At 70.5% G+C, this 110,526-nt stretch carries 103 protein-coding genes and 9 pseudogenes (1 of these 112 only partly in view); 54 read left to right on the top strand and 58 right to left on the bottom strand.

Going from position 1 to position 110,526, the window contains the following annotated elements; translation table 11 throughout:
• The 4 genes from ACIHCQ_RS18180 to ACIHCQ_RS18195 all read left to right on the top strand — a co-directional run.
• Window positions 1-1,185: ABC transporter ATP-binding protein (locus ACIHCQ_RS18180; protein ID WP_399663112.1), on the top strand; the 1,185-nt coding region annotated here is incomplete at its 5' end.
• A 13-nt stretch (window positions 1,186-1,198) separates the two neighbouring features.
• On the top strand, window positions 1,199-1,366 hold the full coding sequence (locus ACIHCQ_RS18185; RefSeq protein WP_399663114.1) for a hypothetical protein: 168 nt from the start codon (window positions 1,199-1,201) through the stop codon (window positions 1,364-1,366).
• Entirely contained in the window at window positions 1,359-2,390 is a 1,032-nt protein-coding gene (locus ACIHCQ_RS18190) for a LacI family DNA-binding transcriptional regulator (protein WP_399663116.1), read from the top strand. The genes ACIHCQ_RS18185 and ACIHCQ_RS18190 overlap by 8 nt, the downstream gene beginning before the upstream one ends.
• A gap of 491 nt (window positions 2,391-2,881) precedes the next feature.
• Window positions 2,882-4,063, top strand: a complete 1,182-nt coding sequence (locus ACIHCQ_RS18195; protein ID WP_399663555.1) for an endo-1,4-beta-xylanase — start codon at window positions 2,882-2,884, stop codon at window positions 4,061-4,063.
• Between the two features lie 75 nt (window positions 4,064-4,138).
• Here ACIHCQ_RS18195 and ACIHCQ_RS18200 read toward each other — a convergent pair whose 3' ends face one another.
• Window positions 4,139-4,795, bottom strand: a complete 657-nt coding sequence (locus tag ACIHCQ_RS18200; RefSeq protein ID WP_399663117.1) for a DUF305 domain-containing protein — start codon at window positions 4,793-4,795, stop codon at window positions 4,139-4,141.
• Window positions 4,796-4,886: 91 nt separating this feature from the next.
• Window positions 4,887-5,315, bottom strand: a complete 429-nt coding sequence (locus ACIHCQ_RS18205) for a DUF6153 family protein (protein WP_399663119.1) — start codon at window positions 5,313-5,315, stop codon at window positions 4,887-4,889.
• 102 nt (window positions 5,316-5,417) lie between these two features.
• On the opposite strand from ACIHCQ_RS18205, the gene ACIHCQ_RS18210 reads away from it, so the two are divergent.
• Entirely contained in the window at window positions 5,418-5,786 is a 369-nt protein-coding gene (locus ACIHCQ_RS18210; protein ID WP_399663122.1) for a BlaI/MecI/CopY family transcriptional regulator, read from the top strand.
• Window positions 5,783-6,691, top strand: a complete 909-nt coding sequence (locus tag ACIHCQ_RS18215) for a M56 family metallopeptidase (protein WP_399663124.1) — start codon at window positions 5,783-5,785, stop codon at window positions 6,689-6,691. Before ACIHCQ_RS18210 ends, ACIHCQ_RS18215 begins: the two co-directional genes overlap by 4 nt.
• Before the next feature lie 38 nt (window positions 6,692-6,729).
• On the opposite strand, the gene ACIHCQ_RS18220 is transcribed toward ACIHCQ_RS18215, so the two are convergent.
• The 3 genes from ACIHCQ_RS18220 to ACIHCQ_RS18230 all read right to left on the bottom strand — a co-directional run bounded on the left by ACIHCQ_RS18220 (window position 6,730) and on the right by ACIHCQ_RS18230 (window position 10,483).
• Entirely contained in the window at window positions 6,730-7,770 is a 1,041-nt protein-coding gene (locus ACIHCQ_RS18220) for an NlpC/P60 family protein (RefSeq protein ID WP_399663126.1), read from the bottom strand.
• A gap of 303 nt (window positions 7,771-8,073) precedes the next feature.
• Entirely contained in the window at window positions 8,074-8,241 is a 168-nt protein-coding gene (locus tag ACIHCQ_RS18225) for a hypothetical protein (protein ID WP_399663128.1), read from the bottom strand.
• A gap of 109 nt (window positions 8,242-8,350) precedes the next feature.
• Window positions 8,351-10,483, bottom strand: a complete 2,133-nt coding sequence (locus ACIHCQ_RS18230; protein ID WP_399663130.1) for an FG-GAP-like repeat-containing protein — start codon at window positions 10,481-10,483, stop codon at window positions 8,351-8,353.
• A gap of 1,610 nt (window positions 10,484-12,093) precedes the next feature.
• On the opposite strand from ACIHCQ_RS18230, the gene ACIHCQ_RS18235 reads away from it, so the two are divergent.
• Window positions 12,094-12,780 carry an ALF repeat-containing protein gene (locus ACIHCQ_RS18235; protein WP_399663131.1) on the top strand — a complete coding sequence of 229 codons (687 nt, stop codon included), beginning with the start codon at window positions 12,094-12,096 and terminating at the stop codon, window positions 12,778-12,780.
• Here ACIHCQ_RS18235 and ACIHCQ_RS18240 read toward each other — a convergent pair.
• The 3 genes and pseudogenes from ACIHCQ_RS18240 to ACIHCQ_RS18250 form a co-directional block, all read right to left on the bottom strand.
• A complete protein-coding gene (locus ACIHCQ_RS18240; protein WP_399663132.1) occupies window positions 12,759-12,968 on the bottom strand; it encodes a hypothetical protein in 210 nt (69 codons plus the stop codon). The two genes, ACIHCQ_RS18235 and ACIHCQ_RS18240, sit on opposite strands and share 22 nt — an antisense overlap.
• Window positions 12,969-13,597: 629 nt before the next feature.
• A pseudogene (locus tag ACIHCQ_RS18245) lies at window positions 13,598-13,771 on the bottom strand (transcriptional regulator); the annotation flags it as partial.
• A 350-nt stretch (window positions 13,772-14,121) separates the two neighbouring features.
• Entirely contained in the window at window positions 14,122-14,583 is a 462-nt protein-coding gene (locus ACIHCQ_RS18250) for a hypothetical protein (protein ID WP_399663134.1), read from the bottom strand.
• A 649-nt stretch (window positions 14,584-15,232) separates the two neighbouring features.
• Between ACIHCQ_RS18250 and ACIHCQ_RS18255 the strand changes: the two genes are divergently transcribed.
• The 4 genes from ACIHCQ_RS18255 (at window position 15,233) to ACIHCQ_RS18270 (ending at window position 21,234) form a co-directional block, all read left to right on the top strand.
• Window positions 15,233-15,910 carry a TNT domain-containing protein gene (locus tag ACIHCQ_RS18255; protein WP_399663136.1) on the top strand — a complete coding sequence of 226 codons (678 nt, stop codon included), beginning with the start codon at window positions 15,233-15,235 and terminating at the stop codon, window positions 15,908-15,910.
• Between the two features lie 10 nt (window positions 15,911-15,920).
• Entirely contained in the window at window positions 15,921-16,166 is a 246-nt protein-coding gene (locus ACIHCQ_RS18260) for a hypothetical protein (protein ID WP_399663137.1), read from the top strand.
• Window positions 16,167-16,312: 146 nt separating this feature from the next.
• Complete coding sequence (locus tag ACIHCQ_RS18265) at window positions 16,313-20,869, top strand: hypothetical protein (RefSeq protein WP_399663139.1); 4,557 nt, start codon at window positions 16,313-16,315, stop codon at window positions 20,867-20,869.
• Complete coding sequence (locus tag ACIHCQ_RS18270) at window positions 20,866-21,234, top strand: hypothetical protein (protein WP_399663141.1); 369 nt, start codon at window positions 20,866-20,868, stop codon at window positions 21,232-21,234. Before ACIHCQ_RS18265 ends, ACIHCQ_RS18270 begins: the two co-directional genes overlap by 4 nt.
• Here the strand turns inward: ACIHCQ_RS18270 and ACIHCQ_RS18275 are convergent.
• A pseudogene (locus tag ACIHCQ_RS18275) lies at window positions 21,209-21,334 on the bottom strand (pirin family protein); the annotation flags it as partial. The gene ACIHCQ_RS18270 and the pseudogene ACIHCQ_RS18275 overlap by 26 nt on opposite strands.
• Before the next feature lie 341 nt (window positions 21,335-21,675).
• Here ACIHCQ_RS18275 and ACIHCQ_RS18280 point away from each other — a divergent pair.
• A complete protein-coding gene (locus ACIHCQ_RS18280) occupies window positions 21,676-22,989 on the top strand; it encodes an MFS transporter (protein ID WP_399663143.1) in 1,314 nt (437 codons plus the stop codon).
• A 172-nt stretch (window positions 22,990-23,161) separates the two neighbouring features.
• Here the strand turns inward: ACIHCQ_RS18280 and ACIHCQ_RS18285 are convergent, their stop codons facing one another.
• A complete protein-coding gene (locus ACIHCQ_RS18285; protein ID WP_399663144.1) occupies window positions 23,162-24,127 on the bottom strand; it encodes a LysR family transcriptional regulator in 966 nt (321 codons plus the stop codon).
• A gap of 122 nt (window positions 24,128-24,249) precedes the next feature.
• On the opposite strand from ACIHCQ_RS18285, the gene ACIHCQ_RS18290 reads away from it, so the two are divergent.
• The 7 genes and pseudogenes from ACIHCQ_RS18290 to ACIHCQ_RS18320 form a co-directional block, all read left to right on the top strand.
• Window positions 24,250-25,230, top strand: a complete 981-nt coding sequence (locus ACIHCQ_RS18290) for a fumarylacetoacetate hydrolase family protein (protein WP_399663146.1) — start codon at window positions 24,250-24,252, stop codon at window positions 25,228-25,230.
• A complete protein-coding gene (locus tag ACIHCQ_RS18295; protein ID WP_399663148.1) occupies window positions 25,227-26,198 on the top strand; it encodes a cyclase family protein in 972 nt (323 codons plus the stop codon). Before ACIHCQ_RS18290 ends, ACIHCQ_RS18295 begins: the two co-directional genes overlap by 4 nt.
• A 174-nt stretch (window positions 26,199-26,372) precedes the next feature.
• A complete protein-coding gene (locus ACIHCQ_RS18300) occupies window positions 26,373-27,536 on the top strand; it encodes an FAD-dependent oxidoreductase (protein WP_399663150.1) in 1,164 nt (387 codons plus the stop codon).
• Window positions 27,537-27,538: 2 nt separating this feature from the next.
• On the top strand, window positions 27,539-28,567 hold the full coding sequence (locus ACIHCQ_RS18305) for an amidohydrolase family protein (protein WP_399663152.1): 1,029 nt from the start codon (window positions 27,539-27,541) through the stop codon (window positions 28,565-28,567).
• 12 nt (window positions 28,568-28,579) lie between these two features.
• Window positions 28,580-29,518, top strand: a complete 939-nt coding sequence (locus tag ACIHCQ_RS18310) for a VOC family protein (RefSeq protein ID WP_399663154.1) — start codon at window positions 28,580-28,582, stop codon at window positions 29,516-29,518.
• Between the two features lie 126 nt (window positions 29,519-29,644).
• Window positions 29,645-30,616, top strand: a complete 972-nt coding sequence (locus ACIHCQ_RS18315) for a fumarylacetoacetate hydrolase family protein (RefSeq protein ID WP_399663156.1) — start codon at window positions 29,645-29,647, stop codon at window positions 30,614-30,616.
• A 113-nt stretch (window positions 30,617-30,729) separates the two neighbouring features.
• Window positions 30,730-31,238 (top strand): annotated as a pseudogene (locus ACIHCQ_RS18320) (3-oxoacid CoA-transferase subunit B); the annotation flags it as partial.
• Window positions 31,239-31,466: 228 nt separating this feature from the next.
• Here ACIHCQ_RS18320 and ACIHCQ_RS18325 read toward each other — a convergent pair.
• The 5 genes and pseudogenes from ACIHCQ_RS18325 to ACIHCQ_RS18345 form a co-directional block, all read right to left on the bottom strand.
• The gene (locus tag ACIHCQ_RS18325) at window positions 31,467-32,054 is read right to left on the bottom strand and encodes an ATP-binding cassette domain-containing protein (RefSeq protein WP_399663557.1); all 588 of its coding nucleotides are present in this window, start codon (window positions 32,052-32,054) and stop codon (window positions 31,467-31,469) included.
• Window positions 32,032-33,078 carry a cytochrome d ubiquinol oxidase subunit II gene (locus ACIHCQ_RS18330; protein WP_399663157.1) on the bottom strand — a complete coding sequence of 349 codons (1,047 nt, stop codon included), beginning with the start codon at window positions 33,076-33,078 and terminating at the stop codon, window positions 32,032-32,034. Before ACIHCQ_RS18330 ends, ACIHCQ_RS18325 begins: the two co-directional genes overlap by 23 nt.
• Window positions 33,075-34,494 (bottom strand): annotated as a pseudogene (locus ACIHCQ_RS18335) (cytochrome ubiquinol oxidase subunit I). The gene ACIHCQ_RS18330 and the pseudogene ACIHCQ_RS18335 overlap by 4 nt, the downstream one beginning before the upstream one ends.
• A gap of 103 nt (window positions 34,495-34,597) precedes the next feature.
• A complete protein-coding gene (locus ACIHCQ_RS18340) occupies window positions 34,598-34,966 on the bottom strand; it encodes a hypothetical protein (protein ID WP_399663159.1) in 369 nt (122 codons plus the stop codon).
• Between the two features lie 12 nt (window positions 34,967-34,978).
• Window positions 34,979-36,076, bottom strand: a complete 1,098-nt coding sequence (locus ACIHCQ_RS18345; RefSeq protein WP_399663161.1) for an MFS transporter — start codon at window positions 36,074-36,076, stop codon at window positions 34,979-34,981.
• Between the two features lie 99 nt (window positions 36,077-36,175).
• Between ACIHCQ_RS18345 and ACIHCQ_RS18350 the strand changes: the two genes are divergently transcribed.
• Entirely contained in the window at window positions 36,176-36,685 is a 510-nt protein-coding gene (locus ACIHCQ_RS18350; protein ID WP_399663559.1) for a MarR family winged helix-turn-helix transcriptional regulator, read from the top strand.
• Window positions 36,686-36,804: 119 nt separating this feature from the next.
• On the opposite strand, the pseudogene ACIHCQ_RS18355 reads toward ACIHCQ_RS18350, so the two are convergent.
• Window positions 36,805-36,960 (bottom strand): annotated as a pseudogene (locus ACIHCQ_RS18355) (ATP-binding protein); the annotation flags it as partial.
• A gap of 69 nt (window positions 36,961-37,029) precedes the next feature.
• Here ACIHCQ_RS18355 and ACIHCQ_RS18360 point away from each other — a divergent pair.
• A pseudogene (locus ACIHCQ_RS18360) lies at window positions 37,030-38,002 on the top strand (transposase).
• Window positions 38,003-38,007: 5 nt separating this feature from the next.
• Here ACIHCQ_RS18360 and ACIHCQ_RS18365 read toward each other — a convergent pair.
• A complete protein-coding gene (locus ACIHCQ_RS18365) occupies window positions 38,008-38,529 on the bottom strand; it encodes a hypothetical protein (RefSeq protein ID WP_399663163.1) in 522 nt (173 codons plus the stop codon).
• Between the two features lie 320 nt (window positions 38,530-38,849).
• A pseudogene (locus ACIHCQ_RS18370) lies at window positions 38,850-39,098 on the bottom strand (ATP-binding protein); the annotation flags it as partial.
• Window positions 39,099-39,324: 226 nt separating this feature from the next.
• On the opposite strand from ACIHCQ_RS18370, the gene ACIHCQ_RS18375 reads away from it, so the two are divergent.
• The 5 genes and pseudogenes from ACIHCQ_RS18375 to ACIHCQ_RS18395 all read left to right on the top strand — a co-directional run bounded on the left by ACIHCQ_RS18375 (window position 39,325) and on the right by ACIHCQ_RS18395 (window position 42,232).
• Entirely contained in the window at window positions 39,325-39,678 is a 354-nt protein-coding gene (locus ACIHCQ_RS18375) for an MmcQ/YjbR family DNA-binding protein (protein ID WP_399663165.1), read from the top strand.
• Window positions 39,679-39,858: 180 nt separating this feature from the next.
• Window positions 39,859-40,287, top strand: a pseudogene (locus tag ACIHCQ_RS18380) (response regulator transcription factor); the annotation flags it as partial.
• Window positions 40,284-41,498 (top strand): sensor histidine kinase, encoded by a 1,215-nt coding sequence (locus tag ACIHCQ_RS18385; RefSeq protein WP_399663166.1) that lies wholly within the window; start codon window positions 40,284-40,286, stop codon window positions 41,496-41,498. The pseudogene ACIHCQ_RS18380 and the gene ACIHCQ_RS18385, both read left to right, overlap by 4 nt.
• Window positions 41,499-41,547: 49 nt before the next feature.
• Window positions 41,548-41,997 (top strand): hypothetical protein, encoded by a 450-nt coding sequence (locus ACIHCQ_RS18390; RefSeq protein ID WP_399663168.1) that lies wholly within the window; start codon window positions 41,548-41,550, stop codon window positions 41,995-41,997.
• A 16-nt stretch (window positions 41,998-42,013) separates the two neighbouring features.
• A complete protein-coding gene (locus ACIHCQ_RS18395) occupies window positions 42,014-42,232 on the top strand; it encodes a hypothetical protein (protein ID WP_399663170.1) in 219 nt (72 codons plus the stop codon).
• A gap of 273 nt (window positions 42,233-42,505) precedes the next feature.
• Here the strand turns inward: ACIHCQ_RS18395 and ACIHCQ_RS18400 are convergent, their stop codons facing one another.
• Entirely contained in the window at window positions 42,506-42,691 is a 186-nt protein-coding gene (locus ACIHCQ_RS18400) for a hypothetical protein (RefSeq protein WP_399663171.1), read from the bottom strand.
• A 292-nt stretch (window positions 42,692-42,983) separates the two neighbouring features.
• Between ACIHCQ_RS18400 and ACIHCQ_RS18405 the strand changes: the two genes are divergently transcribed.
• Window positions 42,984-43,265: a hypothetical protein gene (locus ACIHCQ_RS18405; RefSeq protein WP_399663173.1), complete on the top strand. Its 282-nt coding sequence runs from the start codon at window positions 42,984-42,986 to the stop codon at window positions 43,263-43,265.
• 248 nt (window positions 43,266-43,513) lie between these two features.
• On the opposite strand, the gene ACIHCQ_RS18410 is transcribed toward ACIHCQ_RS18405, so the two are convergent.
• The 4 genes from ACIHCQ_RS18410 to ACIHCQ_RS18425 all read right to left on the bottom strand — a co-directional run bounded on the left by ACIHCQ_RS18410 (window position 43,514) and on the right by ACIHCQ_RS18425 (window position 47,544).
• Entirely contained in the window at window positions 43,514-44,479 is a 966-nt protein-coding gene (locus ACIHCQ_RS18410) for a pirin family protein (RefSeq protein ID WP_399663174.1), read from the bottom strand.
• A 66-nt stretch (window positions 44,480-44,545) separates the two neighbouring features.
• Window positions 44,546-44,899, bottom strand: coding sequence for a VOC family protein (locus ACIHCQ_RS18415; RefSeq protein WP_399663176.1), 354 nt, complete (start codon window positions 44,897-44,899; stop codon window positions 44,546-44,548).
• A gap of 95 nt (window positions 44,900-44,994) precedes the next feature.
• Window positions 44,995-46,191 carry a glycoside hydrolase family 64 protein gene (locus ACIHCQ_RS18420; protein ID WP_399663178.1) on the bottom strand — a complete coding sequence of 399 codons (1,197 nt, stop codon included), beginning with the start codon at window positions 46,189-46,191 and terminating at the stop codon, window positions 44,995-44,997.
• Window positions 46,192-46,323: 132 nt separating this feature from the next.
• Window positions 46,324-47,544 carry an acetyl-CoA carboxylase biotin carboxylase subunit family protein gene (locus ACIHCQ_RS18425; RefSeq protein ID WP_399663180.1) on the bottom strand — a complete coding sequence of 407 codons (1,221 nt, stop codon included), beginning with the start codon at window positions 47,542-47,544 and terminating at the stop codon, window positions 46,324-46,326.
• A 291-nt stretch (window positions 47,545-47,835) separates the two neighbouring features.
• On the opposite strand from ACIHCQ_RS18425, the gene ACIHCQ_RS18430 reads away from it, so the two are divergent.
• Window positions 47,836-48,660, top strand: a complete 825-nt coding sequence (locus ACIHCQ_RS18430) for a (2Fe-2S)-binding protein (RefSeq protein WP_399663182.1) — start codon at window positions 47,836-47,838, stop codon at window positions 48,658-48,660.
• Window positions 48,661-48,670: 10 nt separating this feature from the next.
• Here ACIHCQ_RS18430 and ACIHCQ_RS18435 read toward each other — a convergent pair whose 3' ends face one another.
• Complete coding sequence (locus ACIHCQ_RS18435; RefSeq protein WP_399663184.1) at window positions 48,671-50,443, bottom strand: tetratricopeptide repeat protein; 1,773 nt, start codon at window positions 50,441-50,443, stop codon at window positions 48,671-48,673.
• A gap of 33 nt (window positions 50,444-50,476) precedes the next feature.
• Window positions 50,477-53,365 carry a CHAT domain-containing protein gene (locus tag ACIHCQ_RS18440; RefSeq protein WP_399663186.1) on the bottom strand — a complete coding sequence of 963 codons (2,889 nt, stop codon included), beginning with the start codon at window positions 53,363-53,365 and terminating at the stop codon, window positions 50,477-50,479.
• A gap of 90 nt (window positions 53,366-53,455) precedes the next feature.
• Between ACIHCQ_RS18440 and ACIHCQ_RS18445 the strand changes: the two genes are divergently transcribed.
• The 3 genes from ACIHCQ_RS18445 to ACIHCQ_RS18455 are packed head-to-tail and all read left to right on the top strand — an operon-like array spanning window position 53,456 to window position 55,418.
• The gene (locus ACIHCQ_RS18445) at window positions 53,456-53,845 is read left to right on the top strand and encodes a hypothetical protein (protein WP_399663188.1); all 390 of its coding nucleotides are present in this window, start codon (window positions 53,456-53,458) and stop codon (window positions 53,843-53,845) included.
• Window positions 53,842-54,819, top strand: coding sequence for a hypothetical protein (locus ACIHCQ_RS18450; RefSeq protein ID WP_399663190.1), 978 nt, complete (start codon window positions 53,842-53,844; stop codon window positions 54,817-54,819). Before ACIHCQ_RS18445 ends, ACIHCQ_RS18450 begins: the two co-directional genes overlap by 4 nt.
• Window positions 54,820-54,854: 35 nt before the next feature.
• On the top strand, window positions 54,855-55,418 hold the full coding sequence (locus tag ACIHCQ_RS18455) for a hypothetical protein (RefSeq protein ID WP_399663192.1): 564 nt from the start codon (window positions 54,855-54,857) through the stop codon (window positions 55,416-55,418).
• A gap of 29 nt (window positions 55,419-55,447) precedes the next feature.
• On the opposite strand, the gene ACIHCQ_RS18460 is transcribed toward ACIHCQ_RS18455, so the two are convergent.
• Complete coding sequence (locus ACIHCQ_RS18460) at window positions 55,448-56,878, bottom strand: dihydrolipoyl dehydrogenase family protein (RefSeq protein ID WP_399663194.1); 1,431 nt, start codon at window positions 56,876-56,878, stop codon at window positions 55,448-55,450.
• 116 nt (window positions 56,879-56,994) lie between these two features.
• Here ACIHCQ_RS18460 and trxA point away from each other — a divergent pair, with 116 nt between their 5' ends.
• Window positions 56,995-57,423: a thioredoxin gene (trxA, locus tag ACIHCQ_RS18465; protein WP_399663196.1), complete on the top strand. Its 429-nt coding sequence runs from the start codon at window positions 56,995-56,997 to the stop codon at window positions 57,421-57,423.
• On the opposite strand, the gene ACIHCQ_RS18470 is transcribed toward trxA, so the two are convergent.
• Both ACIHCQ_RS18470 and ACIHCQ_RS18475 read right to left on the bottom strand, forming a co-directional pair.
• A complete protein-coding gene (locus tag ACIHCQ_RS18470) occupies window positions 57,381-57,656 on the bottom strand; it encodes a hypothetical protein (RefSeq protein WP_399663198.1) in 276 nt (91 codons plus the stop codon). The genes trxA and ACIHCQ_RS18470 overlap by 43 nt on opposite strands.
• Window positions 57,657-57,701: 45 nt before the next feature.
• The gene (locus ACIHCQ_RS18475; protein WP_399663200.1) at window positions 57,702-58,727 is read right to left on the bottom strand and encodes a LacI family DNA-binding transcriptional regulator; all 1,026 of its coding nucleotides are present in this window, start codon (window positions 58,725-58,727) and stop codon (window positions 57,702-57,704) included.
• A gap of 192 nt (window positions 58,728-58,919) precedes the next feature.
• Between ACIHCQ_RS18475 and ACIHCQ_RS18480 the strand changes: the two genes are divergently transcribed.
• The 4 genes from ACIHCQ_RS18480 (at window position 58,920) to ACIHCQ_RS18495 (ending at window position 61,382) form a co-directional block, all read left to right on the top strand.
• Window positions 58,920-59,111: an alpha/beta fold hydrolase gene (locus tag ACIHCQ_RS18480; protein ID WP_399663202.1), complete on the top strand. Its 192-nt coding sequence runs from the start codon at window positions 58,920-58,922 to the stop codon at window positions 59,109-59,111.
• An 82-nt stretch (window positions 59,112-59,193) separates the two neighbouring features.
• Window positions 59,194-59,619 carry a hypothetical protein gene (locus ACIHCQ_RS18485; RefSeq protein ID WP_399663204.1) on the top strand — a complete coding sequence of 142 codons (426 nt, stop codon included), beginning with the start codon at window positions 59,194-59,196 and terminating at the stop codon, window positions 59,617-59,619.
• Window positions 59,620-59,669: 50 nt separating this feature from the next.
• Window positions 59,670-59,873: a hypothetical protein gene (locus ACIHCQ_RS18490; protein WP_399663561.1), complete on the top strand. Its 204-nt coding sequence runs from the start codon at window positions 59,670-59,672 to the stop codon at window positions 59,871-59,873.
• A gap of 72 nt (window positions 59,874-59,945) precedes the next feature.
• Window positions 59,946-61,382, top strand: a complete 1,437-nt coding sequence (locus ACIHCQ_RS18495) for a flotillin family protein (protein WP_399663205.1) — start codon at window positions 59,946-59,948, stop codon at window positions 61,380-61,382.
• On the opposite strand, the gene ACIHCQ_RS18500 is transcribed toward ACIHCQ_RS18495, so the two are convergent.
• Window positions 61,330-62,205, bottom strand: a complete 876-nt coding sequence (locus tag ACIHCQ_RS18500) for a TIGR02452 family protein (protein WP_399663206.1) — start codon at window positions 62,203-62,205, stop codon at window positions 61,330-61,332. The genes ACIHCQ_RS18495 and ACIHCQ_RS18500 overlap by 53 nt on opposite strands.
• A 135-nt stretch (window positions 62,206-62,340) precedes the next feature.
• Between ACIHCQ_RS18500 and egtA the strand changes: the two genes are divergently transcribed.
• The 4 genes from egtA (at window position 62,341) to egtD (ending at window position 67,307) form a co-directional block, all read left to right on the top strand.
• Window positions 62,341-63,630, top strand: coding sequence for an ergothioneine biosynthesis glutamate--cysteine ligase EgtA (egtA, locus tag ACIHCQ_RS18505; protein WP_399663208.1), 1,290 nt, complete (start codon window positions 62,341-62,343; stop codon window positions 63,628-63,630).
• Window positions 63,627-64,964, top strand: coding sequence for an ergothioneine biosynthesis protein EgtB (gene egtB, locus ACIHCQ_RS18510; RefSeq protein ID WP_399663209.1), 1,338 nt, complete (start codon window positions 63,627-63,629; stop codon window positions 64,962-64,964). Before egtA ends, egtB begins: the two co-directional genes overlap by 4 nt.
• Before the next feature lie 628 nt (window positions 64,965-65,592).
• Complete coding sequence (gene egtC, locus ACIHCQ_RS18515; RefSeq protein WP_399663211.1) at window positions 65,593-66,348, top strand: ergothioneine biosynthesis protein EgtC; 756 nt, start codon at window positions 65,593-65,595, stop codon at window positions 66,346-66,348.
• Entirely contained in the window at window positions 66,345-67,307 is a 963-nt protein-coding gene (egtD, locus tag ACIHCQ_RS18520; RefSeq protein WP_399663213.1) for an L-histidine N(alpha)-methyltransferase, read from the top strand. The genes egtC and egtD overlap by 4 nt, the downstream gene beginning before the upstream one ends.
• Here egtD and ACIHCQ_RS18525 read toward each other — a convergent pair.
• Both ACIHCQ_RS18525 and ACIHCQ_RS18530 read right to left on the bottom strand, forming a co-directional pair.
• Window positions 67,202-68,164, bottom strand: coding sequence for a lysophospholipid acyltransferase family protein (locus ACIHCQ_RS18525; protein ID WP_399663215.1), 963 nt, complete (start codon window positions 68,162-68,164; stop codon window positions 67,202-67,204). The genes egtD and ACIHCQ_RS18525 overlap by 106 nt on opposite strands.
• Window positions 68,161-69,003: a GNAT family N-acetyltransferase gene (locus tag ACIHCQ_RS18530; protein WP_399663216.1), complete on the bottom strand. Its 843-nt coding sequence runs from the start codon at window positions 69,001-69,003 to the stop codon at window positions 68,161-68,163. The genes ACIHCQ_RS18525 and ACIHCQ_RS18530 overlap by 4 nt, the downstream gene beginning before the upstream one ends.
• A gap of 201 nt (window positions 69,004-69,204) precedes the next feature.
• On the opposite strand from ACIHCQ_RS18530, the gene ACIHCQ_RS18535 reads away from it, so the two are divergent.
• Window positions 69,205-69,420, top strand: a complete 216-nt coding sequence (locus ACIHCQ_RS18535; protein ID WP_399663218.1) for a dodecin — start codon at window positions 69,205-69,207, stop codon at window positions 69,418-69,420.
• A 43-nt stretch (window positions 69,421-69,463) separates the two neighbouring features.
• On the opposite strand, the gene ACIHCQ_RS18540 is transcribed toward ACIHCQ_RS18535, so the two are convergent.
• Window positions 69,464-69,961 (bottom strand): hypothetical protein, encoded by a 498-nt coding sequence (locus ACIHCQ_RS18540; protein ID WP_399663220.1) that lies wholly within the window; start codon window positions 69,959-69,961, stop codon window positions 69,464-69,466.
• 58 nt (window positions 69,962-70,019) lie between these two features.
• Here ACIHCQ_RS18540 and ACIHCQ_RS18545 point away from each other — a divergent pair.
• Window positions 70,020-71,024: pseudogene (locus tag ACIHCQ_RS18545) on the top strand (LLM class flavin-dependent oxidoreductase).
• On the opposite strand, the gene ACIHCQ_RS18550 reads toward ACIHCQ_RS18545, so the two are convergent.
• Genes ACIHCQ_RS18550 through ACIHCQ_RS18560 form a run of 3 tightly spaced genes read right to left on the bottom strand, consistent with a single transcriptional unit; the run spans window position 71,014 to window position 74,433 of the window.
• Window positions 71,014-71,760 carry a succinate dehydrogenase/fumarate reductase iron-sulfur subunit gene (locus ACIHCQ_RS18550; RefSeq protein ID WP_399663222.1) on the bottom strand — a complete coding sequence of 249 codons (747 nt, stop codon included), beginning with the start codon at window positions 71,758-71,760 and terminating at the stop codon, window positions 71,014-71,016. The pseudogene ACIHCQ_RS18545 and the gene ACIHCQ_RS18550 overlap by 11 nt on opposite strands.
• Window positions 71,757-73,715, bottom strand: a complete 1,959-nt coding sequence (locus ACIHCQ_RS18555; RefSeq protein ID WP_399663224.1) for a fumarate reductase/succinate dehydrogenase flavoprotein subunit — start codon at window positions 73,713-73,715, stop codon at window positions 71,757-71,759. The genes ACIHCQ_RS18550 and ACIHCQ_RS18555 overlap by 4 nt, the downstream gene beginning before the upstream one ends.
• 1 nt (window position 73,716) lies before the next feature.
• Window positions 73,717-74,433: a succinate dehydrogenase gene (locus ACIHCQ_RS18560; protein WP_399663226.1), complete on the bottom strand. Its 717-nt coding sequence runs from the start codon at window positions 74,431-74,433 to the stop codon at window positions 73,717-73,719.
• Between the two features lie 85 nt (window positions 74,434-74,518).
• Between ACIHCQ_RS18560 and ACIHCQ_RS18565 the strand changes: the two genes are divergently transcribed.
• Window positions 74,519-75,424 (top strand): LysR family transcriptional regulator, encoded by a 906-nt coding sequence (locus ACIHCQ_RS18565; protein ID WP_399663228.1) that lies wholly within the window; start codon window positions 74,519-74,521, stop codon window positions 75,422-75,424.
• Window positions 75,425-75,754: 330 nt separating this feature from the next.
• On the opposite strand, the gene ACIHCQ_RS18570 is transcribed toward ACIHCQ_RS18565, so the two are convergent.
• The 3 genes from ACIHCQ_RS18570 to ACIHCQ_RS18580 form a co-directional block, all read right to left on the bottom strand.
• The gene (locus ACIHCQ_RS18570) at window positions 75,755-77,935 is read right to left on the bottom strand and encodes a putative bifunctional diguanylate cyclase/phosphodiesterase (protein ID WP_399663229.1); all 2,181 of its coding nucleotides are present in this window, start codon (window positions 77,933-77,935) and stop codon (window positions 75,755-75,757) included.
• Window positions 77,932-78,744: an SAM-dependent methyltransferase gene (locus ACIHCQ_RS18575; RefSeq protein ID WP_399663563.1), complete on the bottom strand. Its 813-nt coding sequence runs from the start codon at window positions 78,742-78,744 to the stop codon at window positions 77,932-77,934. Before ACIHCQ_RS18575 ends, ACIHCQ_RS18570 begins: the two co-directional genes overlap by 4 nt.
• Before the next feature lie 206 nt (window positions 78,745-78,950).
• Window positions 78,951-79,946 (bottom strand): SCO0930 family lipoprotein, encoded by a 996-nt coding sequence (locus ACIHCQ_RS18580; protein WP_399663231.1) that lies wholly within the window; start codon window positions 79,944-79,946, stop codon window positions 78,951-78,953.
• A 456-nt stretch (window positions 79,947-80,402) separates the two neighbouring features.
• Here ACIHCQ_RS18580 and ACIHCQ_RS18585 point away from each other — a divergent pair, with 456 nt between their 5' ends.
• Window positions 80,403-80,936: a hypothetical protein gene (locus tag ACIHCQ_RS18585; protein WP_399663232.1), complete on the top strand. Its 534-nt coding sequence runs from the start codon at window positions 80,403-80,405 to the stop codon at window positions 80,934-80,936.
• Window positions 80,937-81,010: 74 nt separating this feature from the next.
• On the opposite strand, the gene ACIHCQ_RS18590 is transcribed toward ACIHCQ_RS18585, so the two are convergent.
• A complete protein-coding gene (locus ACIHCQ_RS18590) occupies window positions 81,011-81,166 on the bottom strand; it encodes a hypothetical protein (RefSeq protein ID WP_399663234.1) in 156 nt (51 codons plus the stop codon).
• A gap of 183 nt (window positions 81,167-81,349) precedes the next feature.
• On the opposite strand from ACIHCQ_RS18590, the gene ACIHCQ_RS18595 reads away from it, so the two are divergent.
• Entirely contained in the window at window positions 81,350-82,057 is a 708-nt protein-coding gene (locus tag ACIHCQ_RS18595; RefSeq protein ID WP_399663236.1) for a hypothetical protein, read from the top strand.
• A gap of 330 nt (window positions 82,058-82,387) precedes the next feature.
• Window positions 82,388-83,041, top strand: coding sequence for a class F sortase (locus ACIHCQ_RS18600; protein ID WP_399663238.1), 654 nt, complete (start codon window positions 82,388-82,390; stop codon window positions 83,039-83,041).
• A gap of 19 nt (window positions 83,042-83,060) precedes the next feature.
• On the opposite strand, the gene ACIHCQ_RS18605 is transcribed toward ACIHCQ_RS18600, so the two are convergent.
• Together ACIHCQ_RS18605 and ACIHCQ_RS18610 are read right to left on the bottom strand one after the other, a co-directional pair.
• Window positions 83,061-83,957, bottom strand: coding sequence for a polysaccharide deacetylase family protein (locus ACIHCQ_RS18605; protein WP_399663239.1), 897 nt, complete (start codon window positions 83,955-83,957; stop codon window positions 83,061-83,063).
• Between the two features lie 286 nt (window positions 83,958-84,243).
• The gene (locus tag ACIHCQ_RS18610) at window positions 84,244-85,452 is read right to left on the bottom strand and encodes a CapA family protein (RefSeq protein ID WP_399663241.1); all 1,209 of its coding nucleotides are present in this window, start codon (window positions 85,450-85,452) and stop codon (window positions 84,244-84,246) included.
• Between the two features lie 330 nt (window positions 85,453-85,782).
• Between ACIHCQ_RS18610 and ACIHCQ_RS18615 the strand changes: the two genes are divergently transcribed.
• Together ACIHCQ_RS18615 and ACIHCQ_RS18620 are read left to right on the top strand one after the other, a co-directional pair.
• Window positions 85,783-86,325, top strand: a complete 543-nt coding sequence (locus tag ACIHCQ_RS18615; RefSeq protein ID WP_399663243.1) for a sigma-70 family RNA polymerase sigma factor — start codon at window positions 85,783-85,785, stop codon at window positions 86,323-86,325.
• Between the two features lie 254 nt (window positions 86,326-86,579).
• Window positions 86,580-87,107, top strand: coding sequence for a hypothetical protein (locus ACIHCQ_RS18620; protein ID WP_399663245.1), 528 nt, complete (start codon window positions 86,580-86,582; stop codon window positions 87,105-87,107).
• 24 nt (window positions 87,108-87,131) lie between these two features.
• On the opposite strand, the gene ACIHCQ_RS18625 is transcribed toward ACIHCQ_RS18620, so the two are convergent.
• The 5 genes from ACIHCQ_RS18625 to ACIHCQ_RS18645 form a co-directional block, all read right to left on the bottom strand.
• Window positions 87,132-88,367, bottom strand: coding sequence for a sensor histidine kinase (locus tag ACIHCQ_RS18625; protein ID WP_399663247.1), 1,236 nt, complete (start codon window positions 88,365-88,367; stop codon window positions 87,132-87,134).
• Between the two features lie 25 nt (window positions 88,368-88,392).
• Complete coding sequence (locus ACIHCQ_RS18630) at window positions 88,393-90,132, bottom strand: cation acetate symporter (protein ID WP_399663249.1); 1,740 nt, start codon at window positions 90,130-90,132, stop codon at window positions 88,393-88,395.
• A gap of 31 nt (window positions 90,133-90,163) precedes the next feature.
• Entirely contained in the window at window positions 90,164-90,544 is a 381-nt protein-coding gene (locus tag ACIHCQ_RS18635; RefSeq protein WP_399663251.1) for a hypothetical protein, read from the bottom strand.
• Between the two features lie 61 nt (window positions 90,545-90,605).
• Window positions 90,606-90,863 (bottom strand): hypothetical protein, encoded by a 258-nt coding sequence (locus ACIHCQ_RS18640; protein WP_399663253.1) that lies wholly within the window; start codon window positions 90,861-90,863, stop codon window positions 90,606-90,608.
• A 172-nt stretch (window positions 90,864-91,035) separates the two neighbouring features.
• The gene (locus ACIHCQ_RS18645) at window positions 91,036-91,830 is read right to left on the bottom strand and encodes a LytR/AlgR family response regulator transcription factor (protein WP_399663255.1); all 795 of its coding nucleotides are present in this window, start codon (window positions 91,828-91,830) and stop codon (window positions 91,036-91,038) included.
• A gap of 111 nt (window positions 91,831-91,941) precedes the next feature.
• On the opposite strand from ACIHCQ_RS18645, the gene ACIHCQ_RS18650 reads away from it, so the two are divergent.
• Window positions 91,942-92,697, top strand: a complete 756-nt coding sequence (locus ACIHCQ_RS18650) for an anti-sigma factor family protein (protein ID WP_399663257.1) — start codon at window positions 91,942-91,944, stop codon at window positions 92,695-92,697.
• Between the two features lie 9 nt (window positions 92,698-92,706).
• Here the strand turns inward: ACIHCQ_RS18650 and ACIHCQ_RS18655 are convergent, their stop codons facing one another.
• The 7 genes from ACIHCQ_RS18655 to ACIHCQ_RS18685 form a co-directional block, all read right to left on the bottom strand.
• A complete protein-coding gene (locus tag ACIHCQ_RS18655) occupies window positions 92,707-93,567 on the bottom strand; it encodes an Fpg/Nei family DNA glycosylase (RefSeq protein WP_399663259.1) in 861 nt (286 codons plus the stop codon).
• 37 nt (window positions 93,568-93,604) lie between these two features.
• A complete protein-coding gene (locus ACIHCQ_RS18660; protein WP_399663261.1) occupies window positions 93,605-94,468 on the bottom strand; it encodes an amidohydrolase family protein in 864 nt (287 codons plus the stop codon).
• 3 nt (window positions 94,469-94,471) lie between these two features.
• Complete coding sequence (locus tag ACIHCQ_RS18665; RefSeq protein ID WP_399663263.1) at window positions 94,472-94,783, bottom strand: L-rhamnose mutarotase; 312 nt, start codon at window positions 94,781-94,783, stop codon at window positions 94,472-94,474.
• A complete protein-coding gene (locus tag ACIHCQ_RS18670) occupies window positions 94,780-95,778 on the bottom strand; it encodes an aldo/keto reductase (RefSeq protein WP_399663265.1) in 999 nt (332 codons plus the stop codon). The genes ACIHCQ_RS18665 and ACIHCQ_RS18670 overlap by 4 nt, the downstream gene beginning before the upstream one ends.
• Window positions 95,779-95,913: 135 nt before the next feature.
• Entirely contained in the window at window positions 95,914-97,278 is a 1,365-nt protein-coding gene (locus ACIHCQ_RS18675; protein ID WP_399663267.1) for a wax ester/triacylglycerol synthase family O-acyltransferase, read from the bottom strand.
• A gap of 102 nt (window positions 97,279-97,380) precedes the next feature.
• Window positions 97,381-99,453 carry a SpoIIE family protein phosphatase gene (locus tag ACIHCQ_RS18680; RefSeq protein WP_399663270.1) on the bottom strand — a complete coding sequence of 691 codons (2,073 nt, stop codon included), beginning with the start codon at window positions 99,451-99,453 and terminating at the stop codon, window positions 97,381-97,383.
• A gap of 53 nt (window positions 99,454-99,506) precedes the next feature.
• Window positions 99,507-100,784 carry a DUF6777 domain-containing protein gene (locus ACIHCQ_RS18685; RefSeq protein WP_399663272.1) on the bottom strand — a complete coding sequence of 426 codons (1,278 nt, stop codon included), beginning with the start codon at window positions 100,782-100,784 and terminating at the stop codon, window positions 99,507-99,509.
• A gap of 166 nt (window positions 100,785-100,950) precedes the next feature.
• Between ACIHCQ_RS18685 and ACIHCQ_RS18690 the strand changes: the two genes are divergently transcribed.
• Genes ACIHCQ_RS18690 through ACIHCQ_RS18700 form a run of 3 tightly spaced genes read left to right on the top strand, consistent with a single transcriptional unit; the run spans window position 100,951 to window position 103,749 of the window.
• Window positions 100,951-101,808, top strand: coding sequence for a YndJ family protein (locus tag ACIHCQ_RS18690; RefSeq protein ID WP_399663274.1), 858 nt, complete (start codon window positions 100,951-100,953; stop codon window positions 101,806-101,808).
• Between the two features lie 5 nt (window positions 101,809-101,813).
• On the top strand, window positions 101,814-102,320 hold the full coding sequence (locus tag ACIHCQ_RS18695; protein WP_399663564.1) for a DUF1990 family protein: 507 nt from the start codon (window positions 101,814-101,816) through the stop codon (window positions 102,318-102,320).
• A 22-nt stretch (window positions 102,321-102,342) separates the two neighbouring features.
• Window positions 102,343-103,749, top strand: a complete 1,407-nt coding sequence (locus ACIHCQ_RS18700) for a lipase maturation factor family protein (protein ID WP_399663276.1) — start codon at window positions 102,343-102,345, stop codon at window positions 103,747-103,749.
• Window positions 103,750-103,847: 98 nt separating this feature from the next.
• Here ACIHCQ_RS18700 and ACIHCQ_RS18705 read toward each other — a convergent pair whose 3' ends face one another.
• On the bottom strand, window positions 103,848-104,021 hold the full coding sequence (locus ACIHCQ_RS18705; protein ID WP_399663278.1) for a hypothetical protein: 174 nt from the start codon (window positions 104,019-104,021) through the stop codon (window positions 103,848-103,850).
• Between the two features lie 256 nt (window positions 104,022-104,277).
• Here ACIHCQ_RS18705 and ACIHCQ_RS18710 point away from each other — a divergent pair, with 256 nt between their 5' ends.
• Complete coding sequence (locus ACIHCQ_RS18710) at window positions 104,278-105,129, top strand: SDR family oxidoreductase (RefSeq protein WP_399663280.1); 852 nt, start codon at window positions 104,278-104,280, stop codon at window positions 105,127-105,129.
• Here the strand turns inward: ACIHCQ_RS18710 and ACIHCQ_RS18715 are convergent.
• The 4 genes from ACIHCQ_RS18715 to glgA form a co-directional block, all read right to left on the bottom strand.
• Window positions 105,101-106,555 carry an SDR family NAD(P)-dependent oxidoreductase gene (locus tag ACIHCQ_RS18715; protein WP_399663281.1) on the bottom strand — a complete coding sequence of 485 codons (1,455 nt, stop codon included), beginning with the start codon at window positions 106,553-106,555 and terminating at the stop codon, window positions 105,101-105,103. The genes ACIHCQ_RS18710 and ACIHCQ_RS18715 overlap by 29 nt on opposite strands.
• Before the next feature lie 147 nt (window positions 106,556-106,702).
• The gene (locus ACIHCQ_RS18720; protein WP_399663283.1) at window positions 106,703-107,131 is read right to left on the bottom strand and encodes an ATP-binding protein; all 429 of its coding nucleotides are present in this window, start codon (window positions 107,129-107,131) and stop codon (window positions 106,703-106,705) included.
• 132 nt (window positions 107,132-107,263) lie between these two features.
• Window positions 107,264-108,481 (bottom strand): glucose-1-phosphate adenylyltransferase, encoded by a 1,218-nt coding sequence (gene glgC / locus ACIHCQ_RS18725; protein ID WP_399663285.1) that lies wholly within the window; start codon window positions 108,479-108,481, stop codon window positions 107,264-107,266.
• A gap of 26 nt (window positions 108,482-108,507) precedes the next feature.
• Window positions 108,508-109,671: a glycogen synthase gene (gene glgA, locus ACIHCQ_RS18730; protein ID WP_399663566.1), complete on the bottom strand. Its 1,164-nt coding sequence runs from the start codon at window positions 109,669-109,671 to the stop codon at window positions 108,508-108,510.
• A gap of 194 nt (window positions 109,672-109,865) precedes the next feature.
• Here glgA and ACIHCQ_RS18735 point away from each other — a divergent pair, with 194 nt between their 5' ends.
• Window positions 109,866-110,526, top strand: partial view of a DMT family transporter gene (locus ACIHCQ_RS18735; RefSeq protein WP_399663287.1) — the 5' portion only. Its footprint extends 434 nt past the window's final position; 661 of the gene's 1,095 nt are visible here — the first part of the coding sequence; its start codon is at window positions 109,866-109,868; the stop codon falls past the right edge of the window.

Below are 110,526 nucleotides of genomic sequence, written 5' to 3' on the forward strand. Positions count from 1 at the left end.
AACGTCGGACCGTTTCTCCTCCACCACTTCCGGGCCATGTCCCAGTCCCAGGAGGCGGAGCAGAAGAGACTGGCCCGGCTCGCCGCCCGCACCGGGCTGATCGCCGCGGGCTGGACCGGTCTTGCCGCCGGCGCGGCGTACGCCACCCTCGGCACCCTGCTGTGGACCGGGGCCATGGCGCTCTCGGTCGGCGGTACAGCGCTCCTCGCCATCCGCAGCGGCTCGTCCAGCCTCGACAGCCTGGTCCTCCAGATCAACTACCTCCACGAGGAGTCCCTGTTCGTCGGGGACCTGCACCGGCTGTGCGAAGAAGCGGCGCAGCGCGCCATCCCGGCCGGCGGGCTGCCGCTGCCCACGCGACTGAGCGCGATCCGGTTCGAGGACGTCGTCTTCACCTACCAGGGCAAGGACAACAAACGGGCCCTCGACGGAGCCAGCCTCACCATCCCCACCGGCAAGATCGTCGCACTCGTGGGCGAGAACGGCAGCGGCAAAACGACCCTGATCAAGCTCCTGTGCGGGCTCTACCGCCCCGACTCCGGCCGCATCCTGTGGGACGACGTCGACGCGGCACAGGCGGACCGGCAAGAACTCGTCTCGCGCGTCGCGGTGGTGGGCCAGGACTTCTACCGCTGGCCCTTCACCGCGGCCGTCAACATCGGCATCGGACGCCCCGAGGCACCGATGAGTCAGGACCTTCTGGAGCAGGCCGTCCGGTACGCGGGAGCCGAAGAGCTGATCGAGGAACTGCCCCGAGGCTGGCAGACCCTGCTCGCCCGCGGCTACCGGGGCGGTCACCAGCTCTCCGGAGGCCAGTGGCAGCGCCTGGGTCTTGCCCGCGCCCACTTCCGTAAGGGAGAGCTCCTCATCGTCGACGAGCCGACGTCCGCGCTCGACGCCAAGGCGGAGCAGCAACTCTTCGAACAGATCCGCGCGCTGGCCGACGCCGGACAGACCGTCATCCTCATCACCCACCGGCTCGGATCGGTGCGGGCCGCGGACCTGATTCATGTCCTCGACAAAGGCCGCGTCGTGGAGAGCGGCACCTTCACCGACCTGCTGTCCGACGAGATCCCCGGCCCGAAGGTGTTCCGTGACCTCTACCAGATCCAGGCGAACCAGTACACGATCAGCGCCCCGGGTGTGCCGTCCCAGAACGGGCACTCGCCGACCGTGAAAGCGTGAAAGGCGGCCGGACATGACCACGAGCAAGATCGTGACGGCCCAGATCGCCGCAAGTTTCGGTCAATTTTACGAAAGGTCATCAGACCTGGTCGGCAGAGAGCACTCATGGGCTCATCGCGCCTGCGGCAGCGCCAACAAACCGTTACCGACAGGACGTGCCATATCCTTCGACCATGCGTGAAGACGACGATGTGGACGGCCGGGTGACCCTGGCCGAGGTGGCCACCCAGGCCGGCGTATCCCTTTCGACAGTTTCGAAGGTCCTCAATGGCCGCTCCGATGTCTCCCGACCGACACGCACCAAGGTCGAGCGGCTGCTGGAGACGCACGGCTACCGCCGCCGCGCGCACGGCACGCCTCAGGCGCCCCTCATCGAGCTCGTCTTCCACGAGTTGGAGAGCGTCTGGGCGATGGAGCTCATCCGAGGCGTCGAGAACGTCGCCAAGGAGAACAACGCCAGCGTCGTCCTCACCGAGAGCGGCACCCGCCACGCACCCGACCCCCAGTGGGTCGAAGGGGTGCTGCGGCGCCGCCCGTTGGGCGTCGTCCTGGTCTTCTCCACGCTGCCCGACAATGTGAAGAAGCAGCTCAGGTCGCGGGCGATCCCCTTCGTCATCATCGACCCGGCCGGCGACCCCGAGCCCGACGTGCCGTCCGTCGGCTCGGCCAACTGGTCCGGCGGCATGGCGGCCACCCGCCATCTCATCGACTGCGGCCACGAACGCATCGCCATCATCACCGGGCCTGACGACATGATGTGCTCGCTGGCCCGGCTCGACGGCTACCGCTCGGCCATGGCGATGGCGGGCCTGGAGGCCAACCCCCGCTTCGTACGGTTCGGCGACTTCCATGTCCAGGGCGGCTTCTCGCACGCCATGGAGCTCCTCGAAGGCCCCGGCCGGCCCACCGCCATTTTCGCCGGCAGCGACCTCCAGGCCCTCGGCGTCCTGGAGGCGGCCCGCCTGCAGGGGCTCAGCGTCCCGCGTGACCTGTCGGTGGTGGGCTACGACGACGTACCGCTCGCCCAGTGGTCCAGCCCGGCGCTGACGACGATCCATCAGCCGCTGCGGCACATGGCCGAGGAGGCGGCGCAGATGCTGCTCCGGCCCCGGGACCCGAGCAAGGCGGCCCTGCGCATCGAGCTCGCCACCAAGCTGATGGTGCGACAGAGCACCGCCGCACCACCTCCGCCGAGCGACGCCTGAGCCGGACGGTCGGTGACAGACGGGTCACGAAAGTTTCTGATCTCTTTCGATAGCACGCCCAGGAAAGACCTCGCGCAAATGGTTGACGCCCCAAGTGGCCTCGCCGTAATCTCTCCGCAGCAATTCGGAGAATTTTTCGAAACTTTCGACGGATTGTCGAGCAGCTCGGCCACCCCACCATCGGTCGCCCTGCGCGTCCGGCCGCTCCCCCCACTCCCCACTCCCCCGCTCGACAACTCAGCGCCTCACACGCACAGCACGCACATGCGCCATTCTCCGGGCCGCGCCATGCCGCGCTCTGCGGCGGACGCCTGCCACGGCGAATGACAGAACGGTCCGCACACCGATCTGTCCGGACGACGAACTGTCCTTTCGGCCAGCTCCGTCCGGCATCCGCAGAAGAGCACGACACAGTGACGAGCACTTCCTTCGAACGCGGGCCCACTCGCGCGGCCCGGCGTTCCCGGGCCCGCGGCGCGCTGGTCCTGGCCATGGCGGGCCTGCTCGCCGGGGCGGGTCTGACCGCCATCTCCGGCACCGCCGAGGCCGCCGCCAGCACCCTCGGCACGGCGGCGGCCGGCAAGGGCCGTTACTTCGGCGCGGCCGATCGGATCTTCAACCACGCCCAGAGCCGCGGGATGCAGGTTCGCGGGCACACGCTGGTGTGGCACTCCCAGCTGCCCGGCTGGGTCGGCGGCCTCGGCACGTCCGACCTGCGGTCGGCGATGAACAACCACATCACCCAGGTCATGCAGCACTACAAGGGCAAGATCGCCGCCTGGGACGTGGTCAACGAGGCCTTCCAGGACGGCAACAGCGGCGCGCGGCGCAGCTCGCCCTTCCAGGACAAGCTCGGCAACGGTTTCATCGAGGAGGCGTTCCGCACAGCCCGCAACGTCGATCCCGCCGCCAAGCTCTGCTACAACGACTACAACACGGACGGTGTCAACGCGAAGAGCACCGCCGTCTACAACATGGTGCGGGACTTCAAGTCGCGCGGCGTGCCCATCGACTGCGTCGGCTTCCAGTCCCACTTCAACAGCGCGTCCCCGGTTCCCGGTGACTACCGCGCGAATCTGCAGCGCTTCGCCAACCTCGGCGTCGACGTGCAGATCACCGAGCTCGACATCGAGGGCTCCGGCACTTCCCAGGCCAACAGCTACACCTCGGTCGTCAATACCTGTCTGGCGATCTCCCGCTGCACCGGTATCACCGTCTGGGGCGTCACCGACAAGTACTCGTGGCGCGCCAGCGGCACTCCCCTGCTGTTCGACGGGAGCTACAACAAGAAGCCCGCGTACAACGCCGCACTGACCGCACTTGGCGGCTCCGGTGACGGGGGCGGGGGCGGAGATGGTGGCGGAGGCGCCGCCTGCACGGTGTCCTACAGCAAGACGGACGACTGGAGCGACCGCTACAACGGCAGGGTGAACGTGACCGCGGGCGGTGCGGCGATAAGCAATTGGTCCGTCAACGTCACCCTCACCTCTCCCCAGAAGGTATCCGCCACCTGGAACGGCTCCCCCAGCTGGGACAGCAGCGGAAATGTCATGACCATGAAGCCAAACGGCAACGGCAGTCTGTCGGCCGGGGCGTCGACGAGCTTCGGCTTCACCGTCATGAAGAACGGCAACGGCGCGAGCCCGTCCATCGGCTCGTGCAGCGCCTCCTGACCGACCGGCCTGTCGTCGGGTGAACCACGCCGAGCGGCCGGCGGATCGCTCCGTCGGCCGCCCCGCCTCAACGACTCAGTTCTTGCCGAGCATCTTGTTCATCTGATCGATCTCGGCCGTCTGCGCCTTGATCACATCGTCCGCCAGCTTCTTGGCGGGGTCGTACGCGCCGTCAGCCTTCTCGGTGTTGGCCATGTCGATGGCGCCCTCGTGATGCTTGATCATCATTTCGGCGAACATCGTGTCGAACTCGGCACCCTTCGCCTTCTCCAGCTTGTCCATGTCCTCCGTGCTCATCATGCCGGGCATGGGGGACGACGCCATGTCGTGGTCCATGCCGGGCATGTCGGCGGGGGCTTCCTCGCCCCATGAGGTGAGCCAGCCGGACATGGTGCTGATCTCCGGGTCCTGGGCACCCTTGATCTTCGCGGCCAGATCCTTGGTCTCGGCGGACGATGCCCGGCTGTCGGCCAGCTCGGCCATCTCCACCGCCTGACGGTGGTGCTGGATCATCTCCTTGGAGAAGGAGACGTCCGCAGCGTTGTGGTCGCCGGCCTCGGCAGAACCGCCGGCGGAAGCGTCGGCGGAAGCGCTGGCGGACGGCGAAGAGCTGGACTCCATCGCCCCCATGTCGTGTCCGCCGCCATCGCCACAGGCGGCCAGGACCAGCGCGGCCACTCCGGTGGCGGCGACGAGGGCGGTACGACGGATCAGCTTGCGGTGCGCGTTCATGCGGGAACTCCTGGGATGGGTCTGTCAAAGAGCATGGCGAATCGCGGCGCCGCGCCCGGTACGGGCAGCCGGCGGCACCGCGTGGGCCTGCCTATATCCGCAGGAGTTGCAGTTCTGAGAGAGAGGGCGGCGCCCGGCCGCCGTCCGGACCGCTGCCGGCGGCGTTGATCGATCCCCCGGCGTACTTGGCAGGACCGATCGCTGTCGGGACGAGGGCGGGAAACACAGGGGGCCCCGCCACGGCACCGGAGGCACACGTCTGATCGGTGTGGCCGGCGGGCCCATGCCGTCCGTGTTGCCCGTGGCCGTCGTGACCGCACGCGCCCGGCGCGTCCATGACTGCGGCGGCATGCCGCGCCTCAGCAGTACGCGTGTGCCCAGCCGTCTGTGCCGCGGCCGGCGCGGACCCGACGCCATGCATGCAGAACAGCCCGACGAGCAGGCCGAGCACGAGAAACCCGCTGAGCCGCAACACTGGTTGCGGGTCAGCGGGTTTCTGGTTGCGTGACATCGGGCCCATCGTAAGCAGTAAGCGGTAAGCACAGGTACGAGGGGCCAGGCTACGCTCACCCGTGCGGTCTACTATGTGTTTACGTACAACAGCGGCGAAAGGATTCAGCCCATGCGTCGGCTGGGGGAGCTCGAAGCGGAGATCATGGACCGCTTCTGGAGATGGAATCGCCCTGCCACGGTGCGGGAGATCGTCGACGACATCAACAAACACCGGCCGATCGCGTACACGACCGTGATGACCGTCACCAACATCCTGTTCCACAAGAGCTGGCTCCTGCGCGCCAAAGAGGGACGGGCCTGGCTGTACACAGCGGTGCGCAGTCGCGAGGCGTACTCGGCGGCTCTGATGGAGGACGCGCTGGGGGCCAGCGAGGACCGGTCGACCGCCCTGGTCCAGTTCGTCGAGAACATGTCCGAGGACGAGGTGGCAGCCTTGCGCACGGCGTTGCGCAAAGTGGGACGACGGACGAAGACATGAACGCCGCGCCCGCTCTGCTCGGCTATACGGCGATTATCGGCTTCGCGGCCCCCCGGCTGATACTCCGCAGCGCCTGGCCGCACCGGGCCCCCGCCCTCGCCGTGGCCGCGTGGCATGCCGTGGCCGCCTCGTTCTGTCTCTCCGCCGCACTCGCGGCGTACCAGCTCGCCACGCCGACCGGACACTTCCATGCGGGTCTCGTCGGTTTTCTGCACGCCTGCGGAGTGGAGGGCGGCGCGGCCGCTACGGATCCGACCGCCGCCGACCAGTTGGCCGTGGCCCTGCCGAGTGCGCTGGCCCTGGCCCTCGTCGTGAGCTTCGTCGTCCATGTGACGCGCGCCGGCCGTGCGCGAGCCCGCCACCGTGACGCACTGGACAAGGTGGGGATCCACTCCCCGCGCCTGCGTGCCACCGTGCTGTCCCACGACACCCCTGCCGCGTACTGCCTGCCGGGCCGCCACTCCCGGATCGTGGTCAGTGACGCGGCCGTGCGGCTGCTCTCCCACGAACAGCTCGACGCCGTCCTGGAGCACGAGCGTGCCCACGTCGCCGGCCGACACCACTTGGTGCTCGCCGTCATGGAGGCCTTCGCCACCGTCTTCCGGTGGCTGCCGCTGGCCCGCCACGCCAAGGAACAGACGGCGATCCTGTTGGAGATGGTCGCGGACGACCGGGCGCTGCGCAGCCACGAGCGCGACGTACTCGCAAGCGCCATGTACGAGATGGCGGCGGGCCGTGCCCCGAAGAGTGCGTTCGGCGCGGGCGGACACACGGTACTGATCCGTATGCAGCGCATCCTGGACGGACACCGTGGCACCCATCCAGGGCTCTGGGGTTCCGTGGCAGCCGCAGCCGCCGCGGTACCTCTGCTGCCGCTGCTGGTCGCCTGCGCTCCCGGTCACTGACGGATCACTGACATCGCGGACTGCGATCGGAAGCGGCGTCAGCTGATGCGTACACCCCACATGAACGCCATTCCGCTGCGGGCGATGGACTCGTACCGCACCTGCGCGCCGGGCTTGGGGGCGTGGAGTATCTGTCCGTTGCCTGCGTAGAAGCCGACATGGCTCAGGTCGCCGCGCATGATGATGAGGTCACCGGGCTTGAGCGCGCTCAGTGAGTTGATCCGGGTGCCCGCGCCGGCCTGCGCCTGCGAGGTGCGAGGTATGGACACGCCCGCCTGACGGAAGGACCAGGACGTCAGCCCGGAGCAGTCGAAGGAGTTCGGCCCGCTCGCTCCCCACACATACGGCATGCCGACCCGGCTCTTGGCCGCGTTGAAAGCCGCGGCGGCCCGCTGGGAAGCGCTGGCCTCATTGCCGAGGTCGACCCGGTCGTTGGACCGGTTGGCGCGGTCCTCGTCGGCGGCGATCTTCGTTCGTTCCGCGGCCGTCAGCTTGTTCAGCAGCCTTTGCGCCTCCGCCAGCTTGCCCTGGATCTCCTTCTTCCTGCTTCCCAGCTCCTTGCGCGTGTCCTCAAGATCCGCGAGCTTCTCCGTGGCCTGACTGCGCTGCTGTTTGAGCGCGCGCTGCTGCAACAGGAACTGTTCGAGCATGCCGGACTGCCTGGCACTCAACCGCTCGATGTCCGACGCCTCTTCCAGGTACGTATCGGGGTCCGCCGAGAGGAACAACTGCAACGACGGATCGAGGCCGCCGGCTCGATACTGCCCAGCGGCTATCGAGCCCAGGCGTCCGCGCATTTCATTGAGTTCACCCTGCTTGCGAGCAGCCGTCTCCTGCAGATTCGTCACCTGCTTCTGCAGTGCGGCGGCCTTCTCATCGGCCCCGTTGTACTTCTCGGTGGCCTGCGTCACTTCCTCATACAGACGGTCGACCTGCGCCTTGACACCCTTTTTGGTCGGGTCGGGCAGGGGGTCGGCGGAAGCCGACTGCGTCGACAGGGCAACCGCTGCCGCCGCGGTTGCGGTCAGCACGGTGACATAGCGCTGATTCGGTTCTTTGGGACGACGGTGGGACGCCACTGAGGCGGACTCCTTCTTCCTCAGCCGCCTGACAGGGAAGCAACCCACAACCCAATCCCCCGCTCCTGGCACACACAGCGGATTCGGCGGCACCTCCGCCGCCACCCCGGGCGGGTGGTCGACCGTACGAAGGCTCGGACACGCATACTAATCAGTTTAGTGGATTAGTGCCAACGAGCAGCCAACAGCGGCCAGGCAAGGCGAGCTCCGCGGCGCAGACTGCGGCAAACGCGGTACAGGTACGGGGTACGGGTCCAGGACGGACCTGCCGGCTCGGACTGGACCACGTGGTGCGCTCCATCCTCACCCGTCCCGGTTACGCAGGTACGACCCGAGCCAGGTGAGCACGAACGTCACCACCGGCACCACGACGAACAGGGCCAGCATTCCGCGCAGTCCCGCCACGGCATAGACACCGGTCCTCTGGCCGGGGTTGCCCCGGTACTCACGCGGTAACGAGCCGGCGCTCACATCCCCCACCCCCCACGGATGTCGGCAATGCAGGAGCGCGGACTTCAACTGAAAAGACTCGTGGAAGCGGTCCCGAAGCGCTGCTTCGGGGCCGCTACGCGCTCAGTTGTCAGCTGTCCTGATTGAGGAAGTGGGTGAGGGCGAAGTCCCAGGAGTTGGCGGTGGCTGAGATCCAGCCCGTCTTGGCCGAGTCGAAGGTCGCATCGGCCCTCTTCGTCCAGGTGAACATGCGGACGCTACCGTCGCTGTAGCCGTACATGGTGGCCAGGTCGTCGCGACCGTCGCCGTTGTAGTCGCCGCTCACCATCTTCATCGCCGTGTAGGTGACACTGCCGGCGGCGATGGCCAAGGACGACTGCGGAGCGGCGAAGGTGCCGTCCGTGTTGGCGGCCAAGGTGAAGACGGTGTCACGCCCGTCGGTGTAGTCGAACCAGAATGCGATGTCGTCACGTCCGTCGCCGTTGAAGTCACCCGCATGCGGGTGAGTGCGGCTCCAGTCACCCCATGTGTCGCTCGCCCACGCCTGCTTCGGGCCGTCGAATCCGCCCGACGGTGTGGCCAGGAAGGTCCACAGCTTCACCGAGCCGCCGGCATAGTCGTAGAGGACCGCGATGTCCTGTCGCCCGTCACCGTTGTAGTCCCCGGTCACGTACTTGGCCAAGGAGACGGTCCAGTTGTTGGGGGCGCTCCAGGTCTTCGCCGGGACGGCGAAACCTCCGCGCGAGTCGGCGAGGAAGCTGAACAGGGCGTCTTCGCCGCTGGCGTAGTCGTACCAGGCGGCGATGTCGTCGCGGCCGTCGGCGTTGAAGTCACCGGCGTGCAGCGTGACCCGGCTGGGATCGAAGCTGCCGGCCGACGACTTCCAGGACTCGAAGGGGGTGTTGAAGGTGCCGTCGCCCTTACCGAGGAATGTCCACAGCTTGGCGGTGTTGTCGGCGTAGTCGTACATCACCGCGACATCACCGAACCCGTCGCCATTGAAGTCGCCGGTGACACGCTTGGTCAGGCTGAGGGTCCACTGGTTGCCCGCGGACAGGAAACCGGTACGGGGGCTGGCGAGGGTGCCTTCGGCGCCGGCGATGTAGGTGTGCAGTCCGTCCTTGCCGTCGCCGAAGTCGTACCAGTCGGCCATGTCACTGCGGCCGTCACCGTTGTAGTCGTGGCGCGGGGCGCTGTTGCTGGACCACTGGGAGGCATTCTGGGCGTTGTGGATGACGAGGTTGCCGCGGTCCTGGAGGACGGCGTAGCCGCCGGCGGCAGAGGTTTTCGACTCCCACAGGGTCGTGGTGTCCGCGGCGTTGCGGACGAGGAGGTTGCCGTTGGTGTCGAGCCGGGCGGTCGCGCCCGTGTTGCCCGCGGTCCCCGTGGACCAGAGGATCTTGCCGGTGGTGGACGTGATGACGAGGTTGCCATCGGCCTGCATGGTCAGCTTGGCCGAGGCGGAGACGAGAGTGTCACCCGCGTTGAGGCGCCGGCCGGCGGCCAGACGTGAGCCGAGCGCTGTGTTGTCGGCGCGTGCGGCGATGGCGTCGGTGCGGGTCTCGGTTTCTCCGAAGCATCCGCCCTGCCAGGAGCGGCTGCTGATGGCGACGAGTTCGGGCGTGCCGTTCTTGTCGCGCAGGAGGGGGGCTCCGGTGTCGCCCTTGCAGATCGCGTCGTTCGCGGTGGTGCCTGCGATGTTGAGGTCAGTTCCGGTGACCGCGTTGACGGCGAACGTGGCTGTGTGGAGTTTGTCGGGGACCCATTCCGTCTTGGTGCGGCCGTATCCGGCGACTATGACGGTGTCGCCCTGGGCTGCGGGGGTGGTGGCCATGGCCACGGGGGTGATGCCGGTGGCGGGCTGAGCCAGTCGCGCCATCACCAGGTCGCGGTCCGGGCGGGGCACGAGGTCGATGACTTCACTCACGTGACCGCCGGTCGCGGTTAAATCGGCACGGCCGATGGTGGCGATCGTCTTCAGGGCCGGTTTGCCGGCCGGGATCACCGAGCCCTGTCCGGGTACGTCCGCGAAGCAACTCGCGGCGGTGAGGACCCATTGAGTATCGACCAGGGCCCCCGAGCAGGCGCGCTTCTTGTCGCCCTCGCCGATCTCGAGCTTCGTGGCGAACCCATAGGCATTATGGGTGACGGGGACGCCGGTGACAGCGTGGACGGGCGCGGCTGTCAGCGCCAGCGGAGCCGCGATCAGGGCTGCGGTGAGAGCGGCAAGCCCGGCGGAGCGAGTGTGGTGTGGACGATGCATGACCATTTCCTTGAGGGCTGGATCAAAGGACCTTGCGGCAGGGGCACGCCGCCCGTCGAATCGGCGGGCGGGCACTCATTGGAGGTGACACGGCCCGCAGGGTAGAGAGGCAACTACGCCGTCGGCGGTGGCGTCCGCGGCGGTGGCGTGAGGGGCACTGGATCAACCAGACGCAGGCCGAGCCCGAGGACGGCCGCCAAATACAGGACGGGGACCTCCCCCGAGGGGCATGTTCTCGCCATAGTTTGTGGCGCCCCCGAAGAGCGCCGTCGCCGGCACCGCGAGGGACACACCGCAGCGCTCCTTCGCCGTCATCCGTGAGCCCCAGGCCAGCACAGAAATCACCGTGGACCCCGCGGCGACGAGCCACAGGGCTAAAACAGGGATCTCCGAGAGGTTCACAACGCTCCTCGCTTCTCTGCCGCCGGGCGGCGGCGTTGCCACCGAGGGCCCGCGGTCACGGGCCTCTCGGTGGCCACGTCGTTGTTCGAATGCTACGTGTCCACGTCGGGTTTCATGGTGTAGCAGCCGTTCGGCTCGATCAGCAGTTGTTCCGCGGGCGTTGGCCAACCAAGCGCGCTGACAACGACGTTGGCATTCCGGCGTGTGCGTGGTGTGTATTGTGACGCGCCGCCATATGGCATCGGCTCGTGACAGCCGGTGCGGCGGGCGTAGTGGCAGCGTTTGGCCGTGGCTTGGTGGCGTCGTCTGTAGCGAGATCAGTTAAGCACGCGGTCAGGTTGCCGACCAGGTCCGGCACGGTGGAACTGTCGGTGCGTGGGCCGGGTAGCAGGCAATCTCGGCCAAGTCAGCCCCCTCACGGTCAAGCACCCTCCGTCCGCTACGCGCACAAAAGTCTCGGAATCGCCCCGACACGCCCAACACCTGTGCCGGGAATCTCCATCAGCCCCGTTGGCAGAGGATCACTGCCATGAGTAAGGACACCACCCCTGCCGGGCTGCGAAGCGGGGAACGCCACGGCGAACACACTGGCCGCCGAGGTGGCACGCTGTTCATCGCAACCCAACAGGGCGTGAACACCTGTACGAAAACGGGTAGTGTGCCGACTTGTACCGCAGGAAACGATTCGTCGGCCCAACAACCCGCGCAGTCGGGGGAGTTCGGGGCGTCGCTTCCGTGTCTGCACCGTCGTATTCCGTACGGGAAGGATGCACGTGTTGTCCTCGTCGTTTTGAAGCAGACGCCGGATACTCACCACCCTCGCCGGGGCAGCCGCCGCCCCCGCTCTCCCCTCCATCGTCACCCTGACCGCCACCCCGGCCCACGCCGCCGGAACCACCGCCACGGACCCCGGCCTGCCGGACACCGACCGGGGCAAGGCCGTATGGGCATACAAGATCGGCGGTCGCGCAGTCCGCGAGGCCGCCGCCGCCCTCACCGGCTCCCCGGCCGCCGCCGCCTTCCTGACCAGCGAACTGCCCGCCGCGAAGGCGGAAGACAACCGCTTCGCCGTCCTCACCGGCCTCCCTTACGCGGGCAAGGCCGTCCGTGAGACAGCCGGCGCGGCGTTATCCGCCGGGGACGACGCGATCGCCTCCTACTTACGCGACGGCTACAAGGAATTCGTCGAGCAGGACCGGCGGGTCGCGGTGTTCACCGTCATGAACAACAGCGGCGTTGCTGTGAAGCGGGAGGCGGCCAAGGCGCTGGAGCAGGACACTCAGGCAGCTCTGAGGACATTCCTGGAACAAACCCAGTACACCGCGCACCAGGAAGACGAGAAGGTGGCGGTCTTCTCCATCCTCAACACCGCCTCTCCGGAGGTGAAGAAGTACGCGCAGCGTGCCTTGGACGACGGATCCCCCGAGGCGATCCACAAGTTCCTCCTCTCCGGCCAGTACATCGCCCGCGCCCGCGACGAAGAGACCGCGACGATCAGCCAGTTGGTTGACATCGTGGAACGGGAGGGCAAGCGGGCGCAGCTGCAGACGGAGAAGGCCGTTGCCGCCTCGGACCGCGCGAAGGAGGCCGCCGAGAAGGCCAAGGCCGCTGCTTTGAAGGCGGCGGAGGAGGCGAAGGCGGCCAAGGACGACGTACGCAAGTCAGCAAATGCGGCGAACAACGCCGCGAGCGCCACACGCGGAGCCGCCGACGCCGATGAGATCGCCCGACTGAGATCCGAGCTGATTCTCTCTGAACCGCTCGACGAGAACTGGCTCGCAATGTGCCGCAATCTGCTGGCCGTGCGTCTTGGGCCCGGCGGTGACGCCAGGGCCTACGTCATTGACGCGCTTACCGGCGGACGGTCGGTCAGTCAGCTCAATTCGACAACGTAGACGTCGTAATTGGCCTGGAGCTCGGCTCGGCGGTCGCCGTCGAGGGCAGTGAGCATCTCGTTGTCGTTGTCGGCCTGTTCATCGGCCCATGTGCGCGCGGCGGGCGGGAGCTGGTCCCAGTCGACCGGCCGGCCGGGTTGCATACTCCCCAGTGGTGCGGCGATGAGCGTGACGGTGCGCTGGCCCACGGGAACTCCTTTAGGTTACCGACGGCAATCATGGCGATCTTAGCGGCGCGAACCGGGCGGGCGGGGTGGGCGGGGCGGCGAGTATCAATCGATGCAGGCGGATCGGGCGACCCGACGCGACGCTTCGTTGGCGTGCCTTCGTAAACCTCCCGGCCGAAGCGGTCGCGGAGGTGTTGTCATCTCTGATGCGTTGTCCCCGCTGGTAGCGACGGCGCGCTGACCTGGCCCGACTGGGTTGAGTTTCAACGGGAGGCTGAATCTGTCGCCGTGGAGTCAATCTGCATCGGCGCAACCGGCCAACCTTGTCGGCGAGTTCCCGGTCTCACGATGCGGGGTAAATCACCGCCCTGCGGTCCTTGGTCTCTCCTCTTGGGCTGGTGAGGAACGTGGCGCGGGTGAGCGCCCACGGGGCTTCCAGCGAGTGCCCCAGGCGGAGGGGTTCCAGGGCGGTGCCTCTCCCGACAGGGCCAGGACAGCACGACGGCGTCAGCCTGCTGGAGCAGGTCGAATGCGATCAGGCGCGCCGGCTGCTCGTGGGCGAGCCCGGCCACGGTCTGGGGCGTTCTGGGGCTGGCCACTCCGCCGACCGGACCGCCGAATGCCGAGCCGGTGCCCCGTGGTCGGCCGCTTCACCGTACGGGCGTGCCCGTCGTCCCCGTGGGAATTTCCTCGATGCCGAGTACCCGCAGCAGCTCCAGCCGCTCGCGGGCCTCGGCGTCCGCCGAGGTGAGCACCAGCAGCTGCTGCCCCTGGTCGGGAGTGACCAGGGTCTCGCGGTCCATCAGCAGGCGGCCCACCCGCGGGCGCGCAGGTCGGCCACGAGGTGGCGGGCGTAGGACTCTGTCCGCGAGTGCGTCCGCTACTTCGGCCCGGACTATACCGAGGGTGGTGCCAAGGAGTGCGACGAGTTTCCCTTCGCCAGCACCATCGAAGGTTCGGCGCAAGCTGGGTACAACATTCATGTGGAGAAGGACAACTTCTCCGTGCTGCCCGTACCCGGTGCAGAGGAGGGTGCCGGCGGCAACTCCTGAGCGGCTTCTGCAACGCCAACAGGATCATCGACGGACTGGACGACGGCTTCATCGTCAAAATCAACTGACCCGACGGGGAAGCGGCCGACGCGGCACGGAGCGAGCTGCGTCGACCCGCAGCCTCAGGAACCCTCCGGCCAAAAATCAATCATGTACTTCTCCACTCCGTAAGCGACGCCTTCGGTCCGCGTCACTTTCTCGACCTCAGCCCTTCCTGTGCAGCCGACGTGGACCCGCCACAATCCTGGTGTGCCCGGGCGGATCAACTGGTTCGAACGACCCACGGCCGTGGTCCACACGGCGATATCCCCGGTCGTCGTCTCGAAGTCGACCTCTCCCTGCTCGTCCCAGTCGACCTTCTCGGGCTCGGGTTGGGCATCCCAGACGCGTACGGTCACCGCTGCGGTATGGGTGTGACCGCCGCTGAAGAGATCGAACCGGCGCACATGCTGGTTCAAGAACACTCCCCATTCGTAGCCGTCCCCGAACCGCACGGGCACCGCGCTGTCGTCCAACTCCTGAAAACCGAATCCCCGGAAATCGACTTCGACATCCAGCAGTTGGTGCCGCAGTAAGTCGGCCACGAATTCCTCCTGGTCACAGACAGCCTCTTCTTCACCCTGGGGTGAGCCGTCATCGGGCACTATAAGCACCCACGGGGACACGCCACGGCGTACCGAGTACGACGAAGGCCAGGCCGCCGACTGGATTCGCCACCGCGTTGGCGGGCCGGGAGGCGCCAGCCGGCTGTAGCGTCATTCCGACACCTTGCACTATTCGCCGCTACGGAAGCTTCAGAGGGCGAGTAGCGGCGCAAGTAGCCCCGCAACTGCGGTTCGAGTCGGGACAGACGGGTTCCTTCGCCACAGCTGGCCGCCCCAGTGCGGCGGCGCGTTCGTCGTCTCCCGGTTCGCGGACCACTTCGCGCCACGGCGGCATGCAGGGCCCGCATCTACGCCCGCGCCCTGCGGCTGCGTTCGCCGGGCTTGAAGCAGACAGCGCGACACCGCTCATTCTGCGTCGGTCAAGCCCTCATCCTGCGCATACCTCACAGGCACAGCCTTACAGGCTGCGGGAGCCCCACCTCAGCAGAACGCACCGACATCACTCATTCAGGTTGAGTACCTCGCATTCCTCCATCAATGCGAACCAGCAAAGATTCACTACGGTATCAACTCGGCACATTCCTACTAGAGTTGTAAAAGGCTCACAACCACTGGAGTGCAGCACACCATGAAAACCCGTATGCGTGCCGTCCTTCCTGCCCTGGCGCTGGCACTCACCACTCTGGTCGCGCCGGCCCAAGCCGCCACGGCAACGGCCGACGAGCGGCCGACCATGCGTCCAGTCGCCTGCACCGGCGAGCACCTGGGCGATCCCCGCCTGGGACCCAAGCACCTGCCCCGCTCCTGGGAGGCTCCTGTCGGCCCGCTACTCAAGGGCTACCAGCGCACCGGCGGCCTGTCCCCGAAGGTGTTCCTGGCCAAGTACTGGAAGGAGGAGTCCCCCCAGGGCCCGGCCGGGTGGAAGTACCCGCCCAACGACGGCTTCGCCGAGGTCAACGATGAGGTCGACAAGCACGTGGAGGTCCTGGAGCCCGGAAAGGACCTGGACCGCTTCGGTTCCGAGTACGGCTCCTACCTCGCTCCCGCCGGCGACCCGTACGCCAAGCGTGCCCTGCCCCCGCAGAACCTCAACACCCGCGAGCCGGCCCACCCCTGTGACTACCACCGCTACACCGTCAAGCGACCGTTCGCCGTCTGGCAGGGCAGCATCGCCCCCTGGTTCGCACAGCGCGGCGGCGGACAGCAGATCAAGCTCGACCCCACCCTGCTCAACCCCGGCGAGGGCCGGCGCCTGAACGTCAAGTGGCTGCTGGATCAAGGCTATCTAACCCCGGCCGCAGGGTAAGAAGGCCAGATTGAACCGCTACGCGTTGCAAGACGCCCTGCGGACTGCGGGTGTGGCCGACGGCTACTACTACATCGAAGGAGTCCACGAACCCGCACCCCTGCCCACCGACTTCCTCTACCTACGACGCTCACCGGACAGTCCCGGCCTGTGGGAGACGGGTGCCTGTGAACGCGGCACCTGGGAGACCATCACCCAGCACACACAGGAAGAGGACGCCTGCACGCATCTGCTACGGCTACTGATCACAGACTGAACGCCTGCCTGGCTCCAACGCGGCGGCCAGGAGCCGCAGGACGGCGTACGCGCGGTCACGCTGACGGCGATCGCCGCCCAAGCCGACGTGCAGCTCCCGCTCGGGCAGCGGCGACGTTGTCAGTGGTGCGTGTAAAAATCGATCGCATGACCGCCGATCTTCTCCCGAACCCGTCGAACCCCAACTCGTCGATGCTGTACGTCGATTGGGTCCTGGCTCACGACCCCGGTGCCGAACCTGCCGCGCGGCAGTTGACCGAGGAGATGCGGGAAGGGCTGTACCGGGCCTACGAGAAGCCCGGCCGGTTCGTGGACGGCCTGGAGCGCCAGGCGCGGCAGTTGCCGCCCGCGCATCTGCCGTGGTTCTGGGACACGGTGGGGCACCGGATGATCCGGTCGCTGCCGAAGCACGCCGGGCGGGTGTACGCGCTGGCGCGGAAGGCCGAGCGGGACCACGCGCTGCCGGTGGACGTGGAGCTGCGTATCGGGAACGCGCTGCTGTTCGCGCGGGCCGGGGCGCTGCCCGCCAAGGAGTTCACGGCGCATCAGAAGTGGCTGGCCGGCGCGCTGCCGCCGGAACGCGCCCACGAGGAGTTCGTGCGGTTCCTGTCCGCCTGGACGGCCTCCCCCGGGGATCTGCCCGCCGATCTGGCGAAACTCCTCCGGGCCTCGGCCCGCGCCGCGGGGCTGGGGATTCAGGAGGAGGCCCGCCTGCTGGGCGGGGTACTGCTCGCGGCGCGTGGCAAGGCAGTGCCGGCCGCCCTGCTCGACGCGGCGGTGGCCGTTCTCGGCGGGCACCCGCAGGAGGGCGGGGCCACCGCTGACGAAGACCTGAACGCCGTACTGCTCGACCTGTTCCCGCCCGCCAAGGGCGAGGTCGCGCCCTGGCTGCGGCTGCTGCGGCGCACGGGCACCGTGGACGCCGTCGCCTCGGGACGCCTCACCCCGGAGGGCGGGGTGACGGCCTGGCTGTCCCGGTTCGCGTACGAATACTCGTACCGCCCCGCGCGGCACGGCGGCATCGAGCGCCGCCTGATGCCGCCGGAGCTCTTCGAGGTACTGGAGCGGTTCGCCCCCCGGCTGCACGCCGCAGGCATCCCGGTCACCCTGCACAAGTCCCGGCACTACTACTCCGAGCTGGACGCGGACCTGCTGGACGTCTGCCTGGCCGAGGGCATCGCGGTGGAGGACCCGGGGGAGGCCGTCCTGCTGGTGTTCTGGGGCGACCGTTCGCGCCGCGACCTGAAGGCCCTCGCCGCCCACCCGGTCTTCGGGCCCCGTCTGGAGGGCACGGTCCATGAGGGCGTGCACGGCCACGGTCGCGGCGAAGGCGGCGGAGGCGGCGGTACGGCGATCACCCTGCTGCCCGGCAACGAGGGCATCGCCGCCGAGGTTCTGGCACGGATCAGCACCCTGCTCGACGCCCTGCGCGGCGGCGGGCTCGGCGCCGCCCACGAGGCCGTCGACGAGCTCACCACCCTCCTCGACCGGCCGACCGCCACCGCCCTCGACGGCATCGAAGAGTCTCTCGCATCCCTCGACCTCACCGGCCCGCTGACCCGCGCCCTGCGCGCCGGTCTGCCGGAGGAGCTTGCCTGGCCCGCCCTGGAGGAGGCCCTCACCGAGCTCCCCCTGGCCGAGATCACGGCCGTGACCTGCACCTGGCCCGTCCTGACGCTCTACTCCCGCGACCGGGCCGTCGCCGTCGACCACGCGGGCCGCCGCGGCTCCTGCACCTTCCGCGTCCCCGACGACGCGCCCCTGCACACCGTGCACTACGCGGGCGGGAAGTTCCTGGTCCGCTGGGCGACGAACGCCTTCTGGGCGGACGCCCCGGACGACGTCTTCGAGCCGGAGCAGCTCGGAGGCATGTCCCCGTACGGAGGCTCGATCAACGGCGCCCTCGGCTTCCAGTTCGAGACCGCGGACGGCGGCGGACGGCACGACGGGGAGCGCGTGCTGCGCCCCGGCGGCCACGAGGGCATCGGCAGGCACGAACTCCAGATGTCGGACGGCGAGCGGCTGTGGAGCGCGGAGGTGTACGGGGACGACTGGGCGCGCGTCGACCCGGCCACCGGCACACGCACCGGGGACGACACCCTGCCGGACTTCCCCGGCACGGGCGTCCTGCCCCCGGGCACGGCGGTCCTCAAGGACGCCCTCTCCCTGGCGCCGATGCCGCCCGGCGCTTTCGAATCCCCGCTGGGTCAGGTGGGTTCCCTGGTCGGCTGCCGGGTGCTGTTCCGTACGGAACACCGGATCTACGCACCGGACCGCTTCGTCCTGGAGGGGATCGACGGCCGGGAGGCGACCTACCGGATCTCCCGGCAGGGCCAGACGCCGTGGGGAATCCTGCGGCTGCCCGAGGGCGGCGAGGACGGCGTGCTCGCGGAGGACATCAACGTCCGTTGCTGTGCCACTGAGGACGGGTCACTGCTGTGGGAAGTACGTGGCTTCCCGGACCCCGAGCACCCGTGGAACAAGCCTTCGCCCATCGCCGGCCCCGCGCCGCTGCCCCCGCCCGCCTACTGGCACTTCCTCGTCCCCCGGGACCCGGCCTCCTCGGCCGCGTTGCGGGCCGTGGACGACACCACGGTTCGCCGCCTCCTGTCGGACGCCCCCGAGCTCACCCATGACGTGCTCCCCGGGGTGGCGGACCCGGTGGTCCTTGAGGGGGTGCTGCGCGCGGTCCGGCTGGCGGCGGACGTACGGCGCCGCCGCGAGGAACTGTCCCGGCGCGTCGCCATCATGCGGTCGGGTTCCGTGGTCACGCTGAAGAACCCGGTGCCGGACACGGACATGGCCGTGGCCCTGCGCGGGCTGCGGCACGAGCCCATGGCGTGGAACGCTCCCCGCCCCCAGCCGCAGCCCGCCATGCTCACCGCCGTCGCCGTCGACGGCCGCCATCTGCGCGGTGAAATCGACGACGAGACCCGGCGGGCCGTGCTTCCGGCCCGTCCCCTGGACTGGACGGTGCTGCTGGGCTCGATCGAGGCGGTGGCCTGGCGGGCGATCATGTCCACGACGAGCGACTCCGAACGGGCTTCGCTGCACGCTCTGCTGGAGATCTGGCGCGCGCAGCCGTTCGCCGAGCGCGGTACGAGCTGGCGTACGGGGCGGGCACCGGCGTCCTCCCTCACGGCACACCGGGCGGCAGGCCACCTGATCGCGTCGGGCCCGGAGGACGCCGCCGGGGAGCGGTTCATCCAGCCGGCCACGGACCCGGCCCCGGCGGAGGTGACCGAGTGCGGAGTCGTCACGGTCACCCGTGACGACTCCGCCCGCCTGGCCCGCCTCGCCGAACTCCTGGCTGAGCGGGGCCCCTTGCCCCTCTCCCCCTCAGCCGTGGCGGCCTTCTCCCGCCGTACGGGAGTCCGGCGGGCCGTCGCTGCCCTGGCGCTGGGGGGCCTGCCCGACGGCGCCGGGCGGGAGTACGACAAGCTGCTGCAGTCGGCTCCGTTCAACGCGAGCAAGTCCGTGGCGTGGGCGTACGCCGAGTACCGCCTCGGGGAGTCCGGCCGCCTGGCCGTCCTCGCGGCCGGCCTGCCCGAAGACCCCGCCGAGTTGCCCGGCCTCTGGACGGAGGACGGCATGATCGCTGCCGCCGAGCGCATGGCGGACGCGTGGATCGGTGTCCTCGGCCGAATCCCGTACGTGGATGAAGAGCTGGCCGATGGCCTGGAGGCCGACCTCGGCATCACCGGCGACTGGGCCCACCGCCTCGCGGCGGGCGAGGCGATCCCCGCCAGGGAACAGGAGTTCGCGCTGGTCGAGGGCAGCGTCCCGGGGTCCTTCTCCCTGCACCGCGACGAGGCCGACGGCACGACCGGCTCGTGGATGAGCCGCGAGGACCTGCCGCATGTGGTCCCGGCCACCGCCCTGATCTGGGCGCTCACCGAGCGTCCCGTGGGCGATCCGTCCGTCGCCTGGGCCACCGGCTTGTACGAGGACCTGCGCACCCTGCTGGACTGCCCCACCTATCTGGTCCCCCTGCGCCTGGACCGGGCCCTCGCCGCCTCCGTGCCGACAGACCCGTCCTTCAAGCCGTACGGAGGCCGGTTCCACCTGCGCGGCAGGCCGTACCAGCCGGGCGGCCACAGCCTCCCGACGGTGTACGACAACGGCAGCCTCGTCGTCACCGTTCCGCACGGCGACGTCTTCCTCCGCGCCTCGACCCCGGACCCGGCCCGGCTCCACACCCCGGACGGCGGCCTGGCCCGCATGATCCGCCGCGCCACCACCACTCCGGTCCCGCCGGGCTCGTACGAAGCGAACCCGCTCCTCAGCGTCCCCGACCTGGTGAACGAGGCCGCCACCGCCCTCGCTCTCGGCGTGGACGCCGCCGCCCTCTACCTCCAGCTCCTGACCCTGGCCCACCCCACGGACCGCAACATCCGCCGCTGGAACGGCTGGTCGGCCGCCCACCACAGGGCCGCCCAGTCCGCCCTGGCCACCACCGGCCTCATCGAGGCGGACAAGCGCCCTCGGGCCGGCCGCACGGCTTTCGTCCCCGGCCCCTGGACCGACCTCAAGGCGCCTCATCTCCCCCTGGAGACCGTCAAACTGACCGCTTACCTCGCCCCCAATTCCAACGGCAAGTACCTGCACGGCCCCTTCTGCCGCCTGCTCTCTCCGGTGCCGCCGCACGAACTGTTCGCCCAGGCCTGGGCGGCGGCGGAGACGAACCGGGGAGCCCGGCCATGAACCTCCGCCCGGAGAGCCTGCGCCCCGAACTGCTGCCCCCGCCCCTTCCTCCGTACCGCCTGGCCGAGATCGGCCGCGCGATCGAGCGCATAGCCGCCGCCTGCAACAAGATGACCGGCCACTGCTACGAGCCCTACGATTCCGCCTCGTACCACGGGTCGCGCAGTCTGGCGGAGTTCACGCGGGAAGCCGCGTGCCCGGCGCATCGTCTTCTTCCTGGTGCTCGGGCCGACGCCGCCGCCCGCTCAGTCGGTTGCGAGGACCCACGCATGCTGCGCCGCCTCCGCGCCCGCACGGCCCGACTGCGTCAGGTAATCCAGCGCCCCTTGGTACGGCAGGTCAGCGCACCATTCCGCGTGGTTTGAGCGCGACGGGCGGCAGTTCAGGAGCGGGCAGCCGACCCCCGTCGTAGCCATGCACTTCCCCGAACCGAGCGCCGGCCACCCAGTCCGAACGCGCCTGTGCGAGTCGGCCCCGCACCCGCGGGGATGTTCCGTGCCCGAGGTACCCCTCGTTGCTGCGTGGGGTGTCGGCCCCGCACCCGCGGGGTTGGGACCCGCTCCGGCGTCCTGCCCACTCCGTACCCGAGTGCGCCGGGAGGATCCCATCCACGGTATGGATGAGCCGGATACGGGATTCGGATCGCGAAGAGGATGGCGGCGCGGCCACCAACAGCTCATAGTCGTCCCTACCCGCACGCCGCTGTCCGGACCAGCCGCCGACGTGCGGCCGTCCTCAGCATGCCGTGCGCCGTCGGCGCCCGTGAAAGGCATGCCCGCTCCCGTACAACGTCCAGTGGAGTCGCCATGCCCGGTTCCGTTCCCCCGCCCCCTTCCGCCGCGGTCGATGACGCCGCTCCGTCGCCCGTGGCCGTCTCGGGCCCGGGCCATCGACTGCGCGTGACCCTGCTGATGGCGGGCAGCTGTCTGCCGATCCTGGGGGCGGTGCTGATCGCCCCCGTGCTGCCGAAGATGCAGGACTACTTCGCGTCCGTCCCGGGGGCCGAGGCGCTGGTTCCGCTCGCGCTGACCGTTCCGGCTCTGTCACTGGCACTGCTGGCCCCGTTCGCCGGGGTGATCGTGGACCGGCTGGGCCGCAAGCGCCTGCTGATCGTGGCGACCCTCCTGTACGCAGTGTTCGGCACGGCCCCGCTCTGGCTGGACTCGCTCGGCGCCATCATCGCCAGCCGCGCCCTGGTCGGCGTCGCCGAGGCCGCGATCATGACCTGCTGCACCACGCTGATCGGCGACTACTACTCCGGTCACCAGCGGGTGAAGTACCTCGCCCTGCAGACCATGTGCGCCTCCGCGTCGGCCACCGTCTTCTTCGTGCTCGGCGGCGCCGCCGGCGCGGCGGGCTGGCGTGTGCCCTTCTGGGTCTACGCCGTGAGCCTGGTGCTCGTCCCGCTGATGGCCGTCGCTCTCCCCAACCCGGCGGCCCGCGCGGTCGGCGCGGTCGGCGCGGTCGGCGCGGTCGGCGCGGTCGGCGCGGTCGGCGCCGAGGCTCCGGCCGGGGCGGAGGCCCGCCGTCCGTTCCCCTGGCGGCAGTTGGCGGGCATCTGTGCCCTCACCTTCTTCGGGGCGATGGTCTTCTACACGGTCCCGGTGGAGATGGCATACCTGCTGGACGACCTCGGGGTGGAGAACCCCGGTGCGATCGGCCTGGCCACGGCGGTCGCGAGCGCCGCCACCGTGGGCGGAGCGGTCACCTTCGCCCGGCTGAAACGCTCCCCCGAACCGATGCTGCCCGCCGTCTTCGCGGTCTGCGCAGCCGGCTTCGGCGTCATGTTCCTGGCAGACAACGCCCCGCTGCTGGTCGTCGGAGCGGTGATCAACTGCCTGGGCACGGGCATGCTGCTGCCCGCGCTTCTCACCAGTGCCATGTCCCGTCTGGCGTTCAAGGACCGCGGCCGGGGCACGGGGCTGTGGATCGCGGCCTTCTTCGGCGGCGAGTTCGTCTGCCCGCTGGTGCTGCTCGCCCTGGGTTCGGCGGTCGGCAGCCTGGCGGGTGCGGTGGGCGTGCTGGGGCTGGCCGCCGCGGTCGTCGCGGCGGGACTGTGGAGGGCCCGGCGCCGCGCCGGCGCCGCGGATCCCCGGCCGCTGCCGAAGCAGTTGGCCTGAGGCCGTGGAAGCCGACGGGGCCGGGGAGTACCGACGGCGGTGCCCCGGCCCCGTCACGTGTGTCGGCCTCGCCGTCGTACCGGACGACGGCGAGGCCGACCCGTGCCGAACGCCGAATACACCCTGCCGTGGGGCGGGGTCCCGCCGGCTACCGCCTGCCGCCGGGCCGGGATCAGAGCCCCTCCTGTGCCGGCCCCTCGCCCTGTACGGCGGGTACGGCCTCGTCCGTGCCGCGGCCCCTGAGCGTCGCTCCCACCTCCGCGGCCTTCTGCCGCAGCCAGATGTGGGCCGCGTCCTGGGCGTGCACCGGGTGCCACCACATCGCCTCCTGCACCGGAACCGCCTCGAAGGGGCAGGGCAGGACGCGCACGGCGGCGGAGCGGACCGCTCTGCGGGCCAGGCGCTCCTGGATCATCGCGATCCGACGGGTGCCCTCGACCATGTGGGGCAGCAGTTGGAAGGTCTGCACGGAGACCTCCACCCGGGGGCTGATGCCGAGCATGCTGAGCTGGCGGGCCGCCGGCGCGTCGTAGGGGCGCTGGTAGACGGCCCAGGGCAGGTGGGCCAGCTGGCCGAGGTCGAGTGCGTCGCCCACCTCGGGGTGGTCGTCGGCGATCATGCACAGCCAGCGGTCCTGGAAGAGGTCGACGGCGGGAAAGCCGTCGATGACGCCGTGCGGCATCAGCAGTCCGTCGACGGTGCTCAGCACGGTCGCGGTGTTCTGCACGACGGACGGCGCCGGGTGCTGGAAGACGAGCCGGATCCCGGGCGCCTCCTCGTGCAGGGCGCGGGCGAGCGCGGCGCCGAACACGGCCGCGCCATAGTCGGAGGCGAGCAGGGTGAACTCGCGGGTCTCGGCACCCGGCTCGAAGTCGGCCTGGCTGGCGAAGACGCGCTCCAGCAGGTCGCACGCGGTGGCGCTGCGGTCGCGCAGCGCGACGCCGAGCGGGGTCAGCTCGTAGGAGTTGCCGGTCCGGGCGAGCAATTCGTCGTCGAAATGGCGGCGCAGCCGGGCCAGCGCCGCGCTCATGGCGGGCTGGCTCAGCCCGACGCGCCCGCCGGCCCGGGTGACGTTGCGCTCCTCCAGCAGCGCGCGCAGGGCGAGGACCAGATTGAGGTCGAGTCGGGACAGGTTCACCAAGGCACCACCTATGCAAACAAGAGCCATCCACGCCATGGATTTGCCGCATCCACAGGATTGATTTCCGTGATTGGCAGATCGGGGCCAGAGTAGACCGCGACCCAGCGGGAGGAAATCTGATGGCAACGCTCGCGCAACCTGCCGGCCCGTTCGCGCTCGGCACGGTCTCCGCTCCGGACGGGGAGCCTTTCCCCGCTCTCTTGGCCAAGGACCGGGTACTCGACCTGAGCAAAGCCCTGGACTGGGCACCGTCCGGCGTGCGTGCCGTGGTGGAACGGTGGGAGGAGACCCTCCCCGTCCTGCGCGCCCTGGCGGACGACGACACCCTCGACTGGCGGCCGCTGGAGGGCCTGCGGGTGCACGCCCCACTGGAGCCCCGCCAGATCTTCCAGTCCGGCGCCAACTACCGCCAGCACGTGATCGACCTCGAGGTCGCCCATCGCTCCCCCGACGACCCGCGCACCGTGGAGGAGGCACGCGCGGAGATCGCCGCGGTCATGGACCGCCGGGCGGCCGAGGACCTGCCGTACGTGTTCATCGGCCTGCCCAGCACCATCGCCGGCCCGTACGACGACGTCGTCCTGCCTTCCTGGGCCGAAAAGCCGGACTGGGAGCTGGAGTTGGCGGCTGTCATCGCCAAGCCCGCCTACCAGGTCTCCGTCGAGGAGGCCGCCGAGTACGTCGCCGGATACACCATCGCCAACGACCTCACCGACCGCGCCACCGTCTTCCGCCGCGACATGAAGGCCATCGGCACCGACTGGCTGCGCAGCAAGAACGCCCCCGGCTTCACCCCGCTCGGGCCCTGGATCGTCCCCGCCGAGTCGATCGCCGACCCGGGTGACCTGCGGGTCACTCTGAAGCTGAACGGCGAGACCATGCAGGACGAGTCCACCAAGGACATGCTCTTCGGCGTGGCGCGGCTGGTGTCGTACATCTCCCAGACCGCCCAGCTCCTGCCCGGCGACCTCGTGCTGACCGGCAGCCCGGCCGGCAACGGCATCCACTGGGGACGGCTGCTGCGCGACAGCGACGTCATGGAGGGATCCATCACCGGACTGGGCGTGCAGCGCACCCCATGTGTGGCGGAGAAGTCGTGAGCCCGGACCGCCACGACCCCGAGGGCGCGATCGCCGAGGCCGCCAAGGCGTACTCCAACTGGGGGCGCTGGGGCGAGGACGACGTGCTCGGCACGCTGAACTTCCTCGACGAGGCCAAGCGGCGCGAAGGCGCGGCGCTCGTGCGCCGCGGCGTCAGCTTCTCGCTGTCGCAGCGGTTCGACATGAACGGCCCGCAGAAGGGCTGGCGCCGGCGGACCAACCCGGTGCACACCATGCTCGACACCGGCACCGACGCGGCTCTTGGCAACCAGGGCTTCCCGCACGGCATCGGCGGCGCGGACGACGTGATCGCGATGCCGTTGCAGTGCTCCACCCAGTGGGACGGCCTCGGGCACATTTTCGACCACGGCAAGGCCTGGAACGGACGCGACGCGGAGAAGGTCGTCACCTCCGACGGCGACCTGGTCACCGGCATCGAGCACATGGCCCCGTACGTGGCCGGGCGCGGGGTGCTGCTGGACGTCGCCCGGGTCATCGGTGACGACGACGGTGAACCGGAACTGCCGGACGGTTTCGCAATCTCCGCGGAGCACCTGACCGCGACCGCGGAGGACCACGGCGTGAGCGTCGGCCGCGGCGATATCGTCCTCGTCCGCACCGGACACCTCGCCCGCACCCGGCGGGACGGCTGGGGCGACTACGCGGGCGGCCCCGCGCCCGGCCTGTCGTTCACCACCGCCGACTGGCTGCACGGCAGCGAGATCGCCGCGATCGCCACCGACACCTGGGGCTTCGAGGTACGGCCCAACGAGTTCGAGAACGCCTTCCAGCCGCTGCACCAGATCGTCATCCCCAACATGGGCCTGCTGATCGGCGAGATGTGGGACCTCGACACCCTCGCCTCGGACTGCGCGGCGGACGGCGTGTACGAGTTCTGGCTGACCGCCGCGCCCCTGCCCATCACCGGAGCCGTCGGCTCCCCGGTCAACCCCATCGCCGTCAAATAGCACGCACAGCTGCCGGATGCGCCCTTCCCCGGACAGCAGCGGCGCATCCGGCCCCCACCGCTCCACCCGCTCTGCCGGGTGACCCGTCACACCCCCTGGCCCGCACTCGCGGCGGGCGAGCCGCACCCCCGCCGCCCGAAGTCGCGCGGCCCAACCCCGGGAGGTACCCCCGACATGACTGACAGCCCCACCCTCCCCCAGCCTCCGGCCAGGGGTACCCCCATCGTCCTGGTCGTCGGCGGAGGCACCTCCGGAAACGCCCTGACCGTCCTGCTGCGCCGGGCCGGGATCGCCGTCGACCTCGTCGAGGTGAGCCCCGACTGGAAGGCCTCCGCCGGCGCCGGCATCACCCTCCAGGGCAACGCCCTGCGCGTGCTGCGCGAGGTCGGAGTCCTCGAAGGCATCGAGAAAGACGGATACGCCGCCGAAGGCGTCGCCGTCCTCGCACCCGACGGCACCGTGCTGCACGCCCACGAGGAACTCCGCACCGGCGGCGACGACCTGCCCGCCCACGTAGGCATGCAGCGGCCCAGGCTCCAGCAGCTCCTCATCGACCAGGTGCGCGCCTCGGGCGCCGACGTCCGCCTCGGCACCACGGCCACCGCCTTCCAGCAGGACGGCGAGGGCGTGGACGTGACCTTCTCGGACGGCACGAGCCGCCGCTACGACCTGGTGGTCGGCACCGACGGACTACACTCCACCACCCGCTCCATGATCGGCATCACCGACAAACCCGAACCCACCGGGATGGGCATCTGGCGCGCCCCCGCCCCCCGCCCGGCCGGTGTCCGCCGCACCGAGATGATCTACGGCGGCCGCTGTTTCATCGCCGGGTACTGCCCGACCAGCGAGGACACGGTCTACGCCTACCTCGTCGAACCGGCCCGCGACCGGGCCTCGCTGAACCCGGACGCGTACGCCGACGAGATCCGGGCGCTCAGCGAGGGCTACGGCGGCGCGTGGGAGGAGCTCCGCACCGCGTTCACCGACCCGAAGGCCGTCAACTACGTCTGGTTCGCCCGGCACTTGGTGGAGGGCCCGTGGCACCGCGGCCGGGTCGTGCTCGCCGGAGACGCCGCCCACGCCTGCCCGCCCACCTTCGCCCAGGGCGCCGCGATGTCCCTGGAGGACGTCCAGGTCCTCGCCGAACTGCTGACCCGCCGGGACGACTGGGACGACCAGCTCCTCACCGATTACCACGCCCGACGACTGCCCCGTGTACGCATGGTCGTCGACGCCTCCGTCCAGCTCGGCCAGTGGCTGCTCGACGGGGTGCGCGACGCGGACGTGCCCGGACTGATGCGCCGCACCCTGGGTGCGCTGAAGGAACTTCCGTGACCATGACCGATCCCGTGACGTCCGCGCCGACGATCGACGTCCACGCCCACCTCCTGCTTCCGGAGGCCGAGGAGGCCGTTGCCGGTCATCCCGGTCTCGCCGAGGCCCATAACCTCGACGCCCGCCGCAACGGCTCGGCGGCCCTGGCCGTGAACGGTCCCATGGTCGGTGAGCGCGTGCCGCGGCTGACGGACGCCGCCGTCCGCCTGGCGGCGATGGACACGGCCGGCGTGGACGTGCAGCTGGTGAGCCCCTCGCCGTCGCACTACCACTACTGGGCCGAGCCCCGACTGGCCGAGCGCGTCTGCCGATTGGCCAACGAGGGCACCGCCGCGCACTGCGCGAAGGCCCCCGACCGGCTGCACGGCCTCGGCCTGATCCCCCTCCAGCACCCCCGCCTCGCGCCGGAGCTGCTCGACCACGCACTGGAGCAGGGACTGAGGGGCGTAGAGATCTCCTCGCACGCGCCGGGGCCGGGCGGGACGCGGGAGGTGGAGCTCTCCGACCCTCGGCTCGCACCCTTCTGGGCGCGCGCGGAGGAGACCGGTGCCGTGGTCTTCCTGCACCCGTTCGGCTGCACGCTCGACGAGCGCCTGGACCAGTGGTACCTGTCCAACACCGTCGGCCAGCCCACCGAGAACGCGGTCGCCCTCTCCCACCTGATCTTCTCCGGCCTCCTGGACCGCCATCCGGGCCTGAAGCTGATCGCGGCGCACGGCGGCGGCTACCTGCCCACCCACATCGGCCGCTCCGACCACGCCTGGCGAGTCCGCCCCGACGCCCGGAGCTGCGCACGAAAGCCGAGCGGCTATCTGAAGCAGCTGTACTTCGACTCCCTCGTCCACGACCCCCACATACTGCGGCAGCTGCTGCGAGCCGCCGGCCCGGAACGGGTCCTGCTCGGTTCCGACTTCCCCTTCGACATGGGCACGGACGACCCGCTCGGCGCGCTGCGCGCCGCGGACCTGCCCGACCACGACTTCCACTCCGTCCGCGGCGGAAACGCCGCCGCCCTGCTCAACCTCGTCTGAGGAGGAACCCTCATGAGCAACCGCCTGCTCACCCACCTCCGACACGTCGACCTCGCCGTGCCGGACTACGACAAGCAACTCGACTTCTACGCCGGCGTCTGGGGCCTGACCAAGGTCACCGAGGACTCCGGCATCTCCTTCCTGGCCGCCGAGGGCAGCCCCGAGCAGTACGTTGTGCGGCTGCGCAAGGCCGATGAGAAGCGCCTCGACCTGGTCTCGTACGGCGCCGGGAGCACGGCCGACGTCGACACCCTCGCCGAACAACTCCTCGCCGGGGGGGTGCAGTTGATTTCGCAGCCGGGCAAGGTCGACACCCCCGGCGGCGGCTACGGCTTCCGATTCTTCGACGTCGACGGGCGCACCATCGAGGTCTCCGCCGACGTCGAGGTCAGACAGCACCGCAAGATCGAGGAGAAGGAGTCGATCCCGGTCAAGCTGTCGCACGTCGTCCTCAACTCGCCGGACCTCGACAAGACGCGCGGGTGGTACGAGCGCCACCTCGGCTTCCGGCTGTCCGACACGCTCAGCTCCCCGCACATGGGCGAGGTCATGCACTTCATGCGGATCAGCAACCAGCACCACTCCATGGCCATCGCCAAGGGCCCGCACACCGCCCTGCACCACGTCTCCTTCGAGATGCGCGGCATCGACGAGTACATGCGCGGCTCCGGCCGCGTGATGCGGGCCGGCTTCCAGAAGGTCTGGGGCCCGGGCCGGCACATGGCGGGCGACAACACCTTCACGTACTTCCTCGACCCCCACGGCAACACCGTCGAGTACACCACCGAGCTGGAACTGCTGGACGAGGACACCTGGCACCCGCACGTCTACGACTTCTCCAAGCCCGAAGTCACCGACCAGTGGGGCACCGCCAACCCCATGAACGAACTGGTCGCCAAAGAATCCTTCAACGACCCCGACCACGGCTGCTTCGTCGCCCCGCCGGTCTGACCGGCCTGCCTTCCGACCGGCAAGGCCCCCAGACACCCGGGGTCGCGGCGCTCCCCTGTCATGCCCTGACTGCCCGCCGCGCCCCCGGGCCTTCGCGCCCGTCTTCCCTCCGACAGGACCCCTCCCATGCGTTTCGCCACGTACGAGTACCGCAACCGACGCCAGGTGGCCGTCGTCGAAGAGGACGGCACGCTCTACCCCCTGCCCGGCGTCAGCTCATTGGCCGGCCTGCTCGCCGAGGGAGGGGGCCTGGCCGAACTGCTCGACGCGGGCTCCGCGATGCTCGACGTCCCGGCCGGTCCCCACGTCTCCGGCGTACGACTGCTGCCACCGCTCCAGCCGCCCACCGTGCGGGACTTCGTCACCTTCGAGGAACACGTCGAAGGCGTACGACGGTCCGTGGACGGAGCCGCCGGAGTGCCCGAGCGGTGGTACGCGGCCCCGACGTTCTACTTCGCCAACCCCTATGCGGTGTACGGCCCGCACGACGACATCCCCGTGCCCCCGGGGTCGAGCGTGCTCGACTTCGAGCTCGAAGTCGCCGCCGTGATCGGGAAGGAGGGCCGCGATCTCACCCCCGAGGAGGCCCGCGACCACATCGTCGGCTACACCGTCTTCAACGACTGGTCCGCCCGCGACTTGCAGTCCGCCGAGATGAGGGTCGGCCTCGGCCCCTGCAAGGGCAAGGACACCGCGACCACGCTGGGCCCGTACCTGGTCACCGCCGACGAGCTGGAGAAGTACCGCGACGAGGACGGTTTCCTGCGCCTGGCACTGACCGCCGAGATCAACGGCGAGGTGGTCGGCAAGGACCTGCTGTCCAACATGAGCTGGACTTTCGAGGAGATGGTCGCCTACGCCTCGCGCGGGACGTGGGTGCGTCCCGGCGATGTCCTCGGCTCCGGTACCTGCGGCAACGGCGGCTGCCTGGCGGAGCTGTGGGGCGTACGAAGCAAGCAGGACCCGGCGCCGCTGAAGCCGGGCGACACGGTCACGCTCACCGTCGAGGGCATCGGCAGCGTCTCCAACACCGTGGTGGCAGGGCCTGATCCCGTGCCGGTCCCGGTCGCCCGGCGGCGCCCCAGGGAGCGGCCGTGAGCGAACTGCGTCTTCGTCCAGCGGATCGTGGCCCTCACTCCGGCCCAGGCCGCCGACAAGCAGATAGAGCACCTTTCAATTTCCGCGTCTTCGACACGAGGGACCGTACGCGCATGAGCACCACCGTCCGTACGCAACTGGGGTGGACCCGCGACCAGGTGGCCGCCCGCGCCGCAGCCGAATTCACCGACGGCTCCTACGTCAATCTCGGCATCGGCCTGCCCACCCTCATCCCCGGCCACCTCCCGCCGGGCGTCCAGGTGGTCCTGCACTCCGAGAACGGCATCCTGGGCACCGGCCCGTACCCATCGAGGACGATGTCGACCCCGACCTGATCAACGCGGGCAAGGAGACCGTCACCGTACTGCCGGGGGCCTCCTTCTTCGACTCCGCCCTGTCTTTCGGCATGATCCGGGGCGGCCACATCGGCACCGCCGTGCTCGGCGCCATGCAGGTCTCCGCCGCCGGCGACCTGGCAAACTGGATGACCCCCGGCAAGATGGTCAAGGGCATGGGCGGTGCGGCGGACCTCGTCCACGGCGCCCGCCGGGTCATCGTCCTGATGGAACACACCGCCAAGGACGGCAGCCCGAAGATCGTCCGGGAGTGCACCCTCCCGCTCACCGGCGAACGATGCGTCCACCGGATCATCACCGACCTCGGCGTCCTCGACGTCACGCCCGATGGCCTCGCTCTCGTGGAGTGCGGGCCGGTGAGAGCGCCGAGGACATTCGAAGCGGGCCTGGAGCTCCGCCTCGGACTGCGTCGTGTCCGGCCGCCCGCAACGGGGGTCGGCGAGCACGTCGCGGAGTTGTGCTGTGGTCGTGGTGCCTCCTGGGAGGTGCGGAATTTACGGTCCCCTGTGGTCGAGCGGCAGCTGCGTTACCTGCCCGGACGGCTCGAGACACGCCGGTACGTCGTGCAGGGCGATGACGACGGTGGTGTCGGGCAGGTTCTTGAGGATGCTGAGTACGTGTCGGGCGGTTCGGTCGTCCAGGCCCGTGGTCGGTTCGTCGACGATCAGTACGTGCGGGTGACGGGCCAGCGCCCGGCCCAGGTAGACCCGGCGGAGTTCACCGCCGGAGAGCTGCCTTCCGGCGGGACCGACGGAAGTCCGGGCGGTCAGTCCGCTGTCGTTCAGCCGCAGTTGGGCAAGGCGTTCGTCGATCTCGTCTTCGGTCAGGGCGGCGTCGGCGAGGCGCCAGTTGGATCCGAGTGTGCCGGTGAAGAGGTGGTCGTCGGCGGCGACGGCCACGACGGCCGGCCGGCCCTCGCGGACTTCGGTTGCTTGCCGCAGCGACGAGGCGAGGGCTCGGAGCAGGGTGCTCTTGCCGCTGCCGGAGCGGCCGGTGACGACGAGCATCGCGCCTCGGGCGACGGTGACACCGAGGACGCGCCGCCGGAGTCTCGGGTGGTCATGAGCGTGCTCCTGTGACAAGGGGACCGTGGGCTGCCGGGGGTTCGTCGCCCGGGAGTCCGGTGGGGAACTTTCCTGCGAAGGCCCGGTGGGCGAACACGTTGTAGGCCAGCACCAGCGGCATGTTCAGGCCGATGCCCACGAGGATGAAGACCATCGTGGAGTGCGGGCCCGCCGCGCTGTCGAGAGTGAGGCCCGGCGGTAGGAGCACCGGATAGCGGGCCACGCCCAGTGCCAGGAACACGGATACCGTCGCGATCACGAGCCCGCCGAGCGGCAGGGCGTCCGCCGCCCTGGACTGCCGCTTCCAGCGGAACGTGACGAGCGAGGTGGCCGCTCCCCCGGCGGCGAACACCAGCAGGCCGGCGAACGCGAAGGCTCGCCCCGGGCTGTCGAGGTTCAGCGGTGCCGCGGTGGTGTCGAAAGTGACGAGGACGAGGACCAGCAGCACTCCCCCGACCACCGTGGCGACCGCACCCCGTCGTGCCGCCGTCTCCCGCAGCAGCCCGGACGACTTGTGCTTGGTGTACGCGTAGCCGAGAGCGGTGTACGCGGCCGTGACAGTGAGCCCCGACAGCACGCAGAACCAGCTGAAGGCCCCGAAGGCCGACCCGGTGTAGACGTCACCCCGCAGATGTACTGCCGAGGTCAGCGTCCCCAGGGCGAAGCCCTGAGCGAACGAGGCCAGCAGCGACGCCACGCCGAAGGCGGTCGTCCAGCGAGGAGCCGGCGGCGCCTGGGACGCCATCTCGACACTCACGCCGCGCACGATGAGGGAGAACAGCACGACGGTCATCGGCAGGTAGGCGTGCGGCAGGAGCGTGCCGAAGGCCAGGGGGAAGCCCGCCCAGAGCGCGACGCCGAGCAGGATGAGCCAGGTCTCGTTGCCGTCCCAGCCCACCGCGACGGACTCCAGCATGTGCCGCCGGTGCGCGGGATCGCGTTCGAAGAGGGTGGCCACGCCGACTCCGAGGTCGTAGCCGTCCAGCACGACGTACATCAGGAGACAGCCGAGTACGGTCGCCGACCAGAGGGTGGTGGTCATCGCACCGCCACCTCCCGGGAACCGAGCGGTACGGGAAGCTCCAGCGGTACGCCGTCCTCGGCGAGCCCGGTGTCCGGCAGGTCCTCCGGTGGAGGTGCATGTCGTGGATCGTCGCGTTCCGGGCCGATGCGCATGGTGCGGATGATGTAGGCGACGTAGGCCACCAGCATGATCAGGTAGAGCACGGAGAAGCCGATCACGGAGAACAGGACTTCGCCGGGCGCCAGATGGGACACCGCGGCCGAGGTGCGGAGCTGCCCGAACACGATCCACGGTTGCCGTCCCGCTTCGGCGGTGACCCAGCCCCCGAGGATGGCCAGGATCCCCACCGGCGTCGTCCAGAGGACGAACCGGTGGAAGCGGCGCGCGGTCCACAGGCGGTTGCGCATGCGCAGGATCGTGGCGGCGAACGCCGTGCCGAACATCAGCACGGCCGCCAGGAACATGACGCGGAAGCCCCAGAAGGTCGCGGCCATGTCGGGGCGGTCGGCGGCCGGGGTGAGCTTCAGGCCGGGCATGGCGGTCTTGCAGGTGAGGTCCTTGGCGATGTAGCTGCCGAGGCAGGGAATGTCGAGCTCGGCGATGTTCCGCGCGACTTGCTGGTCCGGAATGGAGAACAGGACGAAGCCGGTGTCACCGTTGTCCCAGTTGCCTTCGATCGCCTCCAACTTGGAAAGCTGGTAGGGCAGTTCATGCCCGGCCACACTGTCACCGAGGTAGAGCTGAACGGGCATCAGCAGCGCGGCGATCCCGAGCGCGATCGACATCGAGCGGCGGGCGAAGCCCTTCGCGCGCCCCTTGACGAGGTACCAGGCCGAGATCCCGGCTACGAAGAAGCTCGCCGAGATCAGCACGGCAGCCAGCATGTGCGGCCAGCGCCAGATGAAGGACGGGTTGAAGATGACGCGTATCCAGTCCGTGGGCTCGAACCGGCCCGTGCACGACCTTGAATCCGGCAGGCGTCTGCATCCACGAGTTCGCCGCGATGATCCACGTGGACGACAGGACGGTGCCCACCGACACCATCACGGTGGACACGAACATCGTGACCTTGCGAACGCGGCCGTCCCCGTAGAGCAGGACGCCGATGAAGCCGGCCTCGACGAAGAAGGCGGTTACGACCTCCATGCCGATGATCGGCCCGATAATCGGGCCCGTCTTGGCGCCGTACACGCCCCAGTTGAGACCCATCTGGAAGGTGATGACGGCGCCGGCGACCACGCCGATGGCGAAGCCGACAGCGAAGACGCGCCGCCAGAACCGGAACATCTGCAGGTAGACCGCCCTGCCGGTGCGCCAGTACAGGCCGTAGACGACCGACAGGAAGATCGAGAGTCCGACGGTGATCGCCGGAAAGGTCATGTGGAACATGACGGTGATGGCGAACTGCCATCGCGACAGGCCCAGGAGACTCATCGCTGCTCCCTTTCGCGCAGCGCCCCGGGTGCGGGTGCGGGCTCACGCATGTGCGGTGGTGGACATGACCGCCTCCCGCGTCCGCGCTCGCGGGGCGGCGGGTTCAGGCGTCGACGACCGGAGTGGCGGCCGACGCGGCCTTGGTGAAGCGCGGCAGGGCGGCGGCGCCGACCGCGAGCAGGGCGACGATGCCCATCTGCACGTACTCGACTCCGGCGAAGGCGTGGGCGACGTTGTGCGGTGCCAGGGCCAGGTAGAGGGTGCCGAGCGTGGCCACGCCGAGAGCGAGTCCGCTCTGCTGAAGGGTGATCAGCACGCCGCTGCCGATACCGGCCAGGTGGGTGGGGACGTCGGCGAGCACACTGCGGAACAGGCCGGCGAACAGCATCGACTGTCCGGCGCCGACCAGGGCCAGCGGTACGGCCATTGCCCACAGGCTGACGTGCGGCCAGTTGGCAAGCAGGACCGTCACCAGTGAGACCAGTCAGGCGAGTTGGACGACGGCGCCTGCCGACAGCGCCGCCCGGCCGAACCGTGTGATCACGCCGGGTGCGACCAGTGAACCGGCGAAGAACAGCAGGGCCATCGGCAGGATCGCCAGCCCGCTGTGCAGGGCGTCGGCGTGCAGCCCGTTCTGGATGGTCAGGGCGAAGACGAACATGAACGCGCCGAAGCCGATGCTGAAGGCGAACACCATCGCCAGGCCACGGGCCATCGACGGCAGGCGCAGCAGGGACGGCGGCAGCAGCGGGACCTCACCGCGCCGCTCGGTGCGCTTCTCCACGACGCAGGTGACGATGCCGAGGACGACCGCGACGGCGAGCAGCAGCCAGGTCCACCAGGGCCAGCCCAGGGAGTGGCCCTCGGCCAGCGGAACGAGCAGGGCGGTCAGGGTGGCGGCGAACAGCACGGTGCCGGGCAGGTCGATGCCGGCCGGGTGGTGCGAGCGGGTGTCCGGCACGATCCGGGCCGCCACCAGGAGCACGACCGCGCCGATCGGCACGTTGACCAGGAAGATCGGACGCCAGGAGGTGCCGGCGATGTCGGCGCTCACCAGCAGGCCGCCCACCAGCTGGCCGACGACCGCGGCGATGCCCGAGGTGGCGCCGTACAGGGCCACGGCACGGGACTTGCGTTCCCCTTCCAGCACGTGGTGAAAGGTCGCCAGCACCTGCGGGATGAGCAGGGCGGCGGTGGCGCCCTGGACGATGCGAGCCGCGATCAGCGCGTCCACGTTCGGGGCGACACCGCAGGCCAGCGAGGCCAGGACGAAGCCCACGAGCGCGCCGAGGAAGATGCGCCGGCGGCCGAAGCGGTCGCCGAGCCGGCCGCCGAGGACCAGCAGGGTCGCGTACGCGACGCCGTACCCGGCGATCACCAGCTCCAGCGGCGACGCCGAGGCGTGCAGCGAGCCGCCGATGCTGGGCAGGGCCACGTTGGTGATGAAGAAGTCCATGATCGGCAGGAAGGCGCCGGCCAGCAGGATGAACACCCCGGCCGGATGCAGCCCGCCCGCACGTGCCATGGCGCGGGGCGAGAGTGCTGTCGCCCCGGCATGCCGGGAGGAGGTGGTTGTCGTCATGGCAGCTCCCAGGACTGATATTATGAATACATAACTATGAACCGATAATGAGTATGCGCCCATAACTACTTCCTGGCAACCCCGTACTCTGGAGCCGTGATGGAGGAGCAAGCGCACCCGACGAGGTCGACGGCCGGACCGGACCACGAGCGGCGGTGGGCCGAGCTGGCCGATCTCGTGCTGATCATCAGCCGGGAGGTCCAGTTCCGCGGATACGCCGACGAGCGAGCCGTCCCCCTCTCGCCGTCCGAGGGCATGGTGATGCGCTACCTGCAGCGCGAGCCCGCTGCCCCACCCAGCCGCATCGCCGACGCGACCGGGCTGCAGCGCACCAACCTCTCCACCGTCTTGGGCGGGCTGGAGCGCAAGGGCCTTGTCGAGCGACGCGCCGACCCGGGCGACGCCCGGGGCGTCACCGTCCACACCACCGAACTCGGACGCACCAACTACGCCCTCGTTCGCCGGGAATGGGCCACGGCCGTCTCCGAGGCCGCCAACCACGACACCGAACACCTCGACGACGCTCTCACCCTGCTCACCGCCGTGGAGGCGGGACTGGCCAGGATGCGACCACGGAACCGCGCCACCCGTCCGGCAACGGGGACCTGACCGGGCGGTTACATGCCGAGTGAGGTCAGCACAGCCGACAGGCATCGACACCCACCCACACACTCCGGGCGACGCGCCGAGGCTGTGTCACTCGTCGTTACTGCCGCAACTCATCAGACGAGCACGCGCAGGCGAAACGATGAAGGGACGGGGGTGTCCCCCTCGATGCGCCCGCGGAGGGTGACCTGGTCAGCGTGGAGGACGAAGTGCCTTACTAGGATGGCATGTTGGGCAAGGCCCGTGCTGATCTCGCGCCAGTACTGCTCGACTAGGACGCGTATCGAGTCGTGATCAATCTGCGGATTCGTCCTCGTGGCGGGATGTGATCCGGTAGATCGTTTTGCATGACGCGAGTGCAACTGCTGGATGCGGAGTGGGAGTTCCTCGAGCCCTTCCTTCCGATCGGTGAGTACGGCCCGTACCCCGAGCGGCTGCGGCAGCAGTTCGAGGGCGTGATCTGGAGGTTCAGGACGGGCGGGCAGTGGCGGGAGATGCCGCAGAAATTCGCCGCCTGGTCCACCGTCCACAACCGCTTCCGGCAATGGCGGGCGGCAGGCGTCTTCGAGGCCCTGCTGGAGGGGCTGATCGCGCAGGCCGCGAAACGGGGCGAGGTGGACCTGTCCTTGGTCAGCATCGACTCCACCACCGTGCGCGCTCACCACGACGCCGCTGGCATGCGCCTTGACCAGGACGTCGTCATCGCCCTGGAGAAGGCCGCCGCCGAAGAGGAGAAGGCCAGGTCAAAGGGGCGGTCTCGAAGCACAAAGCGGGCAGGACGCTGAAAGTGACCCCGAGAGGCAGGAGCGACGACGCATCCGGCGTCGGCGCGAACTCCGGCTGAAGGCCGCCCTCCTCGGACGCTCGCGTGGTAGGCAGACCAGCAAGGTCCACCTCGCCGCCGACCGCAAGTGTCGCCCGCTGGCGTTCGTCCTGAACCCAGGCCAGGCCGCGGACAGCCCGCAGTTCATCCCCGTGCTCCAGAAGATCCGGGTCTGCGGGCCCGTCGGCCGCCCGCGCACCCGGCCGGACGCGGTCGCCGGGGACAAGGCCTACTCGTCCCGCGGCAACCGGGACCACCTGCGCAGACGCGGCATCAAGGCAGTGATCCCGGAGAAGAGGGACCAGGCCGCCAACCGAAGGAAGAAGGGTTCCAGGGGCGGCCGGCCCGTGGGCCACAACGCCGACCGGCGGGGCATCGCCACCCGCTAGGGCAAGGCCCCGGACAGCTACCTCACCGGACTACACCTGCGCGCCTCGATGATCTGGATTAAAGACCTCACCCGACCACCCATTGATCACGGCTCAACACGCGCCTAGCGCCGTCATCCGCGGCCGCCCTGCCAGCTGCCCTTGTCCTTGCCGCTGCGCTTGCCCGGAGCCTGAACCGGGCGGCCCTGCGAGTCGATGCTGCCGTCCTCCGACAGGCTCGCCGCATACGAGAGCGCATGCTGGACCAGCAGTGACAGCAGGCGCTTGGACTCCGCCGAGTGAAGCTCGCTCTGCCAGGGGCAGACCGTGTACCAGCCCTGGCCCGAATCCGTCAGGGGCGGGCAGGGCGCTGCGGGCTCCAGGAGCTCGGGCGGCGCTTCGGGAAGCCGCACCAGCAGCATGCCCATGCCCCAGGCGACGACCGCGGCGATGCCCTTGGCTGCCAGCACCGGCATGCCGAAAGTCGCCAGGACCGGCCAGTGGGGAGCAAGGTCCTCAAGTCTCTCGACGAGGTCCGGGTGGGTGTGCAGCTCCCACCCCTCGTAGACAAAGTCACCGTGCTCCTGCGGAACGCCCTGTTCCCGCAGCAGGTCGAGCAGCACCGTGTTCTGAGGCAGGTCCGGCAGCAGCGTCATGCCCGGACACGCTACGCGCCGTTCGGCGGTAGGGGCAGCGGTGGTACTCCTCTCCACCACGCCTGCCGGGCCCGCACCTGCTGGCAGTACTGGCCGTCCCGGTGCTGTCAAGGCCGCTCCCGCCCTCCCCGGCACCACCCGGATCGGGCTGCACAGGGTCGGCTGCGAAGGTCTCCCACCTTCGCTCGAATCAACAGCGCCTCACGGCGCAAACTCCGCATCCGACAGTTGCACTCGCGTCATGCAAAACGATCTACCGGATCACATCCCGCCACGAGGACGAATCCGCAGATTGATCACGACCCGATACGCGCCCTAGGCACAGTCATGGGCATCACCAGAGTGCCGCCGGTGTAGTCGAGTACGCGGCGGGCGGTCTCGACTACGAGCGGCCGCCACGGCGGCCAGTGCTGGAAGTTGTCCGTCCCGGGCAGCCCCGGCGTGATGTCCATGAGTGTCTCGCCGACCTTCTCGGCGTCGAACACCCGTGAATCCGGGATCAGCTGCTGCACGAGTGCACTGGTCGTCGTCTTGCCTGCGCCGTGGGTGCCGTTGAGCCATACGATCATGGGACCCGACGCCAGCGGTGTGCGGGCCGGTGCCGATCACGTCACAGAACGGGCACGGCAGAAGACCGGTACGGCTTCGGCGTCTCATCGGCGCCGGTCACCGGGTGCCCCCCAGGGTGGTGTCGACCACCGAGATCAGGTGTCACCTATCTCGAAAAGTCGCAACAGCAACGGGTCCCGCCAGACCCACTGAGGAGTGTCAGTGGGTCTGGCTAATGTGGTGGCCATGATCGATGCCGAGGATGTCCGCCGTATCGCCCTCTCCCTCCCAGAGACGGTGGAGAAGGAAGCATGGAGCATGCCCACGTTCCGTGTGGCCGGGAAGATGTACATCACGATTCCCGACGACGAGTCGTCGTTCGCCGTCCGGTGCCCGAGACATGAGCGTACGGAGCTGATCGCTGCCGAACCCGAGAAGTTCTGGGTGCCGCCGCACGAGGCGAGCTCCGCATGGGTCCGGGTGCGGCTCGCCGCACTGGAAGATCTGGACGAACTGCGCGACATCCTCGTGGACTCCTGGAGTCAGGCCGCGCCGGAGCGGCTCGCCGAGGAGTTCCCGACGCTCAGACCGGGCGCCTGAGGGAGCCTCGCCCCGGCTCCCGTCCGGAGGCGGAGAGATCCCAAGGAGCGCACCCGAACCCGTGGCCGGAACGGCCTTCCGCAGTGCCCCAGGAGACGCCCAGGATGCGGGGGCCATCCATGATGGTCGCCTTGCGCAGGCCGAAGCGGCGCAGAGTCCGTTCTTCTTGAGCCGGTGGCGCTCGGAGTCACCGCCGCTTCCGACGTTCCCTCTCGTATCGACGGCCTGGCGATCGGCGCCGACGACTACCTGACCAAGCCGTTCGCCTTCGGAGAGCTCATCGCGCGGGTACACGCCCTTGCCCGCCGTTCGCGGCCTGCCGGACCGCCCGCCTACGAACGGGCCGGAGTGCGCGTCGAGACGGCGCGTCGCGAGGTCTACCGCGACGGCCGCTACGTACCGCTGGCCCGCAAGGAGTTCGCCGTGCTGCTGGAGTTGCTGCGCGCGAATGGCGCGGTTGTCACGGCGGAGGACCTGTTGGAACGGGCGTGGGACGAGCACATCGACCCCTTCACCAATGCCGTACGTGTGACCATGATGAAGCTGCGCAAGAAGCTCGGGAGTCCGCCGGTCATCGAGACCGTGCACAGGGGATACCGCATCCGATGAAGCGCCTTCCCAAGCTGCCGAGGTTCCAACGGCCCACGATCAGGGTGCGCCTCACCCTGATGTACGGCGCGCTCTTCATGGCCGCCGGGGTGCCCCTGCTCGGCATCACCTATCTGCTGGTCGAAAACACACTGGGGGACAGACTCGTCAGGATATCGATGAAGACCACCGACCCCGCCAAGGCTGCCCAGCCGGACGGGCCGAGCGCCCCCTTCACTCCCACCACCCCCACAACGCCCCATGACAGCCTAGACATCCGGAAGCTGGAAACCGGCTTCATGGACGCCACGCTGCGGTCCCTGCTCAGCCAGGGCGCAATAGCCCTGGGCATGCTCACCATCGTGGCCACCATCTTCGGCTACCTGATGGCAGGCCGGGTTCTGCGGCCACTGCACCACATCTCCGAGACCGCCGGCCGCATCTCAAAAGGCAACCTCGGTGAACGCCTCGCCTTCTCCGGCCCGCACGACGAGATCAAGAACCTGGCGGACACCTTCGACTCGATGATGGACCAACTCCAGCACGCCTTCGACGACCAACAGCGGTTCGTATCCGATGCCTCGCACGAACTGCGTACGCCGCTGGCCATCAACCGCACACTGATCGAAGTCGCGCTGCGCAAGAAGGCCGCGAGCGACGACGCCCAGCGTCTGGGCGGGTCACTCCTGGTGGTGAACGAACGGCACGAGCGGCTGATCAACGGCCTGCCGGCGCTGGCCAAAGGCGACCGCGAGACCCGCGACCGCTCCACGGTCGACCTCGCCGACATCGCCGGACACGTCGCGGAACTGCGGCTCGGGGAGGCGAATGACGTCGGCATACAGCTGCGGCTCTCCCCCGGGCCGACCCTGACGAGCGGTGACCCGGTGATGCTGGAGCGGATCGTGCACAACCTGCTGGAGAACGCCATCCGCTACAACAATCCGGGCGGCTGGGTATCCATGACGACAGCGGCCGAACCCAACGGAACGGCAGTCCTGGCTGTCACCAACACACGCCCCACCGTGCCCGGTTACGACATGGAAGCGATTTTCCAGCCCTTCCGCCGGCTACAGGCCGACCGGGTCGACTCCGAACGAGGCTCGGGCCTCGGCCTCGCGATCGTCCGCAACATGGCCCGCGCGCACGGCGGCGATGTGACCGCTGTTCCACGCGAAGGAGGAGGCCTGGTGGTCACTGTGTGGCTGCCGCCCGAGGCAGCCACACAGTGACCACCAGAGCACCCGCCACGCGCTGATTCCGGCGACCGCATTCACGTCGTTGATCACGAAGCCACCCGGCTCGACGAGGAGCCTGGCCACCCGCACCCGACCTCCGTCCGACCGCCCCGCCGACTACGACCGACCGGCCCGGCTCCTGGAACGCCACTCCGAGCACCGCCGGGCCGAGACCCTGGCCGCCCTCGCCGCTAACCCGCACACTCCGCACGCCGGCATCGCCGATGTCCTGGGCGTGCTGCACCCCGCCGAGCTGGCCTGGATCGCCGAGAAGATCGACGGCCCCGCCTGGTTCCTGGAGACGGCGGCATCCGTCCCGGCCCCCGAGGACGAGGACGACGGTGTGCTGCGGCTGCTGAGCGACGACGAACTCGCCCAGCACCCCGACCCCGCGGCAGTCCTGCAGTCCTGGCTCGACTCTGTGCGGCGCTGCACTCGTTGTCACGTGCCTCACCGGCTGTTCGGCAGAACCCGACAAGCCGACCGAGGATGAGCAGCGGGCGGCGCATTTGGACCGCGTTCGCGAGACGTACACGCTTGGGCGCAAGGAGGGCATGGCGTGGCAGCGGCGGAAGATCGCCGAAGCCACCGCGCCCGCCTACTCTGCTCCGACCGAGCAGGAGTGCGCCGAACGATGGGACCGGCTTGGCGAGCAGGCGGAGAGCGCGGGCGACTGCGGCGGTTTCATCGCCGGGCTGACGGTGTTGCAGAAATTCTGTAGCGCATAGAGATGCATCCGGCGCGTTCGCCGACCAGCCGCTTCAGGGCGGACCTGGCTCACGTCGACCATGACGCCCCTTGCGCCGGACGGCGCGCTCACCCCGTTTCTCCAGGGCAGCCTGCTCGTCACCGAACAGCTTCCCGGCCCGCGGGCCTTCTCCCCGGCCCTGCCGCTTGCCGGACCTTCCGGTTCGGCCATGGTGCTTTCCGGGAGGCCGCCTGGTACGCGGCGAGTATCAGGCGGTGGCCGGGCCGACGCCGTCGCTAGCGCGCTACGAGACTTACGGCACCCTGAACTCGATCTGGGTGATGGCCGGTCCGTCGCCGGTGACCTGGCCTTCGCTGATCGACTCCGTCCAGGAGCCGTCCTTTTGGAGCTTCGCCAAAACCATGGGGGAAAGACTGACCGTGATCTGGATGCCGCCCCCGGAGGACGGGGCACGGTCTATGCGAATGTCATTGCTCATGCCGACGAAGCTACATCAAACGCGCCGGTCGGCAGGGGCCGTTGGCGTTTTACCCAAGGTCATGAGGTTACGGGCTGATCCGTCCTGTCAACAGGATGTCGGTCGTCCATCACCGCCAAACTCCAGCATCAGTTCGCCAGTTCACGGGATACGGCCGCGACAGCAATGTTGGTGCTCTGCTTGCGGGCCGGGAAGTTCTCTCTCCCCGCCGATGCAGCCGCCGGTTGGGCCTGAACCCCGCCCGCCACATCCAGGGCGGCGACGCCGTCCTGGACGAAGGAGAGTGAGCTGAGTGGGGGACATCGACGAGGCCCTGGAGCGCGCGCGGATCTTCCGGCAACGGGCGCTCCTCCACACGCCTCTGACATCACGGGCCGGCAAGGCCTCGCCCCAGACACTGCGCGTCCACGCGGTCGACGGCGGAAACCTGGACCTCTGGTTCGGCCCCGGCCCGGACCAGTACGGCTGGAGCAGCCACGACGTCGACATCCGCGTCACCGCGGTGACAGCCGGCGAGTCCGCCCAGCAGTCCTCTATGGGCGCCGCAACAGACTCACCCCGACACCGTCGGTGACATAGAGAACACAGCATGACGTCGGCCTCACGCCCGGGACAGTGGTCGTGAAGGCCGACGTATTGTGGCGCAACCCTGCTTCGGACAGCCCACTTTGCGGCACTTCAGCACGATGTCGGCAGGTGTCGCGGTACGGCAAGGTCGGCAGGTACGTCTTCCACGCGGCCCGGGACAGGCCACCGCCCGCCCGCGCGCAGACCGCCTCCGCCGTACGCTCCGGCGCCAGCGGGTACGAGCGGACCGCCAGGTCAGCGCACCCTTCCCCGAGGTTTCAACGCCACCGGCGGCAGTTCGGGAGCAGGCAGCGGTCCACCGTCGTAGCCCTTGACCTCGCCGAAGCGGGTGGACTCCGTCCAGTCCTGACGCGCCTGAGCGATTTCCTCATGGGAACGCCCCACGAAGTTCCACCACATCACGATCTCCTCCTCGAACGGCTCACCGCCGAGAAGCATCAGGCCCGCGTCGGACTCGGCCCGCAGGGGAAGTTCGGTACGGCCGCAGCCCAGGTAGAGCATCGAGCCGGGGAGTACGGGGACACCGTCGACATGAGCCTCGCCCGACATCGCCAGTACGGCGTACTCGAAGTCGCGGTCCAGCGGCAGGCTCGTCGTCGCGCCCCTGGCGAGCGTCAGGTCCGCGCCGACGATCGGGGTGTACGTCGTGCCGGGCGAGGTCGCGCCGTCGAGGTCCCCGAGGATGACCGTGGCGCTCAGGCCCGGCGCGGTGACGACCGGCAGGTCGGTGTGGTGCTCGAACCGCGGCTCGGTATTGCGGTCGGCGTCGGGCAGCGCCACCCACAGCTGGGCGCCGTGGAGGAACCGGGCGTGCGGTTCGGGGCTTTCCTCGGAGTGGCTGATCGCCCGTCCGGACGTCATCAGGCCGAGTTCGCGCGGGTGGATCGTCGCCAGGCTGCCGGTGCTGTCGCGGTGCAGCACCTCGCCGTCGTGGAGCCAGCTCACCGTCTGAAGGCCCATATGGGGGTGGGGCGGGACCTGCATGCCGGGCTCGTCAGCGATGTCGTCGGGACCGTAGTGATCGACGAAGGTCCAGCCCCCCACCATCCGGCGGCCGAGGTTGGGCAGCAGTCTGCGGACCTCGGTGGATTCGCCGAGCTGGACGCGACGGGGGCTGAGTAGTTCACGGACGGGCTCGGAAACGACGAACCCACGACCGCCGCAGACGGAGAGTGCGGCCTGACGATCGAGATTGCTCATGGCGCTCAACCTATTCCTGTACGAGTGGCTGCCGTCAGCCCCCACGCCGGAATAATAGTAGAGCATTCAACGATTCTGGTGACTGACGACGTTGACCACCTGGCCGTTGGGGTCCCGTACGAAGAACCGCCGTACGCCCCACCCCTCGTCCCGAAGCGAGTACACGATCTCCGCGCCCCGCTCGACCATGGCCGCGTGCACCGCGTCCACATCGTCCACCTCGATGCTCAGGTCCGGCACCACGGGCGCGGTCGCCTCGTGGGTGATGAGGATGACCTGGGCCGTGGGGTTGGACGGGGAGGCCAGCGTCATGACCCAGCCGCGGTTCATGACCTGCTCCAGACCGATGAGCTTGTAGAAGTCGCGGCTCTCCGCCTTGTCCTTCGTCAGGATGTCGGGCACGACACGACGCACAGTCACGATGATTCCTCTCCGCGCATGGATGTGGCGAACGGCCCGTTCAGGGTACGGACCGTTCGCCAGTCATTCCAGGTGTACCGCGTCCGCTACCCGTCCTAGCTGAACGGGTCCAGCGTGATGTAAGCCTGCTGCGGATTCCCGTCGTGCACCAGCGACTCGTGCGCGCCGACGTCGTCAAAGGCGAAGCCGTACGCCTTGCCGTTCGCCATTTGCGCATGGATCTTCCGCGAGTAGTGGTTGGTCACCGCGTCCTTGTAGAAGTTCGCGGACGAGGCGTCGGGCTGGTTGGCGTTGGTGAGGAGAGTGGAGCGGTTGAACCCCGCGCACAGCGTGCGGGAGATCGGGCCGCGCACCCGGTCGTTCGGCGCGTCCAGCAGCTTGTAACAGCCGAAGACGGAGTCGGAGTCGGGCTTCTGGAACGACGTGACGACCGCGCCCGAGCTGTTGGTGAAGTTCATGACGTTGCCGGAGACCCGGCCGAAGTACTTGTTGTTCGGCTCGTTGGCGAACGGCGTCACAGTCAGCGTCGAGGTGGCGTACTTGCTCCACACCCGGTTGACATAGTCGTTCATGACAGCGGCCGGCAGGGCGCCGGCCTCGATGCCGTGGCCGGGGGCGAGGGCGCGCAGCACGGTGCCGTCGGGGCGGGTCTGGATCAGATTGGCCCAGCCGCCCGGCTGCCCGCGCAGCGCGTTGTAGAAGCCGTTGTAGCCGCCCGCCTTGAGATGGCCGGTGGTCTTGATGGCGCCGGTCGGCGGCCGGACACCGACGGCGTACGGCGCCGAGAACATGTCGACCTGGGTGCTGTTGATCCACAGCCCCGAGTCATTGAGCGTGTACTCGGTCCAGTTGAACAGGATGTTCCTGTTCGGGTCGGACGGGTTCTGGACCGCGGGCTGCACGAGGCCGCCGGGTGCCAGCTTGAAGACCAGCTTCTGGCCGTAGGAGAAGTAGACCCTTCCGGAGAACTTCGGCATCCGGATGGTCTTGGACTGGCCGTTGGCCGGTCCGGCGATCGACGCGTCGGGGGCCGGGGAGGGCGGGTTGGCCCCGGCGGGCCAGGCGTGGAACGTCCCGTTCGCGTCGGCCCAGCCCTGTCGGCCCGTGGAGAGCTCTGTCCCGATCGTATAGATGTAGACCTGGCCGGCGCGCCCCGAGCTGTTCTTGAGTTCGAGCGGGATCGTCGCGGGGATCGCGGCCTCGGCGTGGGGGGTGGGTCCGGCGGCTGAGAATCCCGCGGCAAGCACGACCGCGGATGCCAGCAACGCCGGCGCTTTTCGTTTGGCAAGCACGCTCGTCCTCCAAATGGGTGGGGCTGTGGGGGTGAAGGGATGAAACGTGGAGCCCCGAATGACACCTGAGAGAGCGCTCTCAGCATCAGGCCTAGACCAATGAGCGTCAAGGCCCTACCCCATTCGTTCACTTCACCCGTGCGGCGCGATCTCCCAGTGCTGCGCGGCGAGGAAGTCGGCGACCGCCCGGTCCACAGTCGCCTGATCCGTGCCGGTTGCCCGGACGACACCGAGGAAATCGCGGTTGGTGTGGTGGAGTTCGTGCCGCTCACCGATCCCGCGCAGCGGCCGGTACGTCAGTTGCACCTCGCCGATGGTCAGATCGGCTGCGGCCGGGGCCGCCGTCAGCGTCCCCGCCCGCCCCGCGCACGGGTAGTCGAGCCGCGCCGCGCCGTCCGTCCGCGCCCCCAGGTCCGCGCGCAGCGGCTCGCCCAGATGCGTACGGAGTATGTGCTCGAAGAGCGGTATCCCCAGCAGCTGGGCGAGGAGCAGGTCGCACTGGTCCCCTATGGCCCGGTAGTTGACCTCGATGATGCGCGCCCGCCCCTGGTGCACCACAAACTCGGTGTGGCAGGCACCGAACCCCACGCCGAGCGCGTCCAGCTGGGCCAGCACCTGCTCCACCACCGGCGCGGGGTGTGCCGGGACGAACGCCAGCCGCTGCTCGATGAAGTACGGAGGCGGGGACAGCTCCGTGTGAAAACCCCCCAGCACATGGCGCACGGCTCCGTCGCCGAGCGTCTCCAGAGTGAACAGCTCCCCCGGCAGATACTCCTCGATGACCAGCGCGGCCCCCGGTCTGCGCGCCTGGATCTCCGCGCACCGCGCGATCAGCCCGGCGGGACCGGTCCCGGACGCCTCCACGAGTACGACGTCCTCACTCGCCACACCCTCGCGCGGTTTGACGACACAGGGGTACGGGATCCCGGGCACGGCCGACAGCGCGGTGGCGGGGTCCTCGCCGGCCGCCAGCTCCACGGACGGGACGGTGTCCGCGCCACAGGCGGCGAGGTGCCGGCGCATCTGCGCCTTGTCCTTGGTACGCAGCGCCGCCTGCCAGCTCTTGGCGGGCAGGCCGAAGTAGTCCGCGGCCAGGGCCGCCTGGGTCTGCAGATGGTCACTGTTGGAGAAGACCGCGTCCGGGGTTGCCCTGTGGGACGAGATCCGGGTGATGACGGCGCGGAAGTCCCGTACGTCGCACTCCAGGATCTCGATGTCGTCCGGGTATACGGCGCGGTGGGCCGCGGGCTGGTCCGTGAGCACCGTCACATCCAGCCCGAGCCGACGGGCGGCGGGGAGGAAGCCCTCGGTGACCGAATCGGTCGGGTTGAGGGCGAGAACGTACATCCACATGGGTGATCACTTCCGCGAGGGCGGCCCGGCAGTGGGCCGGTGGCGAGCGGAGATCCTAGGTTAGGTGTGCCTTACTTTGTCAATTCGGCGGGCCAGGGCTCTCGTTCACTTCAGCGTGGCGCGACCCCGAGTGGGCGATCAAGGTCCTCAACGTGGTTAAGGTGAGCCTTACCTTCCCCGCTTTCGCGGCTGTGCTTCGACAGCTCGACGGTTTGACGTTGGCTTTGGCTTTGGCGTTTGAGGAGTACTTCTGTGTTTCCGGCCCCGGCGATCCCACTGGCACAACCCGCCGTGAGCTGTGCCTCCCTGCTCGCCTCGGTCTATGGGCGGCTCACCGGGCTGTGCGGCGGGTCGCTGCGGGCGGACCTCGCGGAGCCCGGCTCACCGGCTCGCCAGGGCTGGGCCGACTGCGCCGAACTGGCGCTGCGCCCCGACCTCCTCGACGCCTTCCTCGAAGCCGAGTCGGCCCGCATCCTGAGCAGTCACGCGCATACCGCCCGGCCGGACGTCGTCGCCTCCCGCGTGCTGCACGGCCACCTCTGGTCCGTCTCGCTGCTGATGAGCGGCCCGTGGTATCTGGAGCGCCGGGTGCCGCTGATACCCCCGCACCACGTCCGGGTCAGCCTGACCACCGCTGCGTACGAAGTCGTCCCGGGCGGCTTCGCCTGCCTCCCCGACGATCCGGCGGCCGGGCTTCCCGGCGTACGGGTGGTGCCGGACGAGGAGGCCCTGCGGGCCGAGTTGCGCGCCGCGGTCGCCGATCACGTACGGCCGCTGCTGGCGGCGATGGGCCCACGGCTGCGGCGGGGGCCGCGGGCGCTGTGGGGCATGGTCGGCGACGATCTGGTGTCCGGCATCTGGTACCTCGGCCGGGTGCTGGGGCAGGAGGAGTACGCCGTACGGGCGGCCGGAGCGCTGCTTCCAGGGCCGGTCGCGCCGTTCCCCGGGGGAGCTGATTTCCGTCGGCTGACGGGGCGCGAGGGGCAGTCGTACCCGACCCGGACCCGGCTCGGCTGCTGCCTCTACTACACGATCCGGCCCGCCGAGGCGTGTGTCACCTGCCCGCGCACCTGCGACGCCGAGCGGCTGCGCCGCCTTGAGGGTGACGGAACCTGAAGGACAGGGGTCATGGGGACGGGTCTTCGCCCCGCTGGTTCTCGTCGTCTGCCTCCTCCGCCTCCTCGGCCTCCTCGATCATGTTCAGCGCTTCCCGCGCGGTGGCGTCACCCCGTTCGGCCGGACCCCGGAGCCAGTCGGCCACCGCGCCGAGGTCGGGAGCGGAGTCGGAGCCGGGGCCTGGGGCAGAGTCGGGCTGAGGCTGGGTGGGGGTGGCACCGGATGCCGACTGCAACCACTGAGCCGCCTCACGGATACGTCCGTCCCGCCGGAGGATGGTCGCCAGGTTGAGCATGCCGGTGGTGTCGCCCGCCGCTGCGGAACGCCGGAACAGCGCCTCCGCCTCGGCCCACTCCTCCCGCTCGGCGTGGAGCGCCCCGCAGCTGGCCATCGCGGCACCGTTGCCGTGCGCCGCCGCGATGCGCCAGCTTCTGGCGGCGCCCGCCATGTCGCCCCGCTGCCGGAGGAGATTGCCGAGGTTGTTATTGCTGTCGGCGATGTCTCCGGCCTCGATGGCCCGCCGGTAGCACGCTTCGGCGCCGTCCAAGTCGCCCCTGCCGCGCAGCAGTACGCCGAGGTTGACGACGGAGTCGATGTACCCGGCCGCCGCTGCCGTACGGAAGTACCGCTCGGCCTCTTCGTTCTGGCCGCGCTTCATCAGGCGGACGCCAAGAGTGTGCTGGGCCGCCGGGTTCCCGGCCTCGGCCGCCTTGCGGAAGAGGCCTTCGGCGCGGTCCATGCCGTGCCGGTCGGCGTGGACCTCGGCGTGGAACAGCAGCGCCTCGGGGTCACCGCTCCGGGCCGCGTCGGCGAACCACGCTTCCGCCGCCGCGAGGTCACCGGCGCGGGCCGCGATGGCGCCCAGGGCCTTGCCCACCTCGGGTGGCACATCCTCGCCGGGGCTGAAGAGGCGCTGAAGCGTGGCCCAGAGTCCAGACTCGGGGTCGGGGTCGGGGTGAGGGTCGTCGGGCCCGGATGCGGACTCGGACTCGGGTCCGGACAGGGGCCGCCGCTCGCGCCCGGACTCGGTTCCGGTTCCGGTTCCGGATCCGAACCCGGGGTCGGGCTCGGGCGCGGCCCGACGCTTGGGGTTGGGGTCGGGCGCGTGGTTGCCGGACTCGTTTCCGGGCGGACGCTCGGCCCCGGAACCGGCTCCGGGCCGACGCCTGGGCCCAGCCTCCGCCTCCGCCTCCGCCGCCGCGATGAACCAGCTGTGGGCCTCGGCCATATCCCCCTCCGGCGCCCGCGTGATGAGCATGGCCGGGATGATGTCCGGCGAGTCGGTGGCGGCGTTCGGCTTGAGGCTCCGCCTGAGCTCCGCCCAGTCCGCCGCGGAGCGTCCGGCCCGTACCGCGGCCCTGCCCTCCGCGCTCGGAGACGGCGGAAGTGCCGGGTCCGGTACGCCGGCGGGCCGGACCTTGGCGTCGAACGGCACCGTACGCCGTGCCCACACCTGGATCAGGGCCAGCCGGGCGCTCAGCGCGCCATGCGTCGCTTCCGCTCCACGCAGGTACGCCATGCCGCGCGCGCTCTCGCCGCTTTCCATGCACAGGGTGCCCAGGGCCGCCGGGGCCAAGGGGTCCCCGGCGGCCATGGCCTTGCGCAGCCAGCGCTCGGCCTCCTCCGGTCGGCCCAGGCAGGCCAGCCCGAGCCCGTACACGGTCATGCCCTCCCGGCTGCCCGCCTCGGCCGCCTTGCGCGCGCGGCGCTCGGAGATGGGATGGTCGCCCAGGTACGCGGCCAGTACCGCGACCCTCAGCCGGAAACCGATACGCCCACTCATGATTCCCCCATTCCGGTAGTTCCCTCCGGTAGTTCAGGTGCCGACGTGGATATGGGCCGCCCAGTGTGACGGGGCGTCGGGGTAGGCCGCCCGACCTGCGCGGACCGCCCGGTGGACCGCCCGGGCCGGGTGGTCGGGAAGCCCTGGCGTCTCGTAGAAAACTTTGGCGATCTCCTTGGACACCGTGTCCTCCACGGACCACAGGCTGCCCACCACATGCCGGTAACCAGCGAGTTGCAGCGCACTGGTGAGATGAAGCGACTCATCGGCCAGGCGCAGCCCCGCGTGGGCCGTGCCGCAGGCGGAGAGATAGGCCAGCTCCGCGCCGCGCAGGTCGAGGCGGGAGATGTCGGCCACCGTGAGCGGATGCTCAAGATGGTCGTGTACGAGGAGTCGGCTCGCCGAAGGCTTTGCCGGATCGGCCACGGCGTGGCCGCTGAAGTGGAGCCAGGGGTGCTGGGCCAGTCCGGTGACCAGGGCTTCGCGGTGGGCCGCTGCCCCGAGCAGTACGCGCGCGCCGGGGAGCAGCGCGGCGACCGCGGCGGCTTCCTCGGCGGCCCGCGGGAGCCGCGGCGCACCGGGCGCCTCGGGCACGGCCGCCACCAGGGCAGTCGCCGCCGCCCCGCTCTCACCACCGCGGCGGGCGTGTGCGAGGGCCTGCACCGTCGGGGCGTACGAGGAGACGGCCCGGTCCAGTACCGTACGGCCGTCGGTCTCCGGTTCCCGGTGGTGCCCGGCCGCGTGCAGCGGGAGGACGACCAGCGGCCCGGTCGGCACCCACCACAACCGCCGCTCTCCGCCGGGCCCGGTGATGGACAGCGCATCGAGTACGGGACCGGCCACGGTGTTCCACAGCCAGCGCAGGGTGGCGTCGATCCGGTCCTGGTGGTCGGGGTGCTCCATGAGTCCGGTCGCGGGATCGGTGAGCCGGGCGAGCGCGTTGAGCAGCGCGTTGGCCTCCGTCTCGGCGGCCTCCAGGGTCAGTTCGGGCAGCGGCACGACCCGTAGACCCGCGCGGGCGAGGACAAGCGCGGCGGATCCGAAGCGGCTGACGTTGACCAGGACCACGGGCCCGTCCACGGCCTGTTCGCGCAGCCGGGCCACGGAGGGCGGGAGCAGGAAGCGCTCGAACCCCGGCACACCGGTGCGGATTTCCGCCAGCAGGTCGTCCCATTCACGCGCGCGTACGTGGCGGATATCCGCGTCCGTACGGTCGTCGCGAGCCCGGTCGTCCCCGTCGCTGCCGTCCGGCGCATCGAGTGCCTCGCGCAGTGACGTCAGTCGCTCGGCGAGCTCCGGGGCACGGCGGCGCAGTTCGGCGAAGTCGTCGCGCCCCTGGATGCCCCGGGCGAGCAGCACTCCCCTGCCCATTTCGAGGAGGGAGACCGCACGCTCCGGGTCCCCCGCGCGCAACGCGCAGGCCGCCGCGTCCGATGCGAGGTACGGCAGCCCGGCCAGCGCGTGTTCCGCGTCGCTCAGGGCCAGGTGGCGCGCGGCGAGTCGCGGCAGCAGTTCGACGGCGAGGCCGTACGCCTCGACCGCCTGCGCGGGGTCGTCCAGCGCCATCGCTTCCGTACCCCAGTGGGCCGCGGACAGCAGCCGCACGCGCGCCGCCCCGGTCGGCTGGCGCGCTGCGGCGGAGTGACAGGCGAGGGCTTCCGCCAGGTCCGCCGGCCGCCGGTCCCCGCGCGTGTAGCGCGCCAGCAGCGCCCTGCCGAGCTGATAGCGGACCGCTGCCCGTACGGAATGTCCCTCGGGCAGGGCGGCGAGCGCATCACGGCAGTGCCGCTCGGCGCGGTCCAGGTTGGCGAGGCGGTCCGCGTCCTCGCCGGTGTCGACCAGGGCCGAGGCCAGGGCGCCGGCTGCCGCGGCCCTGAGCTCGACGCCCGTCGCGCGGGCCGCCGCCTCCTCGTACGCCGCCAGCCGCTCGCCCGCCTCACCCTGCCCTCCGGCCGTACCGTCGTCGTGGTTCGCCAGCGCGTTGCCAAGGCCCAGCTGGAAGATGGCGTACCCGGGATGCCCGGGCGGGGTGACGGCCACGGCTTCCCGGTGCCACCGGATGGACTCCGCCAGGTCCTCGGGCCTGCCGAGCCTCTCGTGGAGCAGGCGCAGTGCGAGGCCGAGGTTGTGGAGCCGGCCACCGTAGTTGTGGCGGTCCTCGTCGGGGTCCTCGGAGCCGTACGCGGAGCCGTAGTGGGGCGCGGTCGCCGCCTCTCGCGCGTAGCGGACCGCGTCCCGAAGGTCCTCCAGGGCGTTGACGCGCTCGTAGCGCACCCGCAGCGCCACGCCCAGCCCGGTCAGGATCGCCCTTCGGGCCGGGTGCCCCGGGCCCGCGAGCGTCTTGGCCTGCCGCAGTCTGGCGATGGACTCGTGGAGATCCGTCAGGTCGTGGTGGCGCTCGTAGCGCAGCCGCAGCGCGATCCCCCAGTTCTGCAGGGGCGACGCGCGGAAGGGCAGGAGTTCGTCGGGGATCTGCTCCACCGCCGTACGGCAGGCCTCCAGCGTCTCCGTCATCCGCTCGTGGTCGGGGTCGCGTTCCACCCGTGCGACGGCCGCTTCCGCCGCCGCCGTCAGGTCCGTCACCCGTTCCATGGCCCCCTGGAGCAGCCCCGCCGCCGCGACGTCCCGCGCGAGGTCCTCCGGCTGCTCCCCCTGCGCGGCCAGCGGCTCCAGGGCGTCGGCGACGGCCGCGTCGCGCCGGGCCCGGTCGCCGGTCAGCAGGAGCGCACGGCACCGGTGCAGCCCCGCGATCGCCCGTACGGCCTCCGGGTCCCGGGCCGGGTCGGGCACGCACCCCATCAGCTCCCGTACCAGGACCAGCGCTTCGGGTGAGAGCACCGCGTCATGGTCGTACGTCATGAGGAAGCGCCGGATCCGCGCGGTCAGCGCCCTGATCAGTTCGTCCCGCACATGGGCTGCCACCACAGACCCCCGTTCCGCGACTCTGGCCGGATCTCAACTCCCTTGTACAGTAGGGATGATGATCCCTCGGGGGACAGGGGTGATGCGACCATGGCCGAGGACCAAGGGCGGAATCAGGCCGCGCTGGGGTGGGTGTGCGAACAGCTCGCCGGGGTGCGCGGGCTCGCGGACCGGGCAGGGAAACGTGCCGAGTTGGACCCTCTCCTCGCCTCCCTGCGGCTCGCGGACCGCGACCTCATGACGCTGATGGACGAGATCGAGGCGCTGCTGCGCCGCTGCGGCTGGGGCGGCACGATCCGCGGCGAGATACCCGACCTCGGTCTGGGCCCGGGGATTCCTCTGGAGGAGGCGTATCTCTGCCCCCGCGAGGCGGGGCGGCAGTGCGCGCGTACCGTCCTCACCTTCGACGTCAAGGGCGGCGCCGTCCCGTCGTGCGCACTGCACGGCATTCCGATGCGGCTCGAACGGCTCGACCCGTGACCGCCTTCCTCAGCGCCCTCGGCGGCAAGCTCGCGGACACCTGGCTGTCGCTGCTGGTCCTCCCCGGTCTGCTCTTCGTATCGCTGGCGGCCGTCGGCCACAACCTGGGGCACCGGCACGCGCTCGATCTGCCCCTGCTCGTACGCCGTATCAACACCCTGGCCGCCGATCCGGCAGCGCACGCCCCCGGCACCATCGCCCTGCTCGCCGTGCTGGTCCTGGCCGCGTCGGCGGGCGCGAGCCTGGTGGCGTCCGCCCTGGCGGGGGCCGTGGAACGGCTCTGGCTCGGCGACTGGCCGCGCCCCCTGTCCGGCGCGGCCCGGACGCTCACCGCCCGGCGCGTGCAACGCTGGGACTCGGCCGACGAGCGCCACCGTACGGCGCTACGGGACAAGGCCGACCGCAAGCGGGCCGCGCGCGACGCCGGGACCGACCCCGAGCTGCCCGAGCCCGCCGCTACCCCGGCACCCGCTGCCTCCACCGCCCCGGCACCTGGCCAGGACGACACCCGGGCGCTCAACGAGGCCCGTAACCGCATCGCCCTCGCCCACCCCGACCGGCCCACCTGGATGGGCGACCGGATACACGCCGTCGAATCCCGCGTCCACGAGCACTACGGCCTTGACGTGGCCTCCGCCTGGCCCCGGCTCTGGCTGCTCCTGCCCGAGGCCCCCCGCGCCGATCTGCAGTCCGCGCGCACCGCCCTCACCACCGCCGCGCGCCGCGCCGCCTGGGGCGCGCTCTGTCTGCTGCTGGGGCTGTGGTGGTGGCCGGCGGCGATCGCCGGGGCAGTCGCGTACCTCGGCGCGTGGCGACAAGGACGGCTGGCGGTCGACGTCTTCGCCGAGCTCGTGGAGGCGACGGTCGACCTCCACGGCCGTGAGCTGGCGGCGGCGCTGGGCATCCCGTGCGAGGCCGCGCTGACGCCGGAGGTCGGTGTCCGCATCACCCGCACCGTACGCAAGGGAACGTAAGCGAACGTAAGGGCGTATCAAGGGAGTTGGGGCACATGAACGTACTACTCCTGCTCGGCCTGCCGGCGGGGGCACTGGCCGGGTACGTACTCGGCGCGTGGCCGGGCGCGGTGATCGGAGCCTACTGCGGGGCGACCGTGGGACTGCTCGTCCAGCGTGGAGCGGAAAACCAACGCGCGGCGCGGAGCCTGCGCATCGTGGTCGCCCAGGAGTTCCGGGCCGACCGGTCCGACCCGCGCGCGCCCGCGCTGATCGCGGCGATCGAGCGCGGCACCACGGGCTACTTCATCCAGGGCCTGGGCACGCTCGTCGGAGCTGTCGTCGGCTATCTGGTCCCCGTCACCGACACCATGGCGGCGAGGGGCGCCTTCCTCGGCATGGCGATCGGCGCGCTGGCCGCCTGTTTCGTGGGTCCCCGCAACGCCCTGTCGGCCTTCGCCGCGGCCGGGCGCCACCTCTGGGTGGGCGCGGCGGCCCTGTTCTCGTACGAGCGGTGGGGCGGCAATGCCTTCGCTCTCGCCGCCACCATCACCGGGGCGGTGCTGTGCTGGCTGCTGACCGCCGGAACCGGCTCCGCCCGAACCCGAACCCCCTTCTGACACGGACCTGAGACAGATCCTGATGCGGATCAGCCGCGGTACGTCTCCAGCAGCCGCAGCCACACCTCACTGATCGTCGGAAACGCGGGCACCGCGTGCCACAGCCGCTCGATCGGCACCTCGCCCGCGACCGCCACCGTCGCCGAGTGCAGCAGCTCGCTGACCCCCGGCCCCACGAACGTCACACCGAGCAGGATTTCGCGGTCCAGGTCGACAATCATCCGGGCGCGGCCACGGTAGCCGTCGGCGTACAGGCTCGCGCCCGAGACCGAGGCGATGTCGTAGTCGACGGCGCGTACCCGGTGGCCCGCCGACTCGGCATCCGCGAGTGACAGGCCGACCGCCGCCGCTTCCGGGTCGGTGAAGACGACCTGCGGGGTCGCCGCGTGGTCGGCGGTCGCGGAGTGCGCGCCCCACCGGTCGGTCTCCAGCAACGGGACGTGCTGGGCCCTGGCCACGATGGCGGCTCCCGCGATACGGGCCTGGTACTTGCCCTGGTGCGTGAGGAGCTGGCGCTGGTTCACATCGCCGACCGCGTACAGCCAGCGACTTCCGTCGACCCGGCAGCTGTCGTCCACCTGGAGCCATGAGCCCGGTTCAAGACCCACCGTCTCCAGACCGATCAAGTCGGTGCGGGGCGCGCGGCCGGTGGCGAAGAGAACCTCGTCCACCTCGATACGCTCGCCGCCGTTCAGGACGAGGGTGACGGGACCCGTGCCGCCGGAGCGTTCGACGCCGGTGACTCCGGTCTCCGTACGGATCTGCGCGCCCGCCTCGGTCAGCGCGTCGGCGACGTGCTCGCCGACGAACGGTTCCATGCGGGGCAGCAGGCCGCTGCCGCGTACCAGCATGGTGACGCGCGAGCCGAGTGCCTGCCAGGCGGTGGCCATCTCCGAGCCGACCACTCCCCCGCCGACGACCGCGAGCCGCTCCGGGACCCGCTGGGCGCTGGTGGCCTCGCGGCTCGTCCAGGCCTTGGCTCCGGCCAGGCCGGGGATATCGGGCAGGACGGCGCGGCTGCCGGTGCTCACGACGACGGCGTGGCGGGCGGTCAGCACATGGTGCTCGCCCTCGGGTCCTTCCACGACGACCTTCTTCGTACCGTGCAGCCTGCCCTGTCCGCGGTAGAAGCGGGCGCCGGTCGAATCGATCCACCCGACCTGGCCGTCGTCCTTCCAGTTGGAGGCGTACTCATCGCGATGGGCGAGTACCGCCTGGGTGTCGAGCGGCCCCTCCACATGGTGGCGCAGTCCCGGAACCTTGCGCGCGTCGGCGCGGGCGATCACGGGGCGCAGCAGTGCCTTGCTGGGGATGCAGGCCCAGTACGAACACTCGCCGCCGACCAGCTCGCTCTCCACGACCGCGGTACTGAGGCCCGCGGCCCGGACCCGGTCCGCCACGTTCTCCCCGGCGGGGCCCGCGCCCAGCACCACCACGTCGTACTCCACAGCTTCCGTCATAGAGCCAGTCTGGCCGTGGGTGTGCGTCCTGGCCACATGGGCAGGGGGAGGAATAGCACAGCCCCGGGCACGGTTGTCCGGGGCGAATCCGTCGGAGAGGGAAGAGGTAGCACGTCATGAGCACTGTTGAGCTCACCAAGGAGAACTTCGATCAGGTCGTGACCGACAACGACTTCATCCTGATCGACTTCTGGGCTTCCTGGTGCGGTCCCTGCCGACAGTTCGCCCCTGTCTACGAGGGTGCCGCTGAGCGCCATCCCGACCTGATCTTCGCGAAGGTCGACACAGAGGCACAGCAGGAGCTCGCCGCGGCCTTCGAGATCCGTTCCATCCCGACGCTGATGATCGTCCGCGACAATGTCGCGGTCTTCGCGCAGCCGGGCGCGCTGCCCGCGGCCACGCTGGAGGATGTGATCGGTCAGGCGCGTGCGCTGGACATGGACGAGGTCCGCAAGTCGATCGACGACGCGGCCCAGCAGCAGGCCCAGCAGAGTCAGCAGGCTCAGTCGTCCGACGCGTCGACCACCCGTACCGACAGCCCGTAGTCCAGTTCCGCACCGTCCACCAGTATCGCCTCGACCGTGCGCGTCACGGGGTCGATATCGGCCTCCACCCCCTCGCCGACATAGCGCGGGTAGCCGCTGGCCCCGTAGGAGCCCGTGGCGCGCACCACGGCCGAGCGGATGGCGCTCTTGGTCAGGGAGGCCGCGTCGCCGTCCGTGACGTGTTCGGGCACCACCAGGATTTCGTAGCGCTGGGGGTGAGGGTGAGTGCTCATGCAAGCGACGCTAGACAAGCCCCGCCCGGTGCGCATGTCGCCGGGTCAGCTGGACTCGCGTGGGACGGCCCGCGCCCGCATCAGGTCGTGCTGCTGCTCGGGCTCCGCGCCCGGCTCGCGTACCACGCGGTCGACGAGTCCGGCCAGGCGCTGACCGGTGACCAGGTCGATCTGCACCGTACTGAGCCGGGGCCGGAGTAACTTCCCCAGCAGCAGATCGTCGGCGCCCACCACGGCCGTCTCGCGCGGGACGGAGATGCCCTCGTCCTGGAGGGCGCGCATCAGGAGCATGGCGTACTCGTCGTTGTACGCGTAGACCGCGTCCAGGCCCAGTCCGCGCCAACGCGCGGCGAGCGCGGTGGCCGACTCCTCGTCGTACGACAGGGGCAGCGGTTCGATCCGGGCGCCGGTGCGCGTCGCGGCCTGCGTCGCCCCCGCGAGCCGCGGTAGGGAGAAGACGTCCAGGGCAGGATCCTCGGGCAGTACGACGCCGATGTTCCGGTAGCCGCGGCCCAGGAGGTGGGTGGCGGCACAGTCGCCTATTTCCCGCTGGTCCATGACGAGGGAGTGCGCGCCCTCGACGCGTTCGGGGCCGAGTGTGATGACGGCCTTGGCGCCGGAGCGCTTGAGTACGCCGACGCCCTGCGGGGTGAGGGCGACCTCGCCGAGCGAGACGACCGCGACGGGGCGCAGTTCGGCCCAGGCGCGGGCGGCCTCGTCGCCGTCGAGGCCGAGGCAGCCGTACTGGACGACGGTGTAGTCCAAGCGGCGCAGCGCCCACTGGAGTTCGTTGAAGAAGCGGCTGTAGAGCGGCGAGACCGGGACGTGCGCGGTGGGCAGCAGCACCATCCGGGTGTGTCCGGCGCGCAGGGAGCGGGCCGCGGCATGGGGCACATAGCCCAGCTCCTCGGCGGCCTCGCGGACCCGGCGGCGGGTGGGTTCGCTTATTCGTACGGCCGAGGTGTTGTTGAGTACGTACGAGACTGTGGCCCGCGAGACACCGGCCAGCCGGGCGACGTCGGCACTGGTCGGGACGGAATGTTCTGCGGACTGCTCGGGTGTCTGGCTCATCGCTCTCCGCATCCTTCCAGACCGGTTGCGCACCGGTGCTCACGGATGGCTCGAAACGAGCGCAAGGGGGCGAAGAATAGGGCTACTGGCACGTGTTACCCCACCAGTTACCCCATCAGAAAGGCTCATTGTGCTGCTGCATACGACCACTTGGGGCGAGGCGACCGTCTCGCGCTCCTCGGTCACGGGATCATGGCCGACCACCGCACCCGGCGGAGGGTCGGGCCCGCGCTCGCCGGCAAGGGGTACCGCGTCATCGCCGTCGATCTGCGCGGCCATGGCGCGAGCGCCCACGACTCGTACAGTCGGAGTCTCTTCGCCGACGACCTCGTGGAGACGCTGCCCGCCGGCGCCGACCTGGCCATAGGCCACTCTCCCCCATAGCCTTCGGCATGGGTGGGGGTCCCCCCAGGCCCCTGGGCCGAGGGGGAGTACCCCCATCGGAGGCCTCGCGCTCTCGCTCGCCGTGGAGCGACTCGCGCCTCTGCGCGCCGTCTACTCCGATCCCGCCTGGCGGCTGCCCCCTCCCGAAGAGGGCACGGGACCCGAGCAGTTCGCCGGGGCCAAGACGCGCGAGCGGGCTCAGATCGCGGCGATGAATCCGCGCTGGGACGCGGTGGACATCGACATCGAGGTGGAGACCCTGAAGGCCTGGGACGAGGCCACCGCGTTCGGCATCGCCGATGTCTTCGGCGCGGATCTGCTGCCGGTGCGGCCGGTGGTGCCGCCCTCGCTCGTGACGCTCGCGGGTCCGAGCCATCTCATCTCCCCCGCCGACGCAGCGGAGTTGGCGCGGCGCGGCTTCGAGGTCCGTACGGTCCGGGGCGCGGGCCACACCATCCACCGTGACGACTTCGACGGCTTCATGACCTCACTGGACGGCTGGATCTGACGGGCTCGCCTATGGGTAGGCTCCGTGCCATGGACGACGGGGACGAGTCGATGGTGGGGCTGCTCGGGCGGGTGACCGGCACGGTCGGGCCCGGGCTCGTCGGCGAGGTGATCGTCCGCATCCGGGGCGGGGCGGAACATTTCCTCGCCTATCCGGCCTCCGCGAAGGACCGTATCGAGACCGGCACCGTGGTGACTGTCGTGGAACATCTACCTCCACGTACCGTCTATGTCATATCTGCGTACGACAGTTGAGAGTCACCCCGTTCGAAGAGGACACTCCCGCTCATCCGGTGCCGAGCGGCGCCGGGCGAAGGGGGATGTGCGATGGACAACATCGGCCTCGCGGCGGGACTCGTACTCGCTGTCATCATCATTCTGATCGGCCTGTTCAAGCTCATGTGGCGAGTCGCCGAGCCGAACGAAGCGCTGATCATCTCGGGTTCCAAGCACAAGACCGAAGGTCTGGGCGAAGGCATGGGATTCCGTATCGTCACCGGCCGCGGCACGCTGGTGATGCCGGGAATCCAGGCGGTACGCAAGCTGTCGCTGGATCTCAATGAAACCCAGCTGTCCGTGGACTGCGTGACCCAGCAGGGCATTCCACTGAAGGTGGTCGGGGTGGTCATCTTCAAGGTCGGCGACGACTTCGTGTCGATAGCCAACGCCGGACGCCGTTTCCTCGACCAGCAGAAGCGGATGGCGGAGCGCGTCCACAACGTCTTCGCCGGGCATGTGCGGTCCATCGTCGGCGGGTTGACGGTCGAGGACATGATCCGCGACCGGGACAAACTGACCGGCCAGACCCGGGCGGCCTGCGGCACCGAGATGGAGAAGCTCGGGCTGATCGTGGACTCGCTGCAGATCCATGAGATCGAGGACCCGACCGGCTACATCAAGAATATGGCCGCGCCGCACACCGCCGCGGTCCAGCGGGACGCCCGTATCGCGCAGGCCGAGGCGAACCGGCTGGCGACGGAGGCCGAACAGCAGGCCGCGGCCCGGATGTCGGAGGCGACGCGGGACAGCGAGATCCTTCAGGCGGGCTATCAGGCGGAGCGCGACAACGCATCGGCGAAGGCGAAGCAGGCGGGCCCGCTCGCGGAGGCCGCCGCGCGCCAGGAGGTCGTGGTCCAGATGACCCGGGTCGCCGAGCTGGAAGCGCGGCGTCGTGAGCAGCAGCTCCAGGTGGATGTGCGCAAGCCCGCGGACGCGGCGGCGTACGAGAGGCGGACGCTCGCCGAGGGCAAGCGGGACGCCCGTATCTCGGAGGCCGAGGCGGAGGCGAAGCAGACGGAACTGGCGAGCGCCGCGAAGGCCGCGGCGATCCGGCTCACGGGTGAGGCGGAGGCCGCGGCGAACCAGGCGCGCGGGCTCGCGGTGGCCGCGTCGGTGCGGGCGAAGGGGCTCGCGGAGGCCGAGGCGATCAAGGCGCGGGCGGCGGCGCTGGCCGAGAACCAGGAGGCTGTGGTCGCCCAGCAATTGGCGGAGAAATGGCCGGAGATCGTCGAGGCGGGCGCGGGAGCGTTCAGCAACGTCGACCACATGATCCTGCTCAACGGCGCCGACGGAATGTCCGAGATGTTCGCGAAGGCACTGACCATGGGGGGTACGGGGCTGGGGCTCGCGCGTCAGCTGCTGTCGACCATGAACCAGAACGGGGACCTGGGCGGTGCCGGCGGGAATGGCGCGGTGCCGTCCGTGCCGTCCGTCAGCGAGAAGATCCCGGTGACGGACGAAGGGAAGAACGGAGGGAAGAAGTGAGTCCCGCGAACGTGCGGCGGAAGGCCGCCGGCGTGGGTCCATCCCCCGTACGGTCCAGTACCGCGAAGACGATCTGCTCGAAGTGCCCGGCGAACCGGCCATCCCCGGTGAGCAGCGTGTGGAACGCGCCCGCCACGGCCTCGGGGTCATTGCGGAAGACCCCGCACCCCCAGGCCCCCAGCACCAGGCGCCGGTAACCGCGCCCGGCCGCCGTCTCAAGAACCCTCTCGGCACGGGAGGCGAGGGCGGCCGGGATGCGGTGCGCCTGGTCGGGGATACGGCTGCTGATCACCCCGGCGTTCGGCGCGGCCGAGGTCAGGAAGCCGACGGTGTACGGAGCGTCGAGCAGCCGTCCGCGGTCGTCCCGGAAGACGGGGACGCCCGGGGAGTAGATCACCCGATCGGTGTAGAAGGGGCTGCGGTCGGCGCGGTGGTGGTCGTAGAACTGGGGCGCACGCAGGAGTGTGGCGTACAGCGCGGACGCGCGGCAGAGGGCTTCCTCCTGGGCCTGAGCGCCGTTGAGGTAGCCGCCGCCGGGGTTGCGCGCGGAGGCGAAATTCAGGACGGCGACCGGCCCCTGGTCTATCGGCCCGGTCAGGCGGCGGGCCGCTTCCGTGCTGCTCTCGGCGGTGACCTCGAAGGCCGTCCCGCGGTCGGTGTCCGGGACGACCGCGACGGCCTCCGGCCCGTACATCCGGGTGCCCGTCAGCGCGGCGCTCACCTCGGGTCCGATCACCACCTCGCGCCCGTCGGAAGCGAAGTAGCGGCCTGTTTCGACGACCTCCTCGGTCTGCTTCGCGATCCCCCGCAGTCGTGCGCTCATGAGGACATCGTCAGGCCCTGGTGATCGCACGGCAACCGGTTTTCCGACCGGCTGCGCGCCGCGAGGGGCACTCTTGTGCGAAGCGGCGGGCGTGGCTTTAGGTTGGTGGATGCCTTCGACAGGAGAAAGATGATCATGCACCCGCCCGATACAGGTGAGTACGACCGGCCTATCGCCGAAGGCGAGGCCGAGGACCTGTTGCGCTGCATCTGCTTCAAGACCGGGCCGCCCACCACGGTGGGCGTGGAGGTGGAATGGCTCGTTCGAGAGCCGGACCACCCCCACCGCCCCGTCCCCGCCGACCGTCTCGATTCCGTCTACGACCAGGTACGTTCTCTGCCCCTGAAGTCCGCGCTCACCGTGGAGCCGGGCGGCCAGCTGGAGCTCAGCTCTTCGCCTGCCGCCTCCCTGATGGAGTGCATCGACTCCACCGCCGCCGACCTGGACGCCGTACGCGCGGTGCTCCGCCCGGCAGGCCTCGCTCTCACCGGACTCGGGCTCGACCCCTGGCAGCCCCCTCGCAGGCTGCGCCACGAACCCCGCTACGACGCCATGGAGGCGTATTTCGACCGGACAGGTCCGTCCGGCCGCGCCATGATGTGCGGCACCGCCTCCGTCCAGGTCTGTCTGGACGCGGGCGAGGAGGAACCCGGCCCGCTGGGGCACGGGCGGCGCTGGCAACTCGCGCATCTGCTGGGCGCGGTGCTGCTGGCGGCGTTCGCCAATTCCCCGGCGCGGGAGGGCCGCCACACCGGCTGGCGGTCGACCCGCCAGGCCGTGTGGGCCGCGCTCGATCCCGTACGGCCGACCGCGCCGCCACTGCACCGGGAGCCGCGGTCCGCGTGGGCCGCGCATGTGCTGGACGCGCCGGTGATGTTCATCCGCGGCGCGGTGGCGGACGGGCCCTGGGCCGTGCCGGACGGGCTCACCTTCCGGCAGTGGATACACGTACGGGCGCCGCGCCCGCCGACCCGGGAGGATCTCGACTACCACCTGACCACGCTCTTTCCACCCGTACGGCCGCGTGGGCATCTTGAACTGCGCATGATCGACGCGCAGTCCGGCGATGACGGCTGGATGGTGCCGGTCGCCGTCACCACCGCGCTGTTCGACGACGCCGAAGCGGCGGAGACGGTGTACCGCGCCGTCAAGCCGCTGGCGGAGACGGCGGGCGCGCGGGCCGCGCCGCACAATCCGCTCTGGGTCCATGCCGCCAGGGACGGCCTGACCGATCCCGAGCTGCACGCGGCGGCGGTGACCTGCTTCGCCGTCGCGCTGGACGCGCTTCCCCGCGTCGGCGCGTCGCGCGCCGTGCTGGACGCGGTCGCGGGCTTCAACGAGCGCTATGTCCTGCGGGGCCGATGTCCCGCCGACGAGCTGCGTATCCCCTCCCTCGGGTCCCTCGGGAAGGAACTGACCACATGACCGAAGACCTCCGGCGGCGCGCCTTCGAGGCGCTCACCGCCGCTCGCTCCCGCACGTCCACGCTCACCTCGTGCGTGGACGATGACGAGCTGATCGCACAGCACTCCCCGTTGATGTCCCCGCTGGTGTGGGACTTGGCGCACATCGGCAATCAGGAGGAGCTGTGGCTGTTGCGCACGGTCGCGGGGCGTGAGGCGCTGCGGCCCGAGATCGACTCGGTCTACGACGCGTTCGAGCATCCGCGCGCGCTGCGGCCCACGCTGCCGCTGCTCGCGCCGGCCGAGGCACGGGCGTACGCCTCGGACGTACGGGGCAGAGTCCTGGACGTCCTCGACAAGGCCCCGCTGGAGGGCGGTCACCGGCTGGTCGACGCGGCGTTCGCCTTCGGGATGATCGCCCAGCACGAGCAGCAGCACGACGAGACCATGCTGATCACGCACCAGCTGCGGAAGGGGCCGGTCGCACTCACCGCGCCGGAGCCGCCCGGGCCGGCTGGGTCGGCTGGGTCGCCTTCGGGCAGCGCGCGAGGCCTGGCGGCCGAAGTCCTGGTACCTGGTGGTCCGTTCACGATGGGCACCTCCACCGAGCCGTGGGCGCTGGACAACGAGCGGCCCGCGCACCAGCGTGTCGTACCGGCGTTCTTCATCGACACGGTGCCGGTGACCTGCGGCGCGTACCAGGCTTTCATCGAGGACGGCGGCTACCGGGAGCGCCGCTGGTGGGCGGCCGAGGGCTGGAACCAGATCAGGCAGCACGACATCGCGGCGCCGCTGTTCTGGCGACGCGAGGGCGACCAGTGGCTGCGCCGCCGCTTCGGGGTGACCGAGGTGGTTCCGGCGGACGAGCCGGTGCTGCATGTGAGCTGGTACGAGGCGGACGCGTACGCCCGCTGGGCGGGCCGGCGGCTGCCGACGGAGGCCGAATGGGAGAAGGCCGCCCGCCACGATCCCGTCTCGGGCCGCTCGCGCCGCTTCCCCTGGGGCGACGCGGAACCGTCGCCGTCGCAGGCCAACCTGGGCCAGCGCCATCTGCGGCCCGCCGCGGCGGGAAGCTACCCGGAGGGGGAATCGCCGTTCGGTGTCCGGCAGCTGATCGGGGACGTGTGGGAGTGGACGTCGAGCGACTTCCTGCCCTATCCGGGCTTCGCCGCGTTCCCGTACCGCGAGTACTCCGAGGTGTTCTTCGGCGGGGAGCACAAGGTGCTGCGAGGCGGTTCGTTCGCGGTGGACGCGGTGGCGTGCCGCGGAACGTTCCGCAACTGGGACCTGCCGGTGCGCCGCCAGATCTTCTCGGGTTTCCGCACGGCGCGGGACGCGAACGGGGAGGCGTCGTGACGGCGCGGAGCCGGGGCGGGGAACCTGTCCACGTGGTACGCCGCGCACCCGTGCCAGGGCACGGCGACAACACCTTCTGGCACGTCAACGCCCGGGTGCGCCAGGTACCCGCGCCGCCCCGGCACGACGCCGGCTTCGGGACGCGGCCGGCGGCCCGCGGATGCAACCGGCCAGAACGGACAACGGGCAGTACGGTCGGCCGCACCGCCCCGCCCCGGGGGCCCGCAGCTGCGAACTCGCCCTCGAACGCGTCGGCACCGGGTACGACAGGCGCCCACGGCGCCGCGTGGTGCGCCGCGCACCCGTGCCAGGGCATGGCAACGGCTTCCCCGGACGCGTCGGCGCCGGGCCCCGGCGACCCGCACGCCTGTGGGGCCGGACACCCGTGCAGCCACGGCGCGACCCTGCGGCCACCGGAACCGGAGAGCGGTCGCGGACCCGGCCGGCTCCGGGGTACGGCGCCCCGGATCCGGGCTGCGGCAGCAGCGCAGTCTGCGCCGCGCACCCGTGCCAGGGCGCGGCGACAACACCTCCTGGCGCGTCAACGCCCGGGTGCGCCAGGTACCCGCGCCGCCCCCGGCACGACCCGCACCCCCGGACCCGCACTCCCCCGAAAGGCGCCCCACTGATGTGCCGCCATCTCGCGTACCTCGGGCCCCCGCTGCCCCTCGGTGCCGTTCTCGTACAACCCGCCCACAGCCTCTTCCGGCAGTCCTGGGAGCCCCGGCGCCAAGCCCACGGCACTGTCAACGCCGATGGCTTCGGGGTCGGCTGGTACGCCGAGGGTGATCCCGTGCCCGGCCGGTACCGGCGTACCGGGCCCATCTGGGCCGATCTCTCCTTCGGCGATCTCGCCCGCGTGATCCACAGCGGGGCCGTGCTCGCCGCCGTCCGTGATGCCACCGAGGCGGGCGCGGACGGCGAGGCCGCAGCCGCGCCGTATGCCGACGGGGCCTGGCTGTTCAGTCACAACGGCGCGGTCAGCGGCTGGCCCGGCAGTCTGGCGGCGCTCGCCGTGACGCTGCCCGCCGCCGAGCTGCTCGCGATGGAGGCGCGCTGCGACTCCGCGCTGGTGTGGGCGCTCGTGCTGCACCGGCTGCGCCTGGGCGACGAGCCCGGGCAGGCGCTCGCCGACACCGTCCGCGATGTCGCCGAGGCCGCGCCGGGGTCCCGGCTCAATCTACTGCTCACCGATGGCGAGACGATCGCCGCGACCACCTGGGGCGACACCCTCTGGTACCTCGCCGAGCCCGGCCGCCGCACGGTCGTCGCCTCGGAGCCGTACGACGACGATCCGCACTGGCGAGAAGTGCCGGACCACACCCTCCTCGCCGCCACCCGCACCGATGTTCTGCTGACCTCGCTCAAGGAGCCCACTCAGTGAGCCCGTTCCTGCTGACCCGTACCCTGCCCGAGGACGCGACGGACGCCGCGCTGCGGGCCGACGTGCTGCACGGCCTGACCCGTACGCCCAAAGAGCTGCCGCCGAAGTGGTTCTACGACGCCCGCGGCAGCGAGCTGTTCGAAGAGATCACCCGGCTGCCCGAGTACTACCCGACCCGCGCCGAGCGGGAGATCCTCGTCGCCCGCGCACCCGAGATCGCCGCGGCGACCGGCGCGCGCACCCTGGTGGAGCTGGGCTCCGGCTCCTCCGAGAAGACCCGGCATCTGCTGGACGCGTTGCCCGCCCTGCACAGCTACGTGCCGGTCGATGTCAGCGAGAGCGCCCTGACCGGCGCGGCGCGGGCGCTGGTGGACCAGCGGCCCGAGCTGAACGTCCACGCCCTGATCGCGGACTTCACGCACGGGCTCGCGCTGCCCGGCACCCCGGGGCCGCGGCTGGTCGCCTTCCTCGGCGGCACCATCGGCAACCTGCTGCCCGCCGAACGCGCCGCGTTTCTGCGCTCCGTACGCTCGCTGCTCGCGCCCGGCGACGCGCTGCTCCTCGGCACGGACCTGGTGAAGGACGAAGACGTCCTGGTCCGGGCGTACGACGACGCGTCCGGGGTGACGGCCGCCTTCAACAAGAACGTGCTCCTGGTCATGGCCCGCGAGCTGGGCGCGGACTTCGACCCGGACGACTTCGAGCATGTGGCGCTGTGGGACCGGGAGCGCGAGTGGATCGAGATGCGGCTGCGGGCCCGCTCCGCGGTGACCGTGAAGATCCCCGAGCTGGGTCTGGTGGTCTCCTTCGAGGCGGGCGAGGAACTGCGTACGGAGATCTCGGCGAAGTTCCGTCAGGAGGGTGTACGGAGTGAGCTGGCGGAGGCGGGGATGGAGCTGACGCATTGGTGGACGGACAGGGAGGGGAGGTTCGCGCTGTCCCTCGCGACGGCCGGCTGAGCGGCGGCAGTCGGCCGAGCTGTGACAGTCGTGTGAGCGGTGGCAGCCGTGTGAGCGACAAAGCCCGGCCACGACGCTGCGAGGCCCGACTGCGCCGCCCGCGCCAGTGAGCGGCGGTCGGGGCAGCTCCCCGCGGGGATGACCGGCAGCAGCCGGATCTCCGCGGTGAGCCCGCCCGCCGCCGCGACCCGCCACAGCGACACGACCAGCGGATCATCGCCGACGAACGCGGCTGCCCCGGTGGGCAGATACGTGATGCGTACGGGCTGTACGGCCACGCCCGCGTCCAGCGCCGCCTGGAAGACGGCGTGCCGGAATCGGCCCTGGTCGCGCCCGCACCAGGTGGAGCCTTCGGGGAAGGCGATGACCCGCGACCCGCCGCCCAGCGCGGCGGCTATCCGGCCCACGGTGGCGGGCAGCATGCGGAGCCGGTCGCGCTCCACGAAGAGTGTGCCGCCCCAGGCGGCGAGCGGCCCGAGGACCGGCCAGCGCCGGACCTCGCTCTTGGCCAGCATCCGTCCGGGCAGGGCCGCCGCGACCAGCGGTATGTCCAGCCAGGAGATGTGGTTGGCGACGACCAGCGCCCCCCGGGGGCCGGGCGGGCCATCCGTACGGCCGCCCACGATCCGTATCCGTACGCCGAAGGCACGCACCACCACGCGCGCCCACCGCCGGGTCAGCCGGTCCCGGACCCGTACGTCCAGCAGCATGGCCACCGGCAGGAACAACAGGCCCACGGCCACGGTCAGCGCCCCGGCGAGCAGCCGGGCGGCCGTGATCAGCGCGCCGACCGCCGGTCCCGGGTGCAGCGCGCAACCCTGCGGGGTGCAGGGCGCGCTGGGCAGCCAGGCGCTCATCGTCCGGGGGCGAGGGAGAGGAAGTGCCGCAGGTAGCGCGGGTCGGTGCGGCGCAGCGACAGCAGTACGTACAGGTCGGCGACGCCGAAGTCGGGGTCGTGGGCGGGCGCTCCGCAGACCCAGGCGCCGAGCCGCAGATAGCCGCGGAGCAGCGCGGGCAACTCGACGCGGCCGGCGGGCCCGGCGGGCCGCACGACGGTGTCGGGGTTCCAGAGGCGGCGCGGGGTCACCCAGTACTCCTCGGGGGCGAGGTGCTTGGCCTTGACGGTGTCCCAGGCGGCAGCGGCGACGGTGCCGCCGTCGGCGAGCGGGATCGAGCAGCAGCCGGCCAGCCAGGTGTGCCCGGTCCGGTCCATATAGCGGGCGAGACCTGCCCAGATGAGGGCGATGACGGCGCCGTTGCGGTGCAACGGGTGGACGCAGGAGCGGCCCAGCTCCACCATGTCGTCACGGATCGGGGAGAGCCTGGTGAGGTCGAACTCGCCCTCGGAGTAGAGCCTTCCCGCGACGCGGGCGCGTTCGGGCGGGAGCAGCCGGTAGGTGCCGACGACCTCTCCGGTGCCGGCCTCGCGTACCAGCAGGTGGTCGCAGTACGCGTCGAAGGCGTCGATGTCGAGACCCGGCTCGGGGCTCTCCAGCAGGGCGCCCAGCTCACCGGCGAAGACCTGGTGGCGCAGCCGCTGCGCGGCCCGTACGTCTTCCTGGTCGCGGGCGAACGAGACGACATAGCGGGGCTCGGGCGGCGGCGGAACGGGGAGGGTCGCGGCGAGAGCCACGGGGAGAGCCACGGGCGGAGTCGCGGGGACAAGCTCGGGGACGAGGGCGGGCAATGCGGACATGACGGACTCCTGTGCCGGGCGTAGGGGACGGACCGCGGCTGCGGCAACCCGACTCCTTACTTCTTCCGTGGCCGACTGGATTCGACATGACCGCCCGGCGGAGAAGGGATGTGCGACGGCTGAATGGCGGGGACCGCGCCTCGCGCATCGACTCACGGTGGGGCACCGTTGAGTGAACGCATCGAGAGGAGTGCCACAGCCATGCCGAACCACACCTACCGAGTCACCGAGATCGTCGGCACCTCACCGGAGGGCGTCGACCAGGCCATCCGCAACGGCATCAACCGGGCGTCGCAGACCCTGCGCGCACTGGACTGGTTCGAGGTGACCCAGATCCGCGGCCAGATCGCCGAGGGGCGGATCGAGCATTACCAGGTCGGGCTCAAGGTCGGCTTCCGGCTGGAGGACAGCGACTGAGGACAACGACTCAGGACAACGACTGACGAGTCGGCCTGCCGGGTCACGTACGGCCCTCGCGCTCCTGGGCGTCCCTCAGCGCCTCGGTCACGTCGGGCGCCCAGCGAGCCCGTACGACCGGGAAACCGGCCCGCTCAGCGTCCACGCACACCAGCTCGTCATCGTCCACCAGCATCCGGAACTCCCGGTCCCGGGTCAGCCCCCGCAGGATCTCCAGCTTCGTCCGGCGCGCGGGCCTGCGGTCGTCGTCGCGCCGCATGAACAGCCTGCCCTCCGGGAGCCCCTGCGCCGCCAGCCAGTCGAGGGTGTCCCGGCGGCACCGCTCCGGCCTGCCGGTCAGGTACACGACCTCGCACTCCTCGGCCGCCGCGAGACACAGCTCGACGCCCTTGGCCAGCGGCGGGTCCTGCGGCGCCGCCGCGAAGAAGGCGTCCCAGTCGCGCGGCCTGCGCTCCAGGAAGCGCTGCCGGTGCCCGGCGTCGGAGAGCGTCCCGTCGAGATCGAAGACGGCCAGGGGTGGTCTGCTGCTGTTTCGCGTCACGCGCACAGCGTAGGCAGCGTGGTGGGAATCCTGGCGCGGCGGGGGCGTTGCACTGTGTGTGAGCTCAGTGATCGCTTCCACCCGCTTTTCCGTACTCGACCGTTCCCGCACCCGCGAGGGCCACGACGGGCCGGGGGCGCTGCGCGACACCGTGCGTCTCGCGCAGGAGGCGGAGGCGCTCGGCTAGCACCGCTTCTGGGTCTCCGAGCACCACAGCGTGCCGGGTGTGGCGGGCTCCGCGCCGACCGTGCTGGCCGCGGCGGTCGCCGCCGCGACGTCCACGATCCGGGTCGGCACCGGCGGCGTGATGCTCCCCAACCATCAGCCGCTCGTCGTCGCCGAGCAGTTCGGGGTTCTTGAGTCGCTCTTCCCCGGCCGGATCGACATGGGCCTGGGCCGCTCGGTCGGGTTCACCGATGGGATACGCCGGGCGCTGGGCCGGGACAAGAAGGACGCGCAGGACTTCCCGGCGCGGTTGGCCGAGTTGCTGAACTACTTCCTGGGGGCTGGGGGTCAGGTCCACGCCCGCCCGGCGGAGGGCTTGCGTGTCCCGCCGTATCTCCTGGCGACCGGCGAGGGCGCGCGGATCGCGGCCGACGCGGGGCTGCCGCTGGTCATCGGCGACTTCCGGGGCCGCGACAGGATGCTGGCCGCCATCGACGCCTACCGCCGCGACTTCCGGCCGTCCGCCTGGTCGGAGCGGCCCTATGTCGTCGTCTCCGGCACGGTCGCCGTCGCCGGCACGGAGGAGGAGGCGCGGCGGCTGCTGACACCGGAGGCCTGGTCGCTGGCCCACTCCCGTACGCACGGTGTGTTTCCGCCGCTCGCCCCGCCGGAGCGGATCGAAGCACTGGCGATGACGGCGAAAGAGCGCGAGTACTACGAAGCCGGGCTCACCGGCCATATCGCGGGCACCGAGGAGCAGGTCACCGGCGCGCTGGAAGCCGTGGTGAAGGACAGCGGAGCGGACGAGGTGCTGGTCACCACCAGTACGTACGACCGCGACGCCCTGCTCGACTCCTTCCGCCGTCTCGCCCGCGTCGCCGGCCTCGCTAGCGCCTGACCTTTCTGGTGGCCCGCAGCCACTCCTTGTTCATCGCCGCGATCGACGGCAGTGGGATGCCCTTGGGGCAGGCTGTGGCGCAGGCACCGGTCAGGGTGCAGCCGCCGAAGCCCTCGTCGTCCATGGTCGCGACCATGTCGAGCACCCTGGTCTCGCGCTCGGGCGCGCCCTGCGGCAGCACATTGAGGTGGTTGATCTTCGCCGAGGTGAAGAGCATGGCGGAGCCGTTGGGGCAGGCCGCGACGCACGCGCCGCAGCCGATGCACTCGGCGTGCTCGAAGGCGTAGTCGGCGTCGGGCTTCGGCACCGGCGTGGCGTGGGCCTCGGGCGCCGAGCCGGTCGGGACGCTGATATAGCCGCCCGCCTGGATGATCCGGTCGAAGGCGGAGCGGTCCACGACCAGGTCCTTCACCACCGGGAAGGCCGCCGCCCGCCACGGCTCGACGTCGATCGTGTCGCCGTCCTTGAACGACCGCATATGGAGCTGGCAGGTGGTGGTGCGCTCCGGGCCGTGCGCGTCGCCGTTGATGACGAGGCTGCACGCGCCGCAGATGCCCTCGCGGCAGTCGTGGTCGAAGGCGACAGGATCGTCCCCTTTGAGGATCAGCTCCTCGTTGAGGGTGTCGAGCAGCTCCAGGAACGACATGTCCCGGGAGATCCCGTCGACTTCGTACGTGGCCATGGCGCCGGGTGCTTTGGGGTTCCGCTGACGCCATACGCGCAGGGTGAGCTTCATGCGTAGCTCCGCTGAGTGGGGTGGACGTACTCGAAGACGAGGTCTTCCCTGTGCAGGACGGGTGCCTCGCCGGTGGCGGAGAACTCCCACGCGGCGGCGTAGCAGTACTCCTCGTCCCGGCGGGCGGCTTCGCCGTCCGGGGTCCGGTGCTCCTCGCGGAAGTGGCCGCCGCAGGATTCGGCACGGTGGAGTGCGTCGAGGCACATCAGCTCGGCGAGCTCCAGATAGTCGATGATGCGGTTGGCCTTCTCCAGCGACTGGTTGAACTCCGCACCGGTGCCCGGCACTTTGATGCGCCGCCAGAATTCCTCGCGCAGCCGCGGGATCCGGTCGAGCGCCTTGCGCAGGCCCTCTTCGGTGCGGGCCATGCCGCAGAACTCCCACATCAGTTCGCCGAGTTCGCGGTGGAAGGAGTCGGGGGTGCGGTCGCCGTCGACGGCCAGCAGCAGATTCAGCCGGTCCTCCGTGTCGGCGAGCAGCACGGTCACCACCGGGTGCGAGGCGTCCACGGGCTCCGGGTCCGCGTACGGGGCGGCGCGCGCGAGATAGTCGCTGATCGTGGCCGGCAGTACGAAGTACCCGTCGGCGAGGCCCTGCATCAGGGCGGACGCGCCGAGGCGGTTCGCGCCGTGGTCGGAGAAGTTGGCCTCGCCGATCGCGAAGAGGCCGGGGACGGTGGTCCGCAGGTCGTAGTCGACCCACAGCCCGCCCATGGTGTAGTGCACGGCGGGGTAGATCCGCATCGGCACCTCGTACGGATTCTCGGCGGTGATCCGCTCGTACATCTCGAAGAGATTGCCGTACTTCTCCTCGACCGCTTCCTTCCCCATACGGCCGATGGCGTCGGCGAAGTCGAGGTACACGCCCTGCCCGCCGGGGCCGACGCCGCGCCCCTCGTCGCAGACGTTCTTCGCGGCGCGCGACGCGATGTCGCGCGGGACGAGGTTGCCGAAGGAGGGGTAGATCCGCTCCAGGTAGTAGTCACGCTCGTGCTCGGGGATCTGGTCCGGCGGCCGGGTGTCGCCCTGCGCCTTCGGCACCCAGATACGGCCGTCGTTGCGCAGCGACTCGCTCATCAGCGTCAGCTTGGACTGGTGGTCGCCGGTGCGCGGAATGCAGGTGGGGTGGATCTGGGTGAAGCAGGGGTTGGCGAAGTACGCGCCGCGCCGGTGGGCCCGCCAGATGGCCGTGGCATTGCTGTTCATGGCGTTGGTGGACAGGTAGAAGACATTGCCGTAGCCGCCGGTGGCCAGTACCACCGCGTCGGCGAAGTGGCTGGAGACCGCGCCGGTGACCAGGTCGCGGGCGACGATGCCGCGCGCCCGCCCGTCGATGACTATCAGATCGAGCATCTCGGTGCGCGCGTGCAGGGTTACGGTGCCCGCCGCGATCTGCCGGGACAGCGCCTGGTAGGCGCCGAGGAGCAGTTGCTGTCCCGTCTGGCCGCGGGCGTAGAAGGTACGGGAGACCTGGACGCCGCCGAAGGAGCGGGTGTCGAGGAGTCCGCCGTACTCGCGGGCGAAGGGCACGCCCTGTGCGACGCACTGGTCGATGATCTCCACCGAGATCTGGGCGAGGCGGTGGACGTTCGACTCACGGGCGCGGAAGTCGCCGCCCTTGACGGTGTCGTAGAAGAGGCGGTGGATCGAGTCGCCGTCGTTGCGGTAGTTCTTGGCGGCGTTGATTCCGCCCTGGGCGGCGATGGAGTGCGCCCGGCGCGGGGAGTCCTGGTAGCAGAACTGCTCGACGTGGTAGCCCTGTTCGGCGAGTGTCGCGCCTGCCGCGCCGCCCGCGAGGCCCGTGCCGACGACGATGACAGTGTGTTTGCGGCGGTTGGCGGCGTTGATCAGCTTGGCGTCGAAGCGGCGGCGGTCCCAGCGTTCGGCGATGGGGCCCTCGGGGGCCTGCGTGTCGGTGATCGGCGCGCCGGTCTCGTATGCGGTGTAGTCGGTCATGTCAGCTCACGACTCCGGTCATGACGGCGACGGGTACGGAGATGAAGCACACGGTCAGCGTCAGCGCGAGGAGGTTGGCCACGGTCTTGAGGACGCGGTCGCGGGTGGCGTTGCCGACGCCGAGACTCTGGGCCGCGCTCCAGAAGCCGTGGCGGATGTGCAGCCCGACGGCGAGCATCGCGACGATGTAGATGACGTTGCCGTACCAGGTGGAGAAGGTCGCGACGACGTTCTCGTACGGATGGCCCGGCTGCGCGTTCTCGTTCACCGTCAGCGTCGTCAGGTCCAGCAGGTGCCAGACGATGAAGAGCACCAGGATGATGCCGCCCCAGCGCATGGTGCGGGTGGCGTAGTTCGCGCGGCGCGGCTTGTGCGCGTACGGGGTGGGCCGGGCCCGTATGTCACGGCGGCTGAGCTGGTACGCGGCGACCGCGTGCGCCACGACGGACGCGAGCAGCGCCACGCGGACGATCCACAGGCCCCACTCGTAGTGCAGGACGGGCTCGCCCATGGTGCGCAGCCAGTGGCCGTACGCGTTGAACTCCCCCGGCCCGAAGAAGACCTTGAGGTTGCCCAGCACATGCGCGATCAGGTAGCTGAGCATGATGAGCCCGCTCACGGCCATGACCGTCTTCTTGCCGAGGGTCGATCGCCAGAAGGTGGGCGGGAGGGGCGGTTTGCGGGGCGGTTTGCGATCGGACCGCGTTGCCAGAGCCATGGGACGAAACGCTAGAGCGTAGGTGGGCGAGAGGTCCAAGACATGATCTGGCTCAATTCCATAGGTAGTGGCTATGGTGGCGGGTATGCAGTTTCAGCAGCTTGTCTACTTTGTGGCGGTCGCCGAGACCCGCCACTTCACGCGGGCCGCCGAGCGGGTCCATGTCGCCCAGCCGTCGCTCTCGCAGCAGATCCGGGCACTGGAGAAGGAGCTGGGCGCGGAGCTGTTCAGCCGGGCGCGGGGCAATATCGCGCTCACGGACGCGGGGGAAGCGCTGCTTCCGCTGGCGCGGCGTATCCTCGCGGACGCGGATACGGCCCGGCAGGAGGTTCAGGAGCTGGCCCAGCTGCGGCGGGGCCGGGTCAGGCTGGGCGCGACGCCCAGTATCTGCACGGGGCTGCTGCCGGAAGTGCTGCGGACCTTCCACGATCTGCATCCCGGCATCGAGCTGCTGATCGAGGAGAGCGGTTCGCACGATCTCGTACGGGAGCTGGCGCGGGGCGCGCTGGATCTGGCGCTGATCGTGGAGCCGCTGCCGCCGGGGTCGCCGGCGCTGACCACGGTGGAGCTGCTGCGGGAGGATCTGGTCGTGGTGTCCTCGGCGACGGCGGCGACTACGGCGGGGCCGCGGGGGCCGGTGCGGATCGCCGATCTGCGCGATCAGCCGCTGGTGATGTTCCGGCACGGCTACGACCTGCGCGAGCTGACGGTCGCCGCGTGCCGCGCGGAGGGCTTCGAGCCGCGGTTCACGGTGGAGGGCGGCGAGATGGACGCGGTGCTCGGTTTCGTACGGGCGGGGCTCGGCGTGGCGGTGGTGCCGAGCATGGTGGCGGAGGGGGCGGGTCGGGGTCTGCGGGTTACGGCGCTGGCGCGGCCGGGGCTGCGGCGGACGATCGCGCTGGCGCACCGGAGCGATGTGGCGCCGCCGCGAGCGGCGCGCGAGCTGCAGCGGGTGCTGCTGGCTCGGGGGCGGCGGGGTGCGGGTGGGTGACGGTGCGGGGTGACCGGGCGGGTGCCCGGGCCCCTTGCGGCGGGTGCTGACCGCCGTCTGAAGGGCACGCCCTTCGGGCGTGCCCTCAATCGCCGGACGGGCTTGGGTTGGGCCCCGCCCAGCAGTCCGCTGACTGCTGACCGCCGTCGAAACGGCACGGCCTTCGGCCGTGTCCTCAATCTCCCCCTACGCCTAGCGGCGTGGGTGGGGGCACCTCCCACGCCGCCAGGCGTAGGGGGAGTACCCCCAGACGGGCTTGATGGTCCGCCGGACGGGCTGAAATAAGCCCGCCCGGCGATTGAGGGCGAAACGGCTACCGGACGGCCCCGGTCATACCGCGTCGGACAGGACCAGGCTGTGGATTCTGTCCGGCGCGCCCGGGCGCGCGTAGTACCAGCCCTGGGCCGTGTCGCAGCCCAGCATCCGCAGCTGCTCCGCCTGCGCGCCCGTCTCCACCCCCTCCACCGTCACCGCCAGTTTCAGGCTGTGCGCCAGCGAGACGATCCCCTCCACGATCTTCAGGTCGACCGGGTCCGCCGGGTGCCGCTGCATGCCCTGCGTGAACGAACGGTCCAGCTTCAGCACACTCACCGGCAGCCGCCGCAGATTCGCGAGGTTCGAGTAACCCGTGCCGAAGTCGTCGAGCGCGATGTCCACGCCCATCTCCGCGAGTTGGCGCAGCGGCTTGAGCAGGTCCTCGTTGGCGCCGATTAACGCGGACTCGGTCACCTCCAGGCACAGCGCGCCCGGTTCCAGACCGGACCGCTCAAGGACGTCCACCGTTTCGGCCACCAGCCCGGGGTGGTGCAGCTGGGCGGGCGAGAGGTTGACGTTGATCCGCAGCGGGCCGCCGTCCGAGTGTCGCTCCTGCCAGAACCGGGCCTGGCGTACGGCCTCCTGGAGTACCCAGCGTCCCAGCGGCACGATGAGGCCGGTGTGCTCGGCGAGCGGAATGAAGTGGTCCGGGCCCAGGACGCCGTGCTGCGGATGGCACCAGCGCACCAGCGCCTCCGCCCCGTGCACGCTCCCGTCGCCCATGTGCACCAGCGGCTGGTACTCGATGAAGAACTCACCGCGTTCCAGCGCCGCGGGCAGCGCGTTGGTCAGCCCGTGCCGGGTGATGGCGCGGGCGTCCGCCTCCGGGTCGGCGAGCTCGAAGCGGTTGCCGCCCGCGGCCTTGGCCCGGTACATGGTGATGTCGGCGCTGCGCAGCACCTCCGCCGTCGTGCGTTCGCCCGCGGGCCCCTCCACGATGCCGATGGAGCCGCGTACGGTGAACTCCCGGCCGTCGACAGGGATCGGCGAAGCGAGCGCGCCGAGGATACGGCCCGCGAGGTTGTCGACCTCGCGCTGCGTGTCCGGTCCGGTGGTCAGCGCCACGAACTCGTCGCCGCCGAGCCGGGCCACCATCTCGCCCGGCGCGGTGGCGCAGCTCTGCAGCCGGTCCGCGACCTCCACAAGCAGCCGGTCCCCCGCCGCGTGGCCGAGGCTGTCGTTGATCGCCTTGAACCCGTCGAGGTCGAGGTAGCACAGCCCGAAGCGGGCGCCGTCGCCCGCGGAGAGAGCCTTCTCCAGCCGTTCGAAGAACAGCGTCCGGTTGGGCAGCCCGGTCAGCGCGTCGTGCGTGGCCTCGTAGCGCAGCCGCAGATTGAGCAGCCGGCGTTCGGTGGTGTCCTCCATCAGCGCCAGCTGGTACTCCGGCTTCCCGTCGGCGTCCCGCAGCAGGGACAGCGTCAGGTTGGTCCAGAGCACGGTGCCGTCGTTACGGTAGAACGGCTTCTCCACCCGGAAGTCCTCGCGCTCGCCGCGCACCAGCTCCCCGTACAGCTGCCAGACGTGTGGCCGGTCTTCGGGGTGTGCCCAGTCGGTCACCTTCCGGCCGCGCACATGGTGTTCAAGACCGCCGAACATCTTCGTGAGGGTCTCGTTCACCTCCAGCACATTGCCGTCGAGGTCGGCGATCCCGATGCCGATCGCGGCCCCCTCGAAGACCGCGCGGAACCGCGCCTCGGTGGCGTGCAGCGCCTGGACCGCGTCGCTGCGGGCCCGCATCGCGGAGCGCGCGATGGCCTCCTGTTCGCTCAGGGTGCGTTCCCGCAGCGCCTGGGCGAAGCCCGCGGCCAGCGCGTGCTGGAGCCGGGCGCAGCGGGCCCGGCTCTCCTCGGCTGTCTGCTCGGATTCACCGGCTGGGTCACAGCCTCCGCAGTACAGGACCAGATACGAGTCGACGACGCCGAGCGTGCGGCTGAGCGCGTCGGGGTCTGTGCAGTGGGCGGCCACCAGGGCACCGCCCACACGGTGCGCGGCCGGTGCGTCGAGGGGGTGCGCGTGCAGCGACTCCCTCAACTTCCGGGCCAGCGGCAGCAGATGCTGTTCGAACTCGGGCCGGGTCAGCGACGTCGCCGTCACCGGGAAGATGGCCCGGCTCCAGATCGTCGCGAACCGCCGGAGTCTGTCCTCCAGGTCGTCCGGGTCCGCTTCGGAACCCGACTCCTGCGCCGGCGCCGTCACGCCTTGCGCCCCACCCCGGCGAAGCCCGAGAAGGCGTATGGGTCCTCCAGTTCGGCGGGAGTGTCGGGATGCCAGTGCGGCATGGAGACCAGACCGGGTTCGACCATCTCGTATCCCTCGAAGAAGCGCGCGATCTCCTCGCGCGAGCGCATGACCAGCGGATTGCGGATATTGCGGTAGACGCCGACCGCGCGGCTCGCCTGTTCCTCGGAGACCGGTACTCCGTCGTAGGCGGCGTGGGTGAGGATGATCATGCTGCCGGGGGCGAACGCGTCGCGCAGCTCGGCCACCGCGCCCAGCGGATCGTCGGCGTCCTCGAGGAAGTGCAGCACGAAGACGAGAAGCAGGGCCACCGGCCGCTTCAGGTCGAGCAGTCCGGTGACCTCGGGGCTGTCGAGTATCGTCCGCGGTTTGCGCAGATCGGCGGAGAGCACGGTGGCGTGGTCGTCGCCGTCCAGGACGGCGCGGCTGTGCGCGACGGCGACCGGGTCGTGGTCGACGTAGATGACCCGGGAGTCAGAGGTGGCCTGCTGCGCCACCTCGTGGACGCTGCCGAAGGTCGGGATGCCGGAGCCGATGTCGAGGAACTGGGTGACCCCCTCACCGACGGCGTGGCGCACGGCCCGGCGCATGAACGCGCGGTTGGCCTGCATGATCTTGGGAAGGCCCGGCATGAACTCCATGGCCTTGCGGGCGGCTTCCCGGTCGACTTCGAAATTGTGCGAGCCGCCCAGGTAGTAGTCGTAAATACGGGACACACTCGGCACCGATATGTCGATGCCCGGCGGGGCCCAGGCCGGACGCTCCATCATGTCTCCAACAAGTCGCCACGGGGGAGTTCGGCCATGACCATGGCCAGTTGTTCGAGCCGAGGCTACTGATCGACCGCCAAGAGAGCGAGCCCAAACGGAAAATAGCGGTCCGTTCTTGGTCACACGCCAGTGGCATAGAACAACCGGCCCGCCTCACGCGGGGGGCGTGAGACGGGCCGGTGGACCGGAGCGCGGCGTGGGGACTACTTCGGCGCTCCGACCATCTTCCCCTCGGGGGACATCGCGTACCAAGTGCCGCCGACGCCCTGACCGTTGGTGTCACCGGGCTTCTTGTCACCGGCGAACGTGTACATCGGCCAGCAGTCGATGGTCTGCTGCTTGAGCCCGTCGGGACGGTTGAAGACGACGTTGCCCCTGCCCTTCTCCTTGGGAACGACGATGCCTTCCATGTCGCTCGCGTCGACAGGGGCGACGACCGGCCACTTCTTGAGGCAGTCGTCGAGGCAGGCCGTCTTCATGGGCCAGGCGGAGTCCTTCTCGAAGCGGTAGACCGTCATACCGTTCTTGTCGACGACGATGTCACCCAGCTTCGGGTCCTTGCGGACGGAGAGTCCGGCCTGGTCAGCGGGGGCTGCCGCGTCCTCGCCGCCGCCGGCCTCGGCGTCTTCCGCGCCGCCGCTGGCCTTCTTGCCGTCGGGCGCTGACGCGTACCAAGTGCCGCCGACGCCCTGGCCCTTGGTCTCACCGGGCTTGGTGTCCTTGGCGTAGCGGTACATCGGCCAGCCGCCGATGGTGAGCTGCTTGGTGCCGTCGGCGCGGGTGACCTCGCCGATCAGGGAGGCGTCGGTGCCGGGGGCCGCCGAGGCGCCGCCCGCGGAGACGACCGGCCAGGCCGTCGCACAGTCGTCCACGCAGTTCGACTTCGGCGGGCTGGCCGTGTCCTTGTCGAAGCGGTAGAGGGTCATGCCCGCACTGTCGGTCACTACCTGGCCGAGTTCCTGGCTGTCCAGGACGGCCAGCTGACCGGCGGGCTTCGCGACGGCGGCGGCACCCTGAGCGGCGGCACCGGCTCCCACGTCGGCGCCATAACCGCTGTCCGCGGGCTGCCCGGCGGGATTGGCGACGCCGACCGCCTGCCCGTTGGGGTTCTCCGATCCCTTCTCCTGACCGCACGCCGTCGTCAGCGTGAGTACGGCCGCCGCAGTCACCGCGAGCGAAGCGTTACGCCAGGTGTTCATGTCCACTCCATGTTGTCCATCGATCCTGATGCGACGCCAGCGCGCCGGTTGTTGGTCCTAGGTACGGACAGGAGGGAGGGCTGCGTTCAACGCATGGGAAAAAAACTTCGGAGCCACACCGGAACCGCACTGCGAACCGCCGACGCGAACCGCCGAAATCGCACTTTCTCCGGGGGAATTGCCCCAATCCGAGAATGGCTGAATCGCATCTCCCCCGGAGGCTCCGCTGGTTACTCACCTGCTCAACCACCCCAGAGAACCGAAGTGGTCGTGCAGCAACCGACGCCGCGACACGCCCACGCTGTCCCCCGTCCGGCGTACGACGGTCCCCCATTCGCGCGACAGGGATCGCGGGCGGCGGATGTCGCTCCTAGCGTTTCCGGTGCATCGAGGTGCAATCCCTGACATGTGCGGAAATGGGTTCCGCAGCTGCCCCTCGGAGACCGGAGGCTCATCATGCGCGCGATACGTGTCGCATCCGCCGCTCTGCTGGGAGTGGCCTCACTCGCATTTACCGCCCCCACCGCTTCCACCGCCGCCGCGGCCAACGACAGCAGAGTGACGCAGCCCTTCTTCACCGTCATCCCCTCGACGGTCTCGCCGGGCGGCCGGGTCACCCTGTCCGCCAGCGGATGCACCACCACGGCGACCGCCACATCCGGCGTCTTCGACGCCGTCACCATCAGCGCGGGCACCTCGGCGACTGCCGTGATCGACTCGGACGCCAGGCCGGGGGCCGTGTATTCGGTGCAGTTCGCCTGCGGATCGCAGCGAGGGACGTTCGACCTCACCATCGCGGGCGGCGGCAGGGCCACCGCGACCATCAGCTCCACCACCCTCGCCTCGCCCGGGGCGGTCAGGGGCGGTCTGGGCGGCAGCATGCACCAGGTGAGCGCCGAGGAGCTCGCCGCGGGCACCGCGCTGGTCCTGGTCGCGGCCACCGGCACCGTCTATGCCGTACGCAGGCGCTCCGAGAACCGTCAGCACTGAGAACCGCTCGTCGCCCCGAGTCCTGGCCGGGACTCGGGGCGACGAGCGGTCTGGAGGTTCGTTCGTTCGGCCGGTCAGGCCTTGCCGCTGATCGAGCGGCGGCGACGGGCGATGAAGACACCGCCGCCGATGGCCGCCGTGGCCGCGAGCCCGGCGCCGACCGCCATCTCGATGCTGCTCGGGCCGATCGAACCGCCGAGGCCGCCGAGCGCGCCCCGGGCGGCAAGCACGGTGAAGTTGGTGGTCGCCGTCGCCGATCCCGGGTTCTGCCGACAGGTGACGGTGAGGGTGTAGTGACCCGGCGACGCGTTGTTGTAGATCCGCGCGACACCGGTCGAGACACCGCCGCGGCCCGGGGTGAGTTCGGCGTGCGCAAAGGCGCTGGACGTGGCCGAAGCTCCCCGGGAGCAGCCGTGGACCGTGATGGTGAGGGCACCGCCCTGGTGGACCGAGCGCGGGTTGATGGTGACGTGGATGGCGTTGCCGTGCCGGCCGTCGCCACCACCGTCACCTCCACCGTCACCTCCACCGTCACCTCCACCGCCGGGCCGGCCACCGTCGCCACCGCCACCGCCGCCATCACCGCCACCAGCGGGTCGGCCACCGTCGCCGCCACCGCCGCCATCACCGCCATCACCGCCACCAGCGGGTCGGCCACCGCCACCGCCGCCGTCACCGCCACCACCACCGGGCCGGCCACCGTCGCCGCCACCGCCGCCGTCACCGCCACCAGCGGGTCGGCCACCGTCGCCGCCACCGCCGCCGTCACCGCCACCACCACCGGGCCGGCCACCGCCACCGTCACCGCCGCCACCACCACCGGGCCGGCCACCGTCGCCGCCACCGCCGCCATCACCACCAGCGGGCCGACCACCGTCACCGCCGCCTCCGGCGTTCTGGCCGCCACCGCCACCACCACCGCCGTTCTGGCCGCCACCGCCACCACCACCGCCGTTCTGGCCGCCACCGCCACCACCACCGCCGTTCTGGCCGCCATCGCCGCCTCCGGCGTTCTGGCCGTCGCCACCGGCCGGCCGGGGAACGTCGCCGCCCGCGACGGCCGACGGGCCAGAGAGCCCAAAGGCCACGCAGGCGGTGGCGGCCACTGCGAGAGCGCGTGAAGCACGCATCGTGGAACCTCCTATGGAAGACGCCCCAAAGCGGCGCTCCGGGAAATTCGACGAGTACGCCTTCCATGACGAACCCTCACTGGGCCGGTGATTCGATGCATTTCGGCGCTGGTCCACCCCAGTGAGGCGACACGCCGCCGACGCGCCGAGCGACCTGACGGACCCGCAGGTCACAGACCGTCAGAAATTTTATCTGCCCGATTACTCGGATGGGCCATCACCACAGACCACCGCCACCCGTTCGCCTCTCCCTTCTCGCCGCCTCCGCGATGCGCACTTAGCGTGACTGCACAACCCGGACGAAAGAGAATCAGGAGAATCATGGGCGAGGACTACACCGGCTCGGAGCCGAGGAAACGCTCGCCCTGGGGCGTGCTGGCTCTCATCATGCTCACTGGGATCGCCCTGATGAGGAACGGCGTGGATGTGGGCCTGGGACCGCCCCAGCCCGCGGCGGCCGCCTCACTGAACCGCCCCGACGGCGAGGTGTTCGCCCCGCCGGCGTCCCTGCGGACACTTCCGTACGCCCCTGTGGCGCGCGTGAAGATCCCGTCGATCAAGGTCGACGCGCCGGTCGTGGACGTGGGTCTGGACCCGGAGGGGTGGATCGAGGCGCCGCCGGGTCAGGATCCCAATATCGCCGGGTGGTACCAGAACGGCATCTCCCCCGGGCAGCGCGGCACGGCGGTCGTCGTCGGCCATGTCGACAACCAGTCGGGACCGGCCGTCTTCTACGGCCTCGGCTCTCTCACCAAGGGGCAGCGCATCGAGGTGGCCCGCTTCGACGGCCGTACCGCGGTCTTCGAGGTCTACGGCGTCGAGGTGTTCTCCAAGGAGGAGTTCCCCGGCGCCCGTGTGTACGGCGACAACGGCCGGGCGGAGCTGCGCGTGATCACCTGCGGCGGCGGCTACTCACAGTCGAACGGCTACCAGGGGAACGTCGTCGTGTTCGCGCGGATGGTCAAGACCGCCTGATCAGGATCACCGTCTCCGCTCAGCCGCGCGGAACGGTGATGCGGTATCCGGCGTCGATCAGGCTGGGCAGATAGCGGCGCAGCGCCGCGACGCTCTGCGAGCGCTCGCCGCCCGCATCGTGCGAGAGGACGACGACGCCCGGCCCCGCGCCGTCCAGCACGCGCCGGACGATGGCCCCGGTGCCCGGGCTCTGCCAGTCGAGGGAGTCCACGGTCCAGGCGAGCGGCTCCATGCCGAGCTGCGCGCCGATCTCGAAGGAGTGCTTGTTCCAGGCGCCGAAGGGGGCGCGGTACCAGAGGGGCGGCGCGCCCAGCACCTGTTCGATCACCTCGCTGGTACGGCCCAGCTCATCGCGGATCCCGGACGGCGGGAGCCGGGGGATCAGCGGGTGGGACCAGGAGTGATTGCCGACCACATGGCCGTCGTCGATCATCTCGCGGAGCAGATCACGGTGGACGGTGGCCAGCTCGCCGCATACGAAGAACATCGCGCGCGCCTCGTACGCGCGCAGCGTGGACAGGATGCCAGGGGTGTAGCGCGGGTCCGGCCCGTCATCGAACGTGAGCACCATGGTCCGGCCCGCCTGCGCCATCCGGAGGAAGGGGCGCCGGCGCACGGGCGGAATCGCCGGGCGGAATCCGGGCGTGGCGTACGCGGTCATGGGGCGCAGCCGGTGGGCCGAGGCCCTGACCGGCAGGCCCCCCGCGACAGCGGGCGGCCCCGCCGGTCCGGAGACAACGGCCGGGCGGGGGCTTCCTGCCGGGCGCGGGGCGGTCGTTCTGCCGGGAGTGCCGCCGGGAGTGCCGCCGGAGGTCTGCACCCACTCGCCGACGACCAGGCCGGCGGCGGCCCCACCGAGGCAGGCGGCGATCCGGAGGAGGTTCCGCCGCGCCGGAGTCGTCTGATCCTTTTTCATGACTAACTGCTCGCATGGCTGCGGCTCGGGGTGCCTTCCCCACACCGGCCGCGTGGGCGAAACCACCCCATGGGAGCAGCGGCCTGCCGGGACCCCCAGCGCCTCAATCGCCGGCGGGGCTTGAAGTGCCGGGCCACCGGCAACTCAAGCCCGTCCGGCGATTGAGGACCGGGGGCCTGGGGGCGGAGCCCCCAGTTACGGGAAAGGGCGGGGTGGGGAACAGGCCCGCCGCAGGCGCCACCCGCGGCGTAGGCCAGGCTGGCGCCGCCGGCGAGACCCGCACCGTTCAGCGGCCCATGGTGAGCCCCTGCCGCCCCGCCCCCCGACTGAGCACCACCGCGCGAATCGCCGACTGCGCGTCGCGATACTCCGCCCTCCCCGGGTCCCGGCGCAGCTCCGCCGGCAGATTGACGACACGCCCGGCGCCCGTGTCCATCCACTGCGGGATGAACTCCGCCTTCGTCACCGTCCACCGCCGCCCCTCCCGAGCCGGCGGCTGAAAGGTGAAGCGGCCGATGGAGCTCTGGTTGCCTCGCGGGTCCTCGGCCCCCGAGTGGTTGACCATCGGCCCCGCGATCTGGTCACCCATGCCGTAGACGACCCAGGTGCCGTTGACCTTCTCGTACCCCTGCGGAACATGGGCGTGCGTGCCGAGGATCAGGTCGATGTCGGGGCGGCCCTCCGTGGCAGCGGCGGTCAGGCTCCTGCCGAGCCGCAGTTGCCGCCGGTCGGGCTCGGGCTGCCACTCCGTGCCCCAGTGCAGGCTGACCACGACGACATCCGCACCCGCCCTGCGGGCGGCGCGGGCATCGGCGACGATCCTCTCCTCATCGATGAGGTTGACCGCCCAGGGCTCCCCGGCGGGCAGCGGATACCCGTTGGTGCCATACGTGTAGGCCAGCTGGGCGACCTTCGCGCCGCCCGCCCGCAGCAGCGCGGGGCGCGCGGCCTCGGCGGCGCTGCGGGCGGAGCCCGCGTGCTTGATGCCCGCCGTGTCGAGGGCGTCCAGGGTGCGGCGTACTCCGGCGGCTCCGTCGTCCAGCGTGTGGTTGGAGGCCGTGGAGCAGGCGTCGTAGCCGGTGGCGGCCAGCGCCTTCGCGACCTGCGGCGGGGATTTGAAGGTGGGGTAGCCGGTGTAGTTCCCGTTCTCTCCGTAGACCGTCTCCATGTGACAGATCGCCAGATCGGCCCGCGAGACGACCGGCTTGACGCCGGCGAGCATCGGCCGGAAGTCATAGTCGTCGCCGCCCACGTCCATGCGCGCGTCCGCCTTGGCCTGTTTGATGACGGAGGCGTGCGGGAGCACGTCACCGCTGGCGACCAGCGTGAAGGCACGCGCCGCGCCGGAGCCGCCGGCCGCGGAGGCGTCCGGGCTCCCGGACTCCTGGCGGTCGGCGGCCCGGTCCTGCTGCCCGGCGCAGCCCGCCGCCGCTGTTCCGAGCAGTACGGCGGCGACGCCGAGGGCCACCGCTTCCTGGCGCGTGCGCTGTGTCATCGGTCGGCTCCCTGGCAATGCGGTGAATTCAGAACGAAAAGAATATGACGCATAAATACGACAATTCGAATTCACAGGGAGGGCCGGATCGAGTCAAGCGACAAAGCCGACATAGTCACTGAGACGGAGCCAACTGCTCCAGTTGGCCGCGCCCGACCCGGGGTCGAGCCCACCTCGACCTCAGGTCGGCTCCGGCCGACCGTTCACCGCACCATTCGTCGCGCCGTGCGACCGCTCGCCGAAGACAATGGCGCACCGTCTGTCCCTTCGCGCCCGAATGCGTTCGTATACGCCACGTGGCAGCGATCTCAGCGCGAAAGGGTGTTGACAATGGCGACGGCAACCGCGACCGCGACGACCGACGAGCGGGCTTTGGCGGAGCTACAGCGTGACCACGGGCCCGCCCTGTTGAGCTTTCTGCTCGGCCTGACCTACGGAGACCAGCAACGCGCCGAGGATCTGCTGCAGGAGACGCTCGTACGCGCCTGGCAGCACCCCGAGGCGTTCGACGCCCCGTACGAGTCCATGCGGCCGTGGCTCTTCACGGTCGGGCGCCGCCTCGCGATCGACGCCCGCCGGTCCCGGCTGGCCCGGCCCACCGAGATCGGCGACGGGGTCCTGGCCACCACCCCGGACCCGGCGGACATCACGGAGAGCGCCGTCGCGGCGCTCGACGTCCGCGCGGCCGTCCATTCGCTGAGCCCCGAGCACCGCGCGGTGCTCGTGCAGATCTACTTCCACGGGCTGAGCGTGAACGAGGCCGCCCAGACGCTCGGGATACCGCCGGGCACGGTGAAATCGCGTTCGTACTACGCGCTGCGGGCGCTCGCCCGCTGTCTGCCCGGCTATGCCAGGGCCACCGCCGCGGCGTGACGCGGCCGCGGCTCGTATCCGGCCGTCGCCCGACCGTCGCCCGACCGCCCGACCGCCCGACCGCCCGACCGGCGAGCGTCACTTCCGCACCGGCAGCCCCGGGGATGACCTGGTCTCCCTGCGGCACCGGAACAGAAGTGACCGTATGCGAAACCTCACGCTCAAGTTGAGTAAAGAGGGGCCCCCAACCGTGTTTGACGGTGAAAGCTCGTCGTCATGTCGGCATACGCAGTCGTCGGAAAGAAGGTGGGAAAGTGCAGCCCGAGAGTACGAACGGAACCAGCGGAGGCGCGCTGGCGGTCCCCATGGCATGGCTCTGTGCCGAGTACATAGCCGACGAGATGCTTCGTACGGCCGCCCTCGTGGAGTGCGACTCGCTCGAGTACCGGGCGGGCAGACACACCCTGGCGCTCACCATCTATCTGTGCGACAGCGCGGAGGAACTCGCGGGTGTACGGGTGGTCTCCCGGATCGACGAGTGGCTGACCCTCACCACGTACGGCCATCCCTGGCAGGAGTGGGCGCAGGAGCGGCTCGCCGTCCGGGAGGAGCGGGAGCGCGGGCTCGACGGCGCGGCCGATGTGGATCTCGCGCTGGCGCGCGACGCGTGGGGCTGGCTCCGGCGGACGGAGCTGCTCGCCGCCGATCTCGGCGACAGCGGGCCGTGGGCGCCCGCCGACCCCACCCGTATGGATATGACGGTGGACGAGCGCGCGCAGATATGGACCCCGGCCTGGCAGCTGGGCCTACCGCTGTGCCATCTGGCCATCCACCTCTATTGATCACGCAGCATTGATCAGGCGGCGCTACGCGCCGGTGGCGCGGCGGCCGGACGAGGAGTGCACCCCCGCCCGGTACTTCGGGATCCGGATCGTGATCTTCGTACCCGCGCCGATGCCCGTCTCGATGACCAGCCCGTGCTCGTCCCCGTACACCTGGCGCATCCGCTCGTCCACATTGGAGAGCCCGATGCCGGAGTTCTGCGTCCGCTCCCCCGCGAGGATCCTCCGCAGCACCGCCGGGTCCATTCCCACGCCGTCGTCCTCGATGGTCACCATGGCCTCGGCCCCGGCGTCCCGCGCCGCGATGGTGACGCGGCACTCGTTCCTGGAGTCCTCCAAGCCGTGCTTGACGGCGTTCTCGACCAGCGGTTGCAGACACAGGAACGGCACGGTCACCGGCAGCACTTCCGGCGCCACCTGGAGGGTCACCTTGAGCCGGTCGCCGAAGCGGGCACCGGCGAGCGCCAGGTACTGCTCGATGGACCGCAGCTCGTCGGCGAGCGTGGTGAAGTCGCCGTGCCTGCGGAAGGAGTAGCGGGTGAAGTCGGCGAACTCCAGGAGCAGTTCGCGGGCGCGCTCGGGGTCGGTGCGGACGAAGGAGGCGATCGCGGCGAGCGAGTTGAAGATGAAGTGCGGTGAGATCTGGGCGCGCAGGGCGCGGATCTCCGCCTCGATCAGCCGGGTACGGGACCGGTCGAGCTCGGCCAGTTCCAGCTGTACGGAGACCCAGCGGGCCACTTCGGTCGCGGCCCGCACCAGTACGGCCGACTCCCGCGAGCCGTAGGCGACGAGCGCGCCGAGCACCCCTTCCTCGCCCGTCAGCGGGGCGATCACGGCCCACCGCAGCGGGCACTCCAGGTCCTCGCACTCGGTGTGCACGCTCTGGCTGCGGCCGGAGTCCAGCATCTCCGCGACGCGGACCATCACCCGCTGCTCGTGGTGGTCTCCGCCGGGGCCGTCCCAGGCGAGCACGGACGCGCGGTCGGTCAGGCAGAGCGCCTCGGTGCCGAGCAGGGAGCGCAGCCTGCGGGCGGCCTTGCGGGCGGTGTCCTCGGTGAGACCGGCGCGCAGCGGGGGCGCGGCGAGCGAAGCGGTGTGCAGGGTGTGGAAGGTTGCCCGTTCCACGGGGGTGCCGAGGTCGAGGTCGGGCCTGGCCCCCCGGCGTGCGGTGAGGCGGCCCAGCGCGATGCCCAGCGCGATGCCGAGGGCGAGCAGCACCGCCCCCGCCGCGGCCAGCGCCGCCAGTCCGGTCCCGGTCATGTCCGGCTTCCGGTCGTCGTTACGCTCATTCGCGCTGTCCTTCGGGCTGCGGTTGCGGTCTGCCGATGAGGTCTTCCGGCAGATGCAGCCGCGCGAGGATCGCGGCGGCGCCGGGAGGTATGTGGCGCTTGGTGGCCAGCGACACCAGCACCATGGTCGTGAAGCCGAGCGGCACCGACCACAGGGCGGGCCAGGCCATCAGCGTATGCGGCCAGCCCTCGGGCGCGACCCCCGCGCGGGTGGCCATCACGGCCGTGAGCGCCGCCCCGCCACCGGTCACCAGACCCGCCCCGGCGCCCGGCGGGGTCAGCCCGCGCCACCAGATGCCGAGCACCAGCAGCGGGCAGAACGACGAAGCCGACACGGCGAACGCCAGCCCCACCGCGTCGGCGACCGGCACATTGGTGGCCACGATGCTCACGGCGAGCGGCACCGCCATGGCGAGGAGCGTCGCGAGGCGGAAGTGGCGTACGCCGCGCGAGGGCAGCACATCCTGCGTGATCACCCCGGCGACGGACATGGTAAGACCGGACGCCGTGGACAGGAACGCCGCGAACGCGCCGCCCGCGAGCAGCGCGCCCAGCAGGTCCCCGCCGAGCCCGCCGATGATCCGTTCGGGCAGCACCAGGACGGCGGCGTCCGCGTCCCCGGTGAGGGCGAGCTCGGGCGCGTAGATCCGTCCGAGCGCGCCATAGACGGGCGGCAGCAGATAGAAGGCGCCGATCAGGCCGAGGACAACCAGGGTGGTACGGCGGGCGGCGCGTCCGTTGGGGCTGGTGTAGAAGCGGACGGCGACATGCGGGAGCCCCATCGTGCCGAGGAAGGTGGCGAGGATGAGTCCGTACGTCGCATACAGGTGGTAGCCGTCCCGGCCGCCCGACAGCGGCTGTGACCAGCTGAACGGATCGCTTCCCGAGGACGCCCGCGCGGGCACTTCGGCCCCCCGCGGAAAGCGCAGGGTGGTGCCCGCCGCGATGCGGTGGGTGCCCTTGTCCAGGGTGACCTGCCGCTCCTCGTGGCGCGTGCCGTCGATGTCGCCGGAGACGGCGAGCGTGAGCGGGCCTTCGAGATCGACACGGACTGTGTCGTCGACGCGTACGACGGTGTGCTCGCGGAAGAGCGTAGGCGCGTCGAAGCGCGCCCGCGGCGCGTCGTCGCCGAACCAGGCGGCGACGAGGAAGAGCGCGGGCACCAGCAGGGCGGTGAGCTTGAGCCAGTACTGAAAGGCCTGCACGAAGGTGATCGAGCGCATGCCGCCCGCCGCGACCGCCCCGGTGACGACGAAGGCGACGACCACGCCGCCCACCCAGTCGGGAGCGCCGGTGAGGATCTCCAGGGTCAGCCCGGCGCCCTGGAGCTGCGGCAGCAGATACAGCCAGCCGATGCCGACGACGAAGAGACTGGCGAGGCGGCGCACCGCGGCCGACTCCAGCCTGGCTTCGGCGAAGTCGGAGAGGGTGTACGCCCCGGAGCGGCGCAGCGGAGCGGCGACGAGCACCAGCAGGACGAGGTAGCCGGCGGTGTAGCCGACGGGGTACCAGAGCATGTCGGGGCCCTGGAGGAGCACCAGGCCCGCGATCCCGAGGAAAGAGGCGGCCGAAAGATACTCGCCGCTGATGGCGGCGGCGTTGAGGCCGGGCTTCACGGTCCGCGATGCGACGTAGAAGTCCGAGGTGGTACGGGATATTCGCAGCCCCAGCGCGCCGATGAGCACGGTGGCGAGCACCACGACGGTGACGGCGGTCACCGCGTATGTCTGGTTCACCGAGGACCCGCCTCGCGCGATGCGGGCACCGTCAGCGTCCTTCGAGCAGCCTGGTGAAGTCCTCTTCGTTGCGCTCGGCCCGGCGTACATACCAGCGGGCGGTCAGCCACATCACGGGATAGACCGCGACACCCAGGGCCGCCCAGACGATGGGCTCAGGGGTGGCGAGCCTGCCGTCGAAGGCCGCCGGGAGCGCGAAGAGCAGCGGCAGCGAGCCGACGAGCAGCGCGAGCGTCCCCAGCGCGTAGAGCGCGGCCCGTAGCTGGCTGCGCATGAGGGAGCGTACGTAGGTGGCGCCCAGGGTCGTCTGCTCGCTGATCTCGGAACGGGCGGGGGCATGCCCGGGTGGCCGCCTGGCACTGCGCGGTACTCCGGTGACGACTTCACGGCGGGGGCGTTGCTCTGCGGGCATGGTCGTCCGCTCCAGCGTCTCTCGTCGAACTCTCGCGGGCTGTGGAGTCTACGCAGGTGGGCTACCTGGCGCAGTCACTCAGCGCGATCTCTAGTTCGACGTACGACTCCTCGGCCCTGCGGAAGGCCACTTCGAGGGCGGCTTCGGCACGCGGGCCGACGAGTCCCTGTGCCGATTGCTGGATCTCGTAGAGGACATCGGCCCAGCGGCCGGCGGCGCTCTTCACCGTGGCGAGCAGTGCCTCAAGATCGCGGGCGCTGGACACCCGAGTCTCCGGGAGGCTGCGCAGCTCTGCCAGTAGTGCTTCGATGTCGGACATCAGGACCCTTCTCCCCGTGCCCGATCAGGGTAGGCGGCGGGCGCGGGCGGCAGCCGCCCAATCCGGTCCCGGCTCTGTCAGTGGAGGAAGCCTGTCGCTGTACGGCACGGGCGTGGCGACGAACGGCGCCGCCCGGCCGTCGAACGGTCGTCCGGTACCACCGGAGAACTGCTCAGCCTCTGGCGTGGCGCATCAGCAGATCCCGCAGCTGCCGCGTGTGGCGGCGGCTGACGGCGAGCTCGGCGTCGCCCACCCGGACGGTCGTCGCCCCCGCGTCCAGGCGCAGTTCGTCGATGCGGGCGAGGGCGACGAGATGGCTGCGGTGTATCCGTACGAAACCGCGTGAGGCCCAGCGCTCCTCCAGTGCGGAGAGCGGGATCCGCACCAGATGGCTGCCGTCGTCGGTGTGGAGCCTGGCGTAGTCGCCCTGCGCCTCGACGTAGGCGATGTCGTCGATCGCGACGAAGCGGGTGACGCCGCCCAGTTCGACGGGGATCTGTTCCGCGCTGCCGACGACGCCCGGCGGGTCGCTCTGCGCGGGCGTGTGCGAGGCGGGCGTGTGCAAGGGGGGTCCGGAGACGACCAGGTCGCGGACCCTGCGTACGGCTTCGGCGAGCCGCTCCCTGCGTACCGGCTTGAGCACATAGTCGACGGCCTTGAGATCGAAGGCCTGGACGGCGAAGCCCTCGTGCGCGGTGACGAAGACGATCAGCGGCGGCCTGGCGAAGCCCGCGAGCAGCCTGGCCACGTCGAGTCCGGTGAGCCCGGCCATGTGGATGTCGAGGAAGACGACGTCGATCCCGTCCTCGCCGTCCGGACCCGAGTCGAGCGCGCGGCTGATGCGGCGCAGCGCCTCGGTGGCGTCCGTCGCCCCTTCCGCGCTTCTGACCCGCGCGTCGGAGCGGAGGAGGTAGAGCAGCTCTTCGAGTGCCGGTTTCTCGTCGTCGACAGCCAGTACACGCAGCATGTTACGGAGTGTATGCGGCCTCGAATCCAGGGACTACGGGCCTCTGCTGACCTATGAGTCAAAACGGTTGAGCAGAGCGGTGGCCCGCTGCGTATTCCAGGACGACAGGCCGTGAGCAGGTCGTACGAGATCTGTAAGAACAGCCACTCGATCAAGAAGGAGAAGGGGACCCCCATGAGTATGCGCGAGCGCCACCAGGACGTGGCCGCCTATGCGCTGGGCGTCCTTGAGCCCGAGGACGCGTACCGCTTCGAGGAGCATCTGACCGAGTGCGTCAGCTGCGCGGTACGACTCTCCGACTTCGCCTTCACCGCCGCCTCGCTGGCCGACATCGCGAGTGCGGGGAGCGTCGACGCCCGGCCCTCGCCACGGCTGCTGGAGCGGCTGACCGACGAGGTGACGGTCACGCGGCGGCGCAGCGGCAGGCGCCGGCTGCGGCTGGTCGCCGCTGCCGCCGCGCTGATCGTGGCCCTGCCCGTGGCGACGGTGGCGCTTCAGGACCTCCTGGGACAGCAGGAACGGCAGGGACAGCAGGGGCCGCAGGCACAGCGGATCGCGGCGAAGGACGCCGGGACCGGTGTCACCGCGTCCGCCACGACCGAGAAGCGGGCCTGGGGCACGTCGGTCTCGCTGCGGCTCACGGGCCTGACCGGGCCGCGCAAATGCCGCCTGTTCGTCATCGGCAAGGACGGCATCGAGCACCCCGTGCTCAGTTGGGCGGTGCCGACCGGCGGCTACGGGATCGCGGGGGCGGCGGGCCATGAGGAACCGCTGGACCTCGCGGGAGGTACGGATCTGCCGAGCGGCGACATCGGCCGCTGGGAGGTCAGGACCGTCGACGGACAGCCGCTCCTCACCCTGAAGTAGACGGTTACTTTACTTCAGCAGGCGGGAGAGCCTGCGGTCGGCGAGCGGTTTGCCGCCCGTCTGACAGGTGGGGCAGTACTGGAGCGAGGAGTCACTGAACGACACCTCGCGAATGGTGTCGCCGCAGACGGGACACGGCTCACCGGTACGCCCATGAACGCGCAGACCGCTCTTCTTCTCGGCCTTGAGGCGGCCCGCCGCGACTCCGCGCGAGCGCTCGACGGCCTCGCGCAGCGTGGAGCGCAGCGCCTCGTACAGGGCGGTGGTCTCGTCCTCGTCCAGGTTCTTCACGGGCTTGAACGGCGACATCCTGGCGGCGTGCAGGATCTCGTCGCTGTACGCGTTGCCGATGCCCGCGATCAGGTTCTGGTCGCGCAGCGCGCCCTTGATCTGCCGCCGCTCCCCCGCCAGCAGTGCGGCGAACGCGTCACGGTCGAAGTCGTCGGCGAGCGGGTCGGGGCCGAGACGGGCGATGGCGGGCACCTCGGCCGGGTCGCGTACGAGATGGACGGCGAGGCGCTTGGCGGTGCCCGCCTCGGTGAGGTCGAACCCGCCGCCACCGGCCAGGACAGTACGCAGCGCGAGCGGCCCTTTGCCCGGCCGGGGCGGCGTGGCCGGGAACTCGTCCTTCCAGTGGAGCCAGCCCGCGCGGGCGAGGTGGGTGACGAGATGCAGCCCGCCCACGCTGATGTCGAGCCACTTCCCGTGCCGGTCGACGGCGGTGACCGCCGCGCCCTCGACGGCGGTCAGGGGCGGGTCGTACGTCTTGAGGACGCTGATCGCCACGGGCAGGACTCGGGCGATCTCGCGTCCCACCAGATGGCCGTCGAGGAACTCTCGCAGAGCTTCGACTTCGGGCAGCTCCGGCATGCGTCCAGGGTCGCGCAGCGGAGCGCCGACCGCAGGTTCAGAGCGAGGGCGTGTGCTCCCCCAGCCCGTAGACGCGGGCCGCCGTGGTCTCGAAGACGGCGCGTCGTTCGTCGTCGCTCAGCCGGTGGGTGAGCGCGCGGGCGGTGGTGACCACCTCGCCGTATGTGGCGGCCAGTCGGCACACCGGCCAGTCCGAGCCGAACATCAGGCGGCCCGGCCCGAAGGCGTTGAGGACCGTATCGGCGTACGGGACGAGGTCGTGCGCGGTCCAGGTGGCCCAGGCGGCCTCGGTGACCATGCCGGAGAGCTTGCAGACGGTATTGGGCCGGGCGGCGAAGGCGCGCACGTCACTCGCCCAGGGATCCTGTTCCCTGTCGGCGATGGGCGGCTTGCCCAGATGGTCGAGTACGAAGGTGAGTCCGGGCAGCCGGTCCGCCGCCTCGGCCGCCACGGGCAGCTGCCCCGGCAGCACCACCAGGTCGTAGACGAGTCCGGCGCGGGCGACGGCGGCGAGGCCGCGCTGTACGTCGGGGCGGAGCAGCCAGTTCGGGTCGGACTCGCCCTGGACCTGGTGGCGGATGGACACGAGCCGGTCGCCGCCCGGGAGTTCCCGCAGGGCGGCGAGGGTGTCCGCGATATCGGGGGCGGTGAGGTCGGTCCAGCCGACGACGCCCGCGACGAGGTCGCTGCCGTCCGCGAGGGCGAGGAATTCGGGCGTCTCCTCGGCGACGGTGACCGTCTGGACGAGGATGCTGGCCCGTACCCCGGCGGCGCGCGCCTCGGGGGCGAAGTCGTCGAGGGTGAAGGTGCGGGCAATGGGAGCCAGGTCGGGGCCGGTGATCCAGTCCTGGTCGCGTACGGACAGATCCCACACATGGTGGTGGGCGTCGATGATCGCCACGGTTCACAGCTCCCAGACGACCGGCAGCGAGGCCTCGGCGCCGTCGGCCGAGTAGTCGTGCGCGACATCGAGGAGTTCGGCCATCCGCGCCTGCCAGACGACGTTGACCGGGAGCTTTTCGAGTTCGGCGAGCAGGTGGGCGTAGTCGGCGCAGTCGAGGAGGTGGAAGAGGTCGGTGCCGCTGCGCCAGATCGTCCAGGAGGCGACGCCCGCGGCGCGGATCGCGGCGGTCAGTTCCGGGGGGACCTCGCGGTGCGCCGCCTCGTAGGCGTCGACGCGGTCGGCGCGGACCTTGGTGTGCAGGGCGATTCTCATCGGGCGTGCCCCTCCTCGTAGGTGATCGGACCGGCGTACGGCGGCAGTCCTTCGGCGCGCAGTTCGTCCCAGAGGGCTGTCGGGACGGAGCGGCCGAGCTGCTCGGCCGCGTCCCGTACTTCGGCCGCGGACCGGGCGCCGACCAGGACGCTCGCGACGGCCGGATGGCCGAGCGGGTAGTGGAGCGCGGCGGCGCGCAGCGGTACGCCGTGCCGTTCGGCGACGGTCTGGAGCCGCAGGGCCCGCCGCAGGATGTCGTCGGGCGCGGCCGTGTAGTCGTACGTGGCGCCGGGGCGCGGGTCGGCGAGCAGCCCGGAGTTGAAGACCCCGCCGATGACGACGCTCTTGCCGCGGGCGACCGCTTCGGGCAGCAGCTCGGCCAGGGCGCTCTGGTCGAGCAGGGTGTAGCGGCTGGCGCACAGGACGGCGTCGACGTCGGTGTCGCGGAGGAAGCGGGTGAGCATCGCGGTCTGGTTCATACCGGCGCCGATCGCGCCGACGACACCTTCGGCGCGGAGCCGCTCCAGCGCCGGATATCCGTGGCGGAAGGCGGCTTCCTCGTGGTCGTCCGGGTCGTGGAGGTAGACGATGTCGATCCGGTCGAGGCCGAGGCGCCGCAGGCTCTCCTCGATGGAGCGGCGCACGCCGTCCGCGGAGAAGTCCCAGACGCGGCGGTGAGTGGCTGGCACGGCGAAACCGTGCGCGAGATCGTCGCCGTCCCTCCCACGGGGTTCGAGGAGCCGCCCGACCTTGGTGGACAGGGTGTACGTGTCGCGGGGGCGGGCGCGCAGCGCCTCGCCGAGCCTGCGCTCGGACAGGCCGAGCCCGTAGTGGGGCGCGGTGTCGAAGGTGCGGATGCCCACGTCCCAGGCGGCGTCGACCGTCGCCGCGGCGGTGTCCGGGCCGACGGGGGTGTACAGATTGCCGATACTGGCTGCCCCGAAGGACAGTTCGGTGACTTCGACCGCGCTGTGTCCGAGCCTGCTCCGTCGCATCCCGCTGCTGCCCCCCTCGTGCGTACCACCCACGAACACGATGAATATTCATCGGATCACTGGGGGCCGTCAACACCCTTGAAGGGGCGAGATCCTGCGCTTGCGCTTCGACCTGTCCGATCTATCGGCTATCGGCTATCGGCTATCGGTCGAAGCGGCAGCGAGGAGCGCGTCGAGTTCCTCGCTCAGACCGTGGGCGAGCCGGTCCAGATCCGGTACGGCCTTGCCGTCGGCCACCAGACCCACATGCACCTGACCGCCGTACGTCGACATGGCGATCGCCAGGGACTGCCCACGGGCGAGCGGCGCCATCGGATAGATCTCGCGCAGCGGGCAGCCGCCCAGCGAGAGCGCCGAGCGCGGCAGCGGCACACTGGTGACCAGCACGTCGAACAGCATCCGGGCCGCGCCCCCGGCCAGCGGGGCGCCGAACCGGTGGGCCAGCGGCGGCAGCTGGTCGGCGAGCACGGCCAGCGCCCCCGCCCCGCGGGAAGGGCCCGCGGCCTTGTTGCGGTCCATGGCGGTCCGTACGGCGTCGAGCCGCGAGCGCGGGTCGGGGTCGGAGACCGGCAGGGCCAGCAGATACGCGGAGAGCTTGTTGCCGGATCCGGGCGGGCTGCCCGGCCTGCGCCGGGAGACGGGCACCAGGGCGCGCGGATCGGCGGCGGGCAGCGGCTCGTCCCGGTCCACCATCCAGCGCCGCAGCGCGCCCGCCACGGTCGCGAGCAGCACATCGTTCCCGGTGCCGCCCACCGCCCTGCGTACCTGCCGCACCCCCGCCAGGTCGAGCACGGCGGTGGACAGCCGCCGGGTGCCGCTGGACCCGGCGCAGAGCGCGGGCACCCCTCGCGGGTCGAACCGGCTGGCCCGTACGACGGAGGCGCCGACGCCGACGGCGCGCCCCAGCTCCTCGATACGGCCCCGGGCGAAGCCCGCCGCCCGCCAGGGGCCCGCGAGCCAGGACCGGGGCGGTACGGCGCGCGCCCGCCGTACCCCCACGGCGCGGGCGTCGGCGATCTCGTCGAAGATGCCCGCCCCGATGGCGACCGCGCGCATCCCGTCGGCCAGCGCGTGATGGAGCTTGACCAGCACGGCGAAGGGGCCGCCGGGGCGTGCGGTCAGGAGGTACATCTCCCAGGGCGGCAGGCCGCGTTCGAGGGGCTGCTCCATCAGCTCGCCGGCGATGGCGGTGGCCTCGGCGGCGAAGTGTCCGTCCGAGTCTCCGTCCGGGAGGCGGACGTGGCGCACATGGCGCCGTACGTCGAAGTCCTTGGCCGCGGCCCAGGCGGCTCCGCCGACCGGCAGCAGGACATCGCGCACCCGCATACGCAGCCGGGGGATCGCGGCGGCCCGCTCGGCGAGCAGTTCGAGGGTGTGCTCGTCGCCCCGCGACCCAGGACCGGGAGCGAAAAAGGCGAGGGCGCCGAGGTGCATCGGATGACCGGCGGATTCGAGGTGCCAGAACGCCAGGTCGAGAGGGGCGAGGAGCTCGCTGCTCAATGAAACCTCATGTCCTAGAAGTCCGGGAGTGCGCAGTCAACCCTCCCCGATCGGTTACGGTCAAGTACGATCACTACACGTACAGTTAACAACGGGTAATTTTTAGGTTTTCGATCTGTCCGGAATAATAAATTCACACCAAACGCACTTGCCGCTGCCGCGCGACTCCACTCCCCACGCCTCGGCCAGCCGGTCGACCAGCAGCAGCCCCCGGCCGGAGACACCCGACGTCCCCGCCTCGCGCCGGCGCGGCAGCGCGCTGGAGCGGTCCTCGGCCTCCACCCGCAGCCGCCGCTCCGTGCCGGAGAGCACCCTCAGGGTCACGATCGCCCCACCGTCGGTGTGCATCAGCGCGTTGGTGATCAGCTCGTCGGCGGCCAGCTCGATCTCGTCCACCCGCTCCCGCGCTCCCCAGGCCCGTACCGCCGCCCGGATCATGTGCCGGGCCGAGCGCAGCGCCTCGGGGTCGTTCGGCGCGACATGCTGCTGGAGCCGGCCGCCCGTCTGCACGCTGAACATGCCCTTGCGGCGCAGCAGCAGGAGCGCCACATCGTCGTCGCCGCCCCGCTCGTCGACCTCCTCGCAGAGCCGGTCGGCCAGCAGCTGAAGGTCGCGCGGACCGCCGCGCACCAGGTCCGCCAGCAGCCGCAGCCCGTCGTCCAGGTCGGCGCCGGGCTCCTCCACGAGCCCGTCGGTGTAGAGGATCAGGGTCTGTCCGGGGTCCAGCTCCACGGTGCTGACCGGGTATTCGAGCCGCCCGAACTCCGCGGAGAGCCCCAGGGGCAGCCCGCCGGGCACCGGCACCCGGCGGGTGTGGCCGTATCTGTCCCTGATCATCGGGTCGACATGGCCCGCCCGCACCAGTTGCATCACGCCGGTGGACAGATCGACCTCCGCGTACATACAGGTCGCGAACCGGTCGGTGTCCAGCTCGTGGAGGAAGACGGAGGCGCGCGCCATCACGGTGGCCGGGGTGTGCCCCTCGGCGGCGTACGCCCGCAGCACGATCCGCAGCTGCCCCATCACCGCGGCCGCGTGCGTGTCATGACCCTGTACGTCGCCGATGACCGCGCCGACGCGCCCTCCCGGCAGCGCGATGATGTCGTACCAGTCGCCGCCGATGTCCCGGCCGAGCCGCGCGGAGCGGTAGCGCACCGCGATCTGCGCCCCGGGCACCTCGGGGATCCGGCGCGGCAGCATCGCCTGCTGGAGTCCCTCGGCGAGATCGTGCTCCTGCTCGTAGAGCACCGCCCGCGCGATGGACTGCGCGATGCTGCTGCTGAGCGCGACCAGCACATTGCGCTCCTCGGCGCTGAAGCCGGTCCGGTCGCTGTAGAGAAGACCGAGGGCCCCGATGGGGCGCCCCATCGCGATCAGCGGCAGATAGGCGGCGGAGGTGATGCCGAGATGATCGATATTCGGCCACAGCAGCGGATAGGACTCGGCGAAGTCCCGTACGGACTCGATGAAACGGGGCGTGAGAGTGCGTACCACTTCGCTCATGGGGTACTGCTCGTCGACCCGGGTCCACCGGGTCCCGGGCACATACGCGTCCTCGGGACCACCGGCGACCAGATGGATCCGGCCCGACTCCAGCAGCCCCATCACCAGACTGGTCGCGCCGAAGTGCTCCAGGCCGTGCGAATCCTTGAGCACGCCGATGACGTCCTGCACCGTCCGGGCGTGGGCGAGGGCGGCCGTGGTGCTCTCGACCACGCCGGTCTGTCTGCGGCGCTCCACATCGACTTCGGGACGGCCCATGGAGTCGGCGAGCTCTTCGGTGGCGTCACGCACGATGCCGATGACGCGCAGCGGCCGGCCCGCCTCGTCGCGCTGGATGGCCCCCTGGGTGTGGGTCCAGCGCAGGGAGCCGTCGCGGCGGCGGATGCGGAAGTACGTGCCGTAGTGCTCACTGCCGTTCTTGAACGCCTGCGCCGTCACGGTGTCCACCCGGATGGCCTCGTCCGGAGGCATCCGCAGAGCGAGGCTCTCCGGATGGCCGTCGTACTCCTCCGGGCGCAGGTCGAACACTTCGAGTCCGGGCTGATCCAGATGCATCAGCCCACTGGCCAGATCCCAGTCGAAGCTGCCCATGCGGTTGAGCGAGAGGCAGTGAACCGGGTGGGCCGGCCAGTCCTCGGGAAGCGACGGGGCACCCGCTGCCCGATCAACCATGGAGCCACTCTGTCATCATTTATCGGATTCTTCGAGCGATTGTACGGAGCCGTTCAGCCCTGGAACGCGTCCGGCCCTTCGTCCACGGCGGTGGCGAAGGGGTCCGGCTCGGACGGTACGAGCTCCTCGTCGAACGGCGGGTCGGAGAGGGCCGGGGCCTCGGGGTCGGGGACGGCGGGCGGTTCGGCCGGGGGATTCAGCTCCGGCTCCTCGGGCTCCGCCGGCATCGGGCAGTCGGGCGGGATCGCCGGGTCGAGCGACGGTTCCTCGCCGGGGTCGAGCGCGACCGGCGCTGGGCAGTCCGGTGGCGGGGCGGGGACGGTGGAGAGGCCATCGGGCTCATCGCTCGGGCCGGTGGGACCGGTCGGGTTGGCCGTCGGATTGGCGGGATTGGCGGGATTGGCCGGATTGGGCGTCGGATTGGCGGGGCCGGCCGGCCGGGAGGCGTTCGGCGCGGGCGGCTCGGTGTCCCGCGGGTCCTTGAGTACGTCGTCGGGGCCGGCGGCCGGAGGCGTGGCGGGCCGCACGTCCCGCTCGCCGTCGCTTCCGGTCTTCCGCTCGACCCAGGTGTGGTTGACGACTTCCACGAGCAGCAGGCTGTCGACAGCCGCGGTGGCGGGCTGGATGACGACGGCCCGCTCGGGCCGGTAGCCCGGCCACGGCTTGCCCTTGTGGACCACCTTGCCCTGGACGGCAACGGGCGGCTTCAGCGGGTTTCCCGAGGCGCACCGGACGCGCGGCGCGCCGTACTGGTCCACCAGGACGGCGGTGCCCGCCTGGAGCACGGACTGGAAGCCGGTGGCCGAGCCGGCGCGGAAGCCGTGGCTGGTCACCCGGGTGTCCGCGCGCAGGACGACGGGGGTCAGTCCGTGCAGGAAGCCCGGCAGATCGGCCTCGGCGACCCCGGCGGCCCGCGTGAATGCGCGCGCCTTCGCCCGGTTCGCGCCGAGAAGGCCGACCAGCCGGTCCACGTCGCAGCTGCCGATGGCCTCGGTGCCGCCGTACAGACCGGGGGCCGAGCCGGAGACGGTGCGCAGCGGCGCCATGCCTGCCGGAGGGCTGCTCGGCGTGCCCGGCCGGGTGGGCCGGGGCGAGGGCGCGGTCATGTTCCTGGCCGTCGAGGCGGTGTACGGATCCGGCCCTTGGACGTCGACCGGCTGGAGGAGCACCTTGTCCGCGTCCGCACCCGGGCCCGCGCCCGCCGCCGGCGCGCTGCCGCCGCCGCATCCGGCGGCCAGCAGCGCGACGGACAGCACAGCGGGCAGCGCGGCGACCGGGGCGTACCAACGACACATAGGTGAGCGCACCACGTTCTCCCGCCTCTCGTTCACCTCAAGCCGCCTCTCACATTGCTTCCCGCGCTTCCCGCATTGCCTCTCGGCTGCCTCTCAAGTTCTGCCGGATGCCTGGCACGCCCGCGACTTGAACGCGTTCAAGTAAGGGCCTAGTCTCGGACCCGACAGAATTGAACGCGTTCAAGCTCGGGGGTGGGGCGGGATGTCCGTACTGGTCAACCTGATCGTGATGCTCGGCATGCTGGTCGTGGTGCCCGCGGGACTCCGTCTCATCGACTCCGCGGAGCTCACGCCCATTCGGCGGACCTGGCCACTGTTCGGCATCGCCGGAGCGGTCGCTCTCTGGCTGCCCCGCTCGACAACGGCCGCCGCGCTCGCGGCCGTGTACGCGCTCGCCACGCTCGCCCTCGCCGCCCATGCCCCGCGCAGGCTCGCCCGTACGCACTCCCTCGCACCCGCCGAGATCGCGGTGCTCACCGCGCTGGTCACACCGTCGGTGGCGGGCATCGCGCTGGTCGCGGAACGCTCCGGACACGAGCTCTTCGGCTTCAGCCTGGCGATCCTGGCGCTGACCGTGCCGCACTTCCACTTCGCCGGGTTCGCGGCCGCACTGGTGGCGGGGCTGGTCTGCCGGGTGACAGCGGGCGGCCCGGCCGGGCGGTTCGCGGCGCTCAGCGTGCCGCTGGGGACCCTGTTGGTCCTCGCGGGTTACTTCGTGAACGACTGGGCAGAGCTGCTGGGGGCCCTCGTACTGACCGCGGGCATGTGGGCCGTCGCGCTGCTGACCTGGCGCGATGTACGCGGCAGCGGCCGGGATCGGGTCACCCGCGCGCTACTGGCCGTCTCGGCCGCCGTGCTGGTGGCGACGATGCTGCTCGCCCTGAGCTGGGCGCTGGGCGAGGCCACCGGACTGCCCCACCCGAATCTGACCTGGATGGCCGCCACCCACGGCCTCGGCAACGCCCTCGGCTTCGCACTCTGCTCGGTGCTGGCCTGGCAGAGACTGCAACGCCCCTCCCCCTCCACACCCCACGCACCCCTCAAGGAGACCGTCGCATGACTCGCGTGAGCACCTTCAGCTACGCCGAGGTGGGCGCCACCCGCCTGGGCCCGCTGCCCGACGGCTACCACCACCTCCACCACACCACCCGGATCGGCCGGGGCCGCGCCGTCTTCGAGGCGGCGGGCACGGCCGTCACCACCTGGCGGATGCACCGCCGCTCCGGCGCCGGGTTGCGCGCCGATGCGGTACGGGCCGAGCCCAGCGCGCGCGTCGAGGTCTCGGCCGGGGTCGGGCCAATGCGGCTGACCGCGCCGTGCGAGGTGGTCTGGACGGCGTACGAGAAGGACCGGACCGGCTTCGCGTACGGGACGCTGGCCGGGCACCCCGAGCGCGGCGAGGAGTCGTTCGTCGTCGACATCCGGGACGACGGCTCGGTGTGGTTCACGGTCATGGCGTTCAGCCGTCCGGCCGCCTGGTACACCCGGCTCGCGGGCCCGCTCGTGCCCGTACTGCAGAAGGCGTACGCCCGGCGGCTCGGTCACACGCTGCGACGGCTGGCAGCACAGTGATCAACACCCTGATACTGCGGAGATGGAGTGGTTCAGCGACAGCGACTACTGGCTGAGCCGACTGGTCTTCCAGCGGGCTCTGGCCGCCGTGTACCTGGTCGCCTTTCTCACCGCCGCCCTGCAGTTCCGGGCGCTGATCGGCGAACGGGGCATGCTGCCGGTGCCCGCGTATGTACGACGGGTGCCCTGGCGGCGCGCGCCGAGCCTGTTCCAGCTGCACTACTCCGACCGGTTCTTCGCCCTGGTCGCCTGGGCGGGCTGTCTGCTCTCGGCGGCGCTGGTCGCGGGCGCGGCCGATCACCTTCCGCTGTGGACGGCGATGCTGTGGTGGGCGGTGCTGTGGGCGCTCTATCTGTCGATCGTCAACGTCGGACAGACCTGGTACGGCTTCGGCTGGGAATCGCTGCTCCTGGAGACGGGTTTCCTCGCCGTCTTTCTCGGCAATGAGCGCACCGCGCCGCCCGTACTGGTGCTGTTTCTGCTGCGCTGGGTGCTGTTCCGGGTGGAGTTCGGCGCGGGGCTGATCAAGCTGCGGGGCGACGAGTGCTGGCGCAAGCTCACCTGCCTGGACTACCACCACGAGACCCAGCCGATGCCCGGACCGCTGAGCTGGTTCTTCCACCATCTGCCCGGACCACTCCACCGGGTGGAGGTGGCGGCCAACCATGTGACTCAGCTGCTCGCGCCCTTCCTGCTGTTCACCCCGCAGCCGGTCGCGAGCGTGGCGGCGGGCGTGATGATTGCGACCCAGCTGTGGCTGGTGCTGTCGGGCAACTTCTCCTGGCTGAACTGGCTCACGATCGTGCTCGCGCTGGCCGCCGTGGACGGTTCGATGTTCGCGGATCCGCCCGCGCTGCCCGCGCCGCCGCTCTGGTTCGAGATCGTGGTCATCGCCGTCACCGCGCTGGTGCTTGGCCTGAGTTACCGCCCGACGCGCAATCTGCTCTCGCGGCGGCAGTCGATGAACCGCTCGTACGACCCGTGCCATCTGGTCAACACCTATGGCGCGTTCGGCAGCGTCGGACGCGTCCGCCACGAAGTGGTCGTCGAGGGCACGGACGAGACGGTGCTCCACCAGGGGACGGTGTGGCGGGAGTACGAGTTCAAGGGCAAGCCCGGGGACGTACGCAGGCTGCCGCGCCAGTTCGCCCCGTACCATCTGCGGCTGGACTGGATGCTGTGGTTCGCCGCGCTCTCGCCCGCGTACGCGCAGACCTGGTTCGGGCCATTCGTGGAACGGCTGCTGGACGGCGACCGGGACACGCTGCGGCTGCTGCGCCGCAATCCCTTTCCGGACGCGCCGCCCGCGTACGTCCGTGCCCGGCTGTACCGCTACCGGTTCACGACGTGGCATGAACTGCGCGCGACGGGTGCCTGGTGGCACCGGACCCATGTACGCGACTTCCTGCCGCCGGCGAGGCTGGGCTGAGCGGGAACCCAGCCCCGCGGGGGGTCCCCCCACGCCCTCAGGGCGTAGGGGGAGATTGAGGCGCGGGGTTCCGGGGCAACGCCCCGACCAGGGCCCCCTCAGTCGACGCTGGGCAGAATGTGCGGCTCGGCGAGGTCGTCCTCGTAACCCGCCAGCCGGATCGGGGCGGACCGGGCCCAGACTTCGAGGCTGCCCAATTCATCGGGTCGGCCGGCCCGTTCGCCGCTGCGTTCCGGCGATCGCTTCTCATGCTGCGTCACTTCTGGTGTCACCGCGCACTCCTCTGTGTCGCACAACTGGAACAAGGACAGTTCGGTCGCGGTGGCGCCGGGCTCGGGCGGGACCGCAGCCTGCTTGCAGACTTGTCCCGGGACGGCCAAGGGGTTTCGTGGATCCCTTGGTGGCGTCCGTTCCCTTAGAGTACCCATATGAGCGCGGGTCCGCTCGATGGGGCCCCTAAATTGACCCGTTCCGGCCAACGAACTATCAGTAGCCCTCAAGCTCATGGGGGCGTGGGATCGTACGCAGATGGCTTCCGGGCGCGCACACGGTTCCCTCGCGGACAGAGCTGCCTTGGTGACAGGCTCCTCCCGCGGCATCGGACTCGCCATCGCTCGCGCCCTGGCCCGCGCCGGAGCGCGAGTCGTGGTCACCGCGCGCGATGCGGACGGAGTGCGCGCCGCCGTGGCGGAGTTACGGGGCGCCGGCGCGACGGCGGTCGGCTGCGTGGGCAGCGTCGCCGACCCGGCGCATCTGGAGGCGTGCGCGTCGCTGGCGGTACGGGAGTTCGGGCGGCTCGACATCCTCGTCAACAACGCCGCCACCAACGCGCCTTACGGGCCGCTGATGGAGGCCGACCCCGACGAGTGGCGGCAGGCGTTCGCGGTGAATGTGGAGGCGGCCCTGCGGCTGACGCAACTCGCCTGGCGGGCCTGGATGCGCGAACACGGCGGCGCGGTGGTCAATATCTGCACAGAGGGCACCCACGGAGTCGGCCCGCGGGTCGGCGCGTACGGAACGAGCAAGGCCGCGCTGAGCCATCTGACGCTTCAGCTCGCGGGCGAACTGGCCCCGGCCGTACGGGTGAACGCGGTCTCACCGGGGCTCGTACGCACCGAGATGGCGCGCTTCGTCTGGGAGGGCGCCGAGCGGCGGATCGCCGATGGCCTGCCACTGGGCCGGATAGGTGAACCCGACGATGTGGCGCAGGCGGTGCTGTGGCTGGTGTCCGACGCGGCCGCATGGGTGACCGGGGCGGACCTGCTGGTGGACGGCGGTACGAGGGTGCGCGCGGCGGCGGGCACCGGCTCGTACGCCGTCCATGAGCAACTGCGGGCTACGGGTGGACCGCCTACCAGTTCGCCGGAGCGTAGTCCTTGAGGAAGCAGCCGTAGAGGTCCTCGCCGTCCTCGCCGCGCACGATCGGGTCGTAGACGCGGGCCGCGCCGTCGATCAGGTCGAGCGGGGCGTGGAAGCCCTCGTCGGCGAGGCGGATCTTGTCGGGGTGCGGGCGCTCGTCGGTGATCCAGCCGGTGTCGACGGCGGTCATCATGATGCCGTCGGTCTCGAACATCTCCTGGGCGCTGGTGCGGGTGAGCATGTTCAGGGCGGCCTTGGCCATGTTCGTGTGCGGGTGACCGGCGCCCTTGTAGCCGCGGCTGAAGACGCCCTCCATGGCGGAGACGTTCACCACGTAGGTGCGCTTGCCGCGCGCGGCGGCCATCGCCGGGCGGAGACGGCTGATCAGGATGAACGGCGCGGTCGAGTTGCAGAGCTGGACTTCGAGGAGCTCGACCGGCTCGACCTCGGAGACCGTCTGGACCCAGCTGTTGGTGTCGTGCAGGTCGGGGACCAGACCGCCGGCGTCGATGGCGGTGCCCGCCTCGATCCGGGCCAGTGAGGTGGATCCGGTGACCAGCGCGAGGCCGGTGACGTCCTGGGCGGTCAGCGCCTCGCCGCGGCCGACGGGCAGCGCCGCCTGGGCGCCACTGCCGAACGCGCCGATGACCTGGGAGGTGGGCAGCTCGCCCGCGGGCAGCGGCGCGGACTCGGCGGCGATCAGCTCGCTGTACGCCCGCGCCGAGCGGCGTACCGTCTGCGCGGCGTTGTTGATCAGGATGTCCAGCGGTCCCTCGGCGGCCACCGAGTCGGCGAGCGCGACGACCTGTGCCGGGTCGCGCAGGTCAATGCCGACGATCTTGAGGCGGTGGATCCACTCGTCACTGTCCGCCATCGCCTTGAAGCGGCGGATGGCGTCGCCGGGAAAGCGGGTGGTGATGGTGGTGTGCGCGCCGTCGCGCAGCAGCCGCAGCGCGATGTACATGCCGATCTTGGCCCGGCCGCCGGTGAGGAGGGCGCGCTTGCCGCTGAGATCGGTGCGGGCGTCGCGGCGGGTCCGGTTCTCGGCCGCGCACTTCTGGCACAGCTGGTGGTAGAAGGCGTCGACCTCGACGTACCGGGTCTTGCAGATGTAGCAGGAGCGCGGGCGCTGGAGGATGCCCGCGATCTCGCCGCTGACCGAGGAGGACGGCAGCAGGCCTTCCGTCTCGTCGTCTATCCGCTCGGCGGAGCCGGTGGCGGTGGCCTCGGTGACGGCCTTGTCGTTGGCGGTCTTGGCGGCGCGGCGCTCCTGGCGGCGGCGCTGCTTCACGGTCCGGTAGACGCCCGCGGTGGCGCGCCGCACCGTGATCGCGTCGGGGTGGTCGACGTCCAGCTTGTCGAGCTCGTCGAGCACGCTCAGGCAGACGGCCAACCGCTCCGGGTCGATGCCCGGACCGTACGCCGGGCTGTCCTCTGTCACCGTCATGCCTCTGCCGTTCCTCAATCACTCGATCGGTCGTGCACTCAGTCGTGCACTCCAAAAGCGCAACTTTACTGAATGTTGAGGTGTCGACAAAATATGCGATCTTCAGCACGTACGTGAAGATGGCTTCAGGTCTGCTTCAGGCCTGCTTCAGGAGGGCTTGCAGGACGCGGCGAGCACCGCCTGTATGGTCTTGCCGCCGCCCGGTCCCCTGAGTACCCGGAAGTTCCGCGCGAGCTGACGCACCAGGGCGATCCCCCGCCCGCTCTCGTCGCTCTCCTGCGGCGCGCGCAGCTGCGGCGGTATCGGGCTGTCGTCCGCCACCTCCACCGTGACCCGCCCCGGATCGACGTGCAGGCGCAGCCTGCAGCCGCTGTTGGCGTGCCGGGTGGCGTTGGTGACCAGCTCGGACACGACCAGCGCCACGTCCTCCACCTGGGCCGGCTCCACCTGTTCGGTGCAGCCTCTCGTGAGGAAGTCTGTCGTCAGCTGCCGGGCCCGGCCTGCGGAGACCTCGGCCGGTGGCAGTTCGTACGTCGCACAAGCGGCCCGCTCACGGGCGGCCCTGTGCGCACGCATAGGATCACTCCGTTCCATAACACAACGACACGTCCCTCGGTGTCTTCATTCCCAGGCCCTGTGATCGCCAATCACTTGTTCGAGTACTTCGGTGTTCGAACAATCGGCTGCCGTGACGTGTCGTGATGATCTTTACAGCACCCGCTGCCCCTTGCCGAGCGCGATGACCCCGTTCTCCGAGACGGTGTAGAGCTCGCGGTCCCGGCCGGGGTTGACCCCGATCGTCGCGCCCGCCGGAACGTCCACGTTCTTGTCGAGGATGGAGCCCCGTACCACCGCGCCCCGCCCGATGCGTACGTTGTCGTGGAGCACCGAGCCCTGCACCACGGCACCCGCCTCGACCACCACGCCGGGAGAGAGCACGGACCGGGTGACCTGCCCGCGGACGACGCAGCCGGGGCTGATGATCGACTCACTCGAAATGCCCGCGCCGACGAAGCGGGCGGGCGGCAGCTGCCCGGGGTGGGTGTAGATGGGCCAGCTCCGGTTGTCGAGGCCGAAGGCGGGCCGGTCGGAGATCAGATCCATATGCGCTTCGTAATACGTGTCGAGCGTGCCCACATCGCGCCAGTAGCCGTGTTCCCACGCGCTCTCGCCGGGCACATGGTTCTCATTGAAGTCGTAGACCTGCGCCACACCGCGCTCGGTGAGCATCGGCAGGATCGAGCCGCCCATGTCATGGACCGAGTCCTCGTCGTCCGCGTCCTGATACAGGGCGTCGACCAGGACCTTGGTCGTGAAGAGGTAGTTGCCCATCGAGGCGAAGACATGGTCGGGGTCGCCCTTCAGCCCCGGCGGGTCGGTGGGCTTCTCCAGGAACTGTTCGATCTGGTTGCCCTCGGGGGCGGGCGTGATGATCCCGAACGAGGACGCGTCGGCGCGCGGCACCTTGATCCCGGCGACCGTGACGCCGGCGCCGCTCTCGATGTGCTGCCGCAGCATCTGCCGCGGGTCCATCCGGTACACGTGGTCGGCGCCGAAGACGGCGATGTAGTCGGGCTGCTCGTCGTTGACAAGGTTGAGGGACTGCAGGATCGCGTCCGCGCTGCCCAGATACCAGCGTCTGCCCAGCCGCTGCTGGGCCGGGACCGGCGTGACGTAATTGCCCAGCAGGCTCGACATCCGCCAGGTGGTGGTCACATGGCGGTCCAGCGAGTGCGACTTGTACTGGGTCAGTACGCAGACACGCAGGATGTCGCCGTTGACGAAGCTGGAGAGCACAAAGTCCACCAGCCGGTACATGCCGCCGAAGGTCACCGCCGGTTTCGCCCGGTCGGCGGTGAGCGGCATCAGCCGTTTGCCCTCTCCCCCGGCAAGAACGATCCCCAGCACCGAAGGTCCACCACGCATAGCCGCTCCTCTGTGCGCTATGGCTGCTACGCCTGTTTGAGCAGCTCCTCGTACACCTCGTACGTGCGCCGGGCCACCTGATCCCAGCCGAATTCACGTACGGCGCGCTCCCGGCCCGCCGCGCCCATCCGCGCGGCCTCCGCAGGGTCGTCCAGGACCCGGTTGACCGTCTGGGTGAGACCCGATTCGAAGGCCTCGGCGTGATCGGCGTCGTACGGCACGAGCAGTCCCGTGCGTCCATCGTCCACAACTTCGGGGATCCCGCCGACCGCGGAGGCGACGACGGGCGTACCGCAGGCCATGGCCTCCAGATTGACCAGGCCGAGCGGCTCGTACACCGAGGGGCAGACGAAGACGGTGGCGTGGCTGAGGAGCTGGATGACCTGTGGCCGCGGCAGCATCTCGGGGATCCAGAACACCCCGTCGCGCACGCGGTCCAGCTCCTCGACCAGCTCCCGGAACTCACGGCCGATCTCCGGCGTGTCCGGCGCGCCCGCGCACAGCACGAGCTGGGCGCCCGGGTCGAAGGAGCGGGCCGCGCGCAGCAGGTGCGGGACGCCCTTCTGGCGGGTGACGCGGCCGACGAACAGGACGATGGGGCGGTCCGGGTCCACGCCGATGCGGCGCAGCGCGGTCGTGTCGTGGTCGGGGCGGTACAGGCGCGTGTCGATTCCGTTGTGGATGACGTGCACCCGCTCGGGGGCCAGGGCCGGATAGCAGGCGAGGATGTCGGCGCGCATGCCCCGGGAGACCGCGATCACGGCGTCCGCAGCTTCGATCGCCGTGCGCTCGGCCCAGCTGGAGAGGGCGTAGCCGCCGCCCAGCTGCTCGGCCTTCCAGGGGCGCAGCGGCTCCAGGGAGTGCGCGGTCATCACGTGGGGGACGCCGTAGAGGAGCTTGGCGAGGTGCCCGGCGAGACTGGCGTACCAGGTGTGGGAGTGGACCAGCTCGCGGCCCTGGAGTTCGGCGGCCATCGCGAGATCGATGGAGAAGGCGCGCAGGGCTTCATTGGCGCCTTCGAGTCCGGCGAGCACCTGGTGGCGCAGCACGCCCTCGGCCGCGCCCTCGCCCCAGCAGTGCACTTCGACGTCGGCCAGGGGTCTCAGCTCGCGGGCAAGGAACTCCACATGGACCCCGGCGCCCCCATAGACGTCCGGGGGATACTCCCGCGTGAGCAGTCCCACCTTCACCCCACGATGGTCACTCACGGAACCCGATCCGGGAAGACCGCCGTCGTGACGGCCGTCACGGGCACGTACCCGTAACGTGCCCGTACCCACCGTGAGGGGGATCCTTGGACCGGGCGCGTACTACTACGGCAGTACGTCGGATTGACTGCTCAAGGACGACGACGTGAACGCGGAAAACAGCGATCGTATTCTCTATGAGTTTCCTCGCGCTGGCAGTGGTGCTGTCCCTGGTTTCCGCGGTCGTCTATGCCGCCGGGGCGATCATGCAGGAGCATGTCGCCACCGCCACTCCCGCACGGCCGTACGCCCCGCTGCACCACACGGCGTGGTGGATCGCCGTCGGCCTCAACGGTCTGGGCGCGGTGCTGCACGTGATCGCGCTGGCGTACGGGCCGCTGAGTCTGGTCCAGCCGCTGGGCGCGCTGACGATCGTCTTCGCGCTGCCGATGGCCGCGATGTTCGTACGGCGCAAGGCCGGCGCCACCGCCTGGCGCGGCGCGATCATGGCGACCGCGGGCCTCGCGGGGCTGCTGGCGCTGACCGGGAACTCCGGCTCCCACTCGCTGAACGGCGGGGAGCGCTGGGTGCTGGCGGGCGTGACCTTCGGCGGCGTGGCTCTGGTGTTCCTGGTGGCGCAGCTCGTGAACCGGCCCATCTTGCGCAGTGTGCTGCTGGCCGGGGCGGCGGGCGGCGCCTTCGGCATCGCGTCGGTGTTCACCAAGACCGTCGCGGTGGACTGGACGTGGTCCGCCCCGGTCGCGCAGTGGCCGAGCCTGCTGGTGATCGGGCTCCTCGCCTGCGGCGGTCTGCTGCTCTCGCAGGCCTCCTACCGCGGGGCGGGCCTCGCGGCCCCGC

The organism is Streptomyces sp. NPDC052236 (assembly GCF_044548015.1).
In the GTDB taxonomy this organism is placed as follows: Bacteria; Actinomycetota; Actinomycetes; order Streptomycetales; family Streptomycetaceae; genus Streptomyces.

What these genes read in the sequence shown, in the direction of transcription:
- ACIHCQ_RS18185 (WP_399663114.1), top strand. Translation starts at nt 1,199, where the DNA reads ATGACCACGAGCAAGATCGTGACGGCCCAGATCGCCGCAAGTTTCGGT.
- ACIHCQ_RS18190 (WP_399663116.1), top strand. Translation starts at nt 1,359, where the DNA reads ATGCGTGAAGACGACGATGTGGACGGCCGGGTGACCCTGGCCGAGGTG.
- ACIHCQ_RS18195 (WP_399663555.1), top strand. Translation starts at nt 2,882, where the DNA reads ATGGCGGGCCTGCTCGCCGGGGCGGGTCTGACCGCCATCTCCGGCACC.
- ACIHCQ_RS18200 (WP_399663117.1), bottom strand. Translation starts at nt 4,795, where the DNA reads ATGAACGCGCACCGCAAGCTGATCCGTCGTACCGCCCTCGTCGCCGCC.
- ACIHCQ_RS18205 (WP_399663119.1), bottom strand. Translation starts at nt 5,315, where the DNA reads ATGGGCCCGATGTCACGCAACCAGAAACCCGCTGACCCGCAACCAGTG.
- ACIHCQ_RS18210 (WP_399663122.1), top strand. Translation starts at nt 5,418, where the DNA reads ATGCGTCGGCTGGGGGAGCTCGAAGCGGAGATCATGGACCGCTTCTGG.
- ACIHCQ_RS18215 (WP_399663124.1), top strand. Translation starts at nt 5,783, where the DNA reads ATGAACGCCGCGCCCGCTCTGCTCGGCTATACGGCGATTATCGGCTTC.
- ACIHCQ_RS18230 (WP_399663130.1), bottom strand. Translation starts at nt 10,483, where the DNA reads ATGCATCGTCCACACCACACTCGCTCCGCCGGGCTTGCCGCTCTCACC.
- ACIHCQ_RS18255 (WP_399663136.1), top strand. Translation starts at nt 15,233, where the DNA reads ATGAAAACCCGTATGCGTGCCGTCCTTCCTGCCCTGGCGCTGGCACTC.
- ACIHCQ_RS18265 (WP_399663139.1), top strand. Translation starts at nt 16,313, where the DNA reads ATGACCGCCGATCTTCTCCCGAACCCGTCGAACCCCAACTCGTCGATG.
- ACIHCQ_RS18270 (WP_399663141.1), top strand. Translation starts at nt 20,866, where the DNA reads ATGAACCTCCGCCCGGAGAGCCTGCGCCCCGAACTGCTGCCCCCGCCC.
- ACIHCQ_RS18280 (WP_399663143.1), top strand. Translation starts at nt 21,676, where the DNA reads ATGCCCGGTTCCGTTCCCCCGCCCCCTTCCGCCGCGGTCGATGACGCC.
- ACIHCQ_RS18290 (WP_399663146.1), top strand. Translation starts at nt 24,250, where the DNA reads ATGGCAACGCTCGCGCAACCTGCCGGCCCGTTCGCGCTCGGCACGGTC.
- ACIHCQ_RS18300 (WP_399663150.1), top strand. Translation starts at nt 26,373, where the DNA reads ATGACTGACAGCCCCACCCTCCCCCAGCCTCCGGCCAGGGGTACCCCC.
- ACIHCQ_RS18305 (WP_399663152.1), top strand. Translation starts at nt 27,539, where the DNA reads ATGACCGATCCCGTGACGTCCGCGCCGACGATCGACGTCCACGCCCAC.
- ACIHCQ_RS18310 (WP_399663154.1), top strand. Translation starts at nt 28,580, where the DNA reads ATGAGCAACCGCCTGCTCACCCACCTCCGACACGTCGACCTCGCCGTG.
- ACIHCQ_RS18315 (WP_399663156.1), top strand. Translation starts at nt 29,645, where the DNA reads ATGCGTTTCGCCACGTACGAGTACCGCAACCGACGCCAGGTGGCCGTC.
- ACIHCQ_RS18330 (WP_399663157.1), bottom strand. Translation starts at nt 33,078, where the DNA reads ATGACCACCACCCTCTGGTCGGCGACCGTACTCGGCTGTCTCCTGATG.
- ACIHCQ_RS18345 (WP_399663161.1), bottom strand. Translation starts at nt 36,076, where the DNA reads ATGACGACAACCACCTCCTCCCGGCATGCCGGGGCGACAGCACTCTCG.
- ACIHCQ_RS18350 (WP_399663559.1), top strand. Translation starts at nt 36,176, where the DNA reads ATGGAGGAGCAAGCGCACCCGACGAGGTCGACGGCCGGACCGGACCAC.
- ACIHCQ_RS18365 (WP_399663163.1), bottom strand. Translation starts at nt 38,529, where the DNA reads ATGACGCTGCTGCCGGACCTGCCTCAGAACACGGTGCTGCTCGACCTG.
- ACIHCQ_RS18375 (WP_399663165.1), top strand. Translation starts at nt 39,325, where the DNA reads ATGATCGATGCCGAGGATGTCCGCCGTATCGCCCTCTCCCTCCCAGAG.
- ACIHCQ_RS18385 (WP_399663166.1), top strand. Translation starts at nt 40,284, where the DNA reads ATGAAGCGCCTTCCCAAGCTGCCGAGGTTCCAACGGCCCACGATCAGG.
- ACIHCQ_RS18400 (WP_399663171.1), bottom strand. Translation starts at nt 42,691, where the DNA reads ATGAGCAATGACATTCGCATAGACCGTGCCCCGTCCTCCGGGGGCGGC.
- ACIHCQ_RS18410 (WP_399663174.1), bottom strand. Translation starts at nt 44,479, where the DNA reads ATGAGCAATCTCGATCGTCAGGCCGCACTCTCCGTCTGCGGCGGTCGT.
- ACIHCQ_RS18425 (WP_399663180.1), bottom strand. Translation starts at nt 47,544, where the DNA reads ATGTGGATGTACGTTCTCGCCCTCAACCCGACCGATTCGGTCACCGAG.
- ACIHCQ_RS18435 (WP_399663184.1), bottom strand. Translation starts at nt 50,443, where the DNA reads ATGAGTGGGCGTATCGGTTTCCGGCTGAGGGTCGCGGTACTGGCCGCG.
- ACIHCQ_RS18445 (WP_399663188.1), top strand. Translation starts at nt 53,456, where the DNA reads ATGGCCGAGGACCAAGGGCGGAATCAGGCCGCGCTGGGGTGGGTGTGC.
- ACIHCQ_RS18455 (WP_399663192.1), top strand. Translation starts at nt 54,855, where the DNA reads ATGAACGTACTACTCCTGCTCGGCCTGCCGGCGGGGGCACTGGCCGGG.
- ACIHCQ_RS18460 (WP_399663194.1), bottom strand. Translation starts at nt 56,878, where the DNA reads ATGACGGAAGCTGTGGAGTACGACGTGGTGGTGCTGGGCGCGGGCCCC.
- trxA (WP_399663196.1), top strand. Translation starts at nt 56,995, where the DNA reads ATGAGCACTGTTGAGCTCACCAAGGAGAACTTCGATCAGGTCGTGACC.
- ACIHCQ_RS18470 (WP_399663198.1), bottom strand. Translation starts at nt 57,656, where the DNA reads ATGAGCACTCACCCTCACCCCCAGCGCTACGAAATCCTGGTGGTGCCC.
- ACIHCQ_RS18475 (WP_399663200.1), bottom strand. Translation starts at nt 58,727, where the DNA reads ATGAGCCAGACACCCGAGCAGTCCGCAGAACATTCCGTCCCGACCAGT.
- ACIHCQ_RS18480 (WP_399663202.1), top strand. Translation starts at nt 58,920, where the DNA reads ATGGCCGACCACCGCACCCGGCGGAGGGTCGGGCCCGCGCTCGCCGGC.
- ACIHCQ_RS18490 (WP_399663561.1), top strand. Translation starts at nt 59,670, where the DNA reads ATGGTGGGGCTGCTCGGGCGGGTGACCGGCACGGTCGGGCCCGGGCTC.
- ACIHCQ_RS18495 (WP_399663205.1), top strand. Translation starts at nt 59,946, where the DNA reads ATGGACAACATCGGCCTCGCGGCGGGACTCGTACTCGCTGTCATCATC.
- ACIHCQ_RS18500 (WP_399663206.1), bottom strand. Translation starts at nt 62,205, where the DNA reads ATGAGCGCACGACTGCGGGGGATCGCGAAGCAGACCGAGGAGGTCGTC.
- egtA (WP_399663208.1), top strand. Translation starts at nt 62,341, where the DNA reads ATGCACCCGCCCGATACAGGTGAGTACGACCGGCCTATCGCCGAAGGC.
- egtB (WP_399663209.1), top strand. Translation starts at nt 63,627, where the DNA reads ATGACCGAAGACCTCCGGCGGCGCGCCTTCGAGGCGCTCACCGCCGCT.
- egtC (WP_399663211.1), top strand. Translation starts at nt 65,593, where the DNA reads ATGTGCCGCCATCTCGCGTACCTCGGGCCCCCGCTGCCCCTCGGTGCC.
- ACIHCQ_RS18525 (WP_399663215.1), bottom strand. Translation starts at nt 68,164, where the DNA reads ATGAGCGCCTGGCTGCCCAGCGCGCCCTGCACCCCGCAGGGTTGCGCG.
- ACIHCQ_RS18530 (WP_399663216.1), bottom strand. Translation starts at nt 69,003, where the DNA reads ATGTCCGCATTGCCCGCCCTCGTCCCCGAGCTTGTCCCCGCGACTCCG.
- ACIHCQ_RS18535 (WP_399663218.1), top strand. Translation starts at nt 69,205, where the DNA reads ATGCCGAACCACACCTACCGAGTCACCGAGATCGTCGGCACCTCACCG.
- ACIHCQ_RS18550 (WP_399663222.1), bottom strand. Translation starts at nt 71,760, where the DNA reads ATGAAGCTCACCCTGCGCGTATGGCGTCAGCGGAACCCCAAAGCACCC.
- ACIHCQ_RS18555 (WP_399663224.1), bottom strand. Translation starts at nt 73,715, where the DNA reads ATGACCGACTACACCGCATACGAGACCGGCGCGCCGATCACCGACACG.
- ACIHCQ_RS18560 (WP_399663226.1), bottom strand. Translation starts at nt 74,433, where the DNA reads ATGGCTCTGGCAACGCGGTCCGATCGCAAACCGCCCCGCAAACCGCCC.
- ACIHCQ_RS18565 (WP_399663228.1), top strand. Translation starts at nt 74,519, where the DNA reads ATGCAGTTTCAGCAGCTTGTCTACTTTGTGGCGGTCGCCGAGACCCGC.
- ACIHCQ_RS18575 (WP_399663563.1), bottom strand. Translation starts at nt 78,744, where the DNA reads ATGGAGCGTCCGGCCTGGGCCCCGCCGGGCATCGACATATCGGTGCCG.
- ACIHCQ_RS18580 (WP_399663231.1), bottom strand. Translation starts at nt 79,946, where the DNA reads ATGAACACCTGGCGTAACGCTTCGCTCGCGGTGACTGCGGCGGCCGTA.
- ACIHCQ_RS18585 (WP_399663232.1), top strand. Translation starts at nt 80,403, where the DNA reads ATGCGCGCGATACGTGTCGCATCCGCCGCTCTGCTGGGAGTGGCCTCA.
- ACIHCQ_RS18600 (WP_399663238.1), top strand. Translation starts at nt 82,388, where the DNA reads ATGGGCGAGGACTACACCGGCTCGGAGCCGAGGAAACGCTCGCCCTGG.
- ACIHCQ_RS18605 (WP_399663239.1), bottom strand. Translation starts at nt 83,957, where the DNA reads ATGAAAAAGGATCAGACGACTCCGGCGCGGCGGAACCTCCTCCGGATC.
- ACIHCQ_RS18610 (WP_399663241.1), bottom strand. Translation starts at nt 85,452, where the DNA reads ATGACACAGCGCACGCGCCAGGAAGCGGTGGCCCTCGGCGTCGCCGCC.
- ACIHCQ_RS18615 (WP_399663243.1), top strand. Translation starts at nt 85,783, where the DNA reads ATGGCGACGGCAACCGCGACCGCGACGACCGACGAGCGGGCTTTGGCG.
- ACIHCQ_RS18625 (WP_399663247.1), bottom strand. Translation starts at nt 88,367, where the DNA reads ATGACCGGGACCGGACTGGCGGCGCTGGCCGCGGCGGGGGCGGTGCTG.
- ACIHCQ_RS18635 (WP_399663251.1), bottom strand. Translation starts at nt 90,544, where the DNA reads ATGCCCGCAGAGCAACGCCCCCGCCGTGAAGTCGTCACCGGAGTACCG.
- ACIHCQ_RS18640 (WP_399663253.1), bottom strand. Translation starts at nt 90,863, where the DNA reads ATGTCCGACATCGAAGCACTACTGGCAGAGCTGCGCAGCCTCCCGGAG.
- ACIHCQ_RS18645 (WP_399663255.1), bottom strand. Translation starts at nt 91,830, where the DNA reads ATGCTGCGTGTACTGGCTGTCGACGACGAGAAACCGGCACTCGAAGAG.
- ACIHCQ_RS18655 (WP_399663259.1), bottom strand. Translation starts at nt 93,567, where the DNA reads ATGCCGGAGCTGCCCGAAGTCGAAGCTCTGCGAGAGTTCCTCGACGGC.
- ACIHCQ_RS18665 (WP_399663263.1), bottom strand. Translation starts at nt 94,783, where the DNA reads ATGAGAATCGCCCTGCACACCAAGGTCCGCGCCGACCGCGTCGACGCC.
- ACIHCQ_RS18670 (WP_399663265.1), bottom strand. Translation starts at nt 95,778, where the DNA reads ATGCGACGGAGCAGGCTCGGACACAGCGCGGTCGAAGTCACCGAACTG.
- ACIHCQ_RS18680 (WP_399663270.1), bottom strand. Translation starts at nt 99,453, where the DNA reads ATGGTTGATCGGGCAGCGGGTGCCCCGTCGCTTCCCGAGGACTGGCCG.
- ACIHCQ_RS18690 (WP_399663274.1), top strand. Translation starts at nt 100,951, where the DNA reads ATGTCCGTACTGGTCAACCTGATCGTGATGCTCGGCATGCTGGTCGTG.
- ACIHCQ_RS18700 (WP_399663276.1), top strand. Translation starts at nt 102,343, where the DNA reads ATGGAGTGGTTCAGCGACAGCGACTACTGGCTGAGCCGACTGGTCTTC.
- ACIHCQ_RS18710 (WP_399663280.1), top strand. Translation starts at nt 104,278, where the DNA reads ATGGCTTCCGGGCGCGCACACGGTTCCCTCGCGGACAGAGCTGCCTTG.
- ACIHCQ_RS18715 (WP_399663281.1), bottom strand. Translation starts at nt 106,555, where the DNA reads ATGACGGTGACAGAGGACAGCCCGGCGTACGGTCCGGGCATCGACCCG.
- ACIHCQ_RS18720 (WP_399663283.1), bottom strand. Translation starts at nt 107,131, where the DNA reads ATGCGTGCGCACAGGGCCGCCCGTGAGCGGGCCGCTTGTGCGACGTAC.
- glgC (WP_399663285.1), bottom strand. Translation starts at nt 108,481, where the DNA reads ATGCGTGGTGGACCTTCGGTGCTGGGGATCGTTCTTGCCGGGGGAGAG.